General features: G+C 35.9%; 102 protein-coding genes and 2 pseudogenes (1 of these 104 running past the window's edge). 23 read left to right on the forward strand and 81 right to left on the reverse strand.

The genetic code is table 11. The features are described from left to right. The 10 genes from N0K73_RS00005 to N0K73_RS00050 all read right to left on the reverse strand — a co-directional run. Nucleotides 1-1,639: lectin-like domain-containing protein (locus N0K73_RS00005; protein ID WP_284063890.1), on the reverse strand; the 1,639-nt coding region annotated here is incomplete at its 3' end. Nucleotides 1,640-1,717: 78 nt separating this feature from the next. Further along, nucleotides 1,718-1,843 carry a hypothetical protein gene (locus tag N0K73_RS00010; RefSeq protein ID WP_263852796.1) on the reverse strand — a complete coding sequence of 42 codons (126 nt, stop codon included), beginning with the start codon at nt 1,841-1,843 and terminating at the stop codon, nt 1,718-1,720. A gap of 184 nt (nt 1,844-2,027) precedes the next feature. After that, nucleotides 2,028-2,684 (reverse strand): amino acid ABC transporter permease, encoded by a 657-nt coding sequence (locus N0K73_RS00015; protein WP_057973952.1) that lies wholly within the window; start codon nt 2,682-2,684, stop codon nt 2,028-2,030. A 17-nt stretch (nt 2,685-2,701) separates the two neighbouring features. Further along, nucleotides 2,702-3,340 (reverse strand): amino acid ABC transporter permease, encoded by a 639-nt coding sequence (locus tag N0K73_RS00020; RefSeq protein ID WP_057973953.1) that lies wholly within the window; start codon nt 3,338-3,340, stop codon nt 2,702-2,704. Beyond that, complete coding sequence (locus N0K73_RS00025) at nt 3,337-4,164, reverse strand: transporter substrate-binding domain-containing protein (protein WP_057973954.1); 828 nt, start codon at nt 4,162-4,164, stop codon at nt 3,337-3,339. Before N0K73_RS00025 ends, N0K73_RS00020 begins: the two co-directional genes overlap by 4 nt. Before the next feature lie 34 nt (nt 4,165-4,198). Beyond that, nucleotides 4,199-4,936, reverse strand: coding sequence for an amino acid ABC transporter ATP-binding protein (locus tag N0K73_RS00030; protein ID WP_057973955.1), 738 nt, complete (start codon nt 4,934-4,936; stop codon nt 4,199-4,201). A 163-nt stretch (nt 4,937-5,099) separates the two neighbouring features. After that, a complete protein-coding gene (locus tag N0K73_RS00035; protein WP_083478949.1) occupies nt 5,100-5,912 on the reverse strand; it encodes a DUF6681 family protein in 813 nt (270 codons plus the stop codon). Nucleotides 5,913-5,929: 17 nt separating this feature from the next. After that, the gene (locus N0K73_RS00040) at nt 5,930-6,385 is read right to left on the reverse strand and encodes a hypothetical protein (RefSeq protein ID WP_284068584.1); all 456 of its coding nucleotides are present in this window, start codon (nt 6,383-6,385) and stop codon (nt 5,930-5,932) included. A gap of 69 nt (nt 6,386-6,454) precedes the next feature. Further along, nucleotides 6,455-6,895: a Fur family transcriptional regulator gene (locus N0K73_RS00045; protein WP_404825130.1), complete on the reverse strand. Its 441-nt coding sequence runs from the start codon at nt 6,893-6,895 to the stop codon at nt 6,455-6,457. Nucleotides 6,896-6,967: 72 nt separating this feature from the next. Continuing rightward, nucleotides 6,968-7,528, reverse strand: a complete 561-nt coding sequence (locus N0K73_RS00050) for a guanylate kinase (protein ID WP_112250681.1) — start codon at nt 7,526-7,528, stop codon at nt 6,968-6,970. 144 nt (nt 7,529-7,672) lie between these two features. On the opposite strand from N0K73_RS00050, the gene N0K73_RS00055 reads away from it, so the two are divergent. After that, nucleotides 7,673-7,852 (forward strand): hypothetical protein, encoded by a 180-nt coding sequence (locus N0K73_RS00055; protein ID WP_057973958.1) that lies wholly within the window; start codon nt 7,673-7,675, stop codon nt 7,850-7,852. A 49-nt stretch (nt 7,853-7,901) separates the two neighbouring features. Here the strand turns inward: N0K73_RS00055 and N0K73_RS00060 are convergent, their stop codons facing one another. From N0K73_RS00060 to N0K73_RS00095, 8 genes are all read right to left on the reverse strand, one after another. Next, nucleotides 7,902-8,444, reverse strand: coding sequence for an ECF transporter S component (locus tag N0K73_RS00060; RefSeq protein WP_112250683.1), 543 nt, complete (start codon nt 8,442-8,444; stop codon nt 7,902-7,904). Nucleotide 8,445: 1 nt separating this feature from the next. Further along, nucleotides 8,446-9,288, reverse strand: coding sequence for a bifunctional hydroxymethylpyrimidine kinase/phosphomethylpyrimidine kinase (locus N0K73_RS00065; RefSeq protein ID WP_112250685.1), 843 nt, complete (start codon nt 9,286-9,288; stop codon nt 8,446-8,448). Between the two features lie 133 nt (nt 9,289-9,421). Continuing rightward, nucleotides 9,422-10,588 (reverse strand): cation:proton antiporter, encoded by a 1,167-nt coding sequence (locus N0K73_RS00070; RefSeq protein WP_112250689.1) that lies wholly within the window; start codon nt 10,586-10,588, stop codon nt 9,422-9,424. A 109-nt stretch (nt 10,589-10,697) separates the two neighbouring features. Continuing rightward, a complete protein-coding gene (locus N0K73_RS00075; protein ID WP_112250691.1) occupies nt 10,698-11,369 on the reverse strand; it encodes an MIP/aquaporin family protein in 672 nt (223 codons plus the stop codon). 60 nt (nt 11,370-11,429) lie between these two features. Beyond that, a complete protein-coding gene (locus tag N0K73_RS00080; RefSeq protein WP_112250693.1) occupies nt 11,430-12,182 on the reverse strand; it encodes a YibE/F family protein in 753 nt (250 codons plus the stop codon). Beyond that, nucleotides 12,179-13,282 carry a YibE/F family protein gene (locus N0K73_RS00085; RefSeq protein ID WP_112250694.1) on the reverse strand — a complete coding sequence of 368 codons (1,104 nt, stop codon included), beginning with the start codon at nt 13,280-13,282 and terminating at the stop codon, nt 12,179-12,181. Before N0K73_RS00085 ends, N0K73_RS00080 begins: the two co-directional genes overlap by 4 nt. Before the next feature lie 454 nt (nt 13,283-13,736). Continuing rightward, entirely contained in the window at nt 13,737-14,708 is a 972-nt protein-coding gene (locus N0K73_RS00090; RefSeq protein WP_112250696.1) for a hypothetical protein, read from the reverse strand. Between the two features lie 265 nt (nt 14,709-14,973). Beyond that, complete coding sequence (locus N0K73_RS00095) at nt 14,974-16,575, reverse strand: peptide ABC transporter substrate-binding protein (RefSeq protein ID WP_225416498.1); 1,602 nt, start codon at nt 16,573-16,575, stop codon at nt 14,974-14,976. Nucleotides 16,576-16,730: 155 nt separating this feature from the next. Here N0K73_RS00095 and N0K73_RS00100 point away from each other — a divergent pair, with 155 nt between their 5' ends. Further along, a complete protein-coding gene (locus N0K73_RS00100) occupies nt 16,731-19,148 on the forward strand; it encodes a Xaa-Pro dipeptidyl-peptidase (RefSeq protein WP_112250698.1) in 2,418 nt (805 codons plus the stop codon). A gap of 53 nt (nt 19,149-19,201) precedes the next feature. Further along, nucleotides 19,202-20,650 carry an MFS transporter gene (locus N0K73_RS00105; RefSeq protein ID WP_057973967.1) on the forward strand — a complete coding sequence of 483 codons (1,449 nt, stop codon included), beginning with the start codon at nt 19,202-19,204 and terminating at the stop codon, nt 20,648-20,650. A 135-nt stretch (nt 20,651-20,785) separates the two neighbouring features. On the opposite strand, the gene N0K73_RS00110 is transcribed toward N0K73_RS00105, so the two are convergent. Further along, nucleotides 20,786-21,325: a biotin transporter BioY gene (locus tag N0K73_RS00110; protein WP_112250700.1), complete on the reverse strand. Its 540-nt coding sequence runs from the start codon at nt 21,323-21,325 to the stop codon at nt 20,786-20,788. Then, entirely contained in the window at nt 21,312-22,307 is a 996-nt protein-coding gene (locus N0K73_RS00115; protein ID WP_112250702.1) for a biotin--[acetyl-CoA-carboxylase] ligase, read from the reverse strand. The genes N0K73_RS00110 and N0K73_RS00115 overlap by 14 nt, the downstream gene beginning before the upstream one ends. A gap of 151 nt (nt 22,308-22,458) precedes the next feature. Here N0K73_RS00115 and N0K73_RS00120 point away from each other — a divergent pair, with 151 nt between their 5' ends. Beyond that, complete coding sequence (locus tag N0K73_RS00120; RefSeq protein ID WP_112250704.1) at nt 22,459-23,364, forward strand: proline-specific peptidase family protein; 906 nt, start codon at nt 22,459-22,461, stop codon at nt 23,362-23,364. A gap of 83 nt (nt 23,365-23,447) precedes the next feature. Here N0K73_RS00120 and N0K73_RS00125 read toward each other — a convergent pair whose 3' ends face one another. From N0K73_RS00125 to N0K73_RS00135, 3 genes are all read right to left on the reverse strand, one after another. Continuing rightward, complete coding sequence (locus tag N0K73_RS00125; RefSeq protein ID WP_112250706.1) at nt 23,448-29,456, reverse strand: isopeptide-forming domain-containing fimbrial protein; 6,009 nt, start codon at nt 29,454-29,456, stop codon at nt 23,448-23,450. Nucleotides 29,457-29,466: 10 nt separating this feature from the next. Continuing rightward, a complete protein-coding gene (locus tag N0K73_RS00130; protein WP_057973972.1) occupies nt 29,467-29,664 on the reverse strand; it encodes a hypothetical protein in 198 nt (65 codons plus the stop codon). 406 nt (nt 29,665-30,070) lie between these two features. Next, on the reverse strand, nt 30,071-32,140 hold the full coding sequence (locus tag N0K73_RS00135) for a copper-translocating P-type ATPase (protein ID WP_404825133.1): 2,070 nt from the start codon (nt 32,138-32,140) through the stop codon (nt 30,071-30,073). Nucleotides 32,141-32,295: 155 nt separating this feature from the next. On the opposite strand from N0K73_RS00135, the gene N0K73_RS00140 reads away from it, so the two are divergent. Next, a complete protein-coding gene (locus N0K73_RS00140) occupies nt 32,296-33,264 on the forward strand; it encodes a restriction endonuclease (RefSeq protein ID WP_112250714.1) in 969 nt (322 codons plus the stop codon). 143 nt (nt 33,265-33,407) lie between these two features. On the opposite strand, the pseudogene N0K73_RS00145 reads toward N0K73_RS00140, so the two are convergent. After that, a pseudogene (locus N0K73_RS00145) lies at nt 33,408-35,401 on the reverse strand (PTS sugar transporter subunit IIABC). Nucleotides 35,402-35,621: 220 nt separating this feature from the next. Here N0K73_RS00145 and treR point away from each other — a divergent pair. Together treR and treC are read left to right on the forward strand one after the other, a co-directional pair. After that, nucleotides 35,622-36,341, forward strand: a complete 720-nt coding sequence (treR, locus tag N0K73_RS00150; RefSeq protein ID WP_112250716.1) for a trehalose operon repressor — start codon at nt 35,622-35,624, stop codon at nt 36,339-36,341. Between the two features lie 21 nt (nt 36,342-36,362). After that, on the forward strand, nt 36,363-38,009 hold the full coding sequence (gene treC / locus N0K73_RS00155) for an alpha,alpha-phosphotrehalase (RefSeq protein WP_112250718.1): 1,647 nt from the start codon (nt 36,363-36,365) through the stop codon (nt 38,007-38,009). Nucleotides 38,010-38,085: 76 nt separating this feature from the next. Here the strand turns inward: treC and N0K73_RS00160 are convergent, their stop codons facing one another. Next, nucleotides 38,086-39,393 carry a sialate O-acetylesterase gene (locus N0K73_RS00160; protein ID WP_057973977.1) on the reverse strand — a complete coding sequence of 436 codons (1,308 nt, stop codon included), beginning with the start codon at nt 39,391-39,393 and terminating at the stop codon, nt 38,086-38,088. 308 nt (nt 39,394-39,701) lie between these two features. On the opposite strand from N0K73_RS00160, the gene N0K73_RS00165 reads away from it, so the two are divergent. Both N0K73_RS00165 and N0K73_RS00170 read left to right on the forward strand, forming a co-directional pair. Then, complete coding sequence (locus N0K73_RS00165) at nt 39,702-41,024, forward strand: MATE family efflux transporter (RefSeq protein ID WP_057973978.1); 1,323 nt, start codon at nt 39,702-39,704, stop codon at nt 41,022-41,024. 20 nt (nt 41,025-41,044) lie between these two features. Continuing rightward, nucleotides 41,045-41,392 (forward strand): VOC family protein, encoded by a 348-nt coding sequence (locus tag N0K73_RS00170; protein ID WP_112250720.1) that lies wholly within the window; start codon nt 41,045-41,047, stop codon nt 41,390-41,392. A gap of 127 nt (nt 41,393-41,519) precedes the next feature. Here N0K73_RS00170 and N0K73_RS00175 read toward each other — a convergent pair whose 3' ends face one another. Next, the gene (locus N0K73_RS00175; protein WP_112250722.1) at nt 41,520-43,097 is read right to left on the reverse strand and encodes a DUF805 domain-containing protein; all 1,578 of its coding nucleotides are present in this window, start codon (nt 43,095-43,097) and stop codon (nt 41,520-41,522) included. Between the two features lie 289 nt (nt 43,098-43,386). Here N0K73_RS00175 and N0K73_RS00180 point away from each other — a divergent pair, with 289 nt between their 5' ends. Both N0K73_RS00180 and N0K73_RS00185 read left to right on the forward strand, forming a co-directional pair. Further along, nucleotides 43,387-44,043, forward strand: a complete 657-nt coding sequence (locus N0K73_RS00180) for an ABC transporter ATP-binding protein (RefSeq protein ID WP_112250724.1) — start codon at nt 43,387-43,389, stop codon at nt 44,041-44,043. Continuing rightward, nucleotides 44,036-44,794, forward strand: a complete 759-nt coding sequence (locus tag N0K73_RS00185) for an ABC transporter permease (protein ID WP_057973982.1) — start codon at nt 44,036-44,038, stop codon at nt 44,792-44,794. Before N0K73_RS00180 ends, N0K73_RS00185 begins: the two co-directional genes overlap by 8 nt. Before the next feature lie 45 nt (nt 44,795-44,839). On the opposite strand, the gene N0K73_RS00190 is transcribed toward N0K73_RS00185, so the two are convergent. The 6 genes from N0K73_RS00190 to N0K73_RS00215 all read right to left on the reverse strand — a co-directional run bounded on the left by N0K73_RS00190 (nt 44,840) and on the right by N0K73_RS00215 (nt 50,018). Next, nucleotides 44,840-45,499 (reverse strand): ABC transporter ATP-binding protein, encoded by a 660-nt coding sequence (locus N0K73_RS00190; RefSeq protein ID WP_112250726.1) that lies wholly within the window; start codon nt 45,497-45,499, stop codon nt 44,840-44,842. 21 nt (nt 45,500-45,520) lie between these two features. Continuing rightward, nucleotides 45,521-46,978 carry an ABC transporter permease gene (locus tag N0K73_RS00195; protein ID WP_112250728.1) on the reverse strand — a complete coding sequence of 486 codons (1,458 nt, stop codon included), beginning with the start codon at nt 46,976-46,978 and terminating at the stop codon, nt 45,521-45,523. Between the two features lie 152 nt (nt 46,979-47,130). Next, on the reverse strand, nt 47,131-48,000 hold the full coding sequence (locus tag N0K73_RS00200; RefSeq protein WP_112250730.1) for a DegV family protein: 870 nt from the start codon (nt 47,998-48,000) through the stop codon (nt 47,131-47,133). Between the two features lie 65 nt (nt 48,001-48,065). Beyond that, entirely contained in the window at nt 48,066-48,428 is a 363-nt protein-coding gene (locus N0K73_RS00205) for a fluoride efflux transporter FluC (RefSeq protein ID WP_112250732.1), read from the reverse strand. Beyond that, nucleotides 48,425-48,820: a fluoride efflux transporter CrcB gene (crcB, locus tag N0K73_RS00210; protein ID WP_112250734.1), complete on the reverse strand. Its 396-nt coding sequence runs from the start codon at nt 48,818-48,820 to the stop codon at nt 48,425-48,427. The genes N0K73_RS00205 and crcB overlap by 4 nt, the downstream gene beginning before the upstream one ends. A 109-nt stretch (nt 48,821-48,929) precedes the next feature. Beyond that, the gene (locus N0K73_RS00215) at nt 48,930-50,018 is read right to left on the reverse strand and encodes a DUF871 domain-containing protein (RefSeq protein ID WP_112250736.1); all 1,089 of its coding nucleotides are present in this window, start codon (nt 50,016-50,018) and stop codon (nt 48,930-48,932) included. Nucleotides 50,019-50,356: 338 nt separating this feature from the next. On the opposite strand from N0K73_RS00215, the gene N0K73_RS00220 reads away from it, so the two are divergent. Further along, nucleotides 50,357-51,097 carry a hypothetical protein gene (locus N0K73_RS00220; RefSeq protein WP_112250738.1) on the forward strand — a complete coding sequence of 247 codons (741 nt, stop codon included), beginning with the start codon at nt 50,357-50,359 and terminating at the stop codon, nt 51,095-51,097. Nucleotides 51,098-51,150: 53 nt separating this feature from the next. Here N0K73_RS00220 and N0K73_RS00225 read toward each other — a convergent pair whose 3' ends face one another. The 10 genes from N0K73_RS00225 to larA form a co-directional block, all read right to left on the reverse strand. Beyond that, nucleotides 51,151-52,017: an NAD(P)-dependent oxidoreductase gene (locus tag N0K73_RS00225; RefSeq protein ID WP_112250740.1), complete on the reverse strand. Its 867-nt coding sequence runs from the start codon at nt 52,015-52,017 to the stop codon at nt 51,151-51,153. A gap of 116 nt (nt 52,018-52,133) precedes the next feature. Then, nucleotides 52,134-52,463 carry a thioredoxin gene (gene trxA / locus N0K73_RS00230; RefSeq protein ID WP_112250742.1) on the reverse strand — a complete coding sequence of 110 codons (330 nt, stop codon included), beginning with the start codon at nt 52,461-52,463 and terminating at the stop codon, nt 52,134-52,136. Nucleotides 52,464-52,481: 18 nt separating this feature from the next. After that, nucleotides 52,482-53,219: a TerC family protein gene (locus N0K73_RS00235; RefSeq protein WP_057973992.1), complete on the reverse strand. Its 738-nt coding sequence runs from the start codon at nt 53,217-53,219 to the stop codon at nt 52,482-52,484. Between the two features lie 122 nt (nt 53,220-53,341). After that, on the reverse strand, nt 53,342-54,172 hold the full coding sequence (larE, locus tag N0K73_RS00240) for an ATP-dependent sacrificial sulfur transferase LarE (RefSeq protein ID WP_112250744.1): 831 nt from the start codon (nt 54,170-54,172) through the stop codon (nt 53,342-53,344). Between the two features lie 25 nt (nt 54,173-54,197). Then, on the reverse strand, nt 54,198-54,533 hold the full coding sequence (locus N0K73_RS00245) for a hypothetical protein (protein WP_284068585.1): 336 nt from the start codon (nt 54,531-54,533) through the stop codon (nt 54,198-54,200). A gap of 17 nt (nt 54,534-54,550) precedes the next feature. After that, complete coding sequence (locus tag N0K73_RS00250; protein WP_057973995.1) at nt 54,551-55,264, reverse strand: MIP/aquaporin family protein; 714 nt, start codon at nt 55,262-55,264, stop codon at nt 54,551-54,553. A 2-nt stretch (nt 55,265-55,266) separates the two neighbouring features. Next, nucleotides 55,267-55,704, reverse strand: a complete 438-nt coding sequence (gene larC2 / locus N0K73_RS00255) for a nickel pincer cofactor biosynthesis protein LarC2 (protein ID WP_186726283.1) — start codon at nt 55,702-55,704, stop codon at nt 55,267-55,269. A gap of 35 nt (nt 55,705-55,739) precedes the next feature. Beyond that, entirely contained in the window at nt 55,740-56,516 is a 777-nt protein-coding gene (larC, locus tag N0K73_RS00260; RefSeq protein WP_112250748.1) for a nickel pincer cofactor biosynthesis protein LarC, read from the reverse strand. Nucleotides 56,517-56,530: 14 nt separating this feature from the next. Continuing rightward, nucleotides 56,531-57,277, reverse strand: a complete 747-nt coding sequence (gene larB, locus N0K73_RS00265) for a nickel pincer cofactor biosynthesis protein LarB (RefSeq protein WP_112250750.1) — start codon at nt 57,275-57,277, stop codon at nt 56,531-56,533. A 12-nt stretch (nt 57,278-57,289) separates the two neighbouring features. Beyond that, a complete protein-coding gene (gene larA, locus N0K73_RS00270; protein WP_112251013.1) occupies nt 57,290-58,564 on the reverse strand; it encodes a nickel-dependent lactate racemase in 1,275 nt (424 codons plus the stop codon). A gap of 303 nt (nt 58,565-58,867) precedes the next feature. Between larA and N0K73_RS00275 the strand changes: the two genes are divergently transcribed. Genes N0K73_RS00275 through N0K73_RS00290 form a run of 4 tightly spaced genes read left to right on the forward strand, consistent with a single transcriptional unit; the run spans nt 58,868 to nt 62,080 of the window. Continuing rightward, on the forward strand, nt 58,868-59,533 hold the full coding sequence (locus N0K73_RS00275) for a Crp/Fnr family transcriptional regulator (RefSeq protein WP_284068586.1): 666 nt from the start codon (nt 58,868-58,870) through the stop codon (nt 59,531-59,533). A 14-nt stretch (nt 59,534-59,547) separates the two neighbouring features. Continuing rightward, a complete protein-coding gene (gene cbiM / locus N0K73_RS00280; protein ID WP_112250754.1) occupies nt 59,548-60,549 on the forward strand; it encodes a cobalt transporter CbiM in 1,002 nt (333 codons plus the stop codon). After that, complete coding sequence (locus N0K73_RS00285; protein ID WP_112250755.1) at nt 60,527-61,339, forward strand: CbiQ family ECF transporter T component; 813 nt, start codon at nt 60,527-60,529, stop codon at nt 61,337-61,339. The genes cbiM and N0K73_RS00285 overlap by 23 nt, the downstream gene beginning before the upstream one ends. Nucleotides 61,340-61,354: 15 nt before the next feature. Next, nucleotides 61,355-62,080, forward strand: a complete 726-nt coding sequence (locus tag N0K73_RS00290) for an energy-coupling factor ABC transporter ATP-binding protein (RefSeq protein WP_112250757.1) — start codon at nt 61,355-61,357, stop codon at nt 62,078-62,080. Between the two features lie 48 nt (nt 62,081-62,128). Here the strand turns inward: N0K73_RS00290 and N0K73_RS00295 are convergent, their stop codons facing one another. Continuing rightward, on the reverse strand, nt 62,129-62,494 hold the full coding sequence (locus N0K73_RS00295) for a winged helix-turn-helix transcriptional regulator (RefSeq protein ID WP_057974003.1): 366 nt from the start codon (nt 62,492-62,494) through the stop codon (nt 62,129-62,131). 131 nt (nt 62,495-62,625) lie between these two features. Here N0K73_RS00295 and N0K73_RS00300 point away from each other — a divergent pair, with 131 nt between their 5' ends. Then, the gene (locus N0K73_RS00300; protein ID WP_112250761.1) at nt 62,626-63,807 is read left to right on the forward strand and encodes an MFS transporter; all 1,182 of its coding nucleotides are present in this window, start codon (nt 62,626-62,628) and stop codon (nt 63,805-63,807) included. 51 nt (nt 63,808-63,858) lie between these two features. On the opposite strand, the gene nhaC is transcribed toward N0K73_RS00300, so the two are convergent. The 12 genes from nhaC to N0K73_RS00360 form a co-directional block, all read right to left on the reverse strand. Next, complete coding sequence (nhaC, locus tag N0K73_RS00305; protein ID WP_112250763.1) at nt 63,859-65,229, reverse strand: Na+/H+ antiporter NhaC; 1,371 nt, start codon at nt 65,227-65,229, stop codon at nt 63,859-63,861. 396 nt (nt 65,230-65,625) lie between these two features. Beyond that, on the reverse strand, nt 65,626-67,242 hold the full coding sequence (locus N0K73_RS00310) for a SulP family inorganic anion transporter (protein ID WP_057974006.1): 1,617 nt from the start codon (nt 67,240-67,242) through the stop codon (nt 65,626-65,628). A 132-nt stretch (nt 67,243-67,374) separates the two neighbouring features. Continuing rightward, entirely contained in the window at nt 67,375-67,821 is a 447-nt protein-coding gene (locus N0K73_RS00315) for a universal stress protein (RefSeq protein WP_284060668.1), read from the reverse strand. Between the two features lie 18 nt (nt 67,822-67,839). Next, entirely contained in the window at nt 67,840-69,216 is a 1,377-nt protein-coding gene (locus N0K73_RS00320; RefSeq protein WP_284068587.1) for an Nramp family divalent metal transporter, read from the reverse strand. 200 nt (nt 69,217-69,416) lie between these two features. Then, a complete protein-coding gene (locus N0K73_RS00325) occupies nt 69,417-70,088 on the reverse strand; it encodes a metal-dependent transcriptional regulator (RefSeq protein ID WP_284068599.1) in 672 nt (223 codons plus the stop codon). 147 nt (nt 70,089-70,235) lie between these two features. Then, complete coding sequence (locus N0K73_RS00330) at nt 70,236-71,597, reverse strand: MFS transporter (RefSeq protein ID WP_430869440.1); 1,362 nt, start codon at nt 71,595-71,597, stop codon at nt 70,236-70,238. Nucleotides 71,598-71,616: 19 nt separating this feature from the next. Further along, nucleotides 71,617-73,203, reverse strand: a complete 1,587-nt coding sequence (locus N0K73_RS00335; protein ID WP_112250773.1) for an alpha-L-rhamnosidase-related protein — start codon at nt 73,201-73,203, stop codon at nt 71,617-71,619. 16 nt (nt 73,204-73,219) lie between these two features. Continuing rightward, complete coding sequence (locus N0K73_RS00340) at nt 73,220-74,512, reverse strand: MFS transporter (RefSeq protein ID WP_112250775.1); 1,293 nt, start codon at nt 74,510-74,512, stop codon at nt 73,220-73,222. Nucleotides 74,513-74,673: 161 nt separating this feature from the next. Then, nucleotides 74,674-75,654, reverse strand: a complete 981-nt coding sequence (locus N0K73_RS00345) for an AraC family transcriptional regulator (RefSeq protein ID WP_112250777.1) — start codon at nt 75,652-75,654, stop codon at nt 74,674-74,676. Nucleotides 75,655-76,955: 1,301 nt separating this feature from the next. Next, nucleotides 76,956-77,384, reverse strand: a complete 429-nt coding sequence (locus tag N0K73_RS00350; RefSeq protein WP_057974009.1) for a MerR family transcriptional regulator — start codon at nt 77,382-77,384, stop codon at nt 76,956-76,958. 18 nt (nt 77,385-77,402) lie between these two features. Then, complete coding sequence (locus N0K73_RS00355; protein WP_112250779.1) at nt 77,403-77,612, reverse strand: hypothetical protein; 210 nt, start codon at nt 77,610-77,612, stop codon at nt 77,403-77,405. Further along, on the reverse strand, nt 77,613-78,053 hold the full coding sequence (locus tag N0K73_RS00360; protein WP_057974011.1) for a GNAT family N-acetyltransferase: 441 nt from the start codon (nt 78,051-78,053) through the stop codon (nt 77,613-77,615). A 125-nt stretch (nt 78,054-78,178) separates the two neighbouring features. Between N0K73_RS00360 and N0K73_RS00365 the strand changes: the two genes are divergently transcribed. Next, nucleotides 78,179-79,027: an alpha/beta hydrolase gene (locus N0K73_RS00365; protein WP_112250781.1), complete on the forward strand. Its 849-nt coding sequence runs from the start codon at nt 78,179-78,181 to the stop codon at nt 79,025-79,027. Nucleotides 79,028-79,307: 280 nt separating this feature from the next. Here N0K73_RS00365 and N0K73_RS00370 read toward each other — a convergent pair whose 3' ends face one another. From N0K73_RS00370 to N0K73_RS00395, 6 genes are all read right to left on the reverse strand, one after another. After that, a complete protein-coding gene (locus tag N0K73_RS00370; RefSeq protein ID WP_112250783.1) occupies nt 79,308-80,852 on the reverse strand; it encodes an ABC-F family ATP-binding cassette domain-containing protein in 1,545 nt (514 codons plus the stop codon). A gap of 21 nt (nt 80,853-80,873) precedes the next feature. Next, complete coding sequence (gene lepA, locus N0K73_RS00375; protein ID WP_112250786.1) at nt 80,874-82,667, reverse strand: translation elongation factor 4; 1,794 nt, start codon at nt 82,665-82,667, stop codon at nt 80,874-80,876. Nucleotides 82,668-82,843: 176 nt separating this feature from the next. Next, entirely contained in the window at nt 82,844-84,739 is a 1,896-nt protein-coding gene (locus tag N0K73_RS00380; protein ID WP_112250788.1) for an ABC transporter ATP-binding protein, read from the reverse strand. Beyond that, the gene (locus N0K73_RS00385; RefSeq protein WP_112250790.1) at nt 84,739-86,478 is read right to left on the reverse strand and encodes an ABC transporter ATP-binding protein; all 1,740 of its coding nucleotides are present in this window, start codon (nt 86,476-86,478) and stop codon (nt 84,739-84,741) included. The genes N0K73_RS00380 and N0K73_RS00385 overlap by 1 nt, the downstream gene beginning before the upstream one ends. Further along, nucleotides 86,479-87,156: a TetR/AcrR family transcriptional regulator gene (locus N0K73_RS00390; RefSeq protein ID WP_112250792.1), complete on the reverse strand. Its 678-nt coding sequence runs from the start codon at nt 87,154-87,156 to the stop codon at nt 86,479-86,481. Between the two features lie 88 nt (nt 87,157-87,244). Continuing rightward, a complete protein-coding gene (locus N0K73_RS00395) occupies nt 87,245-89,209 on the reverse strand; it encodes an ABC transporter ATP-binding protein/permease (protein WP_112251017.1) in 1,965 nt (654 codons plus the stop codon). Nucleotides 89,210-89,476: 267 nt separating this feature from the next. Between N0K73_RS00395 and N0K73_RS00400 the strand changes: the two genes are divergently transcribed. Beyond that, nucleotides 89,477-90,361 carry a phosphate ABC transporter substrate-binding protein PstS family protein gene (locus N0K73_RS00400; protein ID WP_112250794.1) on the forward strand — a complete coding sequence of 295 codons (885 nt, stop codon included), beginning with the start codon at nt 89,477-89,479 and terminating at the stop codon, nt 90,359-90,361. Nucleotides 90,362-90,414: 53 nt separating this feature from the next. Here N0K73_RS00400 and N0K73_RS00405 read toward each other — a convergent pair whose 3' ends face one another. Further along, entirely contained in the window at nt 90,415-91,833 is a 1,419-nt protein-coding gene (locus N0K73_RS00405; RefSeq protein WP_112250796.1) for a C69 family dipeptidase, read from the reverse strand. 162 nt (nt 91,834-91,995) lie between these two features. Here N0K73_RS00405 and N0K73_RS00410 point away from each other — a divergent pair, with 162 nt between their 5' ends. Beyond that, complete coding sequence (locus N0K73_RS00410) at nt 91,996-92,523, forward strand: DUF1836 domain-containing protein (RefSeq protein ID WP_146342664.1); 528 nt, start codon at nt 91,996-91,998, stop codon at nt 92,521-92,523. Continuing rightward, nucleotides 92,520-93,374 (forward strand): DegV family protein, encoded by an 855-nt coding sequence (locus N0K73_RS00415; protein ID WP_057974021.1) that lies wholly within the window; start codon nt 92,520-92,522, stop codon nt 93,372-93,374. Before N0K73_RS00410 ends, N0K73_RS00415 begins: the two co-directional genes overlap by 4 nt. Before the next feature lie 122 nt (nt 93,375-93,496). Here N0K73_RS00415 and N0K73_RS00420 read toward each other — a convergent pair whose 3' ends face one another. The 7 genes and pseudogenes from N0K73_RS00420 to N0K73_RS00450 form a co-directional block, all read right to left on the reverse strand. Continuing rightward, the gene (locus N0K73_RS00420; protein ID WP_112250805.1) at nt 93,497-94,090 is read right to left on the reverse strand and encodes a hypothetical protein; all 594 of its coding nucleotides are present in this window, start codon (nt 94,088-94,090) and stop codon (nt 93,497-93,499) included. Nucleotides 94,091-94,223: 133 nt separating this feature from the next. Beyond that, a complete protein-coding gene (locus N0K73_RS00425; protein WP_112250807.1) occupies nt 94,224-94,646 on the reverse strand; it encodes a DUF3284 domain-containing protein in 423 nt (140 codons plus the stop codon). Between the two features lie 19 nt (nt 94,647-94,665). After that, nucleotides 94,666-96,072, reverse strand: a complete 1,407-nt coding sequence (locus N0K73_RS00430; protein ID WP_112250809.1) for a glycoside hydrolase family 1 protein — start codon at nt 96,070-96,072, stop codon at nt 94,666-94,668. A gap of 66 nt (nt 96,073-96,138) precedes the next feature. After that, nucleotides 96,139-97,422, reverse strand: a complete 1,284-nt coding sequence (locus tag N0K73_RS00435; RefSeq protein WP_112250811.1) for a PTS sugar transporter subunit IIC — start codon at nt 97,420-97,422, stop codon at nt 96,139-96,141. Nucleotides 97,423-97,449: 27 nt separating this feature from the next. Next, nucleotides 97,450-97,767, reverse strand: coding sequence for a PTS lactose/cellobiose transporter subunit IIA (locus N0K73_RS00440; RefSeq protein ID WP_057974025.1), 318 nt, complete (start codon nt 97,765-97,767; stop codon nt 97,450-97,452). An 18-nt stretch (nt 97,768-97,785) separates the two neighbouring features. After that, nucleotides 97,786-98,097 (reverse strand): PTS sugar transporter subunit IIB, encoded by a 312-nt coding sequence (locus N0K73_RS00445; RefSeq protein WP_057974026.1) that lies wholly within the window; start codon nt 98,095-98,097, stop codon nt 97,786-97,788. Between the two features lie 132 nt (nt 98,098-98,229). Next, nucleotides 98,230-100,921: pseudogene (locus N0K73_RS00450) on the reverse strand (sigma-54-dependent transcriptional regulator). Nucleotides 100,922-101,107: 186 nt separating this feature from the next. Here N0K73_RS00450 and N0K73_RS00455 point away from each other — a divergent pair. Further along, the gene (locus tag N0K73_RS00455) at nt 101,108-101,761 is read left to right on the forward strand and encodes a TMEM175 family protein (RefSeq protein ID WP_057974027.1); all 654 of its coding nucleotides are present in this window, start codon (nt 101,108-101,110) and stop codon (nt 101,759-101,761) included. A gap of 7 nt (nt 101,762-101,768) precedes the next feature. Here N0K73_RS00455 and N0K73_RS00460 read toward each other — a convergent pair whose 3' ends face one another. The 9 genes from N0K73_RS00460 to N0K73_RS00500 form a co-directional block, all read right to left on the reverse strand. Then, nucleotides 101,769-103,688: a fructose-1,6-bisphosphatase gene (locus N0K73_RS00460; protein ID WP_112250817.1), complete on the reverse strand. Its 1,920-nt coding sequence runs from the start codon at nt 103,686-103,688 to the stop codon at nt 101,769-101,771. Between the two features lie 174 nt (nt 103,689-103,862). Beyond that, complete coding sequence (nagE, locus tag N0K73_RS00465; protein ID WP_112250819.1) at nt 103,863-105,845, reverse strand: N-acetylglucosamine-specific PTS transporter subunit IIBC; 1,983 nt, start codon at nt 105,843-105,845, stop codon at nt 103,863-103,865. A 352-nt stretch (nt 105,846-106,197) separates the two neighbouring features. After that, complete coding sequence (locus N0K73_RS00470) at nt 106,198-107,571, reverse strand: FAD-dependent oxidoreductase (protein WP_112250821.1); 1,374 nt, start codon at nt 107,569-107,571, stop codon at nt 106,198-106,200. Continuing rightward, the gene (locus N0K73_RS00475) at nt 107,568-108,098 is read right to left on the reverse strand and encodes a hypothetical protein (protein WP_284068589.1); all 531 of its coding nucleotides are present in this window, start codon (nt 108,096-108,098) and stop codon (nt 107,568-107,570) included. The genes N0K73_RS00470 and N0K73_RS00475 overlap by 4 nt, the downstream gene beginning before the upstream one ends. Before the next feature lie 144 nt (nt 108,099-108,242). Further along, entirely contained in the window at nt 108,243-109,088 is an 846-nt protein-coding gene (locus N0K73_RS00480) for a helix-turn-helix domain-containing protein (protein WP_112250825.1), read from the reverse strand. 990 nt (nt 109,089-110,078) lie between these two features. Further along, nucleotides 110,079-110,564: a methylated-DNA--[protein]-cysteine S-methyltransferase gene (locus N0K73_RS00485; protein WP_112250827.1), complete on the reverse strand. Its 486-nt coding sequence runs from the start codon at nt 110,562-110,564 to the stop codon at nt 110,079-110,081. 11 nt (nt 110,565-110,575) lie between these two features. Beyond that, complete coding sequence (locus N0K73_RS00490) at nt 110,576-111,424, reverse strand: YitT family protein (protein ID WP_112250829.1); 849 nt, start codon at nt 111,422-111,424, stop codon at nt 110,576-110,578. 135 nt (nt 111,425-111,559) lie between these two features. After that, the gene (locus N0K73_RS00495; protein ID WP_112250831.1) at nt 111,560-112,747 is read right to left on the reverse strand and encodes an iron-containing alcohol dehydrogenase; all 1,188 of its coding nucleotides are present in this window, start codon (nt 112,745-112,747) and stop codon (nt 111,560-111,562) included. A gap of 162 nt (nt 112,748-112,909) precedes the next feature. After that, the gene (locus tag N0K73_RS00500) at nt 112,910-113,374 is read right to left on the reverse strand and encodes a DUF2798 domain-containing protein (RefSeq protein WP_057974035.1); all 465 of its coding nucleotides are present in this window, start codon (nt 113,372-113,374) and stop codon (nt 112,910-112,912) included. A 173-nt stretch (nt 113,375-113,547) separates the two neighbouring features. Between N0K73_RS00500 and N0K73_RS00505 the strand changes: the two genes are divergently transcribed. Then, complete coding sequence (locus N0K73_RS00505; protein ID WP_112250833.1) at nt 113,548-113,916, forward strand: DUF1304 domain-containing protein; 369 nt, start codon at nt 113,548-113,550, stop codon at nt 113,914-113,916. A 51-nt stretch (nt 113,917-113,967) separates the two neighbouring features. Here the strand turns inward: N0K73_RS00505 and dhaM are convergent, their stop codons facing one another. The 3 genes in view from dhaM to dhaK are tightly spaced (at most 15 nt apart) and all read right to left on the reverse strand, a layout consistent with a single transcriptional unit that may run on beyond the window. Next, the gene (gene dhaM / locus N0K73_RS00510; protein WP_112250835.1) at nt 113,968-114,336 is read right to left on the reverse strand and encodes a dihydroxyacetone kinase phosphoryl donor subunit DhaM; all 369 of its coding nucleotides are present in this window, start codon (nt 114,334-114,336) and stop codon (nt 113,968-113,970) included. Next, complete coding sequence (gene dhaL / locus N0K73_RS00515) at nt 114,333-114,917, reverse strand: dihydroxyacetone kinase subunit DhaL (RefSeq protein ID WP_112250838.1); 585 nt, start codon at nt 114,915-114,917, stop codon at nt 114,333-114,335. The genes dhaM and dhaL overlap by 4 nt, the downstream gene beginning before the upstream one ends. A gap of 15 nt (nt 114,918-114,932) precedes the next feature. Next, nucleotides 114,933-115,343: the end of a dihydroxyacetone kinase subunit DhaK gene (gene dhaK, locus N0K73_RS00520; protein ID WP_112251019.1), read on the reverse strand. The gene runs 585 nt beyond the window's last position; 411 of the gene's 996 nt are visible here — the last part of the coding sequence; its start codon lies beyond the right edge, outside the window — the gene reads right to left on this strand; the stop codon is at nt 114,933-114,935.

The following is a 115,343-nucleotide window of genomic DNA, read 5'->3' on the forward strand; positions in this document are numbered from 1 at the left end:
ATACTACGGGATCACTTAAGTTATTGCCTTTTTCGTCAACATAGTTGACCGTGATCTTCGCTGCTTCTGCTCTTTCATACACGTACGTAATTGTTTGAGCCGTTTTGCTAAATTTACCAGTTGCATTAGATGGAGTCGCTTTTAGCACCCACCCTTCAACATTTTTAGCAATTGTTGCATACTGATCATCAACTCTACCATTTAACGTATCAGATCCCGTGATTTTAGTCCCATTAATATCAACATAATTAACCGTAATAGGCGCAGCTTCTTCTTTTTGATACACATAAGACACCTCTTGTGACGTTTCATTATAGGTTCCATTTGCCGTACCTTTTATTTCTTTAAACACCCAGCCAGCAATGTCTTTTTGTTCAGTTGTATACGTTTCACCATATTTGTCTTGTAAAATAATTTCTGGTTTCAGCACATTTCCTTTTGTGTCAACATATTTTACCGTAACAGGTGCGGCTTTTTGACGTGCGTAATGAACAACAATTTCGCCCTGTTCTAAAGCATACGTCAAATCGCCATTATCCGTATATGCCGTATCAGCACTCTTAGTCACATTTGTTAACGAATATCCTTTATTCATTCCTAATATTTTTGCATTAGAAGCATCAATTTTATTTTTAATATTTTCTGTCGTTCCAACTTGACCTTCAAAATTTTCCGCATCAATAATTTCATTTTCACCATCTGAGTCATCAACGTAACGTACCTTTGCGACCCCTACTGCATCATATTTAAATTCTTTAAGTTTAAATTGTTGTAAGTTCGTAAAATTACCTGTTGACGCCGATAAAAAGAATGCATAATTTTTATTTGTTTCCCAGTCCAAAATATTTCTTTCCCATATTTTCCCATCATATTTGACGGTCATCATGTGTGTCTGTCCATCATATTCCATTAAGAAATCTTTAAAAGTATTCCCCGCCGGCTCCGTTATTTTTTGAGCGGCGGCATTACCGGTTCCATCATATGTTTCAACAATTCCGATTTCGTCAGCCCTCATAAAGGCACCAAAGGCATTACCTTGTCCACTCACGTTGATGTTAGGAGATCCTTGGAACTGCCTCGGATCTGATAAGAATCTTTCCGCTTTTGCGTTAAAAAAAGTATCTGCTTTCCATCCAAACGATCTGGGCAATCCACCAAGTCCGATTGCCCCGCCATCGTCCCCAACTAGACCTGGATCACCGTCAAGAAACCCAACACCAATACCATCCGCTCCACCTTTTTTTTGAGTTTTATTCCCAATGTTAACTAATCCCGATAAAGAAAAACTTTGCTCAATGTTAATTTTTGACTTCAGCGTCATATTTCCAACTTCATGAGTTAAATCCTGGGTCAACGTCACGACGCCAGTTTGCTGATTGTAACTTGCATCACCTTGTAAATTAAAATAGTTCAAAAAATTTGCTGGTGTTACAATCGCACCGCCTCTTACTGATTTTGATTCTAAAATTAAAGGACTAATTAAACTATTTTGAATTAATCCCTGATTAACATCGCTTCGTTCAACAAGCTGATCTAATCTGTTTGCCTTAACTGGGCTTACCATTGGACTCATAAGCATGCCACCACTTATCAAGCCTAAAATTAAGTATTTTTTATATTTTCCCGTATGAATTGTCATCCTGCTCTCCTCGTTTCTTTTATGAATGGGGGGATTAGTTAAACAGTTCTTTCTACATAATATTTTTTATATGAAACGTTATGTTGGGTCTCTTGCCGCTTTTACTTTTTCAACAATTGAAAGACTCAAATTTAAATGGTGATTAGAAATCCCTTCAATCCAATAAGAACCGTTCACGTTTAATTTTTTTATGTATAATTTCATAATTACACCAAGCCTTTCTTACATATTATTTAATTAATAAAAATATAGCTATTATTTTTTATCTATATTAATCATAACTAAACTATTATTAATTTGTCAAATAAAACGTTTTCTTTAGTTATACAAATAAAAAAATACAGCTAAAATATTAAATTTTAGCTGTATTTTCAATTCATTACTATTTTTATCTAGCCAATCGTCTTTCTAAGTATCTTGAAACCAATGATAGTGCATAACATACGACAAAATACATCACTGCTAGGGCGACGAACATAGGAATCACATAATTAGTATTTTGACCGTATACTAACTGAGCATGATACAACAACTCTGGTAAAACGATAATTGTTGCCAATGATGTATCTTTAATTAATGAAATAAATTGACTAACTAAAGGTGGAATCATTTTCTTCAAGGCCTGAGGTAAAACAATCACTCGTAACCCTTGCCAATAAGTTAACCCATTTGCACGAGCGCCCTCCATTTGACCGGGTTCAACTGCTTGAATTCCACTTCGAATAATTTCTGCCAACATTGCCGATTCAAACACTGTCATTGCCAGCGTTGCTGACCAGAATATTGATAGTCGAATACCGACATTAGCTAAACCAAAGTAGACGAAAAATAATATTAAAAGTAAAGGTAAATTACGAATTAAATCGATCACAAATCCAACGATTGCTGATAAACGTTTTACTTTAATATAACGTGTCAGGCCTAGAATAGCGCCAATAATAAAACTAAAAATAATTGAAATAACTGAAACTTCGATTGTAACTAACAACCCCTGTAGCAGGTAACGAATATTTTCCCAACTATATGCTGCAATAAAATCTGACATAATTTTCTAGACCCCCTTTAACTTAATTTCTTTTCTAAATGTCTCATGTAATAACTCAATGGCATTGTAATAATTAAATACAAAACCCCAATAATAATGTATGTATTAATCGTATCAAACGTCGTTGACGCAATAATATCACCCTGATACATCAAATCAAATCCAGCAACGAAAGCTAAAACTGATGAGTTTTTTACTAAGTTAATGAATTGATTTCCTAGAGGTGGAATAACGTATTTAAATGCTTGGGGTAAAATAATATGGAACATTGCCTGCATAAATGTTAATCCATTTGAGCGAGCACCTTCCATTTGTCCTGGGTCTACGGCTTGAATTCCTGCCCGGACTGTCTCCGCAATAAAAGCAGACGTATAAATCGTTAATCCAATTGTCCCAGCTGTAAACCCATTTATATTTGTGACGTACATGGGTACGACAACGTAGAAGAACATCGCCACAACCAATAATGGAATATTTCTAAAGACTTCGATATAAATGCGCGCAATGATTTTTAAAATTCGGTAGGGCATTTCTTCTAAAATCGCGAAAAAAGAACCAATTATCAAACTAAAAAATAGCGCAAGGATACTTGAAAATAACGTATAACCGAGTCCTGTTAGTAGTGCTTGCCAGTTCTCCGTAAAAATTGTAATCATTGTTGACTCGCCTCCTTCACGCTAAAGCCTGGAATATCGCCAAACCATTTATTTAATAACTTTTCATAAGTACCATCGGCACGCATTTCAGCAAGTGCTTTATTGATTTGATTTTTGAATTTATCTTGACCCTTATCAATTGCGATTCCGTAAGGCTCATGCGTAAACGTACCACCAACAACGGAAAAATCCGGGTTTTCTTTAACCATCCCATATAAAATACCATTATCGGTTGTCAAAGCATCACCCTGTCCAGATTTCAGTGCTGTCAATGCTTGCGCATAGTCATCAAGTTCTAATACTTCTGCTTTTGGTGCATACTTCTTCATGTTAATCACTGAAGTCGACCCTTTAACACCTAACACAATCATACCGTCCTTATTTACATCTTTCACGGACTTAATCGAACTTTCTTTCTTAACTAAAATCGATTGTCCAGCGGCAAAATAAGGGTTTGAGAAATCAACTTGCTTCTCACGATCTTTAGAAATCGACATTGTTGCGATAATTGCATCAATATTACCATTTTTTAGGAGCGGTATTCTTGTTTTACTTGTTACTTGAACAAAATTAGCCGTTGCATCTTTACCTAGTATCTTCTTCGTAACGGCATCAGCGATGTCAATATCAAATCCTTGAGTTTTGCCCGTTTTAATATTCATTAAACCAAATAATTTTGTATCTGCCTTAACGCCCCAGTTAATTGTTTTTGTTTCTTTAGCCGTCGTTAAGATATCAGCTTTATTTTTTGAGCCACAGCCCGCAATAACTAATACCATAATTAAACTCATAAACAATAAACTGATCTTTTTAAATTGTTTCATTATTTAATCCCCACTCTCACAGTCTTGAGTTCCTCTAATGTTTAATAATTTTACTCAAGAATTTTTTTGCACGCTCTTCTTTTGGATTATCGAAAAATTCTGCCGTTGTATCATCTTCGAGAATTTGACCATCCGCCATGAAAACAACACGATCAGCGACTTCACGAGCAAATCCCATTTCATGAGTAACAACAATCATTGTGATTCCTTCATTTTTCGCGATATCTTTCATAACTTTTAAAACATCATCAATCGTTTCTGGATCCAATGCAGATGTTGGTTCATCAAATAATAGTGCCTTAGGTTTCATGGCTAAACTACGTGCAATGGCAATTCGTTGTGATTGTCCACCAGATAACATTCTAGGATATGATTGTGCTTTATCAGCAAGACCAACTGTTTCCAATAAGTCCAATGCAATTTTTTTATTTTCAGCTTCATCTCGTTTTAAAACTAAGCGTGGTGCAAGCATAATATTTTCAAGAACAGTCTTATTTTCGTATAAGTTGAAATGTTGGAAAACCATACCAACATTTTTTCTGATCTTATCGATATTTGTTTTTTTGTCTGCTAAATCAAAGTTTGTAACCAATAGCTGACCTTCGTTAACTTGTTCCAAGCCGTTAATCGTCCTGATTAACGTACTTTTCCCCGATCCAGATGGCCCAATAATAACAACTACTTCGCCCGCTTCAACTTTCAAGTTGATGTTCTTCAATGCGTGAAATTTGTCATAATATTTCTCCACATTTTTAAATTCGATCATTGCCATATGCTTAATCCCCTTCTCATAACTCTCTTATTCTTTTTTTGTGATACTTTAATTATACTACCAAATCAACTTTCAAATGAACTTTTAATTTCAGCATTTTTTAAATGTACCATATAACCGCAAAAAAAAGCGACAGCAAAGTATTTTTGCTACCGCTTTTCTACTAATTTTCTTTTTCTTTGTAGGCAATTTGAATTTTAACGTGGAATTTATGCATTTCTTCAATAACCGACGAACGTCCCGCAATTTTCCGATTACCACCGGATAAAGTTGCAGTCGCCAGATAAATATCATACTGGCCCTTAGCTGTCTCAATATCAGACAGGCCCACATGTGTCAGGTGCCCAATCACTTGTTGATCCATTTGGTTCATTCCGGCATAAACATTCATTTTTCCATTTTCTATTTTTAATTCAAAAAAAGGAAAGGCCACAGGTTGCGTTAATTCAGATATTGGCTTACCTGTACTTTGAATTTCTTTCATAATAGCATCATCCGATAACCCGTCATAATCGAAAGCAGAATAATCAACTTGCTTCATTTGGCTCGCAATTTGTTGAACAGCTAGTTTCTCATCCCTACTCGATTTTATCGTCGCTGGCATCATAATTTTTGAATCAAATAGCCCGTTCGTTTGGACGTAACCAGGTTGCATCCGACGACGTTCACCACCTTCAGTGGCTTGTTTAGGTGGCCCACCCAATAATTTTTCAATTTTTGGGGATGGATCAAATTTAGTGGTTTTGTTAGTAAAGTAGTAAAGCATATTTAATCCAACAAAATATAGTAATACCAGAAAAATTAGAATAAATAAACTACCACGAAGGTAATACCCATTAATGAAATAACGTGATGCCACATACAATAGATACCAGTTACCAAGAAAACCTAAAATAGTATAGATTCTATTTTTTAATTTTAAATTAACGTTAAAAAAACCCAAGTAATGATTTGCTAAATCTAATAAACTAAACATCTCTTGACCTCCAATCTTTAATCAGTACCCGCCGCCGTTGTACTTGCTTGCGCAGGCGTTACACTTTTCTTATCCTTTACACTGCTGCTTGTTGCCGCGCTTGCCTTATCTGTAGTCACGGTATCGTCCGCGTTCGAAGAAGCGCTGCTCTCATTAGTCGTGTCATCAGCGCTTGTACTTTCCGCCTTTGACGACGATTCTTTGGCAACACTCGAGCTGCTTGATTCCGACTCCACGCTTTCCGCCGAAGATGAGGATACCTCCGAACTGGTTTCAGAAGAGGTTTCTACTTTTTTAGAGCTCGAATTGCCATCTACCTTCGGCATAGACGAAGATGATGACACTGTTGAAGAGACCGTTGCCCCTTCATTTGTATTCGTCGTTTTATTCACAACAACGTTCGTCGCACCTAATGCAAGTACTATTGAAACAATTGCAAAAGGCGTAATAAATGGTGGCATTCTATAAGCCATTAACTCTCACTCCAATTTTATACTTCTTCCATTAAACCATATGCTGTTGAATTTTATTCGAAGATATTCTTAACTTTTCACTAATTTTTCTTGGCACTCATCGCAAATTCCATGCAATTCAAATTTATGTTCTTCAATTTTATAGCCGGGTAACTGATTTTCAAAATACCCCAGTGGACAACTATCTAGTTCAACAACTTTACTACAAGATGTACAAATAAAATGGTGATGATGTTTATGACTAAAATCACATTGATATTTTACGCAGGCACGTTCACCATTCATTCGTTGTTCAACTAGTCCCATTTCTTTAAATTCTTTAATGTTGCGATAGATAGTATTGTGACTCATCCCCGGGTATTGATTTCTCATATAGTCGTCTACAACGGTCACATCTACGTAAGATTCCTCATATTGACTTAGATACGTTAATAAACTCTTTCTTTGTTTCGTTATTTTATATTTATTTTCTTTTAAAATATTCAAAGCATCGTCAATTAATTCTGTCAAAAGTTTGATCTCCATTTCTAAACAATAATGATTACTCTTTAAAAAGGATACCATATCAGATAAAAAAAGCAATCAGCCCTTATCCAGTGATGCAATCAATACATTAATCTGTTTCTTCGCATCATTTAAGTCATCATTAATAATAATGTGCGCGATTCCTTCGAGGTCTGTCGGTAACTCCATATCTCGTTTAGCTTCACCCGAATCCAGTCTTAAACTACGATTTTTAGCGGTGTCACCACGCTTAGTTAACCGATCTTTTAATATCTGTGTATCGGACACACATAAATATAAAATAACAGTCTCCTTTGGTAGTTCCGTTGAATACGTAATTGCGCCCGCCGTATCCAGCACAATTGTTGCATTTTCAGAGTCTGACCAAGCAACATCTATGGCTTCTCTTGAGGATCCATAGTAATGGCGATCATACTCGACATGTTCTAAATAGTGAAAATTAAAGAACGTTTCATTTGATTCAAAATAATAATCACGACCATTTTTTTCATTATCTCTCGGTTGTCTCGTTGTATGCGTAATGACTTTTTTAGCATTGAAATGTTCTGTTAGATAGTCTCTAATTGTTGTTTTACCAGTCCCCGGAGCTCCCGTAATGACGAAGATTCTTTTTTGCATTAAATCATTCCTTTATTATTTTTAATTAATCTAAAACAAATGTCTTGCATTCATTTTCTGTACGTACTATACTAACCTTCTACCAGAGAAAAAAGAATGCGCTTTCAAGGTAGTAGTATATAGAAACATGGAGGATACAAACTTATGAAATTTGGAACATTTAGTAAGAACTGGTACACAGTTTCTTTAGACACTGAGAAACAAATCTTTATCGCTAGTTCAAAAAATAATCCAGCCATTTCAGGTTCTGGGGTAACAATCGAAACAGCCGTTTCCAACTTATCATCAGAAATGAAATACGTTCAATCTGGACAACTTGTATAGAGGGTAAATGTGAGCTCACGCACATCAACCCTTTTTTATTTGGTCTTTTTTAGCGGTTAAATCGCGTCATTAACTTTTTAATGGGCACGTATAATAAACTAACAATAACGATTGTCGAAATTGAATTAATCACCGTAGCTGGCAAGCTCAAAAATGCTTGAACAATCGCAACGTTAAAACTCACTCCTTTAATCATTGCCTCGCCAATCGAAACCAGATATGAGGTCCCAATTTTACCAATTCCGGCAGTCGCAGCAATGATTACAATCCAATATTGACCATGATAATTTTTTAATAACTTCATCGCACCTGTCATCAATAAGGCAATGACAATGACTTCCAGAATTGTAAAGTACGATGTATCTGCGTATCCGTTCAGGATATCAAATAAGCCCAGGCCAATTGCGCCCGCAATGGTCCCATAACTAAACCCTAAAAAAATGACGGCTAGTGCTGCCAATGAATTCCCAAAATGAATGAATGGTTTCCCAACCATGGCAGGAATCGGAATTCTAAACACTGAAATACCGATATAAATAATTGCCGCAAACAGACCTGCTAAAATAATTTTTCTTAATCGCTCATTTCTCATTTCATTTCCCCATCCTTCGATTAATATCAGGTAAAATACTCATAAAATTAACGCCTAATCTTCCATCAAGTGCTTCTTTATCAGAAACACTCATTGCCTTCCATGTGACCTCAACCGCGAATCTCAGGGCCTCTTCTAATGCCTTACCCGTCATTAACTCACCCACCACACAACTGGCCAATAAATCTCCTGTACCAAAATAATGTTGCTCCCGCTTTTCTTTCAATACCCAACCAGATTCATTACCCACTGTCCTAAATGCAACACCAATTTTATTTTGCTGATTAGTAACGCCCGTAATAACAACTGCTTTTAAATTTAATTTTTTTAATAATTGTTTTAATAACTGATCTACCTCTAGTTCACTAGGGTTTTCTTGATAATCTAGTTCAGCCAACAAGTAGGCCTCCGTTAGATTAGGTAAGATTAAATCTGCTTGCGCTAAACATAACATTCGTAATTCATTTACATAGTCAGTGGTCATTCCCGAATACAAATGCCCATGATCAGCCATGACTGGATCAATAGTCGTCATTTTTTCATCATCAGATAATTCGGCCAACAAACTTCCCATAGCTTTAATACTTTCTATCGTACCTAAATAACCAAGATAGGCACCAGTAAATTGGATAGGAATTGTTGCCCACTGCTTTTTAAAGGATTGGATCAAAGGTGAAGTATCTGACTTCACTGGTACGCCAAAACCGCCCGTATGACTACTTAACAACATTGTTGGTAAGATTGTCGTTCGCTGATGATAGCTGGCCAGTACAGGCACGGCAATGCCCAATGAGACACCACCAACGCTGGATAAATCCTGCGCAATTAATAATTGTTTCACCATTTTATCCTCCCCTTTCAAGTATCCATTCCATTATAAAATGAATAGACCAGAATAGCGATATTTATTGGTTATTTTAAAAATAAAAAACTATTGATGAATCGGCACATGGCCTGTTCATCAATAGTTTCATTTATTAATCACCCATTTGTTGTCGCCCAATAGCATGTTTCAACATAAATGGTGCTAAAATTGTCGAGATAATAATCACCATAATAACCGCAGAATAATATTCTGTCGATAACAGGTGAGCGGTATACCCAATTTGCACAATAATCAACGCCATTTCACCACGAGAAATCATTCCCGCACCAATGACATAGGCACTATTAAAATCAAATCCGAGTAATCTCGCACCCAATCCTCCACCGAGTAATTTTGTAAGAACGGCTAAGATTGTTAAGATAACGATGAACCAAATATTTTTAATAAATCCGTCAAATGACATATTTAAACCAATACTTGTGAAAAACATGGGAATAAATACGGCATAGCCAATTGGTTCAATATTGGCATCAATTTCTTTCTTATATGGTGTTTGTGCAACTGCAATTCCGGCGAAGAAAGCACCAACAACTGCACTTAACCCAACTAAATCTGCTAAGTAAGCCATCCCTAAACAGATAACCAATGACATAATGGTCACTGACGATCCAACCAATAATCGTTCACTTATCTTCATTAAGAAAGGTGCTACCCATTTGAACAAAATTAAAATACCAATAAAGTAAATAAATTCTAACAAGAAACCGACCCAGATATTAGACTGTGCGCTTTCTCCGGTACTTGTAATATTGCCGAAAACACTAACCAGAACACTCAAAATAACGACCGCCAAAATATCATCAACAACCGCGGCACCTAAAATCGTTGCACCTTCTTTTGAATCTAACCGTTTCAGTTCCTTTAAGACTTCAACTGAAATACTAACTGAAGTGGCTGCAAATATGACACCTAAAAATAAGGCAGATTCAAATCCAAAATGATAAATCCGACCGAAATAGTAAACAGCAATAATAGGGAAAACGACACCTAAAGTTGCGACTGATAAAGCCGGTTTTAAATATTTTTTTAATAAATCTAAATCACTCTCTAATCCTGCCATGAACATCAAGATAATCACACCAATTTCCGCAAACATCGCAAATAAATGATCTGAATGAACCCAGTTTAACATTGCTGGTCCAAGTAAAACCCCAACCAATAACTGTCCAATTACGCTAGGCACACCAATCCGCGTGCTCAAATGTCCCGCAACTGATGTTGCTACTAATACCAAACAAATTGTTCCTAAAAATGCCATTATTTCCCCTCTCACTTATCATTATCTATCTTAACCATAACATACATTAAAAATAAAAAGCAGCAAATCCCTTAATGGAATTCACTGCCTATAATTCACTTAGTTAAAATTAAGCTTCTTCACTGTTGAAAATGTATTTTGCTGCGAATGCAGCAAGTGCACCACCAACTAATGGTGCAAGAATAAATACCCAAAGTTGTGAAAGTGCATCGCCAGCTGCGTAAAGTGCAGGTCCGATACTACGAGCAGGGTTAACTGAAACCCCTGTAAGTGGTAGACCAACAAAGATAAGCACTGTCAATGTTAACCCAATGACAAACCCAGCAATATTACTGTTACCAAATTTTTTACTCGTAACCATCAAGATAACTAAGATGAATAAGAATGAGAATAAGGCTTCAACGAAAAATGCCATACCACCAGAAATGGTTGCGTAACTATTTGAACCAAAACCATCAGGAACCTTTGATGTATCTGTCATTGATGCAATAATCATTTTAACCACGCTAGATGCAACGATTGCACCTAAAACTTGGCTAAACCAGTAACCGAACATATCTGTTAATGACATCCGTTTATTGATGTACATTGCCAATGAAACGGCAGGATTCATATGTCCACCTGAAACAGGTCCGATAGCATAAGCCATCAAAACAATAGCTAATCCAAATGCAAGTGCGATGGCAACCGGGCTACCGTTACCTATTGTAACTGCCCCTGTACCAATTAATACCAAGAAAAATGTGCCGATAAATTCAGCAATATAATTTTTATAATTCAATTTTGACTCCCCCTTTATTAGTATTCTTTAATTATACACATAATCTTAAAGCCATTTCAATTATTTTCTTTGTTTTAATTTTTGAATTAAAACCCATGCTGTGATTGGAACCGCTAGAATAACGCCTATGATAGAAAATAAAATCATAATTAATTCTGCAACAAAAATTTTATCATTAATAATATCGGCAAATGTTGCATGTGTTTGTACCAATAAAATAAATAAAGCTAAAAATCCACCAAAAAAACCAAAAAACAACGTATTAAAGGTTGTTCCAATAATATGTTTACCGATACTAATACCAGCAGCGTATAATTTTTTCAAGTCAATTGTTGGCGTTTGTTCGACGATTTCATTAAGTCCCGCAGAGATAGCAATCGCACCTTCAGCAATGGCCCCTAACGTACTAAAAATTGCCGTTGAAATCGCAATTTGCATAAAATTGGCCCCTACTAATAGGGAGAAGGCTTCTATTTCTTCACTATCTTCTGCCCCAAATCCCTGAACTACCGCTAAATGTTCAACTGGGATAATTAACAACACTAAGATAATAAGCACAATTAATGACGCATAAAAAGCAGTCTCCGTCACTTGCGTATTATCATCCCCCAGAAAAATTGTAATTGCCAAAATGATTATGCCATTGATCAAGGTCACCACAACCGGTGGAAATCCACCCGTAATTAAGATAATCGTGAAAAATAACATTAAAAAATTAAGGAATAAACTTAAAAATGAACGCACACCATTCATCCCACCAATGATAACCATTAACCCAAATAAAATAGCACTTAACCATCCAATTGTAATCATGAGGCGTCACCCCCTTTGATTAAGCGACTAGCGAAGAAACTTGCCACCGGAATGGCAATCACAATACCAATTCCACTGATGAGCGTCTGGACAACACCTAAGGCCATTGTCCATGAGAAAGTATATCCAATCGTATTTGTCGTTCTAAAGTAGAGAACTGCCAGTGGGAAAATATCAGCGATAAAAATTAAGAATAAAACGTTAATTAATGGCCCCATAATTGATTGTCCTACTTCACGACCAGATTTAAATAATTCCTTCGGTGAAATCATTGGCTGTTCCTCTTTCAATTGAAAGAGTGTCGCCACAATATCCGTTGATTCGTCCATAACAGCTCCCAGAGACCCAAGTAATGTTGCTGCCAAGAAGAGTTCCTTCGGCGCTTGGGTAGCGTACGATAAAGCCTCGTAGTGCATCCCTTGATCATTCGTTAACCTTAAAACAATTACACTGATAATAACTGACAAACTAGTCCCCGTTAACGTCGCTAGCAGCGTAACCAACATCTGCCGGTTTAATCCAATCACCAAACTTAATGTAAGCACCGCAAAAATAAGTGCGATTCCGGCAAAAATCCAAAAGAAATTCGTAATATTAACAAAAATTTCAAATTTAATAGCTAAAAAGAAGATGACCATATTCAAAGCAATACTTAAAACAGCGATCATCCCACTAATCTGCATAAATCCTACCAACATACTGACGGCAACCCAAATTAAGACGGCCACGACAACATCTCGCTTAAACCCATCTATGGTACCCGTCAATCCGCTTTTATGTGGATTAACCGTTACGAATACTTGATCATTCTTTTGATATTTTTGATCATTTGCTCGCGATGAAGAATATGTATTTGGTAAGACAATTTTTTGGCTCTGATACTTACCGTTCATCACAATTCCCGATATTTTTTGTTTGGTTTGCGTATCTTTATTTTCAAATTCATCGGTGACCTTCTCAGTTTTATCATCCGTAACCTGCGTTATTTTAACGATAGTATCCGAGTATAATGCCTGATCAAACTTAACGCCTAGAACAAGTAAGCCACCAATCACAATCGTTAAAATTAAGATAAGATTTTTATGAAATAGCTGTTTCATTGGTTTACACCTCATTTATTTAGTAAATATTAACTTTACCAGTTTAACATTTTATTACAGATAAAGTTCGACATAGGGTTAGCCTTATTCACATTAATTCCATTTAAAATACAAGTTAGGAAGCTTAAAGAATGAATTTCTACTTAACTTATGAACCCAATTTCACGTATTTGTTCAAATAACTATTTTAGGTTAGAACTATTTTTATCACTAAAATAGTTCAGATATTTCGCCCGACGGACTGCTACTTTAACCGTACTTTTAAACAACTTCATAATGATTATCCTTATTATTTGCTATATACGAGTCATTAAGCTAACCGGGCAGCCTAAATGGATCATCATTATTAGTCCTTTAATAAAAAGAGTAGACCAACATTTACAAAATTAACGCTTCGTAAATGTTGGTCTACTCTTTTTACTTCATATTCATACACATTGCAACCTATTATTTATTAACGCGTTATCGTAGAAGTTTCTATAGTATCTTTTTCATAAGCCCTTGAATATTTGGCTTTAACGGATACTGTTAGATTATCGTGATCAGGAACCATATAATAATCGTGAACTGCACCACCCGATCCATTAACAATGCTTATCTGCCAACCACCATTACCGTAGGCTTCATATGTTCCCGAATCGTGTCCGTCCCGAATTTTGAGATTACTGCCATCCACAACTGATATTGTCCCCGCATAATAACTTTGAATATCGAATCCAGAAATTTTAGATTTAAACTTATTGTTAAGTAAATCTACTGCTTCTTCAATCGATAAATCTTTTCCATTCGTGGAAGAACTTGTTTTAGATTTTTGCGTGTCAGTTCCTTCACCAATAGTCACATTATTTACTATTTTATTTCTAGCATCATCGGATAATTTTCGATTAACGTACGTAACTATTTCAGACATCCCTACTTTTTGAAGCTCATTATCTGAATTATTGTAATAATCAACAGTGTTATGTTCGTCACCTAACAATCTATAATAAGGATTATCACCTTTTTGGATATAGTATTTAACGATACTGGAATCAGGCGATTCAATTGAAATATTGAATCCGTCCGTTATCTCGCCAGATAAGTTACTCCAAACATGATCTGCACCATAATAAGCAATTGCTATGGCTGATTGTTCAGGGGTATCTTTCATTTGTTGAACCGTAAGTGTCCCCTCACTAGTATTTCTCCTAGAATTTCTTTTTTCATTTTTTATTGATTCTGACTTAATTTTCATTTTTTTAATTGATTCCGCTCGACTACTTTCAAGCTTACTTGATTCCTTTTTACTTATTGAATCAGATTTTTTTGTTGATTTCGAATTGACAACTGAACTACTAGTACTCGTATCTTCTGAATTTCCATTTGAACACCCCACCAAAACTAACAACAATGCTAATCCCCAAATACCTAACTTTATTTTTTTCATTATTATCCATACCCTCCAAGTATTTTTTTACCTCCATAAGTTTCTCATATTAACTTATTATTCACAAATTTATCTCAACCAACTTAACCAATACACCCAATTACATACAAGGAGAACTTTAATTATTCTCGCTACAATAACGAGTACTAAAAGGTGTGACGTGACAACACTAAAGCCAAATAATATTTTTCAGTTTTTCTACAAAAAAAGAACTTAAGTCATTGAACTAACTGTCCAATAGCTTAAGTTCTCAATTTAATTAGTCCTACTTAATCGTCATATCACGATAGAACAATGTTGTTCCGTATGGGTTAATATGGATTCCAGCGATATCTGGGTTTAACAAGTAAGCCATTGCTCCTTGGAAAACAGGTACCATATAAGCATCTTCGCCAACAATTTGTTTTTCGGCATCAATCAAACTAGCCCAACGTTTTGTGGGATTCGTTGCAAAGTCATTCTTAGCTTGATCAAGGTCTTTTAAATATTGTGCGTTTTTGTAATCTGTACTCAAGTGATAAGCACCACCATCACTGATAAAGTTAATTGGATCAGCGTAATCTGGCGTCCACGTCCCATAAACAACATCAAATTGGTACGCAGTTGTTGCTGCTAAACGTGATTTGATTGGTATGTTACGGGCGTTAATTGTTAATCCTGGGAGGTTACTTTCTAGTTGTGCCTGTAAGTATTCAATCACTTGTTTGGCCTCTGGCGTGTCAGAACCTAAAATTTCAATAGTCAGGTCTTTTTTACCAATTTCTTTAAGTCCCTTTTCCCATTCGGCTTTAGCTTCTTTTTTATTGAAAGCGAGCAAGTCACCAGCTTCTTTACGGTAATCTTTACCGTTAACCGGGTTCGAGACAAAGTTAGCTGGCACAATTCCATTCAACTCTGATGAACCGTCATTGAGAATTTTACTTGCTAAGGAGCTCTTGTTAAACCCGATTGCAAGAGCCTTACGAATGTGTTTGTTACCAGTTGCTTCGCGTTTCGTATTAAAACCTAAATAACCAATTAATGGTGTTTTACGGGTTGCAAAGCCTTTTTCATTTTTATATTGTTTAACGTAATCATTAGCTAACATTGAAAAATCAATTTTACCCGTCTGATATAGTTTACCGGCTGTTGCGCCGTCTTTTACAACTTGTACATCAACTTGAGTTAATTTAACTGACTTAGCATTCCAGTAATTTGTATTTTTAACATATGACCATTTATTATTAGTTCCCGTCCAGTCCGTTAATTTATAAGGACCATTCACAATCATATGTTTTGAATCTGTTCCATATTTATCCCCTTGTTTTTTAACGTAGGCTTCATTTTGAGGTACAAATGGCGCTCCCGTTAAAACTTCTGGCAAATAACTAATTGGTTGTGCTAACGTAACTTCTAACGTTGTTTTATCAATTGCTTTAACACCTAATTTATTAACAGCCATTTTTCCATTGCGAATGTCATAACCATTTTTTAGGATATCGATTCGTTGTGAATTAGGTGATGCTGTTTTAGGATTGGCCAATTTCTGCCATGCGTACACAAAATCATTAGCCGTCACAGCCGTTCCGTTTGACCATTTTTCATCTCGTAATTTGTACGTGTACACTGTTTTTGCGTCATTTGTCGTGACACTTTTAGCCGCTGCCAAAACTGGTTTATTTTTTTGATTATAAGTATACAAACCTTCATAAACGTTTTGAATAGCTTCAACACTAAACGTATCGCTGTATTTAGTTGAATCTAAAGTGCCTAACTGATCAGTTACAGCCACGTTTAAACTACTATCAACTTTTGTTGTTGTTTTCCCACAAGCAGCCAACACCCCTAGAACCATAATACTCAAAATTAATGCGACTTTCCTTCTCACTATTAGACACTCTCCTTTTTTAATTACCTTAATATCTTTGACTTTACTCAGTTACTTATTTTTTGTCAATAGAAACGTATCATTTCAACCTTATTTAAATTTAAGTTATACTTAAATTAATAGTTCAATCAATTTTGAAAGGGAGTTTCTGACTAATGAAAAATAATCAATTCGCTAACTATACACCTACCTTTGAGACACAAATCAAAGAACTCAAAGCCATGAAATTTTACATAGATGCTGAAACTAATCTGACATTTTTACTTGAGCAATCACTCGATAAAGTTTTCCTTGATTATCAAACTGCCGGATCAAAACACCAAAAATATCATTCATTACTCGCGACTGACTCGACTTCAGTTGATGATTTTTTTACAATGAAAAATGAATTAACGCCCACTATCTTCTATAATATTGCATTGCAGTTATTAGAATTTGAAGTCGGCATTGATTTCAAAATTGACGACCCATTCACGGCAATGACTAAGATTCAATTACCTTCTATTGAAATCATTAACTCAGTTGATGATTTTTGGTCAGCTTGGTATCTATTATTAACAACGCATACAAAAAACGGTCAGGTTTTCACTGATCTATTAGCCAATAAAGGCTACTTCGTTTCTTTCTATGAAGACGCCAAACCACTCTTTTTCAATGGCAAGGCGCAACCTGTTTTCGATACCACAAAACTAATTCGTGAAGTCGTTTATGTTGAGGCACCACTAGATACCGATCATGATGGTCAACGTGATTTATTAAAAACTGAAATTTTAAGACCAACTGTTACTTCAGGTTTTAAAGTGCCTGTTTTATACACGGCAAGCCCTTATAACCAAGGTACGAATGATGAAGCAGAAGTCATGCATAACGTCGATATTCCACTCGCAGAAAAACCTGTCACAGACTTATCCGAAGCAGATATCACTTCTACTTATCAAGAACCTGAATTACCCAATCCGCGACCAGTTCTTTCAGAAACAACCGAAACAGAACAAACTTTTAGTCGCGAATTTTCGTATACGTTAAACGATTATATGCTTGCCAGAGGATTCGCAGTTGTCTACGCAGCCGGAATTGGTACTCGCGAGTCAGACGGCGTTCGAACTTGTGGCAGTGTCGAGGAGACGGTTTCAACTGTGGCAATCATCGAATGGCTAACGGGTCAACGCCAAGCTTTCACAAATAAATCAGATAATCGCGCAATTAAAGCAACTTGGAGTAACGGAAACGTTGCAATGACTGGTAAGTCTTACCTTGGAACACTCGCTACTGCTGCAGCAACTACTGGTGTCTCCGGTTTAAAAACCATTATTTCTGAAGCAGCAATCTCAAGTTGGTACGACTATTATCGTGAAAATGGATTAGTTGTCGCGCCAGCCGCTTGTCAAGGAGAAGACGCAGATGTTCTGGCTGAACTTTGTTTAAGCCGTAAAAAAGATGCCGCAGACTATACAACTATTCAAAATTATTTTAGCGAAGTTATGGACAAGCTAGCAATAGGGCAAGATCGTGAATCAGGTAATTATAATCAATTCTGGGATGAGCGTAACTACTTAAATCAAGTTCAAAATATTAAAGCCAATATTATTATGGTTCATGGTTTAAATGATTGGAACGTCAAACCACGCCAAGTGGAACAACTTTGGCAGGCATTACGGCCCTCTCCGGTCGTAAAAAAATTGTTTTTACATCAAGGAAAACATATTTATATTAATAATTTCCGCTCATTAGATTTTACGGATATGATGAACCTTTGGTTATCTAATCAACTTTATGACGTTGAAAATGGTGCAGAGACACTTATTCCCAACGTCACAATACAAGATAACTTAGATGCCGAAACTTGGCATACATTTGATGATTGGGCGGATTCAGATTCACCTGTACAGTCTTATCATTTCCAACAAGATAAGCTGACTCAATCGGTCACTTCGGATGAACATCAATCAGTTACCTTTAAAGATGACCTACCAGATGACATCTTTAACGCCTACGTGACAAACAATAATCTTTGGGAACGCGACCTGATTTCAACTAAAGAAACAAATATGGCTGAAAATCGCGTTCAGCTAGTGACAGATTCATTTACCGAACGTCTCTTCCTTTCTGGTTCCGCCCACGTTAAATTGTCCGTCTCTGCCGGGCAGACAAAGGGCTTGATTAGCTGCATGTTGATTGACTATGGCGAAGCAAATCGACTCAATGAAGTACCAACTGTTTTAGGTCGTAAATCCCTAGACACCGGATTTCATTGGCGCGAGGATGATTTAGTTGAGTTTACTAAGAGTGCAACGTCTACACCCTGGAAAATGATTTCAAAAGGTCATATTAATCTCCAAAATAGAACTAATCGTTATCAAAATGATTCCGTGCTTCCAGGCACTTTTAATACGGTAGAGTTTGACTTACAGCCAACAGCCTACCAAGTTGAAAAAGGGCATCAACTTGGACTTGTTATTTATGCAACTGACTTTGGTATGACTTTACGTAACAATGATTCAGATATCTATACGATTAACTTAGCCAATTCTCGCCTTAAAGTTCCTTACCAACCTGTAACAACATTATTCTAAACGTCTACCTAAAAAATGATGATGTAATGTCACCAAGATAATGGAGAACACACATGGCTACTCAAAACGCATTTGTTACAGATCCAGAGATTCAAAAAAGAAAATGGTGGATTTTGACATCCATTGGATTGTTTACCTTCATGTCCACGCTTGACGGTTCAATCGTTAATATTGCGCTGCCTAGTATGAGCCGTGAATTAAATGTACCAATGAATCAATCCGAATGGGTCGTTTCAATTTACCTCGTTGTCATCTGTTGCTTATTGCCCCTATTTGGTAAATTGGGTGACACCTATGGTAAAATCGGTGTCTTCCGGATTGGTACCATTCTATTTGTTTGTGGCTCGATACTAGCTGGATTCAATACTGGGCTACCCTTTTTACTCTTTGCCCGTGTCGTTCAAGCAACGGGTGCCAGTATGACATTAAGCGCAAACGCAGGGATTATTACTGAGGTTTTCCCTCACAATGAACGTGGTAAAGCATTGGGTTACATTGGTTCTTTCGTTTCGTTAGGTAGTATCGCTGGTCCCGGATTAGGCGGACTTTTACTTGCTCATCTATCGTGGAGTTATATTTTCTGGATTAACATCCCGGTTGGCGTAATTGCTATTCTTGTCGGTAAAGCTATTTTGCCAAAAGATATCACTAAAACGCGAACAAAAATCGATTACCTAGGATTTACTTTTTACGCGTTAACGATTGCGACTTTTTTTATTGGTATCTTCATTGGCCAAGAAATTGGCTTTAATCAACCTGCCATCATTGGCTTATTCGTAACCGCTCTAATTTCCCTAATCGTTTTTATTACGATTGAAAATAAAATTGAGATGCCCTTAATTCAGTTTACAATTTTTAAAAATATTAAATTCTCAATTGGCCTAATTGGCGCGTTATTGATTTTTATTTCTAATTTTTTCTTCAACGTTATCTCGCCCTTCTATCTTCAAAATACGTTGGGTTTAACGCCTAATATCGCTGGTTACATCTTGATGCTTTGGCCATTAGTTATGGTTGTGATGTCACCGGTCGCTGGTTCATTAAGTGATCGTTTCAATCCACAGTTAGTCACTTTAATTGGGCTTATTATTCTCTCAATTTCTCAATTTGGTTTCTTCATGATTAATGCGGATACACCACTTTATGTCTTTGCTATTTTCGTAGCCATTGCTGGATTAGGAAATCCCTTATTCCAATCACCAAATAACATGACTATCATGGGTGCCGTTGACCAGAAACAACTTGGCGTCGCTGGTAGTATGAATTCTCTGTCTCGTAGCTTAGGGATGGTCATTGGGGTTTCCGTTGCGACAACCTCTTTGTTTACCGCAATGAGTCATAAATACGGTCAAACAACAACGACATATATTAAAAATCGTCCAGACGTTTTTCTTTACGGGATGCACGTCACCTTTTTAATTTCATTCATCATTTGTTTAATTGTCACAGCCTTAACGGCCATATTACTAGTTCGTAGTTATCAAGAAAAAAAGGCAAACTGAAACTGCTTCTGACTGTATAAAAAGAGAGAAACACGTAATTATTAACGTGTTTCTCTCTTTTTATTTTATTAAGTTATTAAAGTCCATCACTTATAGAATCGGTGTTAGTTGATTTATCTAGCTAAAATTAACTTTCTACAAGGCTTTTATTTCATACCTACGTATTAAATAGCAAGCTAACTCGCAAACAAAAACAACTTTAAGAATACCAACAAATATAAATGGTAAAACACCAATCAAAAATGCTTGTTGAATGGTTGTTTGTTGGTAAATCATTAACCATGCGGCACCAAGTAATAATTGAACGCTAGCACCCAATAAGTTTGCGACGTACAGTTGCCAACGACCATTTCCAAACCATTTTAAAAATAAACCGGTCACTATAACGTAAATCAAGAAACCAAATAAATAGCCACCGGTTGGCCCGATTAATGACAGTAGTCCTGAGTGGAAACCAGCAAATACGGGTATGCCAATTAACCCCAGCAAAAGATAAATACCAACTGTTTTGATTCCTTCTCCGACCGGTCTTAAACTTGCCAACAACCCAATAAAAATCGTTTGTAAGGTCAACGGAATTGGTCCTAGTGGAATAATAAGTTGCGATAAAACACCCATGACAGCCGCTAATTCCGCCGCAATAATTAATTGCTTCAACCGATTATTCTTGCCCATGTGTCATCCCATCCACGTTCACTTTTATAATTTCTCCTGCCATATACTTTGTAACCTGTCCGTCATCATTTCGAAAAACCAGTTGTCCACTATCACTAATCGTTTCAACAACGCCCGTTATTTCTTGATGACCACTTTTTAAAGTTACCGTCTTACCAATTACAAGTGACCGCTTTCGATAATCATCCATAAAACCGCCTGATTGATAATCTTGATAAATAGTCATAAATTGATTCGTTATTTCAGCTATTAATTCGTTTCGTGTAACGTCCCCCGATTCAGTTACCAACGATCCTACTTTGTCTCGCAAATGAGTCGATAATTTTGTGATATCCGTTTTAAAATCTAGTCCGATACCAATAACGAGACTTGTCACTTGTTGCGTCTCAATATCTGTAACAGCCTCTGTTAAAATGCCACAAATTTTTTTATTTTGATAATAAATGTCATTAACCCACTTTATTTGCGGTTGAATAGTTAATTTATTTTCCAATGCATAACTCACGGCCATGGCCGTGGCCGTTGTCAGCTGTCCAACATCTTTAATTGGCTGATCAATTCGTAATAGATAACTCATATAAATACCGGTATCTTCCGGTGATTCAAAATCTCGACCAAATCGTCCATATCCACCTGTTTGACCGTTTGCCACAATTAGTAGCGGTTCATTATTACCTTGTTGGCTAGCACGTTCTTTAGCCAATTGATTAGTTGATTTTAACTCATCGAATGTTTCCACCTGTATCTCTTGATTATCTAAATAAGAATAAATAAGTTGTGGATTCAAACGGTTACCATCGTTCAATATGTATCCTTTTTGCGCAACCGTCTGAATTTCAAAACCATTTTCTTGTAGCCCTTTAATTGCCTTCCAAATGGCCGTTCTTGAAACACCAATCGATTCGGCCAAAGCCTCTCCCGAAACGATACTGTCTTGTCGTTCAGACAAAATTTTAAGAATCTGATCTTTTGTTTTCATCATCCACCGTTAACCTTTTTATTTTTTAAGTTAACATAACTTTAAACTAAATGTCTATAAATTGCAAATTGTGACTTTTTAATTGCCTTCATTCTGGTAAATAACCTCAAAAGTGCTATGCTTAATCTATTCTTAAGAAATTAGGTGGATTAATATGGCATATGGAACGAAAATTATTACGTTAGATAATGGGTATCATCTTTGGACACACACAGAGGGACAAGGCGATATTCAATTACTTTGTCTCCATGGTGGCCCCGGTGGTACACATGAATATTACGAAAATTTTGCTGAAAAATTAGCTCCTCTTGGCGTTCAAGTTTCAATGTATGACCAACTTGGTTCATGGTACTCTGACCAACCAGATTTCACTAAACAAGAGAATGTCGACAAATTCCTTAATATTGATTACTTTATTGATGAAGTTGAAGAAGTCCGCGTTAAATTAGGCTTAGATAACTTCTACTTAATTGGTCAATCATGGGGTGGCGCTCTTGTTCAAGAATACGCATTGAAATATGGTGACCATTTAAAAGGCGCTATTATCTCAAGTATGACTGACGACATTAATGAATACTTAGCTAACGTTAACGCTATTCGTGCTAAAGAATTAGATGCTGATGCGCTTGCTTACATGCAAGAATGCGAAAAAACAGGCGACCTTGATAACGCACGTTACCAAGGCTACGTTGACATTTTAAATGACGGTTATGTTGATCGTAAAAAACCAGCTCAAATTGCTCATTTGGTTAGCACAATGGCCGAACCTGTCTACAACTACTTCCAAGGTAATAACGAATTCGTCGTTACCGGTAAATTAAAAGATTGGTCAACTCGCGACCGTATCAAAAATATTACCGTTCCAACCTTAATTACATTTGGTGAACACGAAACAATGCCTCTAGCAACCGCTAAAAGAATGTCAGAAACAATTCCACACGCTCGTCTTGTAACAACTCCTGAAGGCGGTCATCATCATATGATTGATAACGCACCTGTCTACTTTGATCATTTAAGTACGTTCCTAGCGGATGTTGAAAACGATAATTTTAAAGACTAATAAATAAAAAATAAGCACCCTCAAAATCAATGATTTCGAGGGTGCTTATTTTTTATGGAAACTTATTTAAAAATTGTAACTGATTAGTTTTTAGCTTTTTTGCGACGTGCAATAACGAAGCCGGCTAAACCTACTAATCCGATTCCCGCAAGACTTAATAATGTACCATCTGCATCATTAGTTTGTGGCAATTCTTTTTGTGTTGTTGGTGATGTGACGCCCGGTTGTGATGGTGCCGGTGTTACTGTTCCTGGTGCTGTTACTCCAGGTTTTACGGGCGGTGTTACTTCTCCCGGTTTTACAGGTGGTGTCACTACTTCGCCTGGTTTTGTTGGTGGTGTTACAGGTTTCGTTGGTGGCGTTACTTCACCTGGTTTTACAGGTGGTACAGGATTTTTAACTGCTGGAATTTCTACAGTTGCGTCAGGTGGCACAATCTTGTCACCATCTTTATCCGTACCCTCACCCTTAGCCGTATTCGCAATTTTTCCATTTTCTGGAATTAAAATGACCTTAGCTTTGAAAGTGATTACCTTAGATTCATCAGAGCGTAAATCTCCAATTGAAGCCGTTAAGATATTATTTTTCCAAACATCTTTATCAGAAACTGATTTACCATTTACAATGGTTGAACCTGAAACTAATTCCAAATGTTTTGTATCCAACGTATCGCTAATTACTGCATTGTACCAAGTACTTGCGTCAGCCGCATTTCGTGCCGTAATTGTGTACGTGAATGTGTCGCCTAATTTTAATTCTGATTGACTTGCCGTTTTTTCCAATGATGGGTTTGGTTTGATTGGATTTTTTGTTCCTGGTGTTGGTGTTTCTGGTACTTCTCCACCCGGTGTTGTCCCTGAACCCAAGGCAACGTTATCCAATTTACCATCTGCATCTTTAGTAACTGTAACGTCAAATCCGATAACGACTTTTTCTTTACCTTTTAAATCACCGATATTAATTTTTAAGTTCTGACCGTTAAAGTTTTTGTCATCGGCTGCTTTTCCGTTAACTGTTAAAGTACCTGTTTTAAATTCTAAACCTTTAACCAAATCATCTTTAACAATAACATTGTAAAGCATCCCAAATTCATTGACATTTTCAGCCGTAATATCGTAATGGAGGGTATCACCAATTTTTACTTCGTGATTATTCAAATCGTTTCCTTTAGCATCTGAAACAGCTTTATCCATTTTCAGTTTACCATCTTGGAAATCTGTTGGAACATCTACGGAAGCATCTGGTGGTGTGACGACATTACCCTTACTATCTGTACCCGTAGCTTGTGTCGTATTATGAACAATGCCATTTTCTGGAACAGCAATTACTTTTACCTTAAATGTAATTGAAACTGATTTTCCTGTTCCTAAATCGCCGATCTTAACATTTAACTTGTTGTCTGACCAAGCCTCTGTATCTGAAACGGCTTTGCCGTCAACTTTTGTTGTATCTGAAACATATGTTAAGTAACGTGCATCCAAGTTATCTTTAACAACTGCATCTTGCCATTTAGCAGCGTCTTTAGCATTACTTGCCTTAATCGTATATTCGAAAGTTTCACCTAAATGCGTTTTTTCTACATTAGCTGTCTTTTCTAATTTAGGTTCAGGATTTGCGCCGTTATTTGTTTCAGGCGTCGTTGTTGGTGGAATTTCTCCTTCTGGAGTTGTACCGCCAACTAAGGCCACGTTTTTCATTTCTGAACTAGCTTGATCGTTAACAATAACATCAAAACTTAGAACAGATTCTTCATTGTACTTCAGATCACCTACATTAACGCTGATATCTTGCCCCTTAACGTTGTTATCACTAACTGTATTAGCGTTAACTTTAAGTGAACCTGCCTTATAAGTGAATCCTTTTTCTAGAGAATCTTTAATGAAGACATTTGTGACAATACTATCTTTAACAACGTTTTTCACGTTGATCTCAAAGTGTAACGTATCGCCAACTTTAACTTCTTTTCCGTTTAAACTATTACCATCAGCATCAGAAACTGTTTTTAAACTCTTCAGTGCCCCGGGTGCATAGTCAATTGGAATGTTCACACTTGAATCCGGTGGCGCTACTTTGTTTCCTTCACTATCTTCCCCAGTTGCACTTGCTGTATTTTTAACAACTTTACTATCTGGGATAGCCTTAACTTTAACCTTAAATGTTACAATATTTTCCTTACCACTAGCAACGTCGCCCAATGCGACATTTAAAACGTTATCTTTCCAAACATCTTTATCAGAAACTTTTTTACCATTAACCATTGTGCTATTTGGTATTAATTCCAAGTAAGCAGTATCTAATTTATCAGTAATGCTTGCTTTATGCCAAGTACCAGCTTCAACAGCATTTTTAGCAGAAATTTTATATTCAATTTCCCCGCCTAATGTTGTTTCACTAACATCACTTGTTTTCAGTAATGAAGGTTTTGGATTAACATAATTTGTTGTTGGTGGTGTTGGTGTTTCTGGTATTTCAGGATCTGTTCCTGAAACCAAGGCCACATTTTCTAATTCTCCAGTAGCATCTGGTGTTACCGTAACATCAAATCCAACTGTAAGAGATTCCTGACCTTTTAAATTACCTGCATCAAGATCTAATTTTTGACCATTAAAATTACTATCGTCTGCACTAACGACTGTACCATCTGGCTTAGTAATTGTTAATGTTCCTGCCGTGTATTTAAAGGCATTAATTAATTCATCTTTAACCTTAATACCCTTAACAATTGTCCCGACTTCGCTAATGTTATTTACGGTAACCTCGAAATGAAGTGTATCGCCAATTTTAACGATATCCCCATTTAGATTATTTCCTTTACTATCACTAACTGTTTTAACAATTGATAATTCCCCGACTCTATAATCTACTGGAACCAAGACTTTAGAATCTGGTGGATTAACAGCATTCCCTTTACTATCCTCACCTGTTGCTTTGGCAACATTAGGAATAACTGTTTGTGTTGCTGGAATTTCTTTAACTTTTACTTCAAATGTAATTGTTTTCGTCTCTCCAGCCTTTAAATCGCCGAGTTGCATTGTAAGACGATCTTTATTCCAAACGGTTGCATCTGAAACTGATTTACCGTCTAATTTAGTTGAACCTGGAACATATTCCAAATATTTAGTTTCTAGACTATCAGTTACTTGTGCGTTATGCCAAATACCGGCACCTTTTTCATTACCAACTTTAATTCTGTATCCATATTTATCGCCCATTCCTAGAATGTGCTTTACATTTGATTCTTTCTTAAGCGTTGGTTTAGGTTGTGCGTTATTTTCTGTTTCTGGCGTTGTTGTTGGTGGCACTTCACCGCCCGGTGTTGTCCCTGTAACAAGTCCAACGTTCTTCAAATCGCCATCCGCATCTTCTGTGATTGTAACGTCAAATCCAACAGTTACATCTTCTTGACCCTTTATACTTCCAACGTTAATTGATAAGTCTTGGCCCTTGAAGTTCGTATCTGAAACTGTCTTTTTAACGCCGTTAACGTCTGTCACTGTTAATGTTCCTGTTTTAAAGGCGAATGCTTTAATTAAAGAATCCTTAACGATAACGTTCGTTACAATACTATTATCGACCGTATTTTTCACTTTAATATCAAAATGAATTGTATCGCCGACTTTTACTTCTTTACCATTAATATTGTTACCATTTTCATCTGTTACAGTTTTGGTTGAGATTAACTCACCGTCTTTGTAATCAACAGGCGTGGTAACTTTGGCATCTTTTGGTGCAACTTCTTTGCCAGCCGCATCTTTACCTGTTGCGCTAACGGTATTATCAATAATTTTCTTGGCTGGGATGTTAATGACTTTTACTTTGAAAGTAACTGTCTTAGATTCTCCAGCTTTTAAGTTACCTACTTTATAAGTAAATGTCTTATTGTTGTTCCAAACGGTTGCATCAGATAATGCACTACCATCTGATGTTGTACTGTTTGCAACTAATTCTAAGTTAGTTGTATCTAAATTATCTGTCATAACAACATCATTCCAAGTCCCGTTAGAACTTGGATTTGTTACTTTTAATGTGTACGTAAATGTGTCACCTAATTTTGCTGATTTCACACTCACACTTTTTGTTAATTCAGGTTTAACAACTTCTTTATAATTTTTAAGATCTAATGTAGCTGGTGTTTTTTGATCTTTAGTAATCACAAGACTATGGCTCTTTGTATCTTTAATGTAACCAGGAAGTGCTGAAGATTCTTCAACAGTATATTTACCTGGTTCTAAATAATGTAAGTCAAATTGACCTTTATCATTTGTTGCTAAGTCACTTTTAATGACTTTACCATTAGCATCTTTTAAAACATACTTAACGCCTTTTAAAGGTACGCCCGTATCACCATCTGTTTTAGTAATAACGGCATCGCCATTGTAAATCGTTGTCTTATTAGATTCTACTGGATTAGCGTATTTAGAAGAGAACATCGCTTGATTCAAGATATCCCCAGTTCCATCAACCTTAACTTGGAAAATAACATCTCGTTTTGTTCCCGGTGTAACGTCACCCAATTTAATTGTTCCGTTATTCCATACCGCGTCAGTTTGTTTATTACCATCAATTGTTAATGATCCTGGTACATAAGTATGACGGCCATCAAGCACATCTTTAAGTTCAGCAGCAAGTAAGTCTTGCGTGTTTCCCTTGTCAGATTCATAAGCTAAACGGTATTCAACAATATCGCCTTTTTTCTCAATAGTTGTTGTTTTGTAGTCAGCATCTTTGTTCGTGATGTTTTTAACATCTTTTTTCAATGTTGATTTTGTTTGATCAGGCAATTTATCAATTGCGACTGCTTGATTATTTGTGTAAGTTCCTGTTGAACCCGTAAATCCCCAGTAAACTTTTTCGCCACCGAATAAAGCGTTTGGATTAGCTATTTTGTAAGTCTTGCTACCAAATCCTTCAATCGTGTACGATAATGTTTTACTTTGAGAAGACCATGACATATCTACTTTACGCCATTTATTATTAGCTAATTGATTTGTAGCAGTACCTAACATAATATTTTCATGGTTACGTGCGACAGATTGCGTTTTTTGGATGGCGATATGTCCATAATCTTTAGCGCTCATATCGATATCTTGGTCATTTGTTCCAACCGTTGCAGCGTTATTACGATACGTATCAAATTCTAGTGCCAATCCATTTCTAATATATCTATCAGGGTATGATTCCATACCATATGCACCAATACCAGCACCCATGGCACCAACGGCCTTTAATTTCTCAGGATCATTTTGCATCACAAATGTAATTCCATCAGCGCCTTTATTGGCTTGATTTTTATCGCCTAAGAAAACATACATTCCCATATCGAAATCTTTAGTTAAATCAATTTGATTTTTATACCAGAGTCCACCCTTTTGTTGCTTTTTATCATCTGTAATAACAACCTCATTCACATTAGTTTTATGAACGTATGAGTTAAATCCTTCTATTACTTGGAAAGTATCTGTAAGGACAATGTCAGATTTAGGTGGATCAGGTACTTCACTTGGTAATTGACGTGTTGCTTGTTTGATATCTTTAACACTACTACTTTCGCCTCGAGCCATTTTAGCTTCAGCCGAGTCATCTTTTGTTGTTTTATCTTCTTTAACCGTTTCTTTTGTTGCTTTTTCAGAAATCAGTTTAGCGTTAATTACTTTTTTACTTGTTTTACCATTTTCATCAAAATCTTTTAATACAATGTCACCCTTTTGACTTTGGCCTTTGTTAGCAACCAACGTTAATAGGATTGTTTTGCTGACTTTATAATCATCTAAATTAAATGTCAGTTTATTTGTATCTTTTGCGTAATCTACTTTATTTTGTGTTAACCCATCCGCAGATTTATACGTTAAGAAATCAGGTAGTTCAATTTCCATTTTTTCTAGGTTAACGCGACTATCACTAATTTTAAGCTGGTACTCGCCCTTTTCTGTTACGTCTAATTTTTCCATTGTCTTATCTTTACTATCTAAGACATTAATTCCTTCAACTGCTTTTGCTGATACGCTTCTCATTTGATTCATAACTGATAATGGTGACGAAATAACTTGCATTACAATATATAATATTGTAATTGCCTTATATAATATGCCCATCTATATCCCCCTACTTTCCTTTTACGTGAACTGTAACGGCATTTGATTTCTCAGATATTTTCTTTGCCGTTTGTTTTTTCGAATGACTGCTACTTGTTGTACTTTCGCTCGACGTTTTTTTAGTTGTATTACCACATCCCGAAGTGATACCCCCTACAAACATGAATAGTACAATTAAAAATAATATTTTTTTTACTTTGCTTACCACATGTATACCCCCTTATGTCGTTCAAGATTTATACCTCATTGTATTACTATGTTTGTAGCATATCATTATTATTATGCGCTTTCTATTTTATATCGCACACGATTTAATTATAGAACTCGGTCTTTTAAGTTATAGATTGCATTACATGGGGCTACATGTCGTGTGCAACACTAAAACGCTTTATAAAAACTTTTTTTATAAATTTAGCTAGTTCATATTCATAGTCTAAAATATCGTATTATATCTATCATTATTGATGTAATTTCACATTTCATTAACGTTTTTTTATTCAATTAGACAAAAAAAGAACCTCCCATCATTTGAGTCTAAAAACGACCCAAAAAGGAGATTCATAATAGTTAATCATCTAAATAAGGTTAATATTATACCAATATATTCTGACGTTCTAATCATGTAGCGTCATTGCATTTACGGCAACAACAATTGTGCTCAATGACATCACAACTGCACCAACTAATGGGCTCAAAATAAAGCCAACTGGTGCTAATATACCGGCAGCTAATGGTAACGCAATAATATTATATCCTGCACCCCACCAAAGATTTTGAATCATTTTCAATCTAGTGTTGCGACTTAACGTCAAGAATTTTAATATATCCGTAGGATTACTTTTAACTAATATCACATCGGCAGAATCAACAGCAACGTCAGTTCCCGATCCAATTGCCATACCGATTGTCGCTCCAGCCAAACTTGGGGCGTCATTAATTCCGTCACCAACCATAATGACATTATGTCCTTCGCTCTCCAATTGCCCGACAATTTTCGCTTTGTCTTCCGGCATTAAATTAGCGCGAACGTCTTCAATTCCCAATTTGACACCGACCTTTTCAGCGGCGTGTTGGTTATCACCCGTCAACATGATCGTTTTAATACCCATCTTTGTTAATTGTTCAACTAATCCATATGATTCCTGTTTAATTTGATCACCTTGAGCGGCGTACCCGATCACTTTATCATTTTGAATTAAGTAACTGATAGAATCACCTTCATTATCTGAAACCATCTCATCGGTTAATAACTGATTCTTTTTAACGTATGCCTCAGAAACAATTTTATATAAATTGGCTTTAATATGACCCTCTAAACCAATACCGTTAATTTGTTGTGTATCACTTGCGGTTGGAATTTCAAGATTTAAATCTTCTGCTTTTTGAATAATCCCCTTGCCCAAAGGATGCGTTGATCCGCGTTCTAATGAAGCCATTAAGCCAATAATTTCTGATTCAGAAAAATCTTTTGAATACGTTTTATAGTTCGTTACCACAAAATGACCTTCTGTTAAAGTTCCCGTTTTATCCACAAGTAATGTATCAATTGTGTGTGCAACTTCTAAGGCATTTCGATTTTTAATCAATAAACCATTTTTGGCCGAGAGAGACGTACTTCTCGCAACAACTAGCGGAATCGCTAATCCCAATGCATGGGGACAGGCAATAACCAGAACGGTCACAAGAATTGACAGCGCCTGACTAAATGTTCCTGTGAACAACCAAACAACAAATGCTAAAATTCCGACAGATAAGGCAGCATAAAATAAATATCCCGCAACTTTATCAGCTAATGTTTCAGTATTTGATTTTTCTGATTGCGCTTTTGAAACTAATTTAACAACTTGAGCCAAGTATCCCGTTTCACCAGTCCCAGTAACAGTCAATGTAATTTCACCGTTGCCATTCACTGATCCACCAACGACTTTATCATCAATTGTTTTCTCAACTTGTTTTGACTCACCGGTAATCATCGCTTCATCAACATTCGTTTTACCAGAAATAATTAAGCCATCTGCCGGAATTGTTTCGTTGCCTTTAACTAATAGTACGTTTCCTACTTGTACTTGAGTTAAATCAACTTCTTTAATGTCATTATTTCCATCTATTACATGCGCTTGCTTAGGTAAAAGTTCTGCTAGTTTTTGTACGGCATCGCCCGCTGCCATAATGGCATTCATTTCAATCCAATGTCCCAACAACATAATCACAATTAAGGTTGCCAGTTCCCAGAAAAAGTCCATTACATGCTGACTTGGGTCGACAATATTATTCATGATTACCGCGTACAAACTATATATGTAAGCAACGCTAATACCCATCGCAATCAGTGTCATCATTGCTGGCTTTCTATCCGCCAGCTCCATTTTTGCACTGTCTAGAAACGTTTTACCACCATAAAAGAACAGGGCGGTCCCAATCGCCGTTACGACCCAATCAGATCCAGTAAATGTGAATTGAAATGGTAATTTAAGCCCCATCATGGGAGTCATTAAAATAATTGGGATTGCCATCACCAATGATACCCAAAATTTTAATTTCAAGTTTCCCATATGCATCATATGTCCGCCAGGCATATCATCCATATTCATTTCATCGTGGCCCATCCCTTGCATATCCATATGTTGATGGTCCATATTTTTCATATTATCATGATCCATGTTACTCATATTCTGATGATCCATCATTATCGCCTCCATAATTTATATGATTAGTTTACAATTGTAAACTTTAAAAGTCAACTATTTCGATTCAGTAACTACTTTTGTCTTCGTTCAATTGATGTTGTATCATAAATAGATTACCATATATTAACTTATATACATGAGGAGCACATCTAATGAATGCCACAAGCGATTATCGAAAATTAAAATTATGTAAACACGGGTTACCAACATGGGATGCTTTACTCCCTATCACTTTAGCAATCGTCAATAACCAGTCATCCCCAATAAATAGAAAAATCTTATCAAACGAGGTAGTTGATAGTCTGTCACTGCCAGATAAATTACGATATCTTAAATCAAAAAAAAATCCTGCCGAAAATATAATCGACGCACGAATGACTTGGCCTATATCGGAATTGGCTCTTGCTGGTTTATTGGAGAGACCAAAAAGAGGTGCTTACCAAATAACTCCACTTGGAAAACAACAATTAAAAAAATTTGGAAACCAAATTACTGCAAAAATGGTTCATGAGCAACCTAAATACTTACGCCATCAAGAAGAATTGGCTAAAAAAAATAACGTCAATTCACCAATTAACGTTATTTCAAATGATATTGAAGATGATGTAGATTCTTTTCAAACGATAAATTCTCTAATAAATCAGTATAATAATAAAATTAGTCTTGATTTACTCGATAGGATCCAAGATGGAACACCATATTTTTTTGAAAAATTAGTTGTTAATTTGCTCACCACCATGGGTTACAAAGGCTCAAATGGGGAGGCAATTATTACCCAGAAGAGTAATGATAGTGGCATTGACGGTATTATCAACCAAGACGCGCTAGGTACAAGTACGGTTTATCTACAGGCTAAGAGATATCAAATCGGTAATAAAGTAGGTCGCAACGAACTTCAAGCCTTTGTTGGAGCACTAAGTGGTGTCGGATCTGACAGAGGAGTCTTTATTACTACTTCTGACTTTTCAGCAAACGCAATTGAATACGGAAAAAATCAACATATTGTTTTAATAAATGGACTTCAATTAAGCGATTTAATGTTGCAGTATAAGGTTGGTGTTAATATCAAAAACAAATATATTACTTTTGATATTGACGAAGATTTCTTTATTGACGATTAGGTAGTCGCGTAAATAATCGTAATTTTCATCTCTATGATTTATCCAATAAATTTATAATATATATAAATTAACGTAAGATTTTTATCAAATTTACTCGCAAAAATGCCCTCAAAGTTTTTTCAACTTTAAGGGCATTTTGTTTATTAATCTTTACCGATAGTTTTACGACGAGTGACGTTTTTTGCAGCAGTCACATCTGAATCTTTAAATCCGAAGAACCATGTGCAAGCAAATGCGACGATAATTGTCACAATTGATGCGATCCAGAAGTTAATTTGATTACTCATACCACCACCAAATTTTAAAGGTGTAAAGAATGAAGGGAATCCAATTAACGATCCTGTAAATCCGTACATATTAACATTTAATAACCCGGCGACTAATCCACCAACGGCACCACCGATATTTGCCGCTAAGAAAACACGACCATATTTCAATGTAATCCCGTAGATAGCGGGCTCAGTAATACCACTGAATGCGGCAATCACGGCGCCACCTGATAATTCTTTAATGTTAGCAATTTTTGATTTAATCATAACTGCCATTACAGCAGCACCTTGAGCAACCATCGTAATTGACACAATAGCGTTCAAGTAGCTATAACCTTTTGATGCGATATCATTTGCAATTAAAGGAACAACTGCCCAATGTAATCCAAAAATAACTAAACATTGATATAATCCCCCAATGACAAAACCTGCGATAGGGTAGTTTGCTGTTAAAATTGCGTTTAAAACAATAGAAATACCAGTACTAATTAAGGTAATAATAGGTCCAACAATAACAATAATAGCAGCTGATACAATCATAACTTCTAATAATGGCACAAAAATCATTCTTAATACTTGTGGAATCACTTTTTTAAGACCTTTTTCAACATAATGCGCTAACCATGCACCAGCAATAATTGGGAAAATACTGTAAGTATAGTTAACCATGTGAATTGGTATACCAAACAGATTAGTGTTCAATGACATTCCCAACACCTGGCCGAAAACTTTCGTTCCTGTTGCAATTCCGAAAAGTGATGGATAGACCAAGACACCCCCGACAATAGCCATAATAATTGGATCAGATTTTAATTTCTGCGCAGCCGTAAATCCGACGATGATAGGCAGAAAATAAAATGCTGAATCTCCCATTGCCGATATAAATATATAAGTTTGTGATGTGGCTTCTGTCCAATGAAAATCGACAGCCATTTGTAGTAATCCTTTTAAAATACCACTAGCAGCCAATAGTCCGATCACGGGCATCATTGACCCCGTGATAACACCAATTAATCCGTTGAACCCGGCATTTAATTTACCCCGGAATGTCGTTGGTTGTTCATCTGCTTGTTGGTTGTCATCGTTAGCATCAACCTCGCCACCCGCATACTCCGTCCCTAATTGCGCAATAACTGCATCATAGACCTCAGTAACGGCTGGACCAATCACAACTTGATATTGACCAATGGCATGGCGAACATCAATAACGCCCGTTAAGTTTTTAACAACCTCATCATCAGCTTTACTTTCGTCTACTAGATAAAAACGTAACCGCGTAATACAATGAATTAGGCTCTTAATATTTTCTTTGCCACCAATTTCTCTAATAATGTCAGTCGCTAATTGCGTGTAGTCTTTTGCCATAACTAGTTCTCCCCTTTCGCAGTACCGGAACCTAATTCTGTACCACCATCAAACACTTGTGGTTCTGGTAATGTTAACTGGTCTAACTGGTCACTTGTATTCGTTATGACAACTATTAAAACATCATCTAATTTTGCTTCAGCAACCTGTGCTAAATTCATGGTACCGAGTAATTCTCCTCCATGAACACGCGCGCCCTTTTTAATATTAATATCAAATGGCGCACCATTTAACTCAACCGTATCAACGCCCATATGCAATAAAACTTCTAACCCATTGTCCATCGTAAACCCAAGCGCATGTTTCGTAGAAGCAACTAATGTAACTGTTCCAGATACAGGACTGTAAATATTCCCTGTTGTTGGTTTAAACCCAAATCCATCGCCCATTAATTTTTGAGCAAAAACTGAATCACTAACGTCTTCCAATGAAATTAATGACCCTGTAGCTGGTGCATACAATTTATCATCGTTGATTTTTTGTTTTCTTCTAAAAATTGACATTACTTTTCCTTCTTTCTTTCGTTAATCCCATTTCCAACATAATAGTTCATGGCATATTTACTTAAGAACTATTAATTAAACGCTTTCAAGTTACACCTATAATAAACCTGTATATACAACATGTCAACGCTTTCTTTTTATTTATATAAAAGGTTTATTGTCTCTTGTATAGACTTGATTATTTGTGTTAAAATGACTTTATCATTTGGAGGTAATTATCATGACTAACCAAAATAAATATCTAGGTATCTATCAAGACCTTGTCACTAAAATCACGCACAATATTTACGAAACGGGATCATACCTGCCCAGTGAAACGCAACTTAGCGAATTATATGGCAGTTCCCGCGAAACAATTAGAAAAGCTTTACAAAATTTACTAACCAATGGTTATATACAAAAAATTCGTGGTAAAGGGTCATTAGTTTTGGACGTTAAGCGTTTCGTTTTTCCCGTCTCAGGAATCACCTCTTATAAGGAGCTTGACGAGTCTCTCCAGATGGAGTCAGAAACTAGGGTTCTTCAATTAGTTAACATGACGATTCCAACAGGAAGTTTTGCTCCCGAATCTGTTGTTGGTGACCAAGCTACTTTCATTGAACGATTACGTCTTGTGAAAAATGAACCTAGCGTTATTGACCGCGATTACATACTTTCAAATATCGTACCTACTGTACCAATGGCGGTTGCTCAAGACTCCATCTATGATTATTTTGAAAATAAATTAGGTTTAGAGATTAGTTACGCCGTTAAGAAAATTACAGTTGAACCGGCAGACCCAACTGTTCAAAAGCTATTGGATATTCCAGAAACTGAATCCGTTGTAGTGGTTCGAAGTGAAACCTACTTGCAAGACAGTCGACTCTTCCAAATAACCGAAGCAATCCATCGCGCAGATCGCTTTAGTTTTGTTGAGTTTGCTCGTCGAATTAAAAAATAAATAAATCATGGGAGAGTAACTATGAAATTTGAAGATAAAATCATTTACCAAATATATCCCAAATCATTTAATGACAGTAATGGTGATGGCGTGGGTGATTTACAAGGAATTATCGATAAGATTCCTTACTTAAAACAACTCAATATAGATATGATTTGGTTTAACCCATTTTTTATTTCGCCACAAAATGATAATGGTTATGATATTTCAGATTATTATCATATTGATTCTCGTTTTGGAACTATGGCTGATTTTGAAGAACTTGTTTCCAGGCTTAAAGCCATTGGAATTGAAGTCATGTTGGATATGGTTTTCAACCACACTTCAACTGAACATGACTGGTTTCAAAAAGCGCTTAATGGCGATTCAAAATATTTGGACTACTATTATGTTCGTGACCCCAAGCCTGACGGTTCTCCACCAACTAATTGGCAGTCAAAATTTGGTGGCTCCGCGTGGGAACCTTTTGGAGAAACCGGTAAATACTACCTCCACTTATATGACCCAACGCAAGCTGATTTAGATTGGCATAATCCAGCGGTCAGGGAAGAGATGTCTAAAGTTGTTAATTTTTGGCGTGGAAAAGGTGTTAAAGGATTTCGATTTGACGTCATTAACGTCATCGGAAAAGATGTTCAACTAATTGATGCGCCTGAAAACAGAGATGGTAAATTTCTGTATACGGACAAAAAAATAGTTCATCAGTATCTACGAGAATTAAATCAAACCAGCTTTGGTCAAGATCCAGATGCCGTAACAGTTGGTGAAATGTCTTCTACCTCGATTGAAAATTGCGTTGAGTACACTCTGGCAGAAAGAAACGAATTATCGATGGTCTTTACTTTTCATCATCTGAAGGTTGATTATAAACATGGAAATAAATGGTCAACAACGCCTTTTAATTTTATGAATTTAAAGACTATCTTAAATGATTGGCAATTAGGGATGACTGCTGGCCATGGTTGGAACGCTCTTTTCTGGAATAACCATGACCAACCTCGCGCACTTAACCGTTTTGGTGACCCGATTCATTACCGTGAAAAATCATCAGAGATGTTGGCAACAACCATTCATTTATTACGCGGAACGCCATTCATTTATATGGGTGAAGAAATCGGTATGAGTAATCCGCAATATGAAAAATTATCTGATTATAATGACGTTGAAACGAAAAATGCTTATGCAGAGTTATTAGAAAACGGAAATAGCCCCGCTGAAGCATTGACAATCATTCAAGCGAAATCTCGTGATAATAGTCGAACACCTATGCAATGGAACCAGTCTAAGTATGCAGGATTTTCAACGCAGACACCGTGGTTAATGCCCACAAACCAAGCAATAGTGAATGTTGAAAACGAATTAGCAAATGGCGAGATTTTTAACTATTATCAGGGACTCATTCGGTTGCGCAAAACACATCCAATTATTTCGATGGGCGATTATGCACCACTTCTCTTGAACAATACGCGCGTATTCGCCTATCAACGAATACTAAAAAATCAACGATTAATTGTTTTGAATAATTTCTACGGCAAAGAAACGATTGTTTCTTTGCCCGAATTTAATGGTACGGTTTCGACAATTATTAACAATTATCCAATAAATACTGCTCTAACAACAAGTGTGACATTAGCACCTTACCAATCAGTTGCTTTCTTAGTTAACTAGCAAAAAAGAGCGTCCTTATCATTTGAAGTGACATTCACTTCGATGATAAGGACGCTCTTTTTATAGCTTACTAGACTTAATCAAAATATATTCTAAAGGGACTTACAGGTGTATGATTTTCATTCCACAAGCCTGCTGTAGTCACATTAGCATATGCATACTGTAATCCTAATGAGTCTTCTTCTAATTGAATCTTGATATCATTTGTGCCTAAATCGATCACTGCAGGTTTTAAGACATCCCCCGGCATGATCCATTTCAAATCAATTGGGTAAACAGTTTCGAGTTGTTCACAATTTGAAAAATTAAGGCGCATTTGTTTAACATCAGCAGAAATTTCAGATAATTGAGGACTCGTTTGCATTTCATCGAACTTACCGAAGTTAGAATATAATTCAATAATACGATATCCTAATTGTCTCTTACTGCTTGGATGTATTTCATCAGCAGAAGGTTCGTCCATCGTCGTTACTAAGTAAACACGATTTTCCGTTGCGGCAAACTGTTGCTGCGCTTCACGAATTTCTGCCCATGAGTTAACAATATTTTTGTTATATTGTGGTAATTGAATAATATAGGTTGGTAATTTATTTTGTTTGAGCGTTTTACGCCATTCACGGATTAATTTCTTTAAAAGTAATCCATAATGTTTCGTATCTATTCCGGCATCTCGTTCACCTTGGTACCAAGCTAACATCTTAAAGCGATAAGGTCCCACTTGTGACAACATTGTGTCATAAAGATTTTCAGATTCTTCTAAACTAGGAATCTTAGTATCAACATAAGCTGCCTTTAAAGTGGCATCATTCATTAGCGTTTTTTCTGAGACCCAGCTTGCAGCCGAAGTTCCATTTTTTGCGCATAAAACAATACCAACCGGTGTATATTCATCGTATTGACGAATTTTTTTAGCCATATAATAACCCATTGCAGTAACATCACCGATATTTTCTCCATCAACAATTTGCCAAGGATTATCTTCTGTTGATTGCGTTTCTGGTATATTAATAAAACGGAGATTCATCATTGGCATCGATTTATTATGTTCATATTCATCATCTTGAGCCATTTTAAAATTAGCATTTGATTGACCGGCAACTAAGAAAACATCGCCAAATTGGACATCGCGTAAAATAATTTTATCTGTACCAGATGTTACTAAAATAGTCACAATTGTAGGTGCCAAAAATGAAATACTTTCAATCAGGAAATACCCTGTTTCGTCAGCAATTCCAGTTTCAACTGTATCTTCGCTACCGCCCATTGAAATGGTTACGGTCACTTCTTGATTAGGTTCTGCGTAGCCAAAAAAACGCGTCGTTTGGTCTTGTTGCAAGACCATATGGTTAGTAAATAGTGGTGCTAATCGTAATGTAGTTGCCACTGTTAAACCTTCTTTCTAGTCGTTGTCCATTAAGTATCCTTTACGATTATAACATAAGATAAGCCCTGACTACCTTTTAATCAAAGCGATTAACCATCATTTTTTCACGATTTCTTAATTGTTAGTCCTAGCTATTTTTAGTGATAGTTGCTAGAATAAAGAAAGTTCAAGCAGAGTAAAATCGCCGGGTTTTACAAAAATAATAGTTATCACATCCAAGAGGCCATTTTTTCAATGAAGGATGTTGGTACCTATTTTTTATTACTCTTTATTGCGTGATAAAAAATAGGTGTTAATAGGAGAGCAAAATGACCAACCAACCTGTATCAATCCGTCGCGAACTTTCAGGATACGTGACGCGAAACGTTTTAAGTACTTTAGGCTTATCTGTTTACCTTCTGGCGGATACATATTTTATCGCCAATGCAGTCGGCACCACTGGACTAGCCGCCTTAAATATTGTCTTACCACTTTTTAATTTATTAAACGGTGTTGGACTAATGCTCGGAATTGGTGGCGCTACCTTGTTCTCTATTTTAAAAATTAAGGATCAAGCGGCCAGCAAAAAGATTTTCTCGCAGGTTTTAGCCGTTGGCATTATTTTTGGTCTAGCATTCTCGGTTTTTGGCTTTTTATTCATGAGCCCACTACTTCATTTTCTAGGTGCAAACGCAGGAACCTATGGATTAGCCTCTGAATACCTTACTTATATTCTATTAGCTGCACCATTTTTTGCATGTAACTATCTAGTTTTAAGTTTCATTCGAAATGATAATAATCCGCAATTATCAATGATTGCAATGCTAGTCTCTAGCCTATTCAATATCGTTTTCGATTATATTTTCATGTACCCCTTACATCTTGGTATGGGCGGGGCCGCAATGGCAACTGCCGTTTCTCCAATTGTTGCCTTATCTATCCTAACGCTTCATCGTAAAAAAGAAGATCGACTTTTAACGCTTCAAAAACCAACTATTCATTTTAAAATAATAAAAAGGGTTGTCCAACTTGGATTTCCTGTCTTTTTAACTGAAATGAGCACGGGCGTCAGCATCTTTGCTTTCAACCTTGTCATCTTAAGTCTAGCCGGAAATACTGCTGTAGCAGCATATGGCATTATTGCGAATATTATTTTAGTTGCCTTATCGCTTTTCAACGGTGTTGCCCAAGGAATTCAACCTTTATTGAGTCGAGAATTTGGGATTCAAAATTGGCCCGAAGTTAAACAGATTCTACGTTTTGGCTTAACCGTCAGTTTCGCCATTGGAACTATTTTGTACCTCGCATTAACATTTGCAAAAGGACCTATTATTGCACTATTTAATAACAGTAATAATCAAGAACTCATCCATTACGCGGAAATAGGGATTCCAATCTACTTCTTAAGTTTATTCGGTTCATCCCTCAATATTATTTTTAGTATGTTCTTCTCAGCAATCGAAGAACCTAAACACGCGTTAGTTCTAGCAGTTCTTCGCGGTTACATTCTATTATTAAGTTTACTGTTTATATTCGCCCACTTCTTCGCTTTAACGGGTGTTTGGGTAGCATTACCTGTTACCGAATTAATCGTCGTTGTGGTAAGTACTTTGTTCTTATTCAGTTTTTTCAACAAACAACTTAAAAAATAACAGAAGAAGGTCCCATATTCATGAAAGTTAAGCGTTTTGAAGCAATTACAATACCTGTTTCCAATATCCAAAGAAGTTTACGCTTTTATCATGAAGTCTTTGATATGACGGTTATCGAAAATAGCAATCAGCCGACCGTTCACTTTGGCCATCAAAAAATCATCTTTGAATTATCAAATACATTTAAGCCAATGACACTTAGTTTCGTTGTCAGCGACCCAATGCCAGCTATGGAGAACCACTTAAAGAATTATTTTGTGACAATTCTTAATGGCCCAATTGATAAATCAGATGTTAAAAATGCTCAATCAATCACAATCTCAGATCCAGATAACCACACAATTGAATTGATTAGCTATCAAAAATAGCTTTAAGAGGTCAACATCTAGATTGGATGTTGACCTCTTTTTGTTGCACATAAAAAGGCTAGTTAGTTGCTATGGCACGCACTAACTAGCCTAAAGAATAATCTATTTAATTCAGCATATTTATTTCTTATTTATTAAGTCCGTAATTAAATATAACTAGTCGATCAATAAATGGTGCTCGGAATAGTCCAAATCTGAAGCCACTATACTCTGCCGCTGCACCCTCAAATAATAGACTTATTTGTTTTTCGCTTGGGTCAACACTCACTTGTTCAATTGATGGTGGTAAATATAAGCTTGCTATTAATGTTGATTTATCATTTTTTGAATTAACATTATTAAATTTAAACTGACCATCAAAAGCCTCGCTCTGTATCATTAATTTACTTGCACTGTCGCCGTTACTCTGCGTGTATACAGCCATTACCGTTTTAGAATCAGGAGAAGGTATTACTGAAAATCCTTGCATTCGATTATATCCCGGAGTGTACGACTTAATAACATTATTTTTTTCCAATACTTGTGCGGCACCGCCTAAGGTCGTCACATTATCAGGAATTGGCGTTCCCTGCATTGTTTTCTTGGTAACTAGCCCCGTTTTATGGTCGACTTCGATATCAGTTACACTGCGGTCGCTCTCACTTTTTCCATATTTAACAATTAATAAATTATTTTTATAATATGACAGTCCTGATACTTTGCTTGCCCAAGGTAGTTTAGCATTTTGTGTTGCTTTAATCGGCTTTTTCATTTTGGTAGCATCGTATTCGGCAATCTTTTTAAGCGAAATACCTTCTATTCTAGCTGCCGTCTTAGTATCATTCGAGACCCAGAGGAGGCCATGGTCTTGATCAATGGCAAGTCCCCCAACATGGGATTTACTACCCAAAATAATTGTTTTTTCATATTTCCCATTACTTTTATTTACCACATAAATAACGGAGTTCAATCTATGATTACCATCGTATGCACTAATTAAATATTGATCACTTGTCTCCGCTAATCCTTGCGGTACCCAGTTAGTCCCAAATGATGCTTCTTTTGTATCATGATTAATTGACCAACCACCACGTAATCCCGGAATAATCACTGTTCGATTTTTTCCTTTAGTCATACCCGTAATTTTCTTATCAGAATACTTTGAAACCATTTGATCAAATTGATCATCCGTTAATAACGCATGTTGTTCCGCCGTCCACTTCTTAACCTGTGACGCTTCATAAGTTTCATCACCGTAAGTTCCTAGGTTCTTCCACATAACACTTCCTAATGATAAAACAATAACAATTACTGACATAACAGCAAGTCTAGGCTTGCTGACATAATAATCTAGTTGCTCGTTTGCATCGCCCTTTGTTGGTAACACCATTAGTACAAAGAACCAAATTGAGCCAATACCAGGAATTAATTGTATTAATAGCCACCAACCCGATCTTTTCGTATCATGCAGTCGACGAACTTTAATCGATAACGTTGCCAGCCAAGTCAAAATGACAATAAATTCAGATAACATATTCATCATCAATATATTAATACTATCAACATCACTAAATGCAATCGATTTAGAAAGAACGTTATCTAAAATGGTAATCACGATTCCACTTAATATATAATTAATAACTATTGCCCACCAATAGTTTTTACGCCTAGTGCGTCCAGAAAAATCTAAAATATGTACCCAGAAATCTTTATATGCTTTTATCATTGTAAGGCCCCTAATCCTATTTTTTTACTGAGATAGTTGGAAATTAATCCATCCGTATTCAGTATTTTATCTCACCACTTATGCTTGTCCAGTGTCCCCCGATACTTTCCATCCAAATATATTTTTCTCGTGCAATATTTATCTATCAAATATTTTAACTAACTATTGCACTATTTGTCAATTAATAAGCGCTGAATAGGGCGTAGTAGCCCGCTTTTATAAAAATTTCCATCTATGGACTATCCGTCACGAACGTGATAATCTGGAGTCGTAGAAAGGTGGGGGCAACATGAAAAATATTATCGATTTACAAGGTGTTTCATTAAAAATTAATGATCAATCAATTTTGAAACACATCTCTTTTAAAGTGAACTCGGGAGATTTTTTAACAATCACAGGACCTTCTGGAAGTGGTAAAAGTACCGTCCTAAAATTAATTGCGGGGTTAATTTCAAGAACTTCCGGCGATATTAAGTTTGAAAATCAATCAATCGACGGTTATGATCCAATCGACTATCGTCGAGACGTTTCTTATTGTTTTCAAACGCCTGTTTTATTCGGCGAAACAGTTAAGGATAATCTGGAATTTCCTTATGTGATTCGCAAAAAAACTTTTGACGAGGCACATGCGATTGCTGAACTTGAATCAGTGGGGCTACCTAGTCATTATTTAAGCAAGCCTATCAACGAATTATCTGGTGGCGAAAAACAACGAGTCGCTTTAATTCGTAATCTCATTTTTTTACCTAAAGTTCTTTTACTCGACGAGATCACGAGCGCTTTAGATTCCGAAAGTAAAAAAATTATCCATACACTAATTAATCACCTAAATGACTCAAATAAAATCACAATTCTTGCTGTCACGCATGATGACAACGAGATACAAATGGCTGATCAATTGATTAACATTGAAAACGGCCAGATGATGGAGGTCACTCATGAATAATTTAGCCGTTAATAATCTTTCTCTCGTTTTCGCTTTTTCATTAGTTGTGGTTTCGCTTGGAATTGTATACAAGGAGAAGTTAGGCCTAGAAAAAGATATCATTTATAGTGTTATCCGTGCGATTATTCAATTAGTTATCGTCGGTTATATTTTGAAATATGTCTTTAACATTAACAATATCATTCTAACGTTAGTTATGATGTTCATTGTTTTCTTTAACGCCTCGTATAGCGCCTATAAAAAAAGTGCGGGAATTCCGCACAGTTTCCAAATTTCATTTATTGCCATTTTTTGCAGTACCTCGGTTACACTTGGCCTTTTACTTTTGGCCGGAACGTTAAAATTTATTCCTTCGCAAATCATCCCTATCACTGGGATGATTGCCAGTAACTCAATGGTCGCGATTGGTCTTTGTTACCGAAATCTTAATAGTAACTTCCGTGACCAACGACAACAGATTTTAGAAAAATTAGCTTTAGGGGCAGATTTAAAACAAGCATCATACCCAATCATCCGTGAAAGTATCAAGACGGGGATGTCACCAACAATTGACTCTGCTAAAACAGTTGGAATTGTGAGTCTACCTGGGATGATGTCCGGATTAATTTTTGCCGGCGTTGATCCAGTTTTTGCAATTAAATACCAGATTATGGTTACTTTTATGCTACTTTCAGCAACAAGTATCTCATCAATCACTGTCTGTTACCTTTCATATAAACAATTTTTTAACGATAAAAAACAACTACGCTAAATTAAAAATCCGTAATCAGTTAAATTCTACTGATTACGGATTTTTTTAATTTATTATTTGAAACTGACGATCTTTTAGAACATATTGTACATCGCACATTTGAGCGACATCTGGTTCGTGAGTAACGATGATAACACATTTACCTTGAGATTTAGCTAAATCTTGTAGTAGTTCAATAATTTCCTTTGTATTGGCCTCATCCAAATTACCAGTTGGTTCATCTGCAACGACAAGTCGCGCGTCACAACACATCGTTCTGACAACAGCGACTCGCTGTTGTTGCCCACCAGAAAGATGTTGGACGTTCTTCTTTGCCGTCTCTTCGTCAATACCTACTTTCTTCAACATTTCAATCGCATATTCTCTATCACCCGAGTGTGATGCTCCAGTGATGGCCATTGCCGTCATTAAGTTTTCCAATGCCGACATATAAGTGAAAAGGTTATACGATTGAAAGACAATTGAAACATCTTTATTTCGATAACGTGTTAACCCAATTCTATTAATCGCCTCACCTTCATATAATATTTCTCCAGACTTAGGTTTATCCAGTCCCGCAATTAGCGAGAGAAAAGTTGTTTTTCCCGAGCCACTTCTTCCGACAATAGCATATGATTTACCTTTTTCAAAAACTAAGTTAACATTTTCAAATAATGGGTTATCCTTATTTTCATACCAATAAGCAATATCTTTAATTTCAATCATGTAATCAATCCTTTCCGTTATTTATGAAATCAATATTTTTTTAGGTTCAAGCCGTAGAATACCGAATGACGCCAGCATAATTGAGATGAAGATAATTACGAGTCCCATTCCACCTAACTCTACTAAATCTTTAACACTAACTGTTGTACTTAAGTTTTTTAATTTTTCAGATTTAGTCGCTTGTCCCATCGTACCGCTCGGAACCGAACCACCCGGTCCTCCTTTAGTTCCACTTAGTGCTCCTCCTTCAGCATTTCCGCCAGGACCGCCTTGCATATCACTTGAAGTCGACGAGATTGTAGCTGTTGTTGTTTGTTGACTGATTAACTGATCACCGACAATATTACCGACAAACTTGCCACCAACACCTGCAACAACCAATGACACAATTAATACCATAAACATTTCAACAAAAAATTGTGCAATCACTTTCCAGCGTTTTTCGCCTAATGATAATAAAACCCCAATTTCGTAACGACGTTCCCTAATCATTAATATAACAATCAAGGCAAGGATAATCGTTCCCGCAACTGCCACCAATAAAACAATCTTTTGTGCAAAACTTTTAACATTATTTAAAGGTGTCAGCATTGATTGGTACGTACTATCATTTGTTGACATTGAAAATTTAGATGTATTAATTAGTTTTTTAGCAGCCTTAGTAAAGTCTGCTGATTTCGCTGGGTTACTTAATGTATACACAACAGAGTCAACAGTTCCTTTATATTTACTACCTTTTAACGTATTCGCAAATGTATATGCCGTGTAAATTGTATTTGATGGATCATTAGCACCTGGTCCACCTACATTTGCAGAACTGGTCGAACTTGCTTTATAAATGCCGACAACTTTTACTTTATATTTTGTGCCACTCGTAGATTTCATCGTGATTGTATCACCCGTTGAAATCTTATTAGTAGAAGCAAGTTCTGTCTCAATCACAACATTTTTTGTATTTAAATCACTTGCAGTTAAACCACGACCTTTGGTTATTTTTGCACTATTAGAACTCAAGGCACTCGCAGTTGAACTGACACCTGAAATCGTTAAATCTCCGGTTGATGCCGCTGATTTCATTTCTTTTCCACCCATGCCACCCTGACTTGAATCTGACGTTGTAATGGCGTCGAATGAAGAAGCGTTCGCAGTCGTTGACGTTGTCAGACTGTAGCTTTTTACATTGCTTAACACACCAATCTTTTTAGCCGTTGAAACTTCCACTCCAGCCAAATTTAACGACGGTTTTGATTTCGTTGAAGTTGATGCTTTCATGTCACTAAAAGCCTTGTCACGATTAGCCGCTAGCGTCACCGTTGCGCCAGCACTTTTTTTCGCATCATTCGCCGCAGTTGTTGCTGCATTTTGAATGATTAAGCCTGCTAGTACGAATAACATAATTGCCGACATAACTAAAATAAGTAAAAAAGTCCGTCCTTTTTTTGCCTTAATATTTAATAAAGCGCGTTTAAAAAAATTCATATTTATTTCCTCCATATCCTCATGGGCTATTTGATAAAAACAAGCATAACTAATAAATATGAATTATTTTTGACCATTATCGGAATATTTTTACTTTATATACAAAAATAGGTTTATTCTGAATTATTATCCAGAATAAACCTATTTACTTTTTAATCTATTAAACTTTCCCAATTTCTAGACCAGATTAATCCTAAACATTTTTCACCGGTATGAACGCCAACAAGAGGTCCAATATATCCCGATTCAAAACGCATATCAGGAAAACTAGTTCTTAAATCTTGTCCCCATTCAGCCTGAAGATCTGGATTATTTGCATCAATTAAATCAATACGAACTGGATAATCCAGTGAACGTGTTGCTTCTGCGAACTGAGCTTTAATTTCCGAGTAAGCATTCTTCATTTTACGTTCCTTACCAATTGCAATGATTTTACCTTCTTTGTCAAAAGTTAAAATTGGTTTAATTTTTAAAATATTACCCACAAATCCAGAGCGATTTGATAATCGTCCGGTCCTCATCAAATGATTTAGATCGTCAACAACAAAAAGAACGTGCGTTGTTTCTCTTAATTCAGTTAATTTAGCCATGATTTCGGTAACATTCTTATCTTTTCCGGCCATCGTTGCGGCTAGTTGAACCATGTTTCCCATTCCCGCACAGTCAATTTTAGAATCGAAGACATGAACATTAATTGAAGTAACTGATGGCGCAAATGCCTCAAGGTTACCAACTAGTCCACTAATCCCTGATGATAAGTGTATACAAATGACATCGGTGTATCCTTCGGCAGCAAGTGCCTCAAACTTTTCCTCCATCTCACCCATTGACACTTGTGAAGTCGTTGGTAGAACATCTTCTGTTTTTAGTAATTGATAAAATTGAGTTGCCGTTAAGTCGGCATTTTCATGATAGACACGATTTCCAAATAATACTGGATTATTGACTACTTTAATATCTAATCGTTCAACAATCTCGTCCGCAAGATACGCTGAACTATCTGTTAATACAGCAATTTTCATTATTTCACATCCCTATTTTTACTATCCTATCACATATTACGGTTGAATACCTTGAATATCATCATTTACGCGCCCAATTGGCGACCAATAACTAATCCTAACAAAGCCATTAATCCACCAATAAGATAACTCGCTAATAAATAAATCATAAATAATGATATCTTTTGATTCTTAATCAACTTAATTAATTCAAAATTATATGTTGAGAATGTTGTAAATCCGCCCATTGTTCCCGTACCGAGTAGGACAAGCATTGGACTTGTTAGATTTAGACCCGTTAGAATTCCCAAAATAAGGCTACCCACAAGATTAATTATTAATGTTCCAGCTGGAAATCGGTTAGTTAAAAATTGGTTACTTAAATTTGTTATCCCGTATCTGAGCATTGCGCCAATTGATGCACCAACACCCACTAATAATACCATCATAAGTTATCACCTTGCTTTCGCCAATCGCCCACATGGTTCCCGAATGAGTAACCAACTAGTGTTAACAACAAACCGCCAATAATCGTTGTTAACCCATAAATCAGAGCGTACCACCATTGTTGCGTTTCAATTAACGTTACAGCTTCTAAACTGTAAGTAGAAAAAGTAGTAAACGCTCCAATAAATCCTGTTTTCATGCCTAGGGTTAACCATTCAGGAACTTTCTCAGTTACTTCAACGTACTGAACTAAAAACGCTAAGATAAAACAACCAACTAAGTTAATTATCAAGGTCCCAAGTGGAAATCCATCAGGTTTTATAACCGCTAATCCAAGTAAGTATCGACTTATCCCACCAAAGAAAGCAAATATTGCAACAATTATATAATTCAAATTTAATACCTTCTTATTCAATTTACATTTAATCTCTCTATTTTACCGAAATTTCCAAGTAATACCAAATTAAAATGGACCGCTAGAAATTATCTAACGGTCCATCTGGTTAATCTTGGCTTAATTTAAACTGACTCCAGGGTTTCAAGAAATCAAGTAAAAATAGCTCATCGTCTGTGATATGACCGACGACATTTACTCGCCCATCATTTTTCATTTCTTTCAGTGCAATTTGCGTTTCACCTTTATACTGTCCATATCCTTCATTATCAATTAAAACGTCACCGCGTTTAATTTGGACTGTGTTGTGTGCCGGAAAACCTTTATCCTTATAAACAACTCGTGTCATTGTTGAACGTAGGATATAAGCAGACCGATCTCCACGATAACTATGTACGCTATCTAGTAAAACGGTTCTTTCAACTTCTGTGATGTCCGGTACGGTTTCAATCTTAATTGTTGGATAGTTGGCATTAAATGCGTCCGCGGCTGCCTTTAATTCTGTTTCTGAGGCATACGCGTTTGCGATAATCACATCGTCAATTAGATCAGTCATCACCATGTGTTTAACTTCTGTTGCAATATCTAAATGACGGTGGTCTTCTAACGTACATAACCCATCTGCAGTTGGCCATGGTCCAAAAGTTGCTGAATTGGCATTCACGAAAGCCGCTGTATTTAAATTGTATTTTTTAAACTTCTCGCTGCAAGCAACGAAAAAGTTATACTCTAATCCTGTGTATTCATGTGGATAAAAATTATGTGAACCTAATAAGTTTTCCCTTTTTGGTGAGTAACTCATAATGTTATCCACATAGTTAGTCCCAGAACTCATATTAATCTCAATTTTTAGATCAAATGGGTTGCGGGTCATTGCAGCTTCTTCTGCTCCAGTGAATCCTAAATCTAAGCGAACGCCGTAAGCACCCATATCATCAAAGAATTTTAAATCTTCATAGCTAATATTTAATTGTTCAAATAAATCAGGGTTAATATCAACCATCACTTCCATACCAAGTTGATTTGCGTAAGCAACTGTCTTTTTAAATTCTGCTAACACCTTGTCTTTTCCGTCGGTCACTTGTAATAAGCTTGTAAATACCCGTTTATACCCGTATTTACTTGCTAAGTCTAGGTATGCTGCATCATCATCAAAGTTTGATCGTTCTGGATAAATCGAAACGCCTAATTTTCCCATCATTATTCCTCCTAAATAGTATTAAGGTCTATACCAATAGTATAAAGGTTATTACATGCGATTGAAAGCGCATTCTAAAAATAATCTCAATTAAATCTAAAGAATTCATTAATGTTAAGGTTATTTTAAGCTTCATGTTGTATATTGAACTTATCCCAAAACAACATAAATAACTAACCTTTATACTTTTTCATTTCTCCTCCAAAGTAATGAAAGAGAGAGCTAATTTATTAGCTCTACAACTTACTCCCTAGAGACTGCCTTCCCAGCAGTCTCTTTTTTTGTTTCTAAATATTAAGGGCCATGTTAAAATTTTAGTCATAAAGGAGAAATCAATAATGACACCTATTTATACAATTATTCAACTCATTCTCCTCAGCGTGGGACCGCTTCTCATAGCCGCATACTCATTAACCGCCGTAAATAATAATACTAAAAAACAATTATCAATAAATCAACAACTGTACTTAGGTTCAATCGTCATCATTATTCATGAATCAAGTCATGCAATCATGGCGTTTATCTTTGGTTTTCGAATCAATGAAGTTAAACTAATTAAACGACCTCATCCAGAAATTGGTGATAACTCGCTTGGCTTTGTTCGTTACTACTCTCCATCAAATCTACGGGGCAAGATTGGCGGTGCAATGACCGGAATCGCACCAATTATTGGATGTTCCATTGCCATCATTGGTCTTTTTTCATTGTTATTGCCGCAATCATTTAATTTACTAGTAGAGATGGTAACTAATCAACAGTTTACCGCTTCATTGTTTTCAAAATTGTTAACCTCATTATTCCAAAATTGGTCATCGCATCTTATCTTGTGGCTAGCCATCACAATATCTATCACCGTTGGCGGTTTTGATCTTAGCTCGGCCGATAGAACAGGATTTGGTCTAGGATTCAGTTTATTAGCCTTTTTAAACGTTATTCTTTACTACGTATTTTCCCTGTTCAATCAACAAGCGTTGATTATGACTTTACTATTAACTATCGCAGGTCCAATTATTTTCGTAACTATTTTAATGTTATTTTTACTACTCGTAACTAATTTAATTGTTAAATCACTTAAATAGTTATAATAAAGACGGCATCCCCTATATGGAGATGCCGTCTTTATTATTGTCACTTATTTCCACCATAATTTAATTAATGCTTGCGTTCCATCATTACCTAAATTAGCTTCGTCCACCAATTTTTCGTACAATCTTTTAGCTTCTTTCGTCGATGGTAAATCGATATCCATCTTTTCCGCTTCATCCAATGCGATTCGTAAATCTTTAAGAAAATGTTTTGCGAAGAATCCTGGCGTATAATCGTTTTTTAAGATTCGTGGTGCGTAATTTGCTAAACTCCAGTTCGCAGCACTACCGCCACCAACGGTCTTGATAACACTTTCTAAGTCCAAGTTTGCAGCTTTTGCATAAACTAATAACTCAGTCATCCCGGTCATTGTTCCAGCTATCATAATTTGGTTAGCCATTTTAGCGTGTTGCCCTGAACCATACCCGCCAAACAACGCAATTGTTGTTCCCATTTTTTCAAAAATAGGTTTCACTTGTTCATAGATATCTTCATGTCCACCAACCATAATTGTCAATTTTGCATTTTTGGCACCAATATCACCACCGGAAACAGGTGCATCTAACGCAAATATATCGTGGCCTTCTGCATAATCACCAATTTTTTTTGCCAATGTTGGCGTACTTGTCGTCATATCAACCACGATTGATCCTTTTTTAGCACCCGCAAAGATACCGTTCTCTTCAAAGTAGATAGTATCCACATCCGTAGGAAACCCAACCATTGAAAATGTAACATCACTTTGTGCCGCAACCAATTGCGGTGAATCAGCCCAAATAGCACCTTGGCTAACTAACGCATCCGTTTTTGATTTCGTTCGATTAAATACCCTTACTTCATAATCTGCTTTTAATAAGTTACTGACGATTGCCGCACCCATTACGCCAGTTCCCACAAACCCAATTTTTTTCATAATAGTTCCCCTTTTCAACAATTTCTTTTAGTATGCGCCTTAAAGATTTCAACCGCCATTAATAACACATGAGATTAACAAAAAACCACCACAAATTAAATTGTGGTGGCACTCGCTTAAACTGTTTTATTTTGTGTTATCTTCTCACTTAAATACGCCGAAAATTCACTTTTGTCATGATATCCGACAACCTTTTCAATTGCTTTACCGTCTTTAAAAAGTAAAAAGCTAGGTATGCTCATAACATCGTATTCTAATGCCGTTTCTTTATTTTCATCAATATTCAATTTTACAAATTGGATATCGGCTTTAAATTCTTGTTCTAATTCATCAACAACTGGTGCCATCATTAAACAAGGACCACACCATGGTGCCCATAAATCAACAATCGTTAACCCCGACTTTGTGTATTCAGTCATCGTTTGATCCGTTACTTTTGTTACCATTTCGTCGTCCTCATTTCGTTATTTTTTATTTTGAATATTGTACATATGCACTAAAGTTGTCAGTATAACGGCCCCGAAAACAATTCCAGCAAACAGAATTGACGAAATCTCGATCCCAATTTGTGGGATTGAGACAAATAACTTCACCGCAATCAAAGCAATCAACATATAAGCCATTGATTCTAATTCTGGCACAACCTTCATTAATTTCATGATTAATGTTGCAATTCCCCGCATCGCTAATATTCCAAACATTCCACCAATTAAAACAACTACTGGATTAGTTGAGATGGCAAGGGATGCTAAAACGGAATCAATCGAAAAGACAATATCCATCATCTCAATTGAGATAACAACGGACCAAAATAATGAAAAAGGTCCTTTACGTCCGTTACCCTTTTTTTCCACTTTAGGTTTTGGCGTTTTAATTTTTGAGAAGAAGTAATGCCCTGACAGGTAGATAAGATACCCCGCACCAATAACTTTAATTTCCCAAAAATCAATTAAAAATGTACCAATTCCAATAATGATGAATCGGAATATGTAAGCACCCCATAATCCATAAAATAACGCTTTTTCTTGTTCCTTTTTGTTAGGTAATTTTTGCGTTTGAGCGGCTAATACAATGGCATTATCCACCGATAACAGACACTCAATTACTGCTAGTGATAGGATAATCATCCAATCACTACTCGATTCAACAACTGTTTTCCAATTGTTGATGTCAAAAAATGGTCCATATAAGTTTGCTAGCATTTATGTCTCAGACTTTCTTTTAATAATTTTTATGAATAAGTGTAGAAGGCTATTATACAACAATTTAGACATTATGCAAAAAGGGCAATAGACGTTTGTCTATCACCCTTTTCACTTAAAAATTAAGCGTACATTTTTAATTGTTTGTCAGAAAGTACCTGGTTCATACGGCCACTTTTAAAACCTTTAAGATCCATCGTAACGTACTTAAAGCCTAAATCAATTAGTTTAGCATTCACGTCTTCATTCAAAGCAAGTAACCCATTTAGTTGTTCAGCGGGAACTTCAACGCGAGCAACATCTCCATGGAATCGAACACGAACGGTTGTAAAACCTAAACCGCGAAGATAATGTTCCGCATCCATTACCAACTTAATATTATCTAACGTTAGTTTTGTATCATATGGAAATCGTGATGATACCGAACATGAGGCTACTTTGTTCCAGTTATTTAAATTTAGTTTTTGTGCTAACTCACGTACATCAGTTTTATAAAGATCTGCATCCTGTAAAATGCTCTTAGCGTTAGCTTCATCTCTGGCTCTCAAACCGGGTCTAAAGTCACTATTATCATCCATAATCATACCATCCAAAACGGCATCATACCCTTTTTCTAAAGCAATTTTATTCAATGCATCATAAAACATTTTTTTAGAATAGTACCAGCTATCAGGGGTGTTGTTACTGATATGAATATCTGATAAATAATTTAATTCAGTGCCGTAAACAGTTGCGCCCATTTCTTCAGCGAGCGTAATTGCTTTATTGTATTCTTCATCTGTAAACAATTCAGAATTAGCAATAACAGCTAAAACATTTTCTTTACCAAGCGTTTTTAGAGCCATTTTTAAAACCAAAGTACTATCAATTCCACCTGAGAAGGCAACAATTACCTTATTCATTTTTTTAAGATTAGCTACAATTGCTTGTTCTTTTTCATCAATAGTTGTCATTATAATTTCTTCTTTCAGTGTTTTATTATTTTATTTGTGTTGATAACTCTGTTAATTGATTATACTGTTCTTTTAATACGTCATCCGTTGTCCACTGGATACTGTCAATATTACTAATAAAATCATCATTTAATTTATTCGTACACTGACAAATAGTTTCATTGATTGACTCATAATTACTTTTTAATTCATCAGATAATGAGGCATAAATATTTTGAATTAACGTAAATTCTGAATAACTCTCTTCCAGTAATACTAGTTTAGTAGCTGTTAAAGATGTCGAAAATATTGCTCGATTATATAGATTTAATAATCTTTCGAATGAGTCTTTATATAAGCTCAATTGCATATCAGTTTTCATATTTTACCCATCCCCTATTAAATATTAAAGTATGAATGCATAAATAATGCCGCAACCACACCACCACAAATTGATCCAAGACCGGGAGCAACAAGCGCATATTTCCAGTCACTAGTTGCTTTATTTTTAAATGGAATAATAGAATGTGCTAATCTTGGACCCCAATCACGAGCAATGTTCATTGCGAAACCTGTTGTACCACCAAGTCCCATACCAACGGCCCAAGTTAAGATACCAACGGCAATTGGCACAACGCCAGCAGTTTTTATTTCTGAGATTGCTAAAATTGAACCGATAAAAATAAATGTTGCCACAAATTCGGCAAAGAAGTTACGTGGTAAATTTCTGATTTCTGGTGCTGTGCTAAAAATATTACGAATAGCAGTTGGGCTGACTTCACCCTCAGATGCCTTGAATTGATCTTTATACATTACGTAAACGAGTAATGAACCACACATACCACCAAAAACTTCTGCTAATGATAGTGGGATAAGTTGAATCCATGGTGTATTTCCTAAAATACATTGTGCCAAAACCATTGCTGGGTTTAATGACACGCCCCCAAATACAAATAACGCTACAGTAATACCAAATCCCCATGTTGTAACAACAAAAATATCACCTGAACCACGATATTTTGACCCTTTTAAAACGTTATTACAGAAAACCCCTGTCCCAAATACACACATTAACCCTGTTGCTAAAAACTCTGAAATCATTTGATGCATCATTATTAAATTACCTCTTCTTTATTTTTTTGCCACTCATTTGAAACTAATTGATAGACCTCTGCTAAAGACAATTGATTTTCTTTAGCAATTTTTTCACAATCATCATATTCAGGACTATATTTTTTAATTTCTTCATAAGTCGCTATTTTTATACCCACAACACCATATTCCGTTTTAACAGAATCAAAATGTCTTTTCATGATTGTTCGATTGAGCGTTTGGTAGCGAACGCCCAATGTACTTGTATATTTTAAAAATAATTTTGTGATTTTTTCTTGATCCAAAGGATTACATAATGCAGTCACCTTATAAGCCGGACGATTTTTTTTCATTTGAATTGGCGTGAAGAAAGCATCATAACTTCCTTCACTCATCAATTTTTTCATTAAATAACCTAATTCTTCACCCGTTTGGTCATCAATATTCGCCTCAATACTCATCACAGAATCGTCGTTTTGGTCAACGACCTGTGAACTTAGTTTTTTTTTTCGAGTAGGAGGACACGTAGTGCATTAAATCCACCCGTTTCTCTTTTACCAAATCCATAACCAATTTTTTCTACGGTTAATTCACTTGGTATCTCACGAAATTCTGATACAACATTTTTTACGATACCCATCCCGGTTGGCGTAATTAATTCAGTATGAATTGACGCATCTTGCTTAATTGGTATTTGGCTACCAACCCGCATCTGCATAACGGCTGGCACTGGCACTGGCATTCTACCGTGCGCAACGTCGATAAATCCGCTACCGTCCGTCAAAGTAGAAGAAATAACTTTGTCTACATTTAATAAATCTAATGCCACAAAACAACCGACAATATCAACAATTGAATCTAATGCGCCAACTTCATGGAAATGAATTTCAGAGATTTCAACATGATGAACGACTGCTTCTGCCTTAGCAATTTCAGTGAAAACATCGCTTGCTTGTTCTTTAATTGCATCTTTCAAATCACTATCATCAATGATTTTTAATATATCAGCTAGATGTCTCACGTCATGGTTATGATGATGCGCGTGATTTTCAACAAATCCATGATCTTTTTCACCATGATGCATATGAACATCGAAACTAGTACCAAATATGCTACTTTTTGAAATTTTTTCATTTTCTAAGTCGTAGCCGGATACGTTTATTTTGGCTAATTCTCTTTTAAACTCTTCAAAGTCGATTCCTAAATCAAGTAAAGCTCCAATGAACATATCGCCGCTAATGCCTGAAAAAGCATCTAAATATAATGTATGCATATTTTTGTTCCCTTCTATAAATGATTCATCATACTTGCCGAATATCCCGCGCCAAATCCGTTATCGATATTAACGACGGTAATTCCAGATGCACAGCTATTTAACATCGTTAAAAGTGGCGTAACGCCTCCAAAACTAGTACCATAGCCCACACTTGTTGGTACCGCTATTAGCGGTGAATCAATTAATCCACCTACAACGCTTGCTAGCGCACCCTCCATTCCGGCAATCACAATAACAACCTTCGCACCTTGAATGACATCAAGACGGTTAAAAAGTCGACTAATTCCTGCAACGCCAACGTCATACACGCGTTCTACTTTGTTACCATAAGTTTCAGCCGTAATCGCTGCCTCTTCTGCAACGTCCATGTCTGACGTACCAGCTGTTACAATCGCCACATAAGTTTCAGTTGTTGGTATTTCATGATTTGTAACGGTCACGCATCTTGCTTTTTCAAAATATATAGCATTTTTATTAGACTCTTTAATAATTTCAAATTTTTCTTTTGAAATACGAGTACCTAAAATGTTCAATTTATTTTGAGTCATAACCTGCATGATGCCAACGATTTGTTCCGCTGTTTTACCTTCTCCGTAAATAACCTCGGGGTACCCATTCCGTTTTTCTCGAGCTAAATCAACTTTAGCAAAGTCGAGCTCTGCAAATCCAGAATTGTTAATTTTATCCATAGCATCTGTGACATCAGCTCGGCCAGCTGCAACTTCCATTAATAAATCTTTCAAATTTTTTTGTTCCATTTTTATTTTCCTTTATTTAACGATAACGCCTAATCCATCAGGGATAACTGCAACTTTAGCATCTGCGCCTTCAATTGCGTATGCCATATCTAGTGCTTCATCAATCGTCTTAGCTAATTTCATATGCATATCCGCAATCAACTTAGGATCAACCAAATCTGAGACAAAGATGACATCATGATTAACTAAAATTCTTGCTAATATTTGTGACGTCCATTGATCAGGAACCGTTTCTGTCTTCGGCGTATTAATCGCTTTATCCAAAAATTCTTGAGGGTCATCACAATCGGCAATATTATGGTAGAAACCTTCTCCACCATGCCCGTCGCGAGAACCGGCAACCATAATGATAATACCGTGTTCCTTATTCGTAGCCTCGGCGGATGTCATCCCCTTAACTGCTTGGTAAATATTTTGATCTAGAGGGTAGCCACCATTTGTTGAAATCGTGATATCACTTTGTACTTTTGGCACTTCTGATAAGCGTTTAACAAACGCGCAGCCTTCAGCATGTGCTTCTTCTAAATCGCCTGCAAAAGAACCTATAATTTTTTTGTTTTCATCTAAAACAACGTTAATAATAAATTGTAAATTGGCCGTTTTAGCAGCATAAACCATATCTTTATGAATAGGATTATGGCTGATATTCCCCGTTCTTGCCTTAGGCGAGTTAATAAATGGTCCTGAATGGTTAGCTAAAATTGTTTTATATGAAGCAACACCAGGTAAAACAGATTTACGACCACCTGAAAACCCGGCAAAGAAATGAGATTCAATAAACCCTTCTGATAAAAGTAAATCAGCTTCTACTGCCACTTTGTTAACGATACATTCACCACCTGAGGGTAATGTACCGATTTTTGCCATTGAAGAATCATCCTCAGAGTTATGAATCACGATTTCTTCATTTGCGACAATATCTTCACCATACTTATCAACAAGTTCTTCATGTGTTGATGCCCTATGGAATCCTGTAGCAACCAAAATCCGAATTCTGGCATCTGGTGCAACCGATCGAATTCTTCTTAACAGGATAGGTGTAATAATTTTCGAAGGTACCGGGCGAGTATGATCTGAACTAATGATGACAATATTTTTTTTATCTTTTGCTAATTCTTCTAGCTTAGAACCGCCAATTGGGTTGTCTAATGACCGCTCAACTGTTTCTTCCTCAGTTAGTTCGTTATGATATGTTGCAGCTTCTGAAACTAATTTTCCGGCAAAATTCTTATCTGCGATGTTCACCGTAATCATCTTTTTATCATATGGTAATTTTATTGATACCATTTTATGTGTCATTTCCTTTCCCTATGCTTGCTTTTATAACATTTGAATTATATCGTGAGTTATAAATTTAAACTCTCTCTTTTGGCGTTGTTATTTTATACGTTTAATTATTGTCTACATTTGTATCCTTTAAATCAGTCGTTTTTTGTCATCCTTTGGCTCTATACTTTTGTTATGCAATTAGAACTACATGAATGTAAACAAATGTGTACAATTGTGATATAGGCGTTTTTTGTTTCTCACCTTGTCATATGTTAAAGATTAACGTTGTTTGTAAACAAATATAAAATTAAGGTGGCCCCCATGGTATTAACTGATATTGAATTTCTGATGAACTATTTAGAAGAAAAAAATGTACCTACAATTACTAAGAAGAGACACAATTATCTAACGTACAACGGTTTAGAAGAACGCTACACGTATATATTAAAAGAAGGTATCATCAAAAACAGCATTATCTTACAGGACGGTCGCGAATTTAACTTGTCATATATTGCTAAGCCAGATGTTATTTCCTTGTTACGCGATGAAGTTTCTAAATATACGTCTTCTCCATTTAACGTCCGTGTTGAATCAAAAGAAGCAACCTTCTATAGAATAGATCGTGTCACTTTTTGGGAGTATGTTAATTCAACCATCGAACTACAAAATTACGTGAAGAACTATTATCGAAAAAAACTTTCAGAAAATATTTATCGTTCACAACGAATGATTATGAATGGTAAAAAAGGGGCCATCTGTGCCTTCGTTTACATTCTCATCGATTTATTTGGTAAACAAATTAGTAATGGTATTTTAATCGACTTTGATATCACCAATGAGGATATTGCAAATTTCTGCGGTATTTCCTCCAGAAGCAGCGTGAATCGAATCCTTGTCGAGCTAGAAAAAGAACAAGTTATTTCAAAAATAAAACGAAAAATTGTTATCACTGATATCAGTTACCTCTTAGATTTCATCGCAAACTAATAAAGGAGATTCTCATGCACATTCCAGATAATTATCTTAGTCCTCAAACTTGTATAACCATGTTTGTTGCAATGGCACCAGTTTGGGCAATATCTGTTTCAAAGGTTAAAGTTCAAATTAAAGAAAAAAAAGAAACTGTTCCATTGTTAGGAATCGCTTCTTCTCTTTCTTTTTTAATTATGATGTTCAATTTACCCGTACCAGGTGGCACCACAGCCCATGCAGTTGGTGGAACGCTGCTCGCAATACTGCTAGGTCCGTGGGCCGCCTCCTTATCGATTACTGTTGCCTTATTACTACAAGCACTCTTATTTGGAGATGGTGGCATTTTAGCCTTTGGCGCCAATGCGTTCAATATGGCTTTCATAATGCCCTTTGTTGGCTACTTTATTTATTCTTTTTTTAAACGTTTTAACCAAGAAAAAATAGGTGCTTTCATTGGGGCTTATGTCGGAATTAATTTAGCCGCATTAATTGTGGCTGTTGAGTTAGGTATTCAGCCACTACTTTTTCAGGACCAGGGTGGTAACCCACTTTATGCTCCCTACCCACTCTCAATTTCAGTACCCGCAATGGCATTAACCCATTTACTCGTTGTCGGTTGGGTCGAAGCTGTTTTCACCGTCTTAGTCTTCTCGTTTGTAAAGAAAGTCTCTCCTAACTCTATTTATTTAGCCGGAAATCATCCACAGTCAAATGTAAAAAAAATGTTATCTCGCTTTTATCTTATAATTGGTGGGCTAGCCGTACTATCTCCGTTAGGTTTACTGGCTTCAGGAACGGCTTGGGGAGAGTGGAGTGCATCAGACATCCTACCCACACTTACGCAAAACGGTCTTAAGGCTCACATGCCTGCAGGGATGGCACATGGTCTAGATTTCAAGCCATTCTTACCCGACTATTCCTTATTCGGCGTGTCTTTACCGCTTGGTTATATATTTTCAGCTTTTTCGGCAGTCATTATTTTCATTATTTTATTTAAGCTGGTGACACATGAAAAATCAAAAATATCTTAATATGCCTGATTGGTTATCCTCACCGGAGAACTATTCACCCGTAAAACAAAAAAATACTTTCTTACAACAGAATAGAGGTCGATTGTTAAATCTATTGAGTTTGTTTTCAGACAAAACAGAGACGACCTCTCAATCGTTAAATCGACAAAACTCATTTATTCAACTTTTAACAACAATTACTTTAATTTTATTAACTTCTCTTTCAAGAAATATATCGTTTATTTGGATCATTTATATGTACCAATTTCTTCAAATTGCCTTGTTGCCAAAATTAAATATGTTAACGATATTAAAACGGATTCCGATTAATTTAGTTTTTGTTCTTTTGTTTATTCTACCGAGTTTTTTTTTAACGGATGCAAAAACTGTTATTTTTTTCGTACTCAAAACAAATTTAATTTTAATAATTGTTTCATACTTTATGAACACAAATACATTTTTTGATATTATAATCGTTTTAAAAAAATGTCATTTCCCAGATATTATTATTTTTATTATCGATATAACCATTAAATATTTAAAAATATTATCTGAATCACTCTACACTATGACTTCAGCGATGGAATTACGATCAGTTGGCGTTAATAGGCATCAATATCAGTCTTTATCAAATTTATTTGGCAGCTTGTATCTAAAAACAAAAAGTACGGCTTTAGAAATGTACGGTGCAATGGAGGCTCGCGGATTTACTGGCGACTATCATTTTACTCGTACAAAACAAAGACTTAATTTGTCTGATATCACACAAACTTGTATCACTATTTTTTTAATTACACTTTTTTTTAATTAGAGTAGGGGGCTCATTATGTTTTCATTTTCAAATATACGTTATGGTTATACTGACAAACTTAGCTTGAATAATATTAATCTATCCATTAAAAAAAATGAATTCGTTTGTCTATTAGGCCCTAATGGTTCTGGTAAATCTACCCTTTTTAAATTATTGAATGGTTTAATTTATCCCAGTGATGGTCAGTACACTTTTAATGATCAACAAATTAACGCTCACTTTTTTAAAAATTCGGTAAATGCTAAAAAGTTTCATCAACAAGTTGGATTTGTTTTTCAAAATAGTGATGTTCAATTGTTCAATACAACCGTTTATGATGAAATTGCTTTTGGCCCCAGACAAATGGGCTTTCCTGAGCCAGAGGTTAATAAACGCGTAATTGATTGTCTGACCTTACTAAATATAAATAAATTAGAAAATCGTGTTCCTTACCATCTTTCTGGTGGTGAAAAAAAATTAGTCGCAATCGCCAGCGTCCTATCCTTAAATCCGGATGTATTGGTTTTGGATGAACCACTCACAGGTCTTACAGCTCAGGCTCAGGAGAATATCATTTCAATTATGCAAGGATTACATAATGCTGGGAAGACAATCATTATGTCGACACACAATTTTACCCAAATCAAAGATTATGTGACGCGTTTTATAGAATTTTCGGAAAATCATACTATCGTCTTAGATGCACCGGCTAAGCTTGTTTTAACTAATTCTGACCTAATGGTTCATTTAGCCTCAATGTAAAAAAAGACACCAACATTATTTAAAATAATGCTGGTGTCTTTTTGGTTATTACGAAACTTTATCCCTATTCATTAAAACAACATGTTGATTATCCTCATTTAGTCGATCAATATGTTTCTCACCCCAAACGCATAACTTGTTTAATATCAGACTCAAAGACTCACCGTATTCTGTCAACTGATAGTCAACTTTTGGCGGCACTTGTTCATAAATGTGTCTTGAAATAATTCCATCTGACTCTAGTTCGCGCAATTGCTGTGTTAACATCTTCTGTGTGATATTCGGAATGGCGCGTTTTAATTCGCTAGTTCTTCTTTTTCCACCACGTAAATGACATAAAATAATTGTTTTCCACTTACCACCAATTACTTCCAATGTTGCTTCAACGCCAATATTATATGTTTTATTCTCCAATATAATCCTCCTATGGGTACTAAAAAGTGCCTATGGCACTTTTTAGTACGTTCTTGCCTTTTAACCTCGTACACGTATAATCATAAATTGTAGCATTATTTCAACAAAAATCAAGGAGGCTTTACACATTCATGGCAAAAAAACATATATCTCCATCTTTAACACTTCTAGCATTAGCAATTAGTGCTTTCGCAATTGGTTCGACTGAATTCATTAGTGTCGGCCTCATTCCATTATTAGTCAAAGACTTCGGTATCTCATTAAGCCAAGCAGGACTGACCGTTTCATTATATGCCCTTGGTGTCACAATAGGTGCACCCTTATTAACTATTATGACTGGTCAATTTGATCGTAAGAAACTACTTCTTAGCATTATGGGTCTTTTTATTATTGGTAATTTAGTTGCAGCATTTGCACCCACTTTTCTCATTCTATTGGTTGGTCGAATCGTTTCTGCACTTGCTCATGGTATCTTTATGACGATTGCATCTGTTATCGCAGCTGACGTTGTTGAACCATCAAAACGTGCCAGTGCTATCTCAGTCATGTTTACTGGTCTAACTGTTGCAACCGTGACTGGTGTTCCACTAGGTACCTTTATTGGTCAGCATACAAGTTGGCATGGATCATTTATTTTTATTAGCGTTATTGGCTTAATCGGTTTGATAGCTAACTTTTTCCTTGTACCTGATGGTTTACCCATTCCAGGTAAATCTGATGCCCATGGCTTCATTCGCGTTCTTAAAAATAAATATTTATTGATTACATTGCTCTTAACGGCCCTAGGCTATGGTGGTACGTTCGTCGTCTACACATACATCACGCCACTTCTACAAACATCAATGGGTTACAGTGAGAGCGCCGTCGTTATTATCTTAATTGTCTATGGATTGATGGTTGCCCTTGGAAATACAATTGGTGGGCGTCTAGCAAACCACAATCCCCTTCAAGCCCTATTAAAAATGTTTATTGGTCTTGCGATTGTATTATTCATTCTTTTCTTCACTTCAAAACTATCAATTTTAGGTTTATTAACGGTTATGGCATTGGGTCTTTTCGCCTTTATGAACGTTCCCGGTCTACAGTTATATATTGTTCAATTAGCTGAAAAATATACACCTAAAGATATTACGCTAGCATCATCGCTAAATATTTCTGCGTTCAATGTTGGTATTACATTGGGATCCTTAATTGGTGGACAAGTTGTTTCTAAGCTTAGTTTAGGGATGACACCACTTTTCGGAACGGTAATGGTTTTAATTGCTATCTTTATGACTATGTACTTAATCAAGCTCAATAAAAATGAAAAATAACTAAAAACGAGCGATACCGAATTTTTATATTCGATATCGCTCGTTTTTAGTTTAAGCTTTCTTTTCTTTCAAACCAATGCCCGTCCAGCCACTGATAATTGAAAAAACTGGAGATAATAAACTAAAGAAGACAAATGGTAGGTAATCTAACGTTGGAACACCAAGCGTACTTGCCGCAAATGCGCCGGCAACACCCCAAGGAATCAAGTAATTGATTACTGTCCCACCATCTTCAAGTGCGCGACTCAATGCCAAGTTATCTAATTTAGACTTATCAAAAGCGGGTTTAAATGCCTTCCCGGGTAAGATAACTGATAGGTATTGTTCCCCAACGAATAAATTAACCCCAATTCCGGCAAATATAGTTGCCGTGATTAATTTACCCGATGAGTTCAACCGTTTAACTAAAGGTTCCATAACAACTTGGATGATATTAAAGTTCATCAATAACCCACCTAAAGTTAACGTTAAGATAATTAATGAAACAGTCCCCATCATACTTGAAACACCACCTCTAGTTAACAACATATCCACATTCGCATTACCTGTTTTAGAAACAAAACCTGATTGAATTAATGCGGCAATACTTTGCAAGCTCGTATGTGGTTTTTGAATAAATAACATCACTAACGATACACCAATGTTGATAAATAACGTTGGAATCGCTGGGATTTTTAACCATGCGCAGACAAACATTAAAATAATTGGTAACGCGGCCCATGCCGTAATTGAGAAGTGGCTAGATAAGATTGAAATCGTTTGACTAATCTTGTCCATATTGGCTTCCGAACTACCACTTCCGAGTATGAAGTATAGAATCAAAGAGACCACAAAAGCAGGAATTGTTGTCCACATCATATTTTTAATGTGTTTAAACAAATCAGACTCCCCAATAGCCGCAGCTAAGTTCGTTGAATCAGATAAAGGTGACATCTTATCTCCAAAGATAGCACCTGAGATGATTGCCCCTGCAACTAATGCGGGGTTAACACCCATTGTCATTCCCATCCCAAACAATGCAATCCCAACAGTTGAAATCAAGGTAAATGCACTTCCTATCGATAGTCCAATAATTGCACAGACTACAAAGACCGATGGAACAAAAAATTTAACACTAATTAAGTTAAAGCCCCAAATCATTAAGGTTGGAATAATTCCTGCCGCAATCCAAGTTGCGATTAATGACCCAATCAGGATAAAAATAAAGATGGGGATTAATCCGGTACTCATTCCGTCCTTAATACCCGCGTGAACTTCTTCCCACGAAAAATGACGTATTCTAGCCCATAATATCAATAAGCCGATGACCAACATTACTGGCGTTTGTGGTGATAATCCAAACTTGATAACGCCAAATCCCATAATAATTAACATACCCATCAAAACACTTGCTGCTTCTGTAAATGATAATTTATTTTTCATTAGTAAACACTCCTATTTTTTAGTCGGTTCTAGTATTTATCATGAAAAATTTGATATCGAACCTTACTCCAATTTATATTTTGCATTTTTATTACCCCTTTTCTGGACAAAAAAAGTCCCTGACACAATATTAAATATTGTATCAGGGACGACTCTAGCCGTGGTACCACCCAGTTTAATTGAGAACACAAATTCTCACTCACTAGATGATAACGGTTCTAGATATTTATCCGGTATTTAAATAACGTTAACGTATTTGGTCCGTTTATCCTGATTGGTTCGCATCACCCACCAACTTTCTGACTCCCAGATAAAGAACTACTTTTGTGTTAACTTCATTTATTAAGTTGAATGAATCTTAACATGCCGAAATATTCTTGTCAATCAATCTATATTTTATAGAATTTCTTTTAGAACACGATCAACTGAGAAATAGAACGCATCTTTTCCTGCCGTCTCTTCAAATCCTGATCGTTCAAACATTTTCATCACGTTTGGTTGAACAGAAGAAAAGATGACTTCGTGATTTTTTTTCTGAGCATCCTGGTAAAAATCTTGAATGACGGCCATTGCTGTATTATCAATTGAGGGTACCCCACGTAACGAGAAGATAACTAAATCTCGTTCGTGAAGTGGTTGCAATGCCTTATCCAAACGGTCTGCGGACATAAAGAATAACGGTCCAGTGATATAAACAACAGCCCAGTCAGCCTTCAATCCTTCTTGTGCCGTTTCAACTTTACTTAAGTCAACGTCTTCAACCACAACATCCAAAATAGAACTCTTAGCCACAAAGATAACGATTCCGACCATTACGCCCATCATAATGGCCGTACTTAAATCAAAGATAACCGTACTAACCAACGTTAGGAAAAATAAAATTAGGGCGCTTTTAAATTTATTTTTAAAAAGATATTTAATGGCTGACCACTCATTCATGCGCCATGAAGTTACAACTAAAACCCCGGCCAACGCAGCCAAAGGAATCTGTGCCATAATTGGCGCCAATAAAAGCATTGAAACTAATAATGCAAGTGCATGAAAAATACCGGTTAACCGTGTTTGTGCACCCGATTTAATTGCCACGCTTGTCCTTGCAATTGCAGCTGTAGCTGGAATTCCACCAAAGAACGGTAGAATCATATTTCCAATACCTTGGGCAATTAATTCTTGGTTACTATCTAATGCCTTACCAGTCATACGACCGGCTGAAGCACCACACAATAAACTTTCAATCATCCCTAATAAAGCAATACTTGCTCCAGGAACAATTAAATTTTTAACAGTCTGAAGATCTAATGATCCCAGTTGTAATCGATCCCCACTAATAACACTCGTCGGAATTTTACCAACAGTCGCAACATCTAACTTGAATACCATCGTAATGGCAGTCGTCACAATAATTGCGATTAAAGAAGCAGGTACCACCTTATTCCATTTTTTCGGAAAAATGAATAACGCGATGACGACTAAAACTGCCATCAAAGTTGTCGCCAGTTTAGGCTGGAATCCAAGACTAGAATAACTCCCAATCTTCTCAATTAAACTGCCTCCGGTTGAATGCGTTCCAAAAAAATTATCTAATTGACCGAACGCAATAATAATTGAAATACCCGATGTAAAACCCGTAATAACAGGCGCCGGAATAAATGTTGTTAGAACCCCTAATTTAAAAATACCGGCTAATAATAAAATAATACCCGCAATTAAAGTGGCAATAAAAACCCCTTTTAGTCCATACTGCGCAATTACACCCATTAATACAGCAGCCATTGCACCAGTTGGCCCAGATATCTGATAATAGGCGCCTGATAACGTACTGATCAGAATACCGGCTACAATTGCTGTTATCAAACCCGCAGCAGCTGTTGCACCACTTGATACACCAAAAGCTAAAGCTAATGGGATTGCAACCGCTGCAACCGTTAATCCTGCCATTAAATCCTTAGCCAACTTGGCCAAGTTATACCCTTTAAACTCATCTTTTAACATTGAAATATAATTTGATATCATCACTTTACTCCTAATTTTGTTATACATAAAAGCATAACATAAACCTTATATATAAATAAACAAGTAAACGTTTCCCAAATAAAAATGACTAAATCTTTAGTAGATTTAATCATTTTGTATAACTTATTTCTATTAACGAACAACCATTACTGAAACTGGTGCGTACTTAGCTACGTATGCTGCCTGACTACCTAAATATTTACCAAATCCCTTGGTTACCACTGATCCAACAACAACTAAATCAGGTTTCACATCAGGAATAACATCCTTAACAATTGTTTCTCCGGGTTCACCCTCGGCAAGAACAATATGGACTTCCTTAACACCTGCATCTAATGCACTTTGTTTGTATTCTTGAAGTTGTTTTTCAACCTTCAAGCGTTTTTCAGCTAACGTATCTTTTGTTAAAACTTGGAAAACGTTCAAGTCATCTGACTCTAGAACTGTAACAATGTGTAGCAGAGAATCATCATCTAAAGCATGACTAACCGCATTTAAGAATGCTAACTGTGCATCAGCCGAATTATCGACCCCAACAAGAATGTTCTTATGCTTTGGTAATTCAAAACTTTTTTTCATGTGATTTTTCTCCCCATTCTATAAAATTTCTTCGAAAAATTGAATAACTAAATCGAAAACTAATTGAATATTTAAAATTGTTAAACCGATTGCGGCAGCCCAACCAATAATTGATACCCATAGTGGATTAACAAATCGTTCACCCATGTATTTCTTTGAAGAGGTGAACCAGATTAATGGAATCATTGTGAATGGCAAAGCGACGGATAAGAATACTTGTGAATACACAAGCAGGTTATCTAGGACACCTTCAGTACCACCCCAAATAATTGCGGCGACCATAACGGGAATTACTGCGATTATACGTGTTACCAATCGACGCGCCCATAATGGCATTTTTAAATGTATAAAACCTTCCATGATAATCTGACCAGTTAAGGTTCCGGTAATCGTCGCATTCTGTCCTGAAGCCAATAAGGCTACAGCAAACAGTGTTGACAGTACGGGTGATGCAATCCCTTTAGCAATCGTATTATCACTTAATGCTCGGTATAAATCACCGAACGCTTGAAGTTGGTCTGCATGCCCGAAGAACAAAGCAGCTCCCAAAAGTAAAAGTAAACTGTTAACGATTGTTGCACCAAATAATTGAATATTTGAATCCCAAGTTGTAAAACGCACAACCTTTGCAACTTCTTCTTCGTCACTTGAATCATATTGACGTGTTTGAGCGATTGAAGAATGGAGGTACAAGTTATGTGGCATAACCGTTGCACCAATGATACCTAAAGCTAATGTTAATTGATCATGGTTCATAACGATTGATGCTCTTGGTAAGATACCACCCATGATACCTGCTAAACTTGGTTTTGATAAAGCAACCAAGTAAAGGAAAATAATTAAAATTGATGCAATCAATGTCGCAACAATTGCTTCAATTGTTCTAAATCCTAATTTTGTTAACAATAATAGTAAGAAAACATCTAAGATGGTAATCATAACGCCCATTGTTAATGGAATTCCGAAAAGTAATTGCAAGGCAATCGCCCCACCAATTACTTCGGCAATATCTGTTGCCATAATTGCTAATTCTGTCATGATCCATAAAAGGAACCCAACCGGTTTGTTGGTATGATCACGGATTGCTTGTGCCAAATCCATTCTTGTAACGACCCCTAACTTAGCGGCCATATATTGCATTAACATGGCGATAAGTCCAGAGAAAATAACGACTGACAATAGTAAGTAACGGTATTGAGCCCCACCGATGATTGATGTAATCCAATTACCCGGATCCATATAACCAACGGCTACTAACGCACCCGGCCCACTAAATGCCCATAAGGTCCGTAAAAAACCGGCACTTTTTGGAACTTCGACTGATCCATTTACTTCTTCTAAACTAGCACTCTTTGTTATGGTAGCCATTTTTGGTTCTTGCACTTCTTTCGACATTTTTCACCACTCCTTTAATTCTTTTCTTTCTCAATTCCTTATTATACTCAAACTTTATACATTGTAAACAAAAAGTTTAGGTTAACCTTAAATCATTTTACCGACTATTAAATTTTTTTAATTCAATAAAAAAAGGCCGCTGATATCAATTTGATATCAACAACCTCTATGACTTTTAATTCAATTTTTTTATTATAAGCTTACTTAACAAAAATATAATGAGCAGCTTTATAACTGATATTTCTAACCTCGCCAGTATTTTCTAGCTTGATTTCAACCGGCCCTTCAAAAGGCGCATGCGAAACAACTGTTAATTTATCGCCAATGTGTAATTCTAGGTCATCTAAGTAAGTTAGCAAATCATGATTATCGATGAAACGTTCAATATTAACTTTAGTTCCATCTTCAACCGCTTCTAAAACTAAATGGCTATCTTCCTCATAGTTGCCTTCCTTATCAGGAATAACACCACCATGTGGACAATGCGTTGGATAACCCAGTGGACAATGCGTTGGATAACCCAAGAACTCATTTAAATGATCAAGTAAATATTCACTTGTCACATGTTCAAGTAATTCTGATTCACCATCAACATCTTGTAATTTGTAGTTTAACTTATAAACTAAGAAACACTCCCACAAACGGTGCTTACGCACTAAATCTTCGGCCAATAATATCCCAGGTTTCGTTAATGAAATCCCCGCGTATGGCGTATGTTCAACTAGTTCTTCTTTAACAAGTTTGTTGACCATTTCTGTAACTGATCCGGCCGCAATGTTCAGACTAAGCGCAATCTGTTTGTTCGATATTTTCTTTTGCGTACCGCCTAATTCAAAAATAATTTTTAAATAATCTTCCTTCATAGGTGTCATATTCGAGCTTTCATTTTTTGTCATTAGTTAATCAATTCACTTCCATTTTCTTAATAGTAAATTTATTATATCAGAATAACGGATGAATTGTAACTTATTTCTTAGGATAGCCTAACCTTTCAATTTAAAATGCCTAAACGTGGGAGTTTAAACTTCTTCATATCGACTCTCTAACTCTTTTTTAATTTTGGGATACATTCTATCCAGATTATAAAACATCATAGTTGCTATGGAACATATAATCATAATCATGGGAATATACAAATACATTAATTTTATGGCACTGATTGTCTGTGTTCCCTCGGTCTGACCTGGCACATAATTACCCCAAGCTAGTAACGCACCTGCCATTCCGCCAGCAACGGCTTGTGCTACCTTCCCTAGAAAACCATTAATTGCAGATAATGAGCCCGTGACATTTATGCCCGTCTTCCACTCCCCGTAATCAACAGGATCTGCCTGCATGGAGAAATAAATGCTTTCTTTTATTCCATAGCCAGTCGCGGAAACGAAAGCTCCTATTAATATACCAATATAATTTATATTTACTAAAAGAATGATAATTAATCCAACCAATTGAACTATTGAGGCGGACACAAAGAGGTTTCTCTTGCCCAATCTCTTAGCCAAAAATGGTACCGCAAAATTAGCAATCATTGGAACTACCGACATAATTGTGGCCACAGTTATCGATAACCCCTTATCGTGAATAACCACGACATAATAATAAACCAATGCACTCATTTGCAAAAAATACCCTGTCCACATGAATAATATATTTACTGCAAAAACAATCCACGGTTTATTATCCCGTAAAGAGGTAATAATTTTCTTTAGGGATACTTTTTCAACCGTTTGTATTACGTTTTCCCTAACATTAAAAAATGTAGCAAAGAGCAAGAGACAACCTACCACTCCAAAAATTCCCATGACAATTTTAAAGCCAAGCGCTTGATTTTCTTGACCAAAAACATGTACCAGGGTTAAAGCTGAAGAGCTAACTATTGTGGCTCCTAGAAATCCAAAAAATTTTCTACTCGTAGAAAGTGCCGTTCTCTCTTCCGTGCTTTTTGTTAAGCTTGGTAGAATAGATGCCATTGGAACGTTCACTAAAGTATATGCAACTGATAATCCAAAATAAGTAACATACGCATAAATTAACTTACCCGTATCGGAAATGTTAGGCACATTAAAACATAAAAACGCGAATAAGGCGAATGGAACCGCCCCAAACAGAAAGTAGGGACGTGATTTCCCCCATCGAGTATTCGTATGATCAATTATATAACCCACTAGTAAATCACTAATTCCATCTAAAAATCTTGTTAAAATAAACATAATACTGATGGCCACGGCACTTAGTTGCATAATATCCGTATAGAAAAATAATAAGTATAGTGAAATCATTTGCCAGATTAAATTGCAAGCTAAATCAGAGATTCCATATCCTATTCGCTGGTGCCACTTCGATATAGGCACTTCCATCTTAATACCCGATTTTAAACCCATCTGTGATTCCTCCATTCAATTATTTTTCTAGAATATATTTTTTTATTAAATAGGTAGGCGTACAACTCCATGCATGACAGTAACTACTTATAATTGGACTTCCATAAGGTGAAAAATCAGGATCCTCTGGCTTAAATGCTTCCCAGAACGTGTCCGCCCCCATATCAATCATTCCACCCCAATAATCTTTCATTAACTGAATGGCATCTTCATCTAATCCCGCAATAAACAACGCTTCTGTTACATGATGATACATGTATGGCGTTGCAATTCCAGTAATCGGAAATAGTGTTCGAATAGTTTCTTTCATAATTTTTGCATTCTCTTCCGCATCCATAACTTCCGCTAAAACCATCCAAACCTGACTAGCAATATTTATTTCACGATTTTTTTCGATTATGAATTGATGACGTTCTGAATCAAACAATGTATTCTTAGCAAAATCCTCTAGTTTATTTAAAATTAACTGATACTTAGTAACATCTTCATCAGCCATCATTTTTGATAATTCAATAAATCGTTTTAAGGTATAGATTAAAACGCCTTGCCCCGCAATTGATTTATCGAAGTCATTTGACCAATCGATAAAAGCAGGCCAATCATCATCCGTAACTAACCGACCCCTTGTATCTACCTGTTTCAATGCCAAATCAATTTCTTTTTTCGCAATTGGATAAAGGTCTTCTAAAACCTCTTTATCCTTCGTATGTTCAGTATAATCAAACAAAATGACTGCAAAAAAGAGACTGTAATCAAACAAGAAAGTATCGTCAGGTGTTAGTTTTGGTGCTGTAAATACATTAGCAGGTATTTTCCCCTCTTTAGTTGTCATCCCACCAAAGAGGTACAGACATCTCTTAACCAACGTCAAATCATCAAAGGTTGCATAATTGGCTAGTGCCTGTAAGCGTAAATCACCTATCCATAAGCGACGATCTCGCTTTGGACCATCTTCAAAAACTGTCTGCATGCAATCTTGAAGTGTTTTTAAAGAGACATCATAAATTGATTTTAATACGTTATCTTCTAATGGTATTTCCTCAACATCATCCATTGTTACGCTGCTTTCAGCAATGAACTTAGGGTTACTAAAACTAGCTTGCCACTTAGGAGATGTATCCAATACTTCTAGTTCAATGTAGCGGCAACTGTACCTTCTAGGCATTTTCAATGTAACAGGAAGAACGTCAACATGAATAAATTCTTCTTGTATCCATGATTTAGATAACCACCCATCATAATCTTTTGAATCTGCTTCAATTTCAGCAGCCACTTCTGCAAATTTCACATGGAGGTATAAAGGTGCATCCATTGGCGATCCAACAGATTTTATATCAATAGAGAATTTACCTACATAGTGATCACCCAAATCTAAAACAAGACGTTCATCTCGTTTTAATTTGTAAGAAGCTAAATTTTCTATTTTCTTATCACTTGAAACTGCCTTAAATCCATTGATTGAATTTTTATCCGCAACGATATCTACCAACTGAGTAGATTTAATACTTGTTTTAATTAGTCTAGGAATATTGTCATCCGCTTTTTTTAATAATGTTTCATCATGATTCCACTCAACATCATCATTTATTTGAAATGTAAAAGCCATTGTTCATACCTCCAATTTATTTATCTTGTTGTGCTACGTTATATTTTTTTTGAAGACGCATCATCCATATTCCTGCAATCGTTGCAATGGCGACAATTGCGGCAAATCCGTACATTGACGTTTGAATACGATTAGGAGCTACAAGGAAGGGTGTTATGAATGCAAATAACCCACAGCACATACGAGAAAAACCATTAATAAATCCTTGAAGTGAAGCACGCGATTCTGATGGAAATGATTCTTGCGTCCAAACTTTATAGATAGCTTCCCCAGCCAATGGGTTACCAAAGTTATAGAAAGCAATAGTGATTGCCAAAACAATAAATCCAGCACCACCACCTAACATTGCCATACCCATCATTGCACCAAATTGGACTAATGCCCCAATAAAAAATGCTTTATTTCTATACTTACCACCTGCAACAGAAGTGAAGACAATTGTTGTTATAAGGGAAACAACATTTAATACAATACCTAATCCCGTTGCTTGCATTTGACTGGCTCCTGCGTTAGTTAATGCGTACGTTTGGAATTGGCCCCATGTATTAGCCAATAAATTCCAACATACATAAAAAATAAGAATTGCCGCGAAGAAACTTAAAAATTTATTTTTATTTTTTCCAAAAAGAAGATTTTTAAACGAAACGTTTTGAGCATTTGTATTTTTTGATTGGTTAGCCTTTTGACGACTGTCCCCTTCATCATGGAATTTTTGAAATTTACTTGAAAATGTTCGCCATAACCATGTAAAAACGGCAAAAATAAATAATATTACAAATACAATTCTAGCGCCCAATACCCCTTGGATTCCTGATAATAGGAATGAACAAATATAAGATATAAACACACCAATTTGCCAAAATATTTGAGTCGACGAAATTAACTTAGCGGACGTCTTTTCGTCCGGCGCATCGTGTGAGACGACAGTTAAACTAATTGGTAAATCAGCTCCTGAAGCAAATCCCATTACGATAACACCAATCAATAACATTGCAAAATCATTTGATAAAATACAGAGAATAGCACCAATTGCATAAAATAAATTTAACCAATTAAATGAACGGATAAGACCAAACGTCTTTGAAATTTGACCCGCAAATAATGACCCGAATGCAATTGCAAACGTCAATCCACCAGATATAATCCCCACTTGTCCCGCAGATAAATCTAAACCATTCTGCCAAACAGGAATTGTTGCAGATAGTCCAACAATACATCCGGACCCCAGCATTGATCCAATCCCAGCCGCAGTTGCTAATGGTGAATATTTTTTTGCCGAAGCTGCACTAATACTATCTTGATTACTCATTTTTTTCACTCTCCTAAATTATATTTACTAACAAATACAATTGTAAGCGTTTCACAATCTCGTTAATATATCAAAATCGCTCTTTATAGATATCCAAATCACAGACAAAAAAATAACATGACTAATTTGAAGCACAAATTAACCATGTTATTCATATTTGTTCATTTTTTTCTCATAGTCCGTTCTTTTAACTCTTTTGGTGTTTTATTAGTATATTTTGCAATGAGTTTGTACAGAGATGGCGTGGAACTAAACCCAATTTCATATGATATATCCGAAAATGTTTTATCCGTTTCTCGCATTAAAGATAATACCGCTTGATATCTCATATTATTAATTAAATTTTTAAATGAATAACCTGTTTCTCGTTTTAATTTGTCACTCATATAATTTGGATTGTATCCAAATTTACTAGATAATCCATTTAAATTAAGCTCAGTGTAATGACTTTCGATGTATCGTAAAATCTCTAATATGTTATCGTCACTTTCTTGATGCTTTTCTAAACTATCTTCTTCGACAACACGGCTCAAATTAATTAAAAGGAGTGATAACAACAAGTTCATCGCTCTCATATAATAATTATCCTTTGAGTAATATTCAATAATCATTCGGCTCATTGCTTCTTGAACTTCAACTTTATTCGCACATCGAAAATAAAGAAAAGAATCATGATTTCGATATTCGCTAGAGGCGTTCAACAAAAATTCATTGACGACTCCTTTAGATTTTGCCAGGTTAACAATAATTGCCGTTGTAATCGAATCATCTTTAATTAATATATTAATTAATATATCATTTTCTCCAAGTTCATCAATACTCTGGACAATATCTTTGTCCATTAATAAAATTTCTCTTTCTTTTAGTTCAATCTTTTTACCGTCTACATACTGTGTGCAACTGCCCGAAAGCATGTAATTCAATTCAACAAATTCATGAGTATGGTCTGGCATTGCCGAATAACGATGATGCTTGTTTATGTAAATATTCCCATCAGAAAAAAAATCACCCTCTGGCATTTTAGGGATTTTAACCTTTTCAAATGGAAGATTTTGATCATTTATATTATGTCCTTCAATTCGTTGTTCACGTTCTACATTATCTTCTTCCAATAATATTTGTTTTAAACTCTCAAAATCCATTACGCCCTCCTTTTTTGTCAGTATTTAAATACAATAAAGGCCCTATCCTCAACAATAGCTGTGCAGAGCCTTCATCATCTAGATAATAAAATAATCTTTACCGCCCACATAAATCTCATTACCGTCATCAGCGATATCTTTTTCGCTCCCAATCCAATTGTATCCAGGAGTAACTTAAGTAAATCCGAAAGCATTTTTTGATCCATTTTAAATACATTCATTTCATCTGTATTCAATTAACTTCTTACAAACGTAACACTCTTATCAATATACTTTATTGATAAAAACATATTAGGTATTAAGTCAACTTCTTCAATTATCGTGATATTTATATTTGTCATTTTTATGATTTCCATTTTTTTGCATTAAAATAGGATTCGAGCATTCTTTTTAAGAAATGTCTCGAATCCTATCTTTTTGTAGTAGGAAAGCCGAAACCCGTGTTACCGAGAGTCGATTTTGCTTGATTGTTAATATGTTTCGCCTCTATATCTTTATACTTATCTAGTTCTATGAAGTCGCTTTTACATGCATTAATCATACAATTTCGAATGACGCCCTTTGAGCGATTTGTCTATCCATTCGAGTTCAAACGTTTCTTCAAGACCAAATACCTGTGAATCCGATTATTCGTTCTACTAAAACTTGAATCATCAAACTTCGATATCTTGATTTGCTTTTTAATGCTCAAGACCGGCACCGTTTTAATACGCCTTACCCGACGTCTCTCAACGTCAATGACTTGCCGTACATTGTAAATTTAAACCATCATCTTAATTGATGTGTCCTGATTTGCTTTTTAGCGCTCAAGACCAGCACCGTTTTAATACGCCTTACCCGACGTCTCTCAACGTCAATGACTTGCCGTACATTGTAAATTTGAAACACCATCTTAATTGATGTGTCCTGATTTGCTTTTTAGCGCTCAAGACTAGCACCGTTTTAAAACCTCGTTCGACGTCTCACGACGTCGCTAATACCAAAATTCTAAACTATCGGAGTAAACATCATCTAACTTGATGTGTCTTGATTTGCTTTTTAATGCTCAAGACCGGCACCGTTTTAATACGCCTTGCTCGACGTCTCTCAACGTCAATAACTTGTGTTACATTTTTCAACTATCTTCAGCACTAAACATCGTCCAACTAACTCCGTTTTTAAAAACCATTAAGTGAGTTTAAAAAAGTGACTTCAGTTTTATTTTGTTCAGGGATTTCGATAGCTTTCCTTGCTACAAATAAAGTATAACACAAATGAAAACGGTTGCAAGTGTTTTGTTCATTTATTTTAAAATTCTTTTTTTATACGTCTCTAAGTTCAAAATGAGTCCCATCTTCATCAATAACTGCAAACAAACGTTGCTTCTCAGTCTGATCAAAATAACCCATATCAAACACGGTTTTATTACCTTGTTTACCAACATCCGAAACACGGTCAATTATAAAATGTTTAAATTGTTTAAAAATAGCCATTTTTCCATTAACGCGTTCAATTGCCGCAACCAATGTATACCCTTCGTCTAATTCTGATTTTATGAGACTCACTTTTATAACCATATCCAGGCGGTACTCACGGGCTTTTGCACTATCATCTGCAATACTTTCAATGTATCCTTTTTGTTCCCAATAGCGTAATTGTCGTGTTGAAACGCCCGTCATTTTACTAATTTCACTAATACCGACAATCAATCTATCTTGTTTCATAAGATTTGTTAATGGGTTGTTATTCACTGTCCATACCTTCCATCTCTAGCTTTCTAGATACGTTTGAAACTTCTTATCAATTTCTGGCAAACTTTTCTGCAATGACTTTGATTGATTTTGTGTTCCGTCCGCCATAAATTTTAGATAGGTAAATAATATTTGACTAGCATCTTTGTGATACTTGTTTCCGAGTTCGATCGCAAACGCATAACGTTCATCCGTTAACAATTTAGAAAATGCAGTTTCTTTTGCCATTTAAGCTCCTTCAATCGTTTTAACCATTGTGTGATGCGGGATTCCGGCATCCATAAATCCTTCTCCCTCAATCTCATAACCCAATTTTTTATAAAAATTTTGTGCTTGATCTTGCGCGCCTAACGTTAGGTATTTAATGTCATAAACGGTTGCAAACCCTTCGATAAACATCAATATATCTGTTGCCAAGTGCTGACCGCGAACGTCTTTAATAGTTGCCACACGTTGAATATGCCATGTTTCGGAATCTTCGACTATTGTGCGTGCCGTGACAACAGCTTTATCATCTTTGTAGCCTACAAAATGAATTGCCTCTGCCTCATTTTCGATTTCTAACTCGATTGGGACATTTTGTTCGCCAACAAAAACGATTTTCCTGATTGTTAGAGCATCCTTGTATATTTGACTATCTAAATCTCTAGTTGATTTCACCGTAAACATATTATTAAACCTCGGCTTTCTTAAGTATCTTCGCATATAGCTTACCATAACTGGCTCTAAATTTGTACGACAAGAATCGTTGACCTATAATGAAGTAAATTACTTACAACAGGGGGAGATTATTAATGAAAAAATATGGCATATTAATTACTATCTTACTAATATTAGGATTAGGCACTGGACTCTTTTTATTGAACAAGACCCCATCAAAAAATGTCGTTACCGTTTCAACGAAAGCTACAAATCAAGTACCAACCTTGTACGTCCACGGTTATGGTGGGTCAGCCAATTCTACCAATGCTATGATAGCCGCCGCTGAAAAATCAGACAAGGCGCAAAAAGTTCTAACGGCAATTGTCTCTTCAACGGGTGACGTCACTTACTCCGGTGACTGGCAGGAATCCGTAAAAAATCCCATTATTCAAGTCGTCTTCAAACGCAGCAATGCTCAGATACCTGAAGAAGGTGAATGGATTGGAAAAATTGTAACTCATTTACAAAAATCATATAAAATTAAGGCTGTTAATATTGTTGCCCATTCTATGGGTGGTTCGTCCGCAGTCTACTGGGCTGAATCTGTTAGAAAAGAATCAGATCCCAAGTTAAATAACTTTGTGCCAATCGCTGTTCCAATTAATGGTGTTCTTGGTATGAATGAAGAAGCTAACAAAAATGTTCTCTTAAAAAATGGTGAACCTAAATCAAAATCGGAGAACTACCAAAGTTATTATGAGAACCGGAAAAAATTCCCATCTAACACAAATGTCTTTGTCATTTACGGTGATATCGACGATGGTTCTAATTCAGATACTGCCGTCAGCATTGTCTCTGCACGTTCGATGAGTTACCTTTTAAAAGACCAAGTAAAATCGTACAAAGAGCTAAAAATTACTGGTGAAAATGCTCAACATAGTAAGCTCCATAGTAATGACAAAGTTGATCAGGCAGTCATTCAATTCCTTTGGGGTAAATAAACGCTATACGAAACACTCGTATCGTGTTACACTGAATACATGCGATGAGTCGAGTAAAATCAGACAACTTCGGTTGTTCCGCTGCGGCGGCTAGTGATTAGTTCGAAGATGGGGCATTTTTTACCTACCGCATTGTAGGTATGTCTGATTGTCACTGTTTTGTGGAATTCATACAATCTATTTACTTCGGTAAGTACCATATCAAGAAGCATCAACTTCGGTTGGTGCTTTTTTTGTACAAAAAAATAACCTTAAGACTTAATCTTAAGGCCATTTATTATTATTTTTGAATTCTAATTGCTTCAACATCAAATACTTTATCAATCCAAGATTCATAAAATGGAGATTCATGACTAACCAATAAAACATTACCGGGGAATCGTCGAACTGCCCTTTGTAATGCATCTTTCGTGTCATCATCCAAATGATTAGTAGGTTCATCCAAAATCAAAAAGTTACTTGGTTTTAATTCAACCAAACTTAACTTCACTTTCATTTGTTCCCCACCGCTTAGAATACCAATTGGTTTCATAGTATTAGCAGCGTTAATACCTGATTTAGCTAAACGACGACGAATCGTTTTAGGTTCCAAATCAGGGTATTCATCTTGAATAATTTGTAATGGGGTCATTTCTTTATTATCCCAAATTAAATCTTGATCAAAATAATTTACGACAACAGAATCAGAAAATTCTGCCGTCCCACCAAATGTTGGGATTAACTTCAGTATTGACTTAATCATAGTTGATTTACCAATCCCATTGAATCCTTTCAAGACAACCTTTTCTTGATGTGACAGTGAAAAGGTTACCGGTGATAACAACGGTGTTTTATAACCAACAGACAGATTTTTAACAGCCAACGTCGACGCAGATCCAGTATCTAAATAAGGAAAATCAAATTTACCTTTTACGATATCACTTGGTGGCGTGACGCGTTCAATTTTATCCAAACGTTTCTGTCTGGACTTAGCCATCGTGGCACGAGTTCCGGCTTTATTTTTACGGATATAAGCTTCATCTTTTTCAATTTGAAGACGTTGTTTCTGGAAGGCTTTCAATTGAGCTTCTTTTTTTGCTTCTTTTTGCTTAATCGCTGCTTTAAAATTACCACGATATTTTGTGATTTTTCCAAATGCAACATCGATAATCGTATTCGTCACATTTTGTAAAAATTCAAAATCATGGGAAATAACCATAAAACAGCCTTCAAATTGATTCAAATAATCAGTTAACCAATCGATATGTTCCGTATCTAAATAATTAGTTGGTTCATCCAATAAGATAACTTCAGGATTCTCCAATAGTAACTTAGCTAAAATAATTTTTGAACGTTGGCCACCGCTTAACTCACTAACTTGATGGTCTTTTTCAATTGCATCCAGTCCTAGACCCGTTCTAACACGATCGATCTCAGTATCGATATCATAGAAATTCTTAGCCTCAAGCTCTTCTTGATAACGACCGGCTTTTTCCAACAACTTCTCATCCAAATTTTCAGCATAATCAGTATACGCCTGCGTTTGTTTATCGCTGATATCGTACAATCGTTGAAATGCCGTTTTCAAAAATTCAATCACGGTAATACCTTCAGCTACCTCAGCATATTGATCTAAATACCCAATTGTGGCACTTTTCTTCCACTTAATTTCGCCTTCATCGGGTAATTCTTGCCCCGTGATAATTTTAATTAACGTACTTTTACCGGCACCATTTTGGCCAATAATACCCATGTGGTCTTCTGTATTCAATTCGAAATGAGCGTCTTCATACAGTTGTTTATCCGCAAATTGATGGGAAAGTTGACGTACTTCTAAAACTCCCATTGTGTTCCTTCTTTCTAAAGACTAATTATCGTTATTAACTTCTAAAATGGCATTAAATACTTCTTGTGGTAAGTCCATTTCAGCCTTAGATCCTAAACGTTTATTAGCACTTTGACGGCGTAGCATATCCTGTTTAGCCGCATTCTTTTTATCGCTACCTGTTGTTGCACTCTTTCGAAGTGGTGGAACATTCGCACGCGCAATTGCCTTGTTTTCAACAACCGCTTGAACTGGCATTGGAAATAATTTACGTGGAATTGCATATTTTAATTGTTCTACTAATTTTTGACCAATCTCAACGGCATCTTGTCTATGGACCACAAATCCTAAAGCATCAACCGTTGCGTAATTAACTAAGACATCCATTTTAACAACATCGGCCGTTTGGTAGCCTTTGAACTGGGTTTCCATCGTTGCATAACCATGTGATAGTGATTTTAATTGATTAAAGAAATCGTAAGCAATTTCAGATGAAGGTAGCGCATAATTCAACTCAGTTTGACCTGAATTATAAGCCATATCTTGGAAAATCCCCTTACGTTTTTCGGCTAATTTCATAATATCGCCAACTTGTTCGTCTGGAACAGTCATATGGACATCCAAGAATGGTTCCTCAACATGACCAATCTCAGAAAAATCAGGAAATTGAACAGGGTTATCAACGATAACTTCTTTGCCATTTTTCAAAATAACATGATACGTAACGTTAGGTGTCGTTGTTAAGACGCCTAATTGATATTCTTTTTCAAGACGTTCACGAATGATGCTTAAATGCAGCATCCCTAAAAATCCACATCTAAAGCCTAAGCCCAAAGCATCCGATTTTTCTTCCTTGTAATGGAATGACGAATCGTTTAAAGCTAATTTTTGAATAGCCGATTTTAATTCTTTATAATTATTATCCTTGGGGTAAAATCCAGCAAAAACCATTGATTCTGACTCTTTATATCCGGGAAGTGCTTCCGGTGTTGGGTGATTTTGAGACGTCAACGTATCCCCAATTTTAACCAATTGAGGATCTTTTAATCCGGTGATAACGTAACCAACATCCCCAGCATGCAAACTATCCACAGCAACCATATCTGGTTTAAATATTCCTGCCTCAACAACTTGAAAATCAGTCGTTTGTTGCATAAATCGGAGTAAGTTATTAGCCTTGAACTCACCATCAAAAACCCGAATATAAGCAACGATTCCTTTGAATGCATCAAAATGCGAATCAAAAACTAAGGCCTTAAGCGGCGCTTCAATATCTCCGACTGGCTCTGGGATACGGTCTTTAATTGCTTCTAAGACTAAATCAACACCAATTCCCGTTTTTGCAGAAATTAATAACATTTCATCTTCATCGACATCGGCTAATTCCATTAATTGAATTTTAGTTTCTTCCACGTCCGCATTTGGATGGTCAATCTTATTGATAACAGGAATAATTTTCAAGTTATTTTCTTTAGCCAAACGGTAATTCGCAACCGTTTGTGCTTGAACACCCTGAGTGGCATCCACTAATAAAATGGCCCCATCACTGGCAGCCAAACTTTTCGAAACTTCATAAGAAAAGTCCACATGTCCTGGTGTATCAATAAAATTGTATTCAAAGGTTTCACCATTATTTGCGGTGTAATAACTCCGAACAGTTCTCGATTTAACAGTAATTCCATGTTCTTGTTCAACAGCCATCGAATCTAATAATTGGCTCGACATTTCACGTTCACTTACCGTTTGTGTTTCTTCCATAATTCGATCGGCTAAAGTTGATTTACCATGATCAATATGGGCAATAATTGAAAAATTTCTAATTTGTGATTGCTTCATTATGATTAAACCTCATTTTCTAAATAATCATCTACTATTTTAGAGTCTTTTTTATTATACGCTAAATTGGTGATAGAGTAATCTAAGATTGAGCTGTCCACATACTTGGCTAATTTCAGAACAAAAAATAACGACCATGAATTCAACAATTGTTAAAATCATACCCGTTATCTTATTTAGATAGTGCCATTTGTAAATTGACTATTATACAAATCAGCGTAGAAGCCATTTTTAGCAATCAATGCATCATGATTACCGGTTTCAATTATCGAACCATTATCCATTACAATAATGTTATCCGCATCACGAATCGTTGATAAACGATGAGCGACAACAAAACTTGTTCGGTTATCTAATAAGGTATCCATTGCCTTTTGAATTAAGACTTCCGTTCGCGTATCAACAGAACTCGTTGCTTCATCCAAAATTAAGATTTCAGGATCAGCTAAGAATGCACGGGCTATAGTCAATAATTGACGTTGTCCCTGTGAAATATTCGAAGCATCTTCGTTCAAGACAGTTTGATAGCCATCTGGTAACTGGCGAACGAATGTATCAACGTGAGCCGCTTTTGCAGCAGCATACACTTCTTCATCCGTTGCATCTTTACGACCATATTGAATATTTTCCATAATTGTTCCGGTAAATAACCAAGTATCTTGAAGAACCATCGAGATTGATTTTCGGAGCTCTTCACGTTTTAGATTTTTGGTGTCGACACCATTAAGACGAATTGAGCCTGATGAAACATCATAGAATCGTTCGATTAGGTTAATAATCGTGGTCTTACCTGCACCAGTCGGCCCAACAATTGCAACTTTTTGTCCTTCTTTGACGTCCAAATTATAATCAGTCATTAACAGTTTCTTATCTGCATAGCCGAATTGGACATGCTCAAAGGAAATTTTATTACCGTTATCAGGAACAGCCGCATTATCGTTACTTTCATCCTTCAATTCTTCTTCATCCAATACTTCAAAAATTCGTTCCGCTGAGGCAACTGTTGCTTGAATCGTGTTAGATAAATTGGCGATCTGGGTAATTGGTTGTGAGAACTGGTTCACATATTGTAGGAATGCTTGAACATTACCTAACGTGATTGTTCCCTGTGAAACTTTAATTCCCCCAACAACCGCAACAAAAACGTAGCCTATATTTTTAATAAAGTTCATTGCTGGCATGATTAATCCTGAGATAAATTGTGCCTTCCATGAATCTTTATAATAATCACTATTTTGTTTCTCAAAAATCTCAATGTTTTTTTCTTCTTTGTTAAAAGTTTTAACAACGGTATGGCCTGCATAAGTTTCTTCAACTTGATTATTTAAAAGGCCTAAACTCTTTTGTTGACCTGCAAAGAATTTTTGAGAACGTGGCGCAATCAGTGATACGACACCCAAACTTAAAGGTACGATAATTAAAGCAATCAAAGTTAATTCCCAACTAATTGAGAACATCATATAAAGTACACTGACAAATGTCACTATACTCGTCACTAACTGGGTAAAACTTTGTTGCAACGTACCAGAAATATTATCCACATCATTTACAGCACGCGACATAATATCACCGTTGGGATGTGTATCATAGTAAGAAATTGGGACACGTTCCATTTTCGCTTTGATATCTTTACGTAGTGCATAAACTGTCTTTTGAGAAATATTCGTCATAATCAGTTGTTGAATGAAACTGAATAAGGCGGACGCAACATACATCGCACCAACTGTGAATAAAATATTTTTAATCGCATTAAAGTCAATTGGCAAAGAGGTTACTTTTTGACCCTGCTTAATTTGAGTAAATCCTTTAGTCACGCCAGAGAAAATTTCTGTCGTCGCTTGCCCTAATATTTTAGGTGAAACGGCTTGGAAGATAACAGAAATAATGGCTAAAACTAATACAATCCCTATTAAAAGTAACCAAGGTGACATGTACTTCGCCAAGCGTCCAATTGTTTTCCAAAAATTCTTAGGCTTTTCAACGGGCCGTCCGATATTACCGCCGGGTCCACCGCCACGTCCACCACGCATTGGTGGTGTAGCTGAGCGTCCTGCTCCATTATTATCTGCCATTATTCTGCATCCCCCTCTCTAATTTGTGATTGCATAATTTCTTGATAGGTTTTATTCGTAGCCTTCAACTCTTCATGTGTTCCTTTACCTACAATCTTACCGCCATCAATAACCAAAATTAAATCGGCACCGGTCACACTAGAAATCCGTTGCGCAACAACCAAAACAACACTGTCTTTAACATTTTCATCCGTTTTAAGCGAGCCACGTAACTTAGCATCCGTTTTAAAATCAAGTGCTGAAAATGAATCATCAAACAAGTAAACTGAAGCTTTTTTCACCAATGATCGGGCAATGGCAAGTCGTTGTTTCTGCCCTCCCGAGAAGTTATCCCCATCTTGTTCAACTATTCCGTCCAATCCATCCGTTGATTCTTCAACAAATGATTTAGCTTGCGCAATTTCAAGTGCATGCCACATTTCATCATCAGTCGCATTTTCGTTACCGAATTGTAAATTGCTGCGGATGGTTCCTTTAAAGAGAACCGTTTTTTGTTGAACAAGTGAAATTTGATCATGCAAACTTGCCTGCGTCAATTCGTAAATTGATTTACCATCAATTTTGATGTCCCCTGATTCAACATCAAAGAGACGCGGAATTAAATTAATTAACGTTGACTTTCCAGAACCCGTTCCACCAATAATAGCAATCGTTTGACCAGCTTTTGCCTCGAAGTTAATATCCGTTAGCGCTGCTTTTTCAGCACCTACATATCGGAAGTTAACTTGACTAAATGACAATTGGCTCTCACCTAATTGACTACGATCAATTGTAACTGCGCCTGGTCTATCTTCAATTGAATCATTTTTATCTAGAACTTCATTAATACGCGCTGCAGCTGCCTGAGCACGTGGCAACATAACAAAGACCATCGATAACATCATAAAACTTGATAAGATTTGCATTGCATAAGTCATGAATGCCACTAAATTACCCACTTGCATCGACATATCACCAATCAAATGTCCCCCATACCAAATAATTGCGATATTGGTTGCACTTAGAACTAGGGTCATCATGGGTGACATTAATGCCGTAATTGAAAATACTGTACGGGCATTATCTGTATATTCTTTATTCACACCGTCAAACCGATCTTGTTCATAACCATCCTGATTGAAGGCTCGAATTACCCGGACACCCGTTAATCCTTCTCGGAAAACAAGGTTAATATGATCAATTCTTTTTTGTAATGTCTTAAATAATGGCACCGCGAAGGTCATAACCGCCGCGATCACAATAATCAAAATTGGAACAGCCACCAAGAAGATAACCGTTAATTCTTTTTGTTTATTGTATGCCAGAATGCTCGCACCAATTAACATAATTGGTGCTTGAATCATCATTCTTAACATCATCACTGTTACATTTTGAATTTGTAGAACATCAGTCGATGTTCTTGTGATCAAACTGGAATTACCAATTTGATCAAACTCGTAACTTGAGAAATGAAGTACCTTTTCGTAAATATTACTTCTCAAACTATGACCTAACTTTTGCGCTAATCGTGATGCTATAAAAACATTTCCAACTGCCGCCACAATACCAACTGCTGCAACACCTAACATGATGTAACCAACCTGCCAGATATAAGAAACATTACCTTGCGCAACACCTTTGTTAATCATGTCAGATGTTAATGTTGGTAAATATAAATCACAGATAACTTGAACAATCATAAAGACAAATGCACCTATAATCGCCCAACTATTAACACGATTTTTCATTATTTTTATCATTTAGTTCTCCCCCTTTCTTTTCGTAACCCCAATGGCTACCCAGTTCGCCATTGTTTCATATTCTTTTTGCAACTCTTCAACCGAAATTTCAGTACCTTCTCTTTGTTTCGCAAAATAATCATTAATCGTCTTCATAAATGGGCTCATCAACGAAAACATGAGTAAATTAATCTCTTCATCCGATGAAATTGTTAATAGAGAACGATCAATTTCACTCATCACATCAAAATCCGGTTTTTGGTTCTGATGAAATGGACCACCGAAATGTGGATGCGACCCACTATGAGGTCGATGATGTGGTTGCATCCGATTGCTCATTTTAAAATCCATTCTCACAAAGGCATTTTTAAAAAAAGCCGCATTCTCTCCTGACACTGTATCCGCAATCGTTTCAGAAAAGAAAGTTTTCATGGTTAAAACAATATCGCCATGATTTTGTTTTAATACTTCAACAAATCTCTTGCTCTGGTTCTGTCTAATCGTGTCAAAATAGTAAAAATATAAATCTTCTTTATTTTCAAAATACTGATAAAAACTACCTCGCGGAATCCCCGCAAGTTTTATAACATTACTAATTGAAGCTTCTAACAAGGGAACCCTTGAAAATTCTTCCTTTGCGGCATTCAATATTCGTAATTTTTTATCTTCATCCAAATTAAAATACGTTTTTTTAGGCATATTTTCTCCTTTACACAAAAAAATGACAAGTCGTCATGTGACAACTTGTCATATTACTAGTCTTTATTTAAAAATGCAACCTTTTTGTCTACTCTTTTCTTAACGATTCAACTGGATCTAGTTTTGATGCTCTGTTTGCTGGTAAGAAACTTGCAAACATGCTGATCAAAACACTAATTAAAATTCCAGAGAATGCATAACTTGCTGCGACTTTAACAATCGTAACATCAAAAGTTGCAATCGAGAATGCATTTAACCCAAAGGCTAAGACGTAAGTTACTCCGACACCAATTAAGCCAGATGCCAACCCAATTAAGAATGCTTCTGAAACGAAAATACGACGAATGTCTTTTCGACGTGCACCTAAAGCCTTCATAACCCCGATTTCTTTTGTTCTTTCAACAACGGAGATATTCAGCACAACTAATATCATGATTGCAGAAACAAGCAATGATATTGCGGCTACGGCCGTTAACACATCCGTTAAGATATCCAACATTTGTGTAAACATTTCAGACATTTTTTCTTGAATTGAACCTGTGTATCCCAATGATTTTACTTTAGCCTTAATTCCGGCTGTATTAGCTTTGTCATTCGTATGCAAATAAACAACATTGGGTTCAATTTTTTCATTATTATCTTTAACTAACTGTTGTAAATCCGCGTAGTTTAAGTAAACTAAACTACTTGAACTACTACTACCGGAAGCTTCGTAGATACCAGCAACCTTGACTGTTTTCTTGATTGTTTTTTCATTGTAAACAATCGCAATTTCAACTTTTTTGCCAACTATGTTCTTACCTAATGTATCGGCAGTCGTTTTATCCAGTAAGACGCCATCTTTACCTGGCTTTGAACCTTGCGTGATATTTGATTTTGTGATGCTTGAATTCATTGTTCCCAACTGCATTAAGCTAGCTTTTTTACCTTTATATGAAACTGTATTTGTCCCCAACGAAATGGCTGTATACCCTTTTTGAAGTGAATCAACATGTCTCACGTTGGTTAATTTTTTAATATCTTTTTCGGCAAATGAACCCGTTTGACCGGTTATTGCGGCCATTTGTGTTTGTTGTTCCTTAGCTTGCGCCGCCTGTGCATTTGAAGCTGTTGTCGGTGTATTGCTCCCACTGCTACTTGCAGCGGTAGGTTTAGCCTTCATATGCACCTCTGTTACATTTGGATTCACATAACTCGACATTGTACTTTTAATATAACTTGTTACCCCTTTACCAAGTGATAACATTAAAACAACCGACATAATTCCAATACTTGAACCAATAGCAACAAGTAAGTTACGCGAGAACTTAGCCTTCATATTAAGCGCCGCTAATCGAATAGCGGACCAGAGACTTAAATTTTTAGGTTTTTCGCCTTTAAATTCATCTTCATTTGCATGTAATTCAAGTTGTTCTTGTTCATCATCAGAAATAATTGCACCATTATCAATGCGCACAACACGACTTGAGTAGGCCGCAACACGATCAGAGTGAGTAACCATTAAAACTAACTTACCGCGTTTTGCAATGTCTTTAATAATTTCTAAGACAGCATCCGTTGTTTCCGAATCTAAGGCACCCGTGGGTTCATCCGCAATAATCACATCTGGATCGTTCATTAAAGCACGCGCAATTGCAACACGTTGTTTTTGTCCACCAGATATTTGATCAGGTTTTTTCGTCATATGATCTTGTAACCCGACATCTGTTAACAGTTTTTTAGCGCGCTCTACACGTACTGTTTTATCAACATTCGATAGCGTCATTGCCATAGCAACGTTATCGATCAAACTTAAATGAGGAATTAAATTAAAGTTCTGGAAAATGAAGCCGATACTTTTTTTGTGAAAGTTAACTAACTCTTTTTCAGAAAATTCACCAATATTTTCGCCATTATACGTAATTTCACCGTCAAAACTTGAATCTAGTCCACCAATTAAATTCATTAATGTTGATTTACCACTTCCAGATTCGCCGACAATTGAAACTAGTTCTCCTTTATCAAATGATGCATTAATATCTTTCAAGGCTTTAAAAGTTGTACCACCAGCCATATTATACGTTTTTGAAACGTGCTTAATTTCTAGAATCAATTTGATTCCCCCTTGTTTCTACTTTTCATTTATGACAACTTGTCATAATAGGATGATTTTTATTATAGATAACCCCATGATTAAAAGCAAAACATTTAACTTTTCCTTTACCTATTCTTTACAATTACTGGTACAAATCATTACATGATTCATACAGAACGATAACAATTACTTGATACTATAAAGGTGTTCTTAAATACGGGCGTAAAATAAAAGGAGAAATTAGTCATGAGAAAAAAAACAGCACTTATTTCAGTAGTCGCAATGGGTCTTCTATTATTAGCGGGGTGTGGTAAATCCTCATCATCAGGTGATACATCAAAAATCACGGGTAAAATTACAATCGTTGGATCAACTGCCTTACAACCTTTAGTCGAAAAAGCGGCTGAAACCTATCAAGATGATCATTCAGGTTTAACAATTGGGGTACAGGGTGGCGGTTCAGGAACTGGTTTAAGCCAAGTGTCAACGGGAGCCGTCACAGTTGGTAACTCAGATATCTTCGCGGAACAAAAAGACGGCGTCGATGCCAAAAAAATTGTTGATCACAAAGTTGCCGTCGTAGGTATTGCACCAGTTGTTAATAAGGAAACAAAAGTCACTAATCTCTCAAAATCACAACTGGCTGATATTTTCTTAGGTAAGGTTACAAACTGGAAAGCATTAGGCGGTGCCGATCAAGAAATCGTTGTGATTAACCGTGCTTCTGGTTCAGGTACCCGTACAGTATTTGATAGTATTATTCTTCCAAAACAAACCGCTAAACAAACGCAAGAACAGGACTCAAACGGGACGGTTCAAAAAATGGTTGCTTCAACACCAGGCGCCATCAGTTATTTAGCTTTCTCATACTTAAATGACAACGTTCAGGCGCTATCTATTGATAAAGTACAGCCAACATCAAAAAATGTTGAAAATAACAATTGGAAAATTTGGTCTTATGAACATATGTACACTAAGGGATCACCAAAATATGCAACGGCTAAATTTATTAGTTATATTCAATCAGAAAAAATTCAAAATAGCTTAATTAAAAAGTTAGGTTACATTTCAATTTCAGATATGCAAGTTGAAAAAGACGCTAAGGGTAATATTGAGGAAATAAACAAGTAAATAATCGAAAAAAGTAGCGCAAATTAATGCGCTACTTTTTTTGTGATTTATTTTTATAAATTAGCATCCATATTAAAGGTTAATTTAGATAACGTTAAGCCTTCAGTAATAAATTGACCAATCATTGCCATTGTTCTTTCACGCATTTCTGCCACAATCGCGTAATTCTGTTTCGTCAAATAGGCCGTTAAGTCGTCCCCACTCATATTTTCAGAGGCAGCATCAATATCGGCAACCATCGTCTTCAATTGTTGACGGCAAGCCTTTAAGTAATCCACATCTTCTTGCACAAACTGTGCATAATGTGACTCTGTCAACATCGAAACCGTTCGATACATCCAGTAAGCACTCGTCATATCCAATGTTAATGGTGTTTCACTATAACTTGGATCCGTATCTGTAGCATTTGTGTAGAACGGCACAAATGGTGCAAATGCTGGAACGCCTAAACAAATCCACATTAAAGCAGAATGCGCATCGTCAACGTCATTTCTTAATTGAAGAACATGTGCATTTTGCGTTCTGTTCATTGAAATAGGTCGGAAACGTAACCGATCTTCATCAGCACCATGACCAAATGGATCATACTGCGTTTCATTATAATGTGAGCCTAAAACGGCAGTTACATCCTCAACACTAATTTTTTTACTTGCGTAACAAATAAATGGTAACTCACTTGAAGTTGGTTCTTGCGCAATCTCGGGTGTTAAACAACGTTGACCGTACCAAACACGAGGCGTGTTGTAGTGACGGTCTTTTTCTGTGTCTGTCCCAAAGATATGACGGAAATTCCAACCCGTTTTATCTGGGTTCAAATGATGTTCCTCAACGTATTCGCGAATACCGTCCGACCACATAAAATTATCAGCATCATTAAAATCAATTTCTTGAATCGCAACTTGATTAGCTGCAACTGCGTACGCATCATCTGGAATACGTTGCGCAATCCAATGATGCCCAGTAACGATTTCCATGTACCAAACGTCATTTTTATCACTAAATAAAACGCCGTTTCCTTCTGGTGAACCGTATTTTGTAATCAGATTACCCAAGTACTGAACACCATGTTTTGCTGATTCAATATAAGGCGCAACCATTGTTTGTAATGAATCCTCTGCCAATCCGTTTTTAATTAAAGGATCATAGGCCAAAACACGTTCATTTGCATAAACACTTTCTGTAGCGCTCATTGCAACATTTTTTTCATTAATACTACTCTCATCAAAGACACCTTTACTAGCTACTTCAACGTTAGGCGTTGCCGTCCAACGGTACCCTTTTTCTGGTAATGGTGCGGTAAACCCATTTTTATTCGAAGTTAATGTTTCATGACGTCCTGCTACCGCAGGGTACATCAAGAATCGTTGTGGTGTAATAGGCAAAAACGTATCATCGTTTCTGGCAATCATTGTTGAACCATCAATTGTGGCCTTTTTTCCAACTAGAATTGTTGTACATGCTTGTTCCATCATAAATAATTCACTCCTTCTCATTATTAAATACCATTACAGTGTACAACTTTTATTCTTATATAGACATCATCTTTTTCATATACTTCTAAAAACAATTAAATCTAGTTTACAATACTAGGTGTAAATGATATTATAAAGTCATTACGTTAAGGGGGTTATCTATTGGGTCAAAAAGTACCAGAATCTTTTTTAAATTGGTTAGATAGCTTAAAGAAGATCACATTACCAACTTGGCAAGATTTTCCAGAATTGGATTTATACATGGATCAATCTATAAAACTCGTGAATCAATATCTGGAACCACTGAATTTAGCACCCGTAACCGCTACGATGGTTAATAATTATGTAAAAAAAGAAGTTATGTTTAAACCAATCAAAAAAAGATACCGTAAAGAACATTTAGCAGCAATCGTTGTCATTACAATTTTAAAATCCGCTTTTCCGTTAACCGTCATTAAGAATGGTATTGACCAACTTTTAGTTGATAATTCAGCTGAAGATGCATATATGAATTTTGCTTTAATTTTTAATGAGCAAATTAAGTCATTAACCTTTGACACTAACTTAAAACCGGTTACAATTGAGACAACGATTATCGAATTAGAACAACGAACAGCCGCTAGTGCTGTTATAAATCATATTATTAGTGAAAAATTAGTTATGCTTATGAAGGAGGCAACTAAATCATGAAAGAAGAAAAAATTGCAATATTAGTCGATTCAGGGGCTGATATTCCTAAGGAATTTATGGAACAGGAACATATCTATATGGTGCCCATCTTAATTACATTTAGTGATACAACCTATTTAGACCGGATTTCTATTTCACCGGAAGAGGTTTACGAACGAATGGAAACTGAAATTCCAACAACGGCAACGCCTTCAGGTGGTTCGATTCAAGATATTTTTGAACAAATTAAAGCTGATGGTTACACGCATGTTATTTCAACAACTATTTCAAGTGGGCTTTCTGGTACCTATAACGCGATTAAAACATTCGCAAAAACGTCACCACTAAAAGTTGAGGTTATTGATACAAAGAGTGTTGGTATTGGTGGCGGTTTAGCTGGGATTTTTGCGGCAAACTTAATCAAAGAGGGTAATGACTTTGGCGAAATTGTTACCAAAGTTCAATTAGCCGTCGATGAAAGTAGTGTTTTCTTCTACTTACCAACGTTGCATTATCTTCAAGTTGGTGGTCGTATCGGACGCGTTTCTGGTATCATGGGCAATCTTTTAAATATTAAACCTATTATTTCATGTGACGAAAATGGTATCTACTACCCTGTTGCAAAAGCTCGTGGCGAAAAAGCTGCCTTAAAGAAATTTTTATCACTAGTTGATGATAAAATTGGCGAAACTGAACATTTTGATTTAGCTGTTGCCTATGGCAATAATAAACCTTTGGCTGAAAGCATGCTAAAAGAATTAAAAGAAAATTATCCAAATGCTGAACATATCTATTTCGGGGATGTTTCCCCCGCTCTCGGCGTTCATGCTGGACCCGGCGTTATTGGTATCGGTATTGAAGTTTTAGATTAAAAAATAACAAACAAATAGAAACTATTGTTCTAAAATAAAAAGAATCTTACTTTTTAGTAAGATTCTTTTTATTTGGATTAATTTAATGGTCATCGACAATGGTTATCATTTTTATAAAAAAATTAATTCAGTTTATTTTCAATAAGAAACTTCATGAATTTTTCTGTACATATTTTAATATATTCATCAATATCTTTGTCCGAAATCAACTGGGACCTTATTTGATTACTATCTAAAAAGTCCTTATTTAAATCATTAATTACCTCGGAAATATCATTATCTACTATTTCAGTAACGCCCGTCATTATCGCGGGGCTATACTCTAAAGGTTTTAATTTGTATTTTTCTATAAGTCTGCTATTAAAGTAATGAAAATCTGCATAAAATTTCTTTAGGGCTTGTTCTTTAGACTCATTTTTATTTTCAATAATGTCCTTTTGATATATCGTTTTCAACCATATATCATCAGAAATTAAATGTAAATAATACCCTAGTTTGAATGGACTTAACGTTTGACTATATTTATTCAAAAATATATCGGGAAACATCTCATGCTCACCATCTGATTTTATTTTCATAAAATGAGTTAATTCTTTAGGAGTCTTTGAGCTTTTATTTACATCAGGTGCAATACTCCCAATTAAGAATTCTTCTCCAAGATTAGCTTTACTAAAAATATTATTCGCTATCGCATAGTGCATGATTCTTGATCCCATGTTTATCTCCTTTTTATCAGAATATCCATACAATAAAGAGCCCTAACCACTGGATGATTAGAACTCCTATTAGTTTCCACCAACACTAGCGCTGACGAAAAATTTAGATTATGGCCTCAGATTATATTTTTCGTCAGCTCGTTGCGTACTTACCTTCAATTTGTTTCATCATTTTTTTAAAATTTCTCTTTTTGAAGAAACTCATCATCATACTCATAAAGACGTCATTCATTTGCTGCATCTTACCCTTAGAAGTCATTGATTCTTTATAACTTAACAAGCAATGGTCGGCGTCAACCGCGGTAATTTCATATTCCACTTCAAACTTGTTACGGTTATTCTCAGTTTGAAAATGATAGCTTTCATTCTCAACAATTTTAGTTACTTTTAGCGCAGCTGTTTGCGTTTTTGAGAAGTTTTTTGTGAATTCAAAATCCTCTAATTGGTTTCTCTTCAACTTACGACCCGTTTGTGTATGAATATCATATAATACGGATTCCATAATCTGATCAAACAAATAAGTCGCCGGCATTTTTAATTTTATTTCCATTTCCATAAGTCAGTGCCTCCACATTTTAGTCGCTAAATCCATTTTGTTCTGTCATTTCTTTAAACCAGTACCCACTCTTTTTAATTGTCCGTTTAGCCTCATTATCCAAATCAACGCTAATAAATCCATAGCGATTCTTATAGGCGTTCAACCATGACCAATTATCCATACACGTCCACATATGGTAACCATGAACATTACTGCCTTCTTCAAGCGCCTTATGCACCCATTTCAGATGGTCTTGAATAAATTCAATTCGATAATCATCATTGATTTGACCATCAGCGTTAATAAATCTAGCTTCGTCTTCAACGCCCATCCCATTTTCAGAGATAAAGCAATCAATATTACCGTAATTATCTTTAATATTAATCAGCGCATCATAAATGCCTTTTTCATATATTTCCCAACCACGATACGGGTTCACTTTTTTCCCCGGCATATCATATACCGTATAGAAGTCTTCAGGCATCCACCCATTTTCGCCTTCTGGTTCAACTTGAATTTCTTTTGCTGCCGCTCGTCTTGGTTGATAATAGTTTACACCTAATAAATCAATCGTATTTTCTTTAATGATAGCTAAATCACTTTGGTGATAGGTTGGCATTAAGTCATACTCACCTAACCAATCAACGATATCACTTGGAAATGTCCCTTTAATTGCGGGATCTAAAAATGAACGGTTAAAGAAACCATCTACGAATTTAGCTGCCTTAACATCTGCCGAATTTGTATTATCCTTAGGATACGTGGGCATTAAGTTTAAAATAATCCCAATCGTGCCACCTAAATTAAGTGCATGATACTTTTCGACCGCTTTAGCACTTGCTAAAGCCTCATGATAAGCCACTTGGACACCATGCTTTAAATTCCGTTCATCGGGTAAGTGCCACCCATATAAATAACCACCTTCGACGGGAACAATTGGTTCATTTTGAGTAAACCATTTCTTAACCCGATCACCAAATAATTTAAAACACGTTTCCGCATAATCGGTATATAGATCAACTACTTCACGATTTAGCCAACCACCATTTTCTTGTAATACCATCGGCATATCGAAATGATACAAATTAATAAACGGTTCGATTCCGGCGGCAATTAAATCATCAATTAAATGATTATAAAAGGTAACGGCTTCTGGATTGACTTCCCCTGTAAATGGGTTCGGAATTAATCGTGACCATTGAATTGAAGTTCGATATGAATTATGGCCAGTTTGTTTCATCAGAGAGATATCTTCTTGGTACTTTTGATAAACCATCGATGTTTTTTCCGGACCAACTTGATTAAAAAACTTTTCGGGAGCCGTTTGATACCAAGCATCCCAGATATTATCAGCTTTGCCATCGCCCGCAACGCGTCCTTCAGATTGTGGGCCACTCGCAGCGGAACCCCACCAGAAATCTTTTGGAAATTCATATTTAGCCATAGTAAACTCCTTTATTTAGCACAAAATCCCTCTACATAAATTACGTAAAGAGATTTGCTTTTTATTTTATTTGTTGTCCAAAGCTTCTTCTTCAGCTTTTTCGACTTCTTTTGTTGCTAAGATAACAAATGGTGCATAGATTAATGCAGAGATAACCACATTGACTGCGGCTAAAACACCACCTGCCATACTCTTAGTTGCCAAGATTCCGCCAATAATTGGTGGTGTAACCCAAGGGGGCATTACCGTGGCTGCTGGCACAATTCCGGTGGCAGTTGCCACATAGGCAACAGTCACAAGTACCATTGGTGTTAGGATAAATGGTACAAACATGATTGGGTTCAACACAATTGGTAATCCAAACATCATTGGTTCGTTAATGTTAAAGATTCCAGGAGCTGCTGACAATGAACTAATCATTTTGTAAGGTTTGTTTTTACGACCAACGATGAAAATGGCAATAATTAAACCAATTGTTGCACCAGTTCCACCTAAGTTAACGAATGAATCAAAGAATGGTTTGTTAACAATAAATGGAATTGCTTTACCTTCACTAAGTGCTTTAACGTTAGCTGCAATAGCAGGTGCGTTAATTGTTTGCATTAGTGGATCAATCATATTAGCACCATGCAATCCAAAGAACCATAAGAATGGTGCGATGAATGCTAATAATAATGCTGATGGATATGAGTTTGCCAAGCCCATGAATGGTTCTTGAACAAGTTTGTAGAATGATGCAATAATATCAGTTACGCCGAATCCTTGGAATAATGTATTAATAAAGGCAAAGATTGTGACAACAATCATTGCTGGAAATAATGATGCGAATGCTTTTGCTACAGCAGGTGGAACACCATCAGGCATGTTGATAATTAAGCGTTTGTTACCACTTAAACGTTGGAATAATTCTCCTGAAATTAACGCAACAAGAAGTGCTACGAATAATCCTGTTGAAGTCATACCAGCTAATTGTAAGCCGCCAAGTGCAAAGAATGAAGCAACTGATACTGTACCAGCAGCCATACCATCTTTACCGTATGATTTTGCAACGTTATGAGCGACTAAGAATGCAATGAATAATGACATAATACCAAAACTTGCATTCCAAACACCGCCACCTAAACTTTTCCAAATTGGAGCTTCATTAACTATTTTAGGAAATAGTCCATCCATGAAATTTGTAAATCCGGGGATAGGAAGGTTATTAACCAATGTTCCTAAGGCACCCAAAATCATAAGAGGCATGATAACAACGAAAGCATCTCGAATTGCTATTAAATGTCTCTGTGCGCCTATTTTTGAAGCTACTGGGATGAAGTGAATATCCATCCATTTTATAAATTTATCCATGAGTAGTTCCTCCTTAAATTCTGATACTTACCCGATCTTTTTGTACATGTCCACTACCTCACCGGCTAAGTCTCTGAATGTAATTGCATTCATTAAATGGTCTTGTCCATGGACCATTAATAAACTAACTGGTACCGGATCCCCTGAGGCTTCTTGCGTTAACATTGCTGTTTGAGAATGATGCGCCTCAATTAATGATTTATCGGCATCGGCTAATTTAGCAGCCGCCGTCTCAAAATCACCTTTTTTTGCGGCATGGATTGCTTCCATAGAATCACTCTTAGCGTTTCCGCCATTCACAATCAACCCCATGATTGTTTGCATTTGTGCATCATTTTCATTCATAATTGTGACCACCCTTTTTTATTTAAGTAATGTTTTAGCTGTTGCGAGTACTTTTTCGCCGTTCATCATGCCATAATCTTGCATGTTGATGACTTCTACCGGAATATCTTTATCGGCAACTTTTTTCTCAAATTCGTCTTTCATAAAACGAACTTGTGGGCCTAACATCAAAACATCAACTGGTTTTGATTCAAGCATTGAATCTGCTTCTGAAGCACCAACCGCAAAAATTTCTGAATCGTAATTTTCTGCTGCTGCTGCTTTTTGCATTTTTGATACTAGTAAACTTGTACTCATCCCTGCTGAACAAACTAACATAATTGTTTTCATAATTTACCACTCCTTTTTCTATTTATACTCTTATATACGCAAGTTCCGTGCCAAAAATAAAAGGTCTTAGAAAACGCTTACCGAAAGCGTTTTCTAAGACCTTTTATTTTACTTACACACTGTGGTTTGTGACTACACACTGATTTTATTCAATGTATTACCCATAAATATTTGGACAATATAGGCAACTTCATCATCTGAAATCGTAATATTATACATTTTTTCGACAATAATCAGTGCTGTTTTAACAATTTCCATCTGTAAATGTTTTTCAGCTGAAAATTCTTGAATGTTATCAAACGGTTTAATCGGTTGATCTTTTAGTCTTGAATCTACTAGGAAAGCTAAATGCATCATAATACCCACAATAATTTCAGGATCGAGAACAATCTGTAAATCCGATTGAATTTTAATAATCATTGTTTGAATAGTATGAATTAAATCAGGTACCGAATTAACAGAGTTAATGCTGCCCTCTAACGCTGTAATCGTTTCCTGTGTTAAATCACTATCAGATAGCATTCGTTGTAAGACTTGTAATGTTTCATCATTGAAGATATCAAGAGCTGAGAAAAATGGCACTCTTTGATAAGAAACTTCAACGGTTCCAACAATCGCCTTCACATCGTAATCCCGCATTAATGTGTTTATATGTTTTTTAAAAGCATCTTTTTCTAAATACTGCATTCGGATAACTTTTACTTCATCTTCATTTACAATTGGTACAATTCGATCATACAATCTGGCTGCGACCCCTTCACCAGTGAAACAAGCAACGATAACCGCTTTTTTTCTAGGACGCATATGGAAAAATTGTTCCTTAACGGATGATTCAAAAATATGTTGCGCGTTCGCGTAGATATCTTCTAGTTCACGTCCAGCAATCGCAATTCTTAACGATTCAAGGACGACCAGCGTACTGGTCATTGAAACCGCTCGAATATTAATTCCCGTTTCTTCACCTAACATTGAAGCGAAACTGGTTAACGAGCCCATATCCGTTAAAAGGAGTAGTCCTTTTTTCAACTGTTCTTGACTGTCTAATACGTAATCCCGAACTTGATCATAAATTTCTGAGACATTCACATCCAGTGGCATATTAATTGCCTTTCCTTTTGTTGTTCCCAGTAATTCCTGAGCCGTTTGTAACATTGAAGAAGCAGTTGATGCGCCATGCATTAATACAATGATACCGACCTTAATTTCATTTTGTTGTTTTTTTTCGCTTAAGTCGGTACTTAAAAACATTGTTATAAATCCAATTTCATCTAATGGAATCTCAATATCAAACTCATGTTCAATTCTATCGGCCATCTCCAAAGCCACACGAAATGCCTTTGGGTTTTTTTGGCGTAAGTTATTTAGGTCGGGATGCACGATTGCAACATTTTTTCTAATGCGTTCGATCGCGCTAACCAGATGTAATCCAAAAGCAAAACGCGCGCTTTCATTATACTTTTGACCCAATTTATTTTGGGCCAAATCGTAAACTTCATTGGTAACTGCCCAAACATCATCTGGTAATAATTCTTTACGGACGCCCTCACCAGATAATTGTTCAATATAATCTTTGAAATAACCCTTATTATCCGAATCAATTAACATTTTAAGATTTAATGACTTTAAATTTTGTTGATCGGTTTCACTGACCTTTTTATCAATCGTTTCATAGACAGTTGGTTTTTGGTCATTCTTTTCAACCGTCTCATTATTTTTAAACGTAACAACCTGTGTATTCTTTTCATTTGTTCTTTTTGCTAGGCGATCCATTAAAACATCGATTTTTTTATATTTTGATTTACCTTCTAAACGCCCTTTTTGAACATTTAATGGGAGGTCCTTTAATCGAATATATAATGACGTTGCATCATGCGTTCTGAAATACAAAAAAGCCTTCGCACAAACAACTTTAATATCCCGTTGAATTTGGCCAATATTCGCCTCTGGTTCATACAACAATAATATCCTGATTTAACCGCCCAACTTCTTGTTCAAAGAAGTTCATAACCATTCCGTAACGTTCATCAATTGTCCGTTTTGAGATAGGCGGTAAAGTAATTGCCATCGGAATTCGACGATTGAACGTACTTAAAAAGTTTTCAGACGTCTCAGTTGTTGCGCCAATAATCTGGACGCTGGCCTCTTTAGTGATTGATGATTCACCCAAAGGTCGATAAAACCCTTTATCAATAAAGGTAAAGAGCATCTCTTGTCCCTCAGGAGGTAATCGATGTATTTCATCTAAAAATAAAATACCACCATCAGCTTTTTCTATTAGTCCCTGTTTATCTTGATCAGCGCCCGTATACGCCCCCTTTTTCACACCAAATATATGTGCAAAAAGTAATTGTGGATTATTTGCATAATCCGCACAGTTAAATCGAATGAACGGTGCATCCCCTTTAACCATTTCTGACTCCAACGCAAATTGATACATACATTCAGCAAACAAGGATTTCCCAGTTCCAGTTTCACCAAAAATAATAGTGTGTAACCCTCTTGGTGGGTACAAAATAGCCGCTTCCGCCTGTTGAATCATGACTTTTAACGAATCATCCGAGCCAATTAATTTTTTGAAGCTCATTTCTTTTACACTTTTATCATTAATCTTTTTCTGCCGTATCTCTTTTTCTTCAACTGACGACCATTGATACAAGACAGGTCGTCCCTCGCTCTTAGTAACATCACCATTTTTGTACAAATCATTCAAATAACGACTGACATTTGCGCGGTTACACTCAAGCTCATCCGCAATTTGTGTCGCATTCATTACCGTTCCTTTATTTTTTAAAAGGTTAGCAATATCATTTTTTCGATCTCCCAAATTATCCACAACTCCCTACTTATTAACGAAAAACAAGAAAACGCTTACCTTGATTATAACGCAACCCCACCCTATTTACACACTAATCTTAAATTGTCTATAGAGGTCCCTATTTAGTTGCAAAACCGTTACTGTAACGCTATTATAAAGTTACTTATTCCGAACCGATTTTTAGGGGGCTTTACTATGAAACTCGACCGCGTACAGGCCTTTAGCGATGGTGTTTTTTCAATTTTAATTACAATTATGGTACTTGAATTTCACATAGATAATTTTAAACCAGGACATTTATTCAATGAAGTACTTAACCAATGGCCAATATTTGGGACGTATCTCATTTCATACTTGTACGTGGGTACCTTGTGGTTATTCCATCATGATTATATTGCTGGATTGAAGATTACCGATAGAGGCTTAAATATTTTAAATTTACTGATGCTCTTTTCAATTACATTAATTAATTATCCAATGACGTTAATATCAGCCGTTTTGGCATCCGGTAATACGCCAGATATCCGTACGGCGTTCATTTTTTACGATTTGGTTGCACTGTTTATCTCGGGAACATTTTTACTGATTTATTTTTATGTTAACCAGCATTCTTATTTAAAATCAAAAGCAAAACCAGAATCATATTACCAATCGATTCGCTTTGATCCGCTTGGTTCAATGGCCATTTATGGGACATCAATTGCCTTATCGTTTGTTAATATTTGGTTATCTGGATTTCTTCTTGTAGCCGGTATTATCTATCATTTCATTGCTTATATTCGGATGAGTGCTAGTGAAGATCTTGCCGAAAAACTTGCATTAAACAAAAAAAATCTTACTGGTAAGTAAGATTTTTTTATTTGCTCCGTAAATATTTTTTTAATTCTACAACCCGTGCGGCTAGTTCTTGGCCCACGTCTGTCTCAGCAATGGTTTGTCTACTAACTTCACTATCAATAATGCGTTTCACAGAAATAATATCTGTTCCATTTTCAATTGAATCCCACATAGATGTAAAGGGTTGATGCGCAACTAATTGTAGCCCATATGAATTTGAGAGCAGTGTGTATCCCCCAATCCCAGTGGTTGCTTGATACGCTTTAGAAAATCCACCATCAATAACAATCATTTTTTTGTTAGCCATAACTGGTTCATGTCCACGTTTAACGGGCGTATGCCCATTAATTATTTTTCCATTATCCGGATTAAGTTCAAATTCTTCTAATAAATGACGACAAAAATCTTCATTGTGGCGTAATTTATAGTAGGCATTTGGTATTTCTATTTGAACCTCTTTATTATCTATGAAGTAACGTTCAAATGTTTTCATCGCATGTTTACCGAACAACGGCGACTTTGGTCCTTGCCAAAGATACCAAAGTAAATCCGTCTCAAGGTCAGTTGATTTTTTTGGCTCCGCATAACTTTTCCGTAAATTATCTTCAAAAAACAGTAACAACTCCGGACCGGCATATGATTTACCTTTTAGATCAAAGCTCTCAAGTTCGCCGTTTGGCATCACCGGGATACAACCGTGAACTAGTAAATTACCGTTATATCGTTTGAACATACTACCGCGCCTCATCATAAAATCTAAATGTTCCCGTAATTTAGTCGCGTGGATAAATGATTGGACTAATTTATCCATTATTTCTGCTTCATCGGCCGTTAATTCATACGGATTGGTCCAATCAACCGTCTGGAAACAAGTATCTTGCAACGAATAACGATTACCATCAATATCGATTTCTGTTCCGTCATTTATAATTTTATCCAATATGGCCCGATTATCCATATCAAAATCGGGGCGTCTTTGAATAATTTGTCCTTCTAATTTAAATTGAATAATCGCCATTGCTTGGTGCATTTTAGTCATCAAAAGCCGTTCATCTTCTGTAATTTCTTCTTGAGCTGAGTTAACTTTTGGCGAAAATGCCGGATTATCTTGATAAATTTTATCTGCAAATGAGGCTAAGTGTCGTAAGTTTATACCATAAGCATCTTCAACAATAGCTAAATTATTATACCTTGCACAAATTCTTAGCAGATTAGCAATGCATAGAGGTGAACCGGCTACACCACCTAACCATAAAATATCATGATTCCCCCACTGGATATCAACTGAGTGATAATCCATCAAGGTTTTCATGATTTTATCTGGGTTAGGACCACGATCAAAAATGTCACCAATCACGTGTAAGTGATCAACAACTAAGCGTTGGATGGTATATGCAGTCACAGTTAAAAAGGCTTCAGCCTGATTTAAGTCAATCAGATTTTCAATAATCCGATTATAGTAATCCCTTTGATCTAATTCATTTGAATTACTATATAATAATTCTTCCGTTATATATAAAAAATCAGGTGATATTGCTTTTCTGACCTTCGATCGGGAGTATTTTGTGGCCGTTTTTTGTAATAACTCAAGCATCCTACCAATCGTATCTAGGTACCATTGATCTAATTCGGATTTCGAAGTCATTTGTTGCTTTTTGGCTATCAATTTTTCTTCAGGATAGTAAATTAAAATTGCAAAATCTTGTATATTGGCTTCAGTTAGACGACCATTAAACGTTTCTTTAATCTTCTGTTTGACATTCCCAGAACCATTTCTTAAAACATGTTGAAAAGCATTATATTCACCATGAATATCGCTAACAAAATGTTCCGTCCCTTTTGGTAAATTAAGAATGGCTTCCAGATTAATAATTTCAGTAACGATACTTTGTTTTGTTGGATATCTTTTTTCCAACAATGTTGCATAGTAGGAATTCATTCGAATGTCCTCCCTTAATTTTGTAATGCGCTTACAAACACTATACCACGCTATTTAAACAATACCAATTATTAATTTTAAAACTATATCTATTATCAGATACGCTTACCTGAGCCAGACGATTAGCTATACCAAAAAAGCAGATTGGACGTACCAATCTGCTTTTAACTACCCTTATTTTGTTTGAACAATCGCTGAAACTTCATTAGCTTTGACCACTTCATTCAAATGCTCAAATGTTATGTCTGCGACTTTATCCATATTTGTGAAAACAACCATCATTGTTGTTTCTTTACCGGCATCTTTAATTGCATCCAAGTCAACGCGCGCAATTAAGCTGCCTTTTCCAACACTTTCACCTTCTGAAACAACCACTTCAAAGGGTTTCCCCTCGAGTTGGACAGTGTCAATCCCCATGTGCAGCAATACTTCTATTCCCGTTTCAGTTAAAATACTAACGGCATGTTTGGTAGGGAATATGCTCATTACTTTACCGGCAACCGGCGTATAAATTTCACCGTCAGTCGGTTCCACGGCATAACCATCGCCCAACATTTTCTCAGCAAAAGTTGTATCTTTTACGTCTGATATGCTCATTAATTGACCGTTTGAGACTGTATAGAATTCCTCACGTCCAAATGAACCGGGTGCAACTAGATTAGCTGTATCGTCCAATTTATCAATATTTTCTTGAAGGTCCTCGTTGCTAAGCGCGATTGCCTCAGCTTTTCCTTCATACAATTTACCCAGCTCATCTGCAACAAATTGAACCTCTGTCCCAATCACGACTTGAATGTTTGTTTTATCAATAACTTTAAATCCGGCAGCACCTGATGATTTAAGCGCGGCTTCATTAACAAGACCAGTATCTTTAACCTGTAATCGGAGACGCGTCGTACAGTTATCAACGACCGTTAAATTATCTTTGCCACCCAACGCAGCATAAACAATTTGAGCCTGTCTTGTATATTTATCGTCACCTAATTCTGATGATAATTGAACATCGTCAGAGATGGGTTCTCGTCCCGGAGTCATTAAATTAAATTTTTTGATTGCAAAATTAAATAATGTGTAATAGATAATAGCCATAACAACACCCTGCACTAATAACATCAATGGTAAATTAGCCATGGGCACACGTACACTCAGGACGTAATCAACCAGACCGGCACTAAATGTAAATCCGGCGGTCCAATGCATAAATGCGGCAAACGCTAAAGATAAGCCCGTTAACGCTGCATGAATCACATATAAAGGCCATGCAACAAACATAAATGAAAATTCTAATGGTTCACTTACACCAGTAAAGAATGACGCAAATGCGCCCGCTAACATCAATGATCCAACTTCTTTTTTTCGTTCTGGTAAAGCATTTTTGTAGATAGCGTATGCCCCAGCTGGTAACCCAAACATCATGATGGGAAAGAATCCTGCCATGTACATACCAGTTGTTCCTTTGACTCCTGTATTACTCCAAAAATTTCCAATATCGTTAATTTTAGCAACATCAAACCAAAACACTGAATTTAAAGCTTGATGTAGCCCCGTCGGAATTAATAGACGATTAAAGAACCCATATAGTCCGGCACCTGCCCAACCGAGACCAACCATGAACTTACCGAACGCGACTAACCACGCATAAACCAACGGCCATACAAATAATAATGCTAATGTTACAAAAATCATGACTAAAGCAGACATAATTGGTACTAGTCGTTTCCCACTAAAAAAGGAAATAGCCATCGGTAGTTTTACGCTGTGAAAACGATTGTACATTGCGGCCGCGATTAATCCCGCAATAATACCAATAAAGACGTTACCGCTAATAGAACTAAACGCCGGATTAACATCGGTAACTTTTATTCCCAACAACATTGCAACCGAAGTTGGTTCCAACATTTTAACGGGTATTTCAAATGCTACAACCCCTGCCAATGCGGCAGCTCCATCTTTATTAACTGACATTCCCAATGCAAGTCCAGCAGCGAATAAGAGCGCCAGATTGCCTAAAATAGCATTTCCGCCTGCCTGCATAAATGTTGCCGCAAACCAATTTTGCGGTAACCAATTCCCAATTCCAACTAATAACGCTGCTGCCGGTAAAACTGCGATTGGCAACATAAGTGAACGTCCCATTCTTTGTAAATAACTTTTCATAATTTATCCCCTTTTTATCTTATGAAATCTATCATACCTGTTAGACCAAAAAAATTCAAATAAAACCAAAAAAGGATTAAAGTCGCCTAAATATAGCGTTTTCACAAGTTCAAAATGCAAATAAACATCTATACCAATTTATTTTTAGGCAAAAAAAAAGCTACTTAATTTGCATTAAGTAGACCATTTTCAGAAAATAAGCGTCCCCACACTAAATCTTCTTATCAATATTCTGTGTCCTAATCAATAAACTCCAGAAATCATTTATTTACAAGACTTATTATGCCATATAAAATTAAATAAAAAGAGTCAATATTTGAGTGCTAACTCACAATTATTGACTGTTTTCGTTCTATTTGCTTATACGACAAGGTTTTATCGTCCTAGACAGCGCTACTTCATTTAAAGAATTTAAGGCTTTATTATAAGCTGGATTAAAATAAAAATCCATTGTAGCCAATTTAGCCATTGTCATTCGCATGTTAATGGCCACAGACATCACATTAATGGTATCCAAAATATTATTTTCTGAATAAATTTGTGCACCAACAATAACTTCAGTATCCTTTTCATAGATGACTTTAACAACAATTTTAGAATTGTTTTTCACATAATTATATTCAATTTCTTCTTCAATTGTGCTCGATAAAACATTTAATCCAATATATGGCGCATTTTCCTCGGTAATACCTGTAGTTGCGATATAATGGCCAAATAACTTCGTTCCCGTCGTACCTTGAGTTGTTTCAACTTTGATTGGTTTAAACAACCCTGTGCAGTTATATGCAGCTACAATAGCACCTTTAACGGCGTTATTAACGAGCGGTTGATAACTTCTATGTTGACTAACTGTCTGTCTAAACTCAACGTTATCTCCCGCAGCATAGATATGTTCATCACTCGTATGCATGTAATCGTCAATCTTGATTGTATTATTCTGATTAAGATCAATTACGCCTCTTAAAAAATCATTATTTGGTTTCAATCCCACGGAGAAAACGACCAAATCGCAATCGATCTCCTGATCGGTTGTTGAAACACTGATGACCTTATCATTATTATCAACGTTGATAGCATGGACATCATTTCGTAAAATAAATTTTACGCCTTTTTTCTTCAGGTCGTTAATTAATCGACTACTAATTTCTTGATCAACGTAGTGCGTTAAAATACCTTCCATCGCTTCAACCATTGTGATGTCAACGTCTTTACCTTTTCGTCCTTCATAAATTGAGCTAGCTAGAGCTAAACCAGCTAGGCCGGCTCCTACAATCAAAATACGTTTACCCGCTGAATTTAACCGTTCTACAGCACGTTTTGATTCTTCCAAATCTTTATAAAGAACGACATTTTCATTATCAATTCCTTTTATCCTTGGTTTAACAACTTTTGAACCATTCGCCAGAATTAATTTATCATAGTCAACATAACTATATTGTTCGTCCCCACTAACAACGTACAAGCGTTTATCTTGCGTGTTAACGTTCAAGACCTCAGAACCGAGCATTAACTTAACCCCCTCGGACTTCAACAAATCAGGTGTTGCATAACTTGCATCGGCTAAATCATCAACCGTTCCGTCAAAGAATAAATTGATTCCGGACGAGATATAGCTGACATTTTCCTTCATTTCTACAATAAGGACATCAGCCTGCGCGTTTGCTTTTAAAATTGTTCTGGCGGCAGAGATACCTGCATGTGTACCACCAATAATGACATATTTCATCGTGATTCCCTCTCCAAACTTTGCGTGTTTATTTTTTTATCTTTATCAATTTCTAATATTTCATTTATAACATCAGCGATTGCCTCGTCAGAACTAACCCCAATCTCCGACATGACATACAATGGTGATTCGAATTGTCCCTGACTAACGCCCATTCTATTCGTCACGATTAAATCATACGTCTCATCTTTTTGATAACTTTCTACCTGAACGTTCAAAATGCCATGCAAAAGACGTTCCATAATAATCTTAGTTAATTTTTCCATAATTGGATCACGGTTAATTAATAATCCTATTTTTAAGACATCGTCAAATTCAAAGTTTAAGATATTCAAAATATATAGATACTGGTTTTGCAAATAATACAAATTATCCGGAGAATTCAATCCATTAAACTGTGCAACAGATTGATAAGCGGTTAATAGTTTCTGAATAATTTGCGCAAAATCTTCTCGTTCTAATGATTTTCGATTAAATTCAGTGATTGTTCGATTATAAATAAAACTCTCGCCCTTGAAGATGGCCAATTTACTGTATAAATTAAATAGTGTGTAATTAATTTTTACATCATTTTTAAAGTATGTATACTTCTCGATATCTCTCCAAAAAAGATTAATGGCAACATGAATTGGTGTTTTTTTATCAATATCTACGTCTTTAATTTGTACATATCATTCTGAATCATTTTTAATTAAATTAAATCCAATTAAAAAATAGTACAACCCAATTGCATCTTCTTCTACAAAAGAAAGTGCATATTTTTTCAAGAACCTAAAAAAGCTTATTTTGACTTTACCGTATGCGGGATTATTTTTAATCAACTCACGGGAAACTGGTGTTAAAGATTCTTCGCGTTGTTCCTTGTACGAGTTCAAACGAATAAGAATTTTGAGCCATAAAAAAACGCTAAGTTTCTCGTCGTCGCCCCAACCTAAATCATATTGTTTATTTAAAACATCTGTATAGGCGCTAATTGTTTTACTTCTGGATAGGAGTTCGGTGCGATCCGTAAAAGGCATCACCCTAATGAAAAACAAGTAATAAAAATAATTTAATTGGATTTTAGTTCCAACCAATCGGCGATTTTTAATTTTTAAATTAAATTCTGCTAATATTTCGTTTAATTCTTTAATTCGCCTTGTTATTGATGAGCCACTAATATGTAATTCGTTCTCGAGATCAATTAAATTCAATGTTTCATTCATGTATAAATACATAATTATCTTATATTTGTATGAATCCATTAAAAAATCATTACTAATATTAGATAAATTCGTTGTCCCATCAACGCTAAACCTTACATTGTTTGCTTCCACTTCAAAAAAAACATGTCCAGATTCGACAACTTTTTCAAACCTTGTCTCAATATTTTTCAAATAAATGCGAAGTGAGTTACCAGATATTTCTAATAGTTCTGTTAACTTCTTTTTGCTTAAATATCCACCATGTGTTTGAAGCAGTTCCAATATTTGATTAGAAATTCTTTCTTGCTTATCTAAAAAGTCTTCCATATACATAAAAAAATCCCCAGCCTCATTTGACCATTTACCCAGATCGTTAAAAAGGTCAATTTTTAATTTTAATGCTATTTATATGTTACCGCGAAATGAACTAAATTGGTATGAATAATTTTTTATTTAATTTAGCTCTTGCATTTTAGATAAACAATTGTTATATTGGATAAGTAACCTAATCAATAAAACTCATTCAGTACCTCCCCCAAGGTCTGAATATCAAAATCAATCCCCCAATTGATTTTGACTGTTTTACCCTTTTCGACACTGTAACTTACGTTATAGTGTCGTTTTTTTGTTTAAAAATATTGATTACATCCCATATAAATTTAATTTCAACTTATTTTGGTCATACTTTCTTCATATTTACCTGTTATTATCTGTTTATACCTTAAATAAATAACTTTTAAACCTTAATTTGTTCCCCAAATTAAACTAACTAACTGATAATTAATTTCTCCCCGGATTTTAATTACTCCTACTCCTTTCCGTTATTACCATACCCGGTAATAACGGTTTTTTATTTTCAATGATTTCTAGATTATTTGAAAAGTTCAATTTAAAACCTTAAAAAGTAACTTTTTAACTGACGTATCTTGCAAAATAAATTATAAACTAACAAAGTTGTCACATCAGTATATTTTCATAAATAAACCTGTATACTATTGATATAGGCATAAAGCTAATTTATGTTTAACTTAATTCTACTATAAAATACGGTCATTTTAGTTTAAATGTTTCATTTAGATCTAACCTACTCCCCCCAGAGTCTCGAATAGATTAGTATTTTCATACCACTACTTAATAAGTAGTGGTATTTTTTCTTTTTAACGTCATATTTTCTTCACAACTACTTGTTATTATCTATTCATACCTTAATTGATAACTTTTAATTTGTTTCCCCGAACAAATTAAATAAGATAACCAACTTCTCCCCCGAAGTTAATTATCCCTACTTTTTTCCACCATTATCGTTCTTGATAATGGTGGTTTTTATTTATGTTCTATCTTCAACAATCGTTCTTTCATTTGAATGCCACCACGATATCCGCCCAAACTACCATCTTTTCTTATAACGCGATGACAGGGAACGACTATTAAAACTGGATTACGTCCAACCGCAGTTGCCACCGCCCGAATGACTTTTGGTTTCCCGACTGATACCGCCAACTCAACATATGTTCTTGTTTCCCCATATGGAATCAATTGGAGTTGTTTCCAGACTTCGTTCTGTAGTTTGGTTCCACTCGAACTGAAATCGATAGGTCCCGTGAACACTTGTAAATCGCCGGCCAAATAAGCTTGTAATTCGTCAATTACAGGTTGAAAATAACGATCATTTTCTTCAAACTCGGTTTCTGGATAGAATTTATTAATCTCACTCTTTAGGCCATTAGGCGACCCGACAAAACTTAACCCCTGGCTGGTCATTCCCAGCCAGTATCGTTCTGTACCATTAACCCAATTCATTAAATACATATTAAAAGCTCCTATTCAATTCCGGATAAGTTAGCACCATGAACTTCTGCAATATTATATACGATAATAAATGCATTCGGGTCAATCTCATGCACTTTATTCAGCATTTGTTGATAGTTTTGATTTTCAACAATAATCATCAACATTTCCTTATCTTCGCCCGAGTATCCACCTTTAGCATCAAAGATTGTGAATCCTCTATCTACGTTGGCATTAATGTCTTCTTTCAATTTATTCAATCCTACTTCGGTACTCATCACATATAAGACTTTTTTTCGGTCTAGTCCCGTTTCAATATAGTTCATAATAAAGTAAGTAATAACTAAAGAAAAAATAGCTAAAATAAAAGCTTCTATACCCGAAACAAATATATTGAAAATACACACAATTGCATCAATAACTAATAAACTAGATGCTGGTTTAATGTTAAAATATTTTTTTAATATCATGGGGGGAACAGTTGTCCCACCGCTAGATGCATCAATTCGATAAAGAATTGAAATCCCTACCGCAAAAACTGCACCACCAACAATAACGGCTAACAATCTATCTTCAACAACATTTATTTGAGGCGTAATAGCTAAAAATAACGGTAAAATGAAACTTCCCATCATTATTTTTTTAGTAGTTGAACGATCCAACATAAAATAAGCTAAAATCAGTAACGCAACATTAATACTCAATAAAACGACAGAAACATTCCAGTTAAAAGCTGTTTCTAAAAGAATAGCAATACCCGTTGCGCCACCAACTGCAACTTTTTGTGGTGCAAAGAAGAAATTAATGCTTATTGCAATGATTTCTAGCCCTATCAGCATGAATAAAAATTGTATTAAATGCGGTTTTATCTTATTTATCATAAATACCTCTTCTCATTATCGATTTGTATACCCTTACTATTTAGCATACTGAAGTTTATTCCGGAAAACAAATTTAAACCTTAGTAAACAAAAAAGCATCCAAAATTTTGGATGCTAAAGTGTAATATTAATCATTTATTCGAATCCGTCTGTTGTCATTGTTGCCTTATATAAGTCAACAACATCGTTAACCGACATATCAACGTAAACGGCGCTATCTAATTGGCCAACCTTAACAGCTGATTCAGCCATCACCTTAAAGTTAGTATCGTCATTAATATCAACACCTGGTAATGTTGTTGGTACGCCTAATGATTTAACCCAATCATAAACTGCTTGAATAGCAATATCAGCTACTACTTGGTCGTTATCGTTTTGAATATGCCAAACATTTCTGCCAAATTTTGCAAATTTAGCAACTGTTTCAGCAGATAAAACAAATTTCATCCATCGGGGTGTTATGATACCTAATCCAACACCATGTGTAATATCATAATAAGCTGACAATTCATGTTCAATTGGGTGTGACGTCCAACCATCTTGATAACCTAATCGTACGATACCATTTAATGCCATCGTTGACGACCACATTAAGTTAGCACGCGCGTCATAATTATCAGGTTCTGCAACGGCAATTGGTGCCCATTTAATAACGGTACGCATAATACCTTCAATCATACCATCTGATACATCATTATTTTTTTCTTTATCAAAATATTGTTCTGTTAAATGAGAGAATATATCAATTGACCCCGCCGCAGTTTGCCATTTAGAAACGCTCATTGTTAAAGCTGGATCTAAGAATGATACAGCAGGCGTATTAGGACCATAAGTCCCCAACTTATCATTTGTTTCTGGATTTGAAATAACTGATCCGGCATTCATTTCTGTCCCAGTAGCTGATAATGTTAAGATATCAATAAGTGGTAATTGATCAAGTTTAAATCGTTTTGTTGAATCGAGTACTAAATCCCAAGGATCGCCTTCGTAAAATGCTGATGAAGCAATTACTTTAGAAGCATCGACAACAGATCCACCACCAACGGCTAAAACAACATCAATTTTATTTTCTTTAGCTAATTTTTGTCCTTCGCGAACTGAATTAATCTTAGGGTTTGGTTCGATTCCAGCCAATTCAATGATATTTAAATCACTCAAAATTTTCTTTACAGAATCATATAAACCTGAACGCTTAATTGACCCACCACCATATGTTAATAGTACATTTGGGCCAAACTGTGCAACTGCATCATGTAATTCTGTTTCAATACGGTTAGAACCAAAACGGATGTCAGTTGTATTCTTAAATTGAAAATCTTTCATAATTATAATCTCCTTTGTATTTTGAAGTTACAGTCAAAGTTCTTTTCAATGAACAACTACATTATAACGCTTTCTTACAATTTCATTCCAATACAACCCTTTAATAAAAAAGGATTTACCTTTTTTCAGGTAAATCCTTCGGATAATAGTCTGTATTTCTAGTTAAACCGTTTTTTTCGCTTCATCACTTGCATGAATCATACTCAATATTTTTCTTGAAATTGGGCCTACAATGATTAATTGTAAAGGCACCGCAACAATAATATTATGTCCAATAGTAGATAAATATGCAGGCCAGAAATGGGTCGGCATACCACCTTCAATGAGTAATCCATAAAGTGACATAAAGGCAACCATCCCGCAAATCATCATTCCTGAGATTGCAAGAATCATTTGCCACATTTTGTCATGATTTAGGGGCAATTTATCAGCAATCGCCATCGCAATTTTACCGACAACTAATACATCTAAAATGAAAGCAACAATAAACCCTGGAATAAATCCAAGTAACAATGTTGTAACCCCTAGTTTCCCGACTAATAATAAATTGTACGCACTCATTACAAAAACCATCATTGAGCACATTAACGTTGTAAAAATAATTCCCTCTTTTGCATTTGTTGGCATAATTAATTCTCCTTAATAGTATTAATAGAGATTATGTTACACATATTTAGTCGCCGTCATAAGTCTTTTTTTTGAATATTAAAATATTCTCATTGTAAGCGATTATATTGATTAATTGTAGTATCAATACCATTACGTTATACTATGTTCACAACTATTAAGGGGAGATTTTTATGTTAATTGCACTTATATTATCTTGGATTGTTGCACTTGAACACCTATTTATTATGATTCTTGAGATGTTTTTCTCAACTACTTCAACCGCTCAAAATGCTTTTGAACTAAAACCAGAGTTTTTAAACCAAAAAGAAGCCAAATCATTAATGGCTAATCAGGGACTGTATAACGGTTTTATTAGTATTGGTTTAATGATTGTGTTATTAATATTGTCTGGTGCCGCACTCAAATCAATGTTATTGCTTTTTACCGGTTTTGTTTTTATTGCCGCCGTTTTTGGCAGTTTAACGGCCGCTAAAAAAATTATTTTAGTTCAGGGGTTACCCGCACTTCTAGCATTCATTGCCATTGCTTTAACGCTATAGACCAACTAAAATAACGTCAATCTTAATTGATTGGCGTTATTTTTTTGGTACTTATTTAATTTTCAATTCGTCTAATTGCTTTTCAATATCTGTTAACTTAACATCTGCTGCTACCAAAGACGCCGCAGTATAAGCACTTTCAACTAGCGCTGTGTCATATAAATGGACTGTTTTATCTGAAAATTCCATTACCATATTTAAATTCATTTTTGCGCTGCCCAAATCGTAAAAAGCTAACAGTTCATCGGCTTCATTGTTATCGAAGGCGGCTTGAATTTTATTAAACGACGTTCCAACCCCATTATCATCAGTTCCACCAGCAATCGTAATTGACACATCTGCTGCAACTTGGTCCAATAAGCGCTTAACACCTACTGCAATTTCGGGAACATGCGACACAATTACAATACCATATGTCATTCTAACGCCCCCGTTTCCAATAATGTCTCAAATAAATAACCGCTCGACATTGAACCCGGATCAATATGCCCAATAGACCGTTCCCCAAGATATGAAGCACGTCCTTTTGTTGCAACAAGTGCCTTGGTTGCTTCAACATCTGCGTTAATTTTTTCAATAGTTAATTGACCTGCCTTTAACTCTTCAAGAACGGGTGCCCAAACGTCAATCATTGTTTTAGCACCAACATCTGAAGCACCACGCCGCTTGATGCCATCCAAACCAGTTGCAACTAATTCAGTGGGATTACTTGTTTCTTTACTTGTTTTAGACATCTCAATAAAAGCCGTTCCATAAAGTGGACCAGAAGCACCACCAACTGATTTAATAAATGCCATAGCCACATTCTTAAATAAATCTGATAACGTATCAAACTGTTGATTTTTCAATAATTCTTGAATTGCTTCGGCGCCCCGTGCCATATTATTCCCGTGGTCACCATCGCCAATTGGCGTATCTAATTCACTCAAGTAATCTTTATTTTCAATAATTTTATCAGAGAAAAGTTGAAACCATTTCATCGTATTTTCAATTGTTAACATTTTATAACCTCTTTCTTACCAAGCGATTGTGTCTACTGCATAATTTAAATATGATAACCATTCATCATCTTCAATTTTAAATAAGGTTAAAGAAATTCCGGCCATCTCTAATGACGTCATATAGTTACCCACTTTAGTAAAGGCTACCTCGACGTTTTCATCAGCTAATTGATCAAGCGTGTCGTTCATAAAAACGTACTGTTCCATCAATGGTGTTGCTCCCATACCATTTACCAAAACTGCATACTTGTCATTAGGTTTCATATCAAATACATCTTTTAACTTACTCAATAGTTCTTGTACTAGTTCTTTAGATGGTTTTAATTTTTCACGGCGATATCCGGGTTCACCATGAATTCCCACACCGTACTCTATTTCATCATCAGCAAGTTCAAAACCTGGTTTGCCAACCTCCGGAACAGTTGC

Source organism: Dellaglioa algida (genome assembly GCF_030127605.1).
GTDB classification, from domain to species: Bacteria; Bacillota; Bacilli; order Lactobacillales; family Lactobacillaceae; genus Dellaglioa; species Dellaglioa algida.

Excerpts from the sequence above, each read along its gene's own strand:
- N0K73_RS00010 (WP_263852796.1), bottom strand. The coding sequence starts at position 1,843 with ATGAAATTATACATAAAAAAATTAAACGTGAACGGTTCTTATTGGATT.
- N0K73_RS00015 (WP_057973952.1), bottom strand. The coding sequence starts at position 2,684 with ATGTCAGATTTTATTGCAGCATATAGTTGGGAAAATATTCGTTACCTG.
- N0K73_RS00020 (WP_057973953.1), bottom strand. The coding sequence starts at position 3,340 with ATGATTACAATTTTTACGGAGAACTGGCAAGCACTACTAACAGGACTC.
- N0K73_RS00025 (WP_057973954.1), bottom strand. The coding sequence starts at position 4,164 with ATGAAACAATTTAAAAAGATCAGTTTATTGTTTATGAGTTTAATTATG.
- N0K73_RS00030 (WP_057973955.1), bottom strand. The coding sequence starts at position 4,936 with ATGGCAATGATCGAATTTAAAAATGTGGAGAAATATTATGACAAATTT.
- N0K73_RS00035 (WP_083478949.1), bottom strand. The coding sequence starts at position 5,912 with ATGTTTAGTTTATTAGATTTAGCAAATCATTACTTGGGTTTTTTTAAC.
- N0K73_RS00040 (WP_284068584.1), bottom strand. The coding sequence starts at position 6,385 with ATGGCTTATAGAATGCCACCATTTATTACGCCTTTTGCAATTGTTTCA.
- N0K73_RS00050 (WP_112250681.1), bottom strand. The coding sequence starts at position 7,528 with ATGCAAAAAAGAATCTTCGTCATTACGGGAGCTCCGGGGACTGGTAAA.
- N0K73_RS00055 (WP_057973958.1), top strand. The coding sequence starts at position 7,673 with ATGAAATTTGGAACATTTAGTAAGAACTGGTACACAGTTTCTTTAGAC.
- N0K73_RS00060 (WP_112250683.1), bottom strand. The coding sequence starts at position 8,444 with ATGAGAAATGAGCGATTAAGAAAAATTATTTTAGCAGGTCTGTTTGCG.
- N0K73_RS00065 (WP_112250685.1), bottom strand. The coding sequence starts at position 9,288 with ATGGTGAAACAATTATTAATTGCGCAGGATTTATCCAGCGTTGGTGGT.
- N0K73_RS00070 (WP_112250689.1), bottom strand. The coding sequence starts at position 10,588 with ATGGCATTTTTAGGAACAATTTGTTTGGTATTAGTAGCAACATCAGTT.
- N0K73_RS00080 (WP_112250693.1), bottom strand. The coding sequence starts at position 12,182 with ATGATTACAATTGGATGGTTAAGTGCTATTTTATTTGGGTTAATGGTT.
- N0K73_RS00085 (WP_112250694.1), bottom strand. The coding sequence starts at position 13,282 with ATGAAACAGCTATTTCATAAAAATCTTATCTTAATTTTAACGATTGTG.
- N0K73_RS00090 (WP_112250696.1), bottom strand. The coding sequence starts at position 14,708 with ATGAAAAAAATAAAGTTAGGTATTTGGGGATTAGCATTGTTGTTAGTT.
- N0K73_RS00100 (WP_112250698.1), top strand. The coding sequence starts at position 16,731 with ATGAAAAATAATCAATTCGCTAACTATACACCTACCTTTGAGACACAA.
- N0K73_RS00105 (WP_057973967.1), top strand. The coding sequence starts at position 19,202 with ATGGCTACTCAAAACGCATTTGTTACAGATCCAGAGATTCAAAAAAGA.
- N0K73_RS00110 (WP_112250700.1), bottom strand. The coding sequence starts at position 21,325 with ATGGGCAAGAATAATCGGTTGAAGCAATTAATTATTGCGGCGGAATTA.
- N0K73_RS00115 (WP_112250702.1), bottom strand. The coding sequence starts at position 22,307 with ATGATGAAAACAAAAGATCAGATTCTTAAAATTTTGTCTGAACGACAA.
- N0K73_RS00120 (WP_112250704.1), top strand. The coding sequence starts at position 22,459 with ATGGCATATGGAACGAAAATTATTACGTTAGATAATGGGTATCATCTT.
- N0K73_RS00125 (WP_112250706.1), bottom strand. The coding sequence starts at position 29,456 with ATGGGCATATTATATAAGGCAATTACAATATTATATATTGTAATGCAA.
- N0K73_RS00135 (WP_404825133.1), bottom strand. The coding sequence starts at position 32,140 with ATGGATCATCAGAATATGAGTAACATGGATCATGATAATATGAAAAAT.
- N0K73_RS00140 (WP_112250714.1), top strand. The coding sequence starts at position 32,296 with ATGAATGCCACAAGCGATTATCGAAAATTAAAATTATGTAAACACGGG.
- treR (WP_112250716.1), top strand. The coding sequence starts at position 35,622 with ATGACTAACCAAAATAAATATCTAGGTATCTATCAAGACCTTGTCACT.
- treC (WP_112250718.1), top strand. The coding sequence starts at position 36,363 with ATGAAATTTGAAGATAAAATCATTTACCAAATATATCCCAAATCATTT.
- N0K73_RS00165 (WP_057973978.1), top strand. The coding sequence starts at position 39,702 with ATGACCAACCAACCTGTATCAATCCGTCGCGAACTTTCAGGATACGTG.
- N0K73_RS00170 (WP_112250720.1), top strand. The coding sequence starts at position 41,045 with ATGAAAGTTAAGCGTTTTGAAGCAATTACAATACCTGTTTCCAATATC.
- N0K73_RS00175 (WP_112250722.1), bottom strand. The coding sequence starts at position 43,097 with ATGATAAAAGCATATAAAGATTTCTGGGTACATATTTTAGATTTTTCT.
- N0K73_RS00180 (WP_112250724.1), top strand. The coding sequence starts at position 43,387 with ATGAAAAATATTATCGATTTACAAGGTGTTTCATTAAAAATTAATGAT.
- N0K73_RS00185 (WP_057973982.1), top strand. The coding sequence starts at position 44,036 with ATGAATAATTTAGCCGTTAATAATCTTTCTCTCGTTTTCGCTTTTTCA.
- N0K73_RS00190 (WP_112250726.1), bottom strand. The coding sequence starts at position 45,499 with ATGATTGAAATTAAAGATATTGCTTATTGGTATGAAAATAAGGATAAC.
- N0K73_RS00195 (WP_112250728.1), bottom strand. The coding sequence starts at position 46,978 with ATGAATTTTTTTAAACGCGCTTTATTAAATATTAAGGCAAAAAAAGGA.
- N0K73_RS00200 (WP_112250730.1), bottom strand. The coding sequence starts at position 48,000 with ATGAAAATTGCTGTATTAACAGATAGTTCAGCGTATCTTGCGGACGAG.
- N0K73_RS00205 (WP_112250732.1), bottom strand. The coding sequence starts at position 48,428 with ATGATGGTATTATTAGTGGGTGTTGGTGCATCAATTGGCGCAATGCTC.
- N0K73_RS00215 (WP_112250736.1), bottom strand. The coding sequence starts at position 50,018 with ATGGGAAAATTAGGCGTTTCGATTTATCCAGAACGATCAAACTTTGAT.
- N0K73_RS00220 (WP_112250738.1), top strand. The coding sequence starts at position 50,357 with ATGACACCTATTTATACAATTATTCAACTCATTCTCCTCAGCGTGGGA.
- N0K73_RS00225 (WP_112250740.1), bottom strand. The coding sequence starts at position 52,017 with ATGAAAAAAATTGGGTTTGTGGGAACTGGCGTAATGGGTGCGGCAATC.
- trxA (WP_112250742.1), bottom strand. The coding sequence starts at position 52,463 with ATGGTAACAAAAGTAACGGATCAAACGATGACTGAATACACAAAGTCG.
- N0K73_RS00235 (WP_057973992.1), bottom strand. The coding sequence starts at position 53,219 with ATGCTAGCAAACTTATATGGACCATTTTTTGACATCAACAATTGGAAA.
- larE (WP_112250744.1), bottom strand. The coding sequence starts at position 54,172 with ATGACAACTATTGATGAAAAAGAACAAGCAATTGTAGCTAATCTTAAA.
- N0K73_RS00245 (WP_284068585.1), bottom strand. The coding sequence starts at position 54,533 with ATGAAAACTGATATGCAATTGAGCTTATATAAAGACTCATTCGAAAGA.
- N0K73_RS00250 (WP_057973995.1), bottom strand. The coding sequence starts at position 55,264 with ATGATGCATCAAATGATTTCAGAGTTTTTAGCAACAGGGTTAATGTGT.
- larC2 (WP_186726283.1), bottom strand. The coding sequence starts at position 55,704 with ATGAGTATTGAGGCGAATATTGATGACCAAACGGGTGAAGAATTAGGT.
- larC (WP_112250748.1), bottom strand. The coding sequence starts at position 56,516 with ATGCATACATTATATTTAGATGCTTTTTCAGGCATTAGCGGCGATATG.
- larB (WP_112250750.1), bottom strand. The coding sequence starts at position 57,277 with ATGGAACAAAAAAATTTGAAAGATTTATTAATGGAAGTTGCAGCTGGC.
- larA (WP_112251013.1), bottom strand. The coding sequence starts at position 58,564 with ATGGTATCAATAAAATTACCATATGATAAAAAGATGATTACGGTGAAC.
- N0K73_RS00275 (WP_284068586.1), top strand. The coding sequence starts at position 58,868 with ATGGTATTAACTGATATTGAATTTCTGATGAACTATTTAGAAGAAAAA.
- cbiM (WP_112250754.1), top strand. The coding sequence starts at position 59,548 with ATGCACATTCCAGATAATTATCTTAGTCCTCAAACTTGTATAACCATG.
- N0K73_RS00285 (WP_112250755.1), top strand. The coding sequence starts at position 60,527 with ATGAAAAATCAAAAATATCTTAATATGCCTGATTGGTTATCCTCACCG.
- N0K73_RS00290 (WP_112250757.1), top strand. The coding sequence starts at position 61,355 with ATGTTTTCATTTTCAAATATACGTTATGGTTATACTGACAAACTTAGC.
- N0K73_RS00300 (WP_112250761.1), top strand. The coding sequence starts at position 62,626 with ATGGCAAAAAAACATATATCTCCATCTTTAACACTTCTAGCATTAGCA.
- nhaC (WP_112250763.1), bottom strand. The coding sequence starts at position 65,229 with ATGAAAAATAAATTATCATTTACAGAAGCAGCAAGTGTTTTGATGGGT.
- N0K73_RS00310 (WP_057974006.1), bottom strand. The coding sequence starts at position 67,242 with ATGATATCAAATTATATTTCAATGTTAAAAGATGAGTTTAAAGGGTAT.
- N0K73_RS00315 (WP_284060668.1), bottom strand. The coding sequence starts at position 67,821 with ATGAAAAAAAGTTTTGAATTACCAAAGCATAAGAACATTCTTGTTGGG.
- N0K73_RS00320 (WP_284068587.1), bottom strand. The coding sequence starts at position 69,216 with ATGTCGAAAGAAGTGCAAGAACCAAAAATGGCTACCATAACAAAGAGT.
- N0K73_RS00325 (WP_284068599.1), bottom strand. The coding sequence starts at position 70,088 with ATGACACCTATGAAGGAAGATTATTTAAAAATTATTTTTGAATTAGGC.
- N0K73_RS00330 (WP_430869440.1), bottom strand. The coding sequence starts at position 71,597 with ATGGGTTTAAAATCGGGTATTAAGATGGAAGTGCCTATATCGAAGTGG.
- N0K73_RS00335 (WP_112250773.1), bottom strand. The coding sequence starts at position 73,203 with ATGGCTTTTACATTTCAAATAAATGATGATGTTGAGTGGAATCATGAT.
- N0K73_RS00340 (WP_112250775.1), bottom strand. The coding sequence starts at position 74,512 with ATGAGTAATCAAGATAGTATTAGTGCAGCTTCGGCAAAAAAATATTCA.
- N0K73_RS00345 (WP_112250777.1), bottom strand. The coding sequence starts at position 75,654 with ATGGATTTTGAGAGTTTAAAACAAATATTATTGGAAGAAGATAATGTA.
- N0K73_RS00355 (WP_112250779.1), bottom strand. The coding sequence starts at position 77,612 with ATGGCAAAAGAAACTGCATTTTCTAAATTGTTAACGGATGAACGTTAT.
- N0K73_RS00360 (WP_057974011.1), bottom strand. The coding sequence starts at position 78,053 with ATGTTTACGGTGAAATCAACTAGAGATTTAGATAGTCAAATATACAAG.
- N0K73_RS00365 (WP_112250781.1), top strand. The coding sequence starts at position 78,179 with ATGAAAAAATATGGCATATTAATTACTATCTTACTAATATTAGGATTA.
- N0K73_RS00370 (WP_112250783.1), bottom strand. The coding sequence starts at position 80,852 with ATGGGAGTTTTAGAAGTACGTCAACTTTCCCATCAATTTGCGGATAAA.
- lepA (WP_112250786.1), bottom strand. The coding sequence starts at position 82,667 with ATGAAGCAATCACAAATTAGAAATTTTTCAATTATTGCCCATATTGAT.
- N0K73_RS00380 (WP_112250788.1), bottom strand. The coding sequence starts at position 84,739 with ATGGCAGATAATAATGGAGCAGGACGCTCAGCTACACCACCAATGCGT.
- N0K73_RS00385 (WP_112250790.1), bottom strand. The coding sequence starts at position 86,478 with ATGATAAAAATAATGAAAAATCGTGTTAATAGTTGGGCGATTATAGGT.
- N0K73_RS00390 (WP_112250792.1), bottom strand. The coding sequence starts at position 87,156 with ATGCCTAAAAAAACGTATTTTAATTTGGATGAAGATAAAAAATTACGA.
- N0K73_RS00395 (WP_112251017.1), bottom strand. The coding sequence starts at position 89,209 with ATGGCTGGTGGTACAACTTTTAAAGCCTTGAAAGATATTAATGCATCA.
- N0K73_RS00400 (WP_112250794.1), top strand. The coding sequence starts at position 89,477 with ATGAGAAAAAAAACAGCACTTATTTCAGTAGTCGCAATGGGTCTTCTA.
- N0K73_RS00405 (WP_112250796.1), bottom strand. The coding sequence starts at position 91,833 with ATGATGGAACAAGCATGTACAACAATTCTAGTTGGAAAAAAGGCCACA.
- N0K73_RS00415 (WP_057974021.1), top strand. The coding sequence starts at position 92,520 with ATGAAAGAAGAAAAAATTGCAATATTAGTCGATTCAGGGGCTGATATT.
- N0K73_RS00420 (WP_112250805.1), bottom strand. The coding sequence starts at position 94,090 with ATGGGATCAAGAATCATGCACTATGCGATAGCGAATAATATTTTTAGT.
- N0K73_RS00425 (WP_112250807.1), bottom strand. The coding sequence starts at position 94,646 with ATGGAAATGGAAATAAAATTAAAAATGCCGGCGACTTATTTGTTTGAT.
- N0K73_RS00430 (WP_112250809.1), bottom strand. The coding sequence starts at position 96,072 with ATGGCTAAATATGAATTTCCAAAAGATTTCTGGTGGGGTTCCGCTGCG.
- N0K73_RS00435 (WP_112250811.1), bottom strand. The coding sequence starts at position 97,422 with ATGGATAAATTTATAAAATGGATGGATATTCACTTCATCCCAGTAGCT.
- N0K73_RS00440 (WP_057974025.1), bottom strand. The coding sequence starts at position 97,767 with ATGAATGAAAATGATGCACAAATGCAAACAATCATGGGGTTGATTGTG.
- N0K73_RS00445 (WP_057974026.1), bottom strand. The coding sequence starts at position 98,097 with ATGAAAACAATTATGTTAGTTTGTTCAGCAGGGATGAGTACAAGTTTA.
- N0K73_RS00455 (WP_057974027.1), top strand. The coding sequence starts at position 101,108 with ATGAAACTCGACCGCGTACAGGCCTTTAGCGATGGTGTTTTTTCAATT.
- N0K73_RS00460 (WP_112250817.1), bottom strand. The coding sequence starts at position 103,688 with ATGAATTCCTACTATGCAACATTGTTGGAAAAAAGATATCCAACAAAA.
- nagE (WP_112250819.1), bottom strand. The coding sequence starts at position 105,845 with ATGAAAAGTTATTTACAAAGAATGGGACGTTCACTTATGTTGCCAATC.
- N0K73_RS00470 (WP_112250821.1), bottom strand. The coding sequence starts at position 107,571 with ATGAAATATGTCATTATTGGTGGTACACATGCAGGTATCTCTGCCGCC.
- N0K73_RS00480 (WP_112250825.1), bottom strand. The coding sequence starts at position 109,088 with ATGTATATGGAAGACTTTTTAGATAAGCAAGAAAGAATTTCTAATCAA.
- N0K73_RS00485 (WP_112250827.1), bottom strand. The coding sequence starts at position 110,564 with ATGTATTTAATGAATTGGGTTAATGGTACAGAACGATACTGGCTGGGA.
- N0K73_RS00490 (WP_112250829.1), bottom strand. The coding sequence starts at position 111,424 with ATGATAAATAAGATAAAACCGCATTTAATACAATTTTTATTCATGCTG.
- N0K73_RS00495 (WP_112250831.1), bottom strand. The coding sequence starts at position 112,747 with ATGAAAGATTTTCAATTTAAGAATACAACTGACATCCGTTTTGGTTCT.
- N0K73_RS00500 (WP_057974035.1), bottom strand. The coding sequence starts at position 113,374 with ATGCCAACAAATGCAAAAGAGGGAATTATTTTTACAACGTTAATGTGC.
- N0K73_RS00505 (WP_112250833.1), top strand. The coding sequence starts at position 113,548 with ATGTTAATTGCACTTATATTATCTTGGATTGTTGCACTTGAACACCTA.
- dhaM (WP_112250835.1), bottom strand. The coding sequence starts at position 114,336 with ATGACATATGGTATTGTAATTGTGTCGCATGTTCCCGAAATTGCAGTA.
- dhaL (WP_112250838.1), bottom strand. The coding sequence starts at position 114,917 with ATGTTAACAATTGAAAATACGATGAAATGGTTTCAACTTTTCTCTGAT.